Source organism: Actinacidiphila alni, from assembly GCF_900112845.1.
Classification (GTDB): domain Bacteria; phylum Actinomycetota; class Actinomycetes; order Streptomycetales; family Streptomycetaceae; genus Actinacidiphila; species Actinacidiphila alni.
In genome coordinates this window covers 112943-228285 of sequence record NZ_FONG01000013.1, presented here as the reverse complement: position 1 = coordinate 228285, position 115343 = coordinate 112943, and the positions used below count along the sequence as shown (strand labels likewise).

The following is a 115343-nucleotide window of genomic DNA, read 5'->3' as shown; positions in this document are numbered from 1 at the left end:
TGGTCGCCGGGGTGTCACCGCCCAACGCGTACGCCTCATCGGCCACACGCACATGCACCGCGTCCCGGTCCGGATCGGCGTAGACCGCCACACTCCCGATCCCCGCATCCCGGCAGGCACGGGCAACGCGGACAGCAATTTCACCGCGGTTCGCGATGAGCACCTTGCGCACGATGGCTCCCTTGGCTCGCTCGGCCGGTTCGGCTTCCCCGTCCCGGCCCCGGTCAGTGGTGGATTCCCGGCCGCCCGGGCGGCTCACGGCGTCCACCGCGCGGCACGGCCGCCTCGCCGCCACAGGCCGGGGCCGCGCTCCGTACGGAGGTCGGCGCCACGGGCCCAGGCCCGGCCGCGGCGGTACGACGCGCCCTGCGGCCCGGGTTCGGGCCCGGCCGCGGCGCCGGCCCCGGCCCACACCGCGAGCAGCGCGGCCAGTTCCTCGGCGGTCGGCTCGCCCCTGACCACCCGGATGTCGGGGTCTCCCGCGCCGGTCACAGCGGGATGTTCCCGTGCTTGCGGGGCAGCCGCGTCACCCGTTTGTCGGCGAGCGCGCGCAGGGCCTGGGCCACCTGGACCCGGGTCTCGTGCGGCATGATCACCGCGTCCACGTAGCCGCGTTCGGCGGCCACGTACGGGTTGCAGAGCGCCTGCTCGTACTCGGCGCGCAGCCGTTCGCGTTCGGCCGCCGGGTCCTCGGCCTGTTCGACGGCGCGGCGGTGCAGCACGGTGACGGCGCTCTCGCCGCCCATGACGGCGATCTCGGCGGTGGGCCAGGCGAGGTTGACGTCGGTGCCGAGGTGTTTGGAGCCCATCACGCCGTAGCCGCCGCCGTACGCCTTGCGGGTGACGACCGTGACCATCGGGACGGTGGCCTCGGCGTAGGCGTAGATGAGTTTGGCGCCGCGGCGGATGATGCCGCCGCGTTCCTGTTCCAGGCCGGGCAGGAAGCCGGGGACGTCCACGAAGGTGAGCACCGGGATGTGGAAGGCGTCGCAGGTGCGGATGAAGCGGGCGGCCTTCTCACTGGCGTCGATGTCGAGCGCGCCGGCCATGTGCGAGGGCTGGTTGGCGACCACACCGACGCTGCGGCCCTCGATCCGGCCGAAGCCGCAGATCACATTGCGGGCGAACAGCTCCTGGGTCTCCAGGAGTTCACCGTCGTCCAGCACGGTGTGGATCACCTGGCGCATGTCGTACGGCCGGTTGGCCTCGTCGGGGATCAGGGTGTCGAGCGCGCGGTCGGCGGCGGTGAACTCCTCGGCGAGGGGGACCTCGTACTCCGGCGCGTCGTCCATGTTGTTCGACGGCAGGTAGCCGAGCAGCAGGCGGACGTACTCGAACGCCTCCTTCTCGTCGCGCGCGAGGTGGTGGGCGTTGCCGGAGATCGTGTTGTGGCTGTGCCCGCCGCCCAGTTCCTCGCGGTCGATCTGATGGCCCGTCACCGTCCGCAGCACGTCCGGGCCGGTGACGAACATGTGCGAGATGCCCTCGACCATGACGATGAAGTCGGTGATGGCGGGCGCGTAGACGGCGCCGCCCGCGCACGGCCCGGTCATCAGGGAGATCTGCGGGATGACGCCGGACGCCTGCACATGGCGTTTGACCAGCTCGGCGTAGAAGGCGAGCGAGACCACGCCCTCCTGGATGCGGGCGCCGCCGGAGTCGTTGATCCCGATGATCGGGCAGCCGGTGCGCAGCGCCAGGTCCATCACTTTGACGATCTTCTCGCCGTAGACCTCGCCGAGGCTGCCGCCGAAGACGGTGAAGTCCTGCGCGAACAGGCAGACGCGGCGGCCGTCGATGGTGGCGTATCCGGTGATCACCCCGTCGCCGAGCGGGCGTTGGCGTTCCATGCCGAAGTCGTGGCTGCGGTGCCTGGCCATCGCGTCCAGTTCGACGAAGCTGCCGGGGTCGACCAGCGCCTCGATCCGTTCGCGGGCGGTGAGCTTGCCCTTGTCGTGCTGGCGGGCGACGGCCGGCGTCTCGGTCGCCATGCGCGCCGACTCGGCGCGCCTGCGGGCGAGTTCGGCCAGTCGGTCGGCGGTGGTGCCGGCGCCTCGGCTTGCGGGCACGGTGTCTCCTCGGTGTGTCATGACCGGCGTCAGCCGTCCCGGACGACGGAGTCGGCGAGTGAGCCATCGGTGTAGAGCTGCCGGCAGGCGCGGCGGCGCACCTTGCCGCTCGACGTCTTGGGCAGTGCGCCGCGCCGGACCAGCAGCACGTCGTCGGCCTCCAGCCGGTGGTGGTCCCAGACCGCGTCGCGGATCAGCCGGCGCAGCCGCTGCGTGCCGGTCTCGCGCAGCGTCCTGCCGTCCGCCTCGACGACGACCACCAGCTTCTCGGTGCTGCCGTCGTCCACGGAGAAGGCCGCGGCGCAGTTGGGCCGCAGGCCCGGGGCGGCGGTCTCGGCGGACAGCTCGATGTCCTGCGGGTAGTGGTTGCGGCCCGAGCGGATGACGAGGTCCTTCAGCCGTCCGTTGACGTAGAGGGTGCCCTCGTGCACGAAGCCCAGGTCGCCGGTGCGCAGATACTCCCTGCCGTCCTCGGCGCCGGGGGCGGTGCGGGCCCAGAAGGTCTCCTTGCTCGCCTCCGGCCGGCCCCAGTAACCGGCCGCCACACAGGGGCCGTTGATCCAGATCTCGCCGACCCGGTCGTCCGGCAGCGGGTCGAGCGTCGTCGGGTCGACGATCGCGATCCGGGTACCGCCCTCGGGCGCGCCGCAGCCGACGAGCGGGACGGCGCCGGGCGCGTCCGCGTCGACCCGCCGGACCACGCCGTCACGCAGCGCGTCGTCGGAGACCCACAGGGCGGCGGGTTCCCGGTCGGCGCGGTCGCCGGTGGCCTTGAGGGTGTTCTCGGCGAGGCCGTAGCCGGGGCACATCGCGCGCGGGTCGAAACCGGCGGGTGCGAAGGCCGCGGCGAAATTCCGGATGGTGTGCCAGCGCACCGGCTCGGCCCCGTTGCCCGCGACGCGCCAGCTCGACAGGTCGAGCCCGGGGCCCGTCCGGCCCTCTGCCGCGGCGGTGACGCACAGGTCGTACGCGAAGCCGGGCGCGGCGGCGTGCGTGCCACGGAAGCGCGAGATCGCTTCCAGCCAGCGGGCGGGGCGGCGGATGAAGGACTCGGGCGTCATCAGATACGACGTCGGGCCCGCCCACAGCGGCAGGATGATGCCGAAGAGCATGCCCATGTCGTGGAAGAGCGGCAGCCAGGACACCACGGTGGCGTCCGGGCCGCTGGGCCAGAGGCTGTCGGTCTCGCGGGCGTTGGCGATGAAATTGGCGTGGGTGACCATCACGCCCTTGGGGTCGCCGGTGGACCCCGAGGTGTACTGGAGCAGCGCCGTGTCGGCCGGCCCCGGCAGCGGGCCGCGCCAGGCGGCGGCGTCCGGCAGCGGCATCGCGTCGGTGGCGATGAGGGTGAGACCGGCCAGTTCGGGGCGGTCGGCGAAGCGTTCGCGCAGGTCGGCCGCGACCTCGGTGGTGGTGAGGACGGCGCGGGCGCCGGCGTCGTCGGCGATGCCGCGCAGCCGCTGAAGTCCCCCGATCCGGTGCGGTACTTGGACGGGAGCCGCGGCCACGCCCGCGTACATGCAGCCGAGCAGGGCGCGGACGAAGTCGGCGCCGGACGGATAGAGGAGCACCGCGTTGCGGCCCGCGAGCCCCGCGGCGGTGAACGCGGCGGCGTACTGCCGGGCCGCGGTGTCCAGGGCGCGGTAGGTGAGGGATTCGCCCGGTTCCTCGCCGTCGCGCAGGAAGACGAAGGCGGTGTCGTCGGGCGTGGCCGCGGCGCGCCGCCGGAGCGCCTCGACCAGGGTGGCCGCTTCGGAGCCCGTCGTCGGCCCGACCGCGAGCGCATGGCCCGCGGCAGGCGTGCGGTCGGCGGCAGGCGTCCGATCGGGGGCAGGTGTGCGGTCCGAGACAGGTGTGTGGTCGGGGGCAAGCGTGTCGTCGGGGGTCGTCGTCAGGTCGGCGCTCATCGGTCAGCCTCCTTGTCCAGCCGCGCGAGCCGCCCGCGGTAGAAGGTGAGCGGCCCGTCGTCCTCCGTGCCGTCCTCGAGCGTGCCGAGCGAGGTCACGGCGCCGATCACGATCCGGTGGTCGCCGCCGTGGTACTCGTCGGCGACCTTGCACTCCAGGAAGCCGATGGCGCCGCGCAGGATCGGCGCGCCGCAGCTTCCGCTCAGACAGTCGAAGCCGTCGAAGCCGGTGGGTCCCGGCGCTGCGAAGCCCATCGCGGCCGGTCCCTGGCCCGCGCCGAGGATGCTGACGGCGAAGGTGCCGCAGGCGCGTACGGCGGCCAGCAGCCGGGAGTCGTGCCGCAGGCAGAACAGCACGAGCGGCGGCTCCAGCGACACCGATGTGAAGGAGTTGACGGTGGCGCCGACCCACTGCCCGTCCAGCTGGCTGGTGACGACGGTGATGCCGGTGGCGAAGTGCCCGCACACCTGGCGCATGGCGGACGGCTCGGGCGGCAGGGCCTGTGCGGGGAACCGTTTGGTTCCGGTGTCCATGTCCATGTCCACGATCCCCAGGTGGGCGAGCCTGCGTCGGATGTCGCTGCGGCGGAAGTCCTGGTCCGGTCCCTCGTGCGGGGTCGCGTCCGCGACCGGGCCCCGGCCCCGCTCCTGGTCAGTCGTCATGGCCGAGGTCTCTTCCCCCGCCGCGCGCCCCGTACGGCTTCACCAGGCGCAGCACCGCGGGCGGTGCCTCCTTGCGCGCCCACAGCAGGGTGCGCAGCCGTTGCGGGGTGGTCAGCACGTACTCCTTGTCCCGGGGGTCGCCGAAGCCGTAGATCGGCGGCACCATCGGCTCGGTGCGCAGCCGTACGAAGATCCGGTCGGCGGCCTGCCGGGCCTGTGTGCGGCCCGCGGCGGTCTCCCGGCAGGTGGCGAGGGTGAAGTCGAGCAGGTCCCGGTACTCGGGCACCGTCTCGTGGCAGACCCCGGTGGCCGGGTCACCGCGCAACGAGGCGAGGGCGGCCTCCGCGGCGCCGGCCGCCATGGTCTTCGCGCTGCGCTTGAGGGACAGCGCGTCGAACATCGTGCCCAGCAGCCAGACCCGGGCCGTCGCACTCCACAGCAACGGGTCGCTGGACGCCGTCAACGCGGCCTCCACCAGCCGGTCCTGACGGTCCGCCATACCGTGCTGAAGCCGCTCCAGATAGCGGAAGCGGCCCGCCGACCAGTCGTCGTCCCTGGCCGCGGCGAGGATGTCGGAGGCCGCGGAGTAGACGAGTTGGGCGGAGGTGTAGAGGTCGCGGCCGAGGACCGGGTCGCCGCCGAGCGCGGCCTGGTCGAGCAGCAGCATCCGGTCGCCGACGGTGCGCGAGGCGTGCCACTGCCCGGCCTCCGACGCCCAGGTGAACGTGGGCCGGGCGGCGTCGAGTTGGGCGGCGACGGCCGGGTGACGGGCGGCGTGCGCGAGGATCTCCTGCCAGCCGCCGCCGTCCGGTCCCTCGGGGTCGGCGCCGCGCGGGAAGCGGGCCGCGTCCAGCGACAGCGTGACCGTCGCGAGGGCCGAACCGGCGGGCGTGCCTTCGTAGTTGCGGAAGTGCCCGATCTGGATCCAGCCGCCGTCGAAGACGTGGTGCAAGGTGCCCTGCGACCAGGGGTGCGAGCCCTTGAGGACCGGTGCCACCCGCTCGTACGGCCGGACGCCCAGGACGTGCGCGCCGATCACCCGGGTGCCGGCGCCGCCGGAGACCCGTTCGGCGCCGAGCGCGCGGGCCACCGCCGAGTCGGGTCCCGTGGTGTCGACGACGAAGCCGGTACGGATCTCCTCGCCGTCCGCGAGCGTCAGGCGCACGCTGCCGTCCTCCGCGACGGCCTTGTCGACCCGGACCCGGTGCCGTACGCGGGCGCCGCGGCCGACCGCCGCGGCGAGCATCCAGGCGTCCAGGTCGGGCCGGTAGAAGCGGCTCTCGCCGTGCTCGGAGGGGATGTTGAACTGCAGCGAGTCGGCCCGCCGGTGGCCGGCGCCCTCCTGGTGGTGCACGAAGCCGAGGGTGCGCTGCACACCGCAGTTGAACGACAGTTCCCGGCCGACCCGGCCGGCGTCGGCGAGCAGGCCGATCTCCGGGGCCCGGTAGCGCTCGGCGATCACCTCGTAGAGGAACGAGGTGCACGGCAGGGTCATCTCGCCGGGCTCGCTCGCCGACCGGTCGCGGTCGCCGAGCAGCAGCACCCGCAGGCCGTGCCGGGCCAGGATCACCGCCAGCGATGTGGCGGTGATCCCGGTGCCGAGCACCGTGACGTCCGGGTCGCGCTGGTCGTCGCCGATGTGGTCGGGGTCGGTTGTCATGGTGCCCATCACCTGTTCGGGTCGGGTTGGTCCTGCTCGTACGGGGCCGGCGGCCGGGTCAGCGGCTGTGCGCGATGCGCTCCCTGGCGAAGCCGCGCATGGCGTGGGTCACGGTGCCGGAGATGTCGGCGGGCGCCTTGGTCTGCGCCCAGGCGACGGTGCGGGCCATCCGGGGCGGCGTCGCGTGGAAGAAGTGGTTGCCCGGCTTGTCCAGGCCCAGCGGCGGCGGGATGAAGTCGGCGTCCGACAGTTGCGCGAACAGCCGCCGGGTGGCGTCCTGCGCGGTCATCGTGCCGCTCTCCACCTGTTCGCTGACGGCCGTGGTGGTGCGCAGCAGCTCGTTGCAGCCGTCGTGGACGGGGAAGGGCGAGCCGAGGTATTTGGCGTGTTCCATCTCGCGCAGCGGGCCGGTGTCGCCGTGCCGCAGCTTGTCGTAGATGCCCTGGAGGTGGAACGTGCCGAGCACCGTGGAGATCGCCCAGGTCCTGAAGACCGCGTTCCACAGGCCGTAGTCGCGGAAGGCGATGAAGGAGCTGTTGACCAGGTCGTCGTTGGCGCTGAGCAGGCCCTGCTCCAACTGCTCGACGAAGGCGAAGCGTTCGCGCGAGAAGTCGTCGTCGCGGATGGCGTCGAGCAGCCGGTGGCCGAGGACGTTGACGACTTCGAGGGTGTTGGTCAGGCCGCGTGAGTAGAGCGCGTCGATGAAGCCGGCGGCGTGCGCGGTGATGCAGAAGCGGTCGCCGACGGTGCTGGTGGTGGAGTACTGCAACCGCCCGGTGGAGACCCACTCGCGCACCGGCCGGGCGTTCTTGAACTGCGGGGCGATGTCGGGGAAGCGGCGCAGGAAGTCGTCGAACTCCTGCTGCGGCGGACCGTCGGGGCGCGGGTGGCGGCGCGGGTCGAGGGTGAGGCCGACGCTGCACAGCCGGTTGGTGCCGCCCTTGTTGTTGTCGAAGGGGATCACCCACAGCCAGCCGCCGTCGAAGACGTGGTGCAGGGTGCCCTGGTGCCAGGGGCTGGGGTTGCCGTACTGCGACGGGTTGCGCATCACGTCGTCGTACGGGGTGACGCCGACCATGTGCGTGAACATCGACCGCGAGTGGTGCTTGAACCGGGTGGGCTGCTCGCGCAGTCCGAAGTGCTCGGCGACCGGGGCCTTGTGGCCGCTGGCGTCGACCACGTAGCGGGCGAGGAAGGTCTCGCCGCGGTCGGTGGTCAGGGTGACGCCGGAGCCGTCGATGTCGACGTCCTGGATCCGGGTCTGCTGCCGCAGGTCCGCGCCGTAGGAGGCGGCGGTGTACGCCATGTAGGCGTCGATGTCCTGCCGGTAGAAGTGGTTCTCGGTGTGCAGCATCTTCGGGATGACGAACTGGTTGACCTCGTCGGGCTGCTGGGCCTGGCCCTCGCGCTGGTAGACGAAGCCGAAATTGCGCTTGATGCCGCAGGCCCCGGTGACGTGCTTGCGCACGCTCTGGAAGCTGGCCAGGTGGGCGATCTCGGGGACGTCGTAGCGGGCGGCGACCACCTTCAGCAGCACCGAGGTGTACGGGATGGTGGACTCGCCGATCGCGAACCTGGGGTGGGTGCCGGCGTCGAGCAGCAGCACCTTGGCGCCGTTGCGGGCAAGCACGGCCCCCAGGATGGAGCCGGCGATGCCGGCGCCGAGAATGGCGACGTCGTGGCGTGGGGGTGTCATCTGCGACCTCCTGGGAAACGGCTGGGTGTGCTGGGGTGTCGGCCGGTCCTGCCGGTCGGCGGGTCAGTGCTGACGGGCGACCTCGGCGGTGAGCAGCCGTGCCCAGTGGACGGCCGGTTCCTCGAAGAAGGGACGGGGTTCCAGGCGCAGGGCCAGATCGGCGCGGTAGCGGGCGATGACCTGCGTCACCCCCAGCGAGTCGAGTCCCAGGTCGAGCAGACTGATGTCGTCGGTGATCTCGGCGAGTGCCACGCCGAGGTGGTCGGCGAGGACGGTGCGCACGTACACGTCGAGCAGTGCCTCGCGCTCGTCGGCGGGTGCGGCGAGCACCGCCGTCAGGTGCTCCGACGGGCCCCGGTCGGCGTCCTGCCCGGCGTCGACGCGGACCTCGGTGAGCAGCGGGCGGGCGCGGCGCGATTCGAGCAGCGGGCCGAGGGTCGCCCAGTCGGCGCCGGAGACGACCGCGTGCGCGGTGTCGGAGGCGAGCAGTGGGCCGAGGTGCGCGAGCCCGGTCTCCGGGTCGATCGCCCGCAGCCCGAGCGCCTCCAGCCGGGCCATCAGGTCGTCGCCGCCGAGCCCGCTGGCCACGCGCCACGGTCCCCAGCTCACCGAGAGCGCGGTACGGCCGGTGCGGCGGCGGTAGGCGGCGAGCGCGTCGAGGAAGCGGTTGGCGGACGCGTACGCGCCCAGGTGCGCGGAGCCCCAGACGGAGGCGATGGACGACATCAGCAGGAGGAAGTCCAGCTCCGTGCCGTCCAGCAGCCGGTGCAGGGTCCAGGCGCCCTCGACCTTGGGCCGCAGCACCTCGTGCAGGGATTCGGCGTCGGCCTCGGCGATGTTCTGCGCGCCGGCCAGGCCCGCGGCGTGGATGACCCCGCGCAGCGGCTGCCCGGTGGCGGCGATTCCGGCCAGTACGGCGGACATGCCGGCCTCGTCGCACACATCGGCGGCGGCGACGGTGACCCGCGCCCCGCGTTCTTCCAGGGTGCGGACGGCGGCGACGCGCTCGGCGGCCGCGGCCGGGAGGTCGGGGTCGTCCCAGCTCTCGCGCGGCGGGAGTCCGGCGCGGCCGGTGAGCACGAGGTGACGGGCGCCGAGCCCGGCCAGCCACTCGGCCAGGGTCAGGCCGAGGCCGCCGAGACCGCCGGTGATCAGATAGGTGCCCTCGGTGTCGACCCGCAGTGTCGGCGCGTCGTCGGCGGGGGGCAGGGAGCGGGTCAGCCGGGGCACGAGCCGGGCGCCGCCGCGGTAGGCGACCTCGTCGTCCTCGTCGCCGAGCAGGAGTTCCTCGGCGAGTTCGGCGGCGCCGCCCTCCGGGTCGCCGGCCGGGTCGAGGTCGATCGCACCGCCCCACAGGTCGGCGTGTTCGAGGCCCGCGACCTTGGCGAGTCCGGTGAGCAGCGCGCCGCTCAGACCGTCGGGTGCCTCTTCCTCGCCGGTGGCCTGGGCGCCGCGGGTGACCAGCCACAGCCGGGTCGGCCCGGAGCCGGTGGAGGCTTCCGGGTCCCGCTCGGCCAGTGCTTGGAGCAGGTGCACCACCGTCTCGGGTCCCGTCACGCGGGCCCGCGCCAGGTCGTCGTCGCCGGTCTTGTCCCCGGCGGGCGCGTCGAGCGCCGCCAGGTGCACGATCCGGTCGACGGGCCCGACCTCGGCGAGCAGCCGCCGCAGCGCGGCCGGGTCACCGGCCGGTACGGTCCAGCCGCCGGCCTCTCCCCCGGGCTCGTCCACGATCCGGACGAGCACGCTCTCCCCGCCGAGCGCCGACAGTTCGCGCGCCAGCCGCTCGGCGACCCCCGTGGTGTCGGCGAACAGCAGGGTGCGGCCCGCCGGGTCGGCGGCGCGGCCCGCTCGGGGCGAGCGCCGCCATTCGACGGTGTACTGCGGGTGGTCGTCGGCCTGCCCGGCGGACGCGGCGCCGCCGGGGCCCGGCAGTACGGGCGAGGTGTCGTCGGCCAGCGGGAAGCGCAGCGGCAGCCGCTGGAAGGCGTAGGTGGGGAGCGGGACATGGCGGTCGGCGCCGGCCGGGTGCACCGCCGTCCAGTCGACGGGGGCGCCCCAGGCGTGCAGGGCGCCCAGGCTCTCCAGCGCCTGTTCGGCCTCGGGGACGCCGCGCCGCAGCGACGGCAGCCACAGCAGGTCGGGGTCCGGCAGCGTCCGTGCGGCCAGGCCCAGCAGGGTGCGTCCTGGGCCGATCTCGACGAAGGCGCCGACGCCGGTCTCGCGCAGCGCGAGCAGGCCGTCGTGGAAGCGGACCGGCTGCCGGGCGTGCCGGACCCAGTAGCCGGGGTCCGCGAGGGTCGCGCGGTCCAGCGGGCGCCCGGTGAGGTTGGAGATCAGGGGAATGCGCGGTTCGCGGACGGTGATCCGTGCCGCCGCTTCCTCCAGCGGGGCGAGCACCGGGTCCAGCAACGGCGAGTGGAAGGCGTGCGAGACGGTCAGCGGTTTGACGGTGACGCCGTCGCGGGCCAGTTCGTCGCGGATCGCGGCGATGGCGTCGGCGGCGCCCGAAAGGACGGTGTCCCGGGGGCCGTTGACGGCGGCGACCGCGACCCGGTCGGCGCGCGCCTGCCCGATGGCTTCCCGCGCCGCCGCCGCGTCCAGGGACACGGCGAGCATCGCGCCGGGCTCGGTCACGGACTCCATCAGCTTCGCGCGCAGCGCGATCAGGGTGAGCGCGTCCGCCACGTCCACCGCGCCCGCCACGACGGCCGCCGCGTATTCGCCGACGCTGTGGCCGATGACGGCGGCCGGCCGTACGCCCCAGGACGCCCACAGCTCGGCGAGCGCGTATTCGACGGCGAACAGCGCCGGTTGGGTGTGCACGGTGCGGTCGATCGACCCGCCGTCGTCGCCGTCCGGGTGGAGGATGTCCAGCAGGGGGCGCCCGAGCAGCGGGTCGGCGATCTCGGCGCAGCGCTCCAGCGCCTGCCGGAAGACGGGCTCGGCGGCGCTCAATTCGCTTCCCATACCGGCGAATTGGGCGCCCTGGCCGGTGAACATGAAGGCGGTCCTGGCGCGGTGCGCGGCCTGGGCACGGCGCGGGGCAGGGCCGCCGTCGCCGGTGCCGAAGGCGTGCAGCCGGTCGGCGAGCCCAGCGGTGTCGCGGGCGGTGAAGGGCGCCCGGATCTGCTGCGGCGAGCGGCCGGCGGCGATGGTGCGAGCGACTGCGTCCAGCGGTGTCGCGGGGTTGGCGCGCAGGAAGTCGGCCCAGCGCAGCGTCAGTTCGCGCAGGGCGGGTTCGCTGCGCGCCGACGCGACGAGCACTTCGGCCTGCCGGTGCGGCGTTTCCTGCGATGCGTCGGGCAGCGGCACGGCGGGGGCCTCCTCGATGACGAGGTGGGCGTTGGTGCCGCTGGCGCCGAAGGAGCTGAGCCCGGCGATCCGCGGCTGCCCGTCGGAGGGCCACGGGGTGTGCTCCGCGGCGACCCGCAGATGGAGCGCGGCCCAGTCGATGTTGGGGTTGGGGGTGCGGAAGTGCAGGCTGGCCGGGATCTCGCCGTGGCCGACGGCGAGGACGCACTTGATGAGGCCCGCGATGCCGGCGGCGGCTTCCAGATGGCCCACATTGGTCTTCACCGAGCCGACGTGGACGGGCTGCTGCGAGGTCCGTCCGGCGCCGAGCACGCCTTCGAGGCTGCGCAGTTCGATCGGGTCGCCGAGCGCGGTGCCGGTGCCGTGGGCCTCGATGTAGCCGACCCGTTCGGGGGCCACTCCCGCGTCGGCGAGCGCGGCCCGGATGACGTCCTGCTGCGCCTTGCCGCTGGGCACCGAGATGCCGGATGCGTGGCCGTCGTGGTTGATGGCGCTGCCGCGGATGACGGCGAGCACCCGGTCGCCGTCGGCCTGCGCGTCGCTGAGCCGCTTGAGGACGACCAGGCCGCAGCCCTCGCCGCGCGCGTAGCCGTCGGCGGAGGCGTCGAATGCCTTGCAGCGGGCGTCGGGCGACACCGCGCCCGCCTTGCTGACCAGCACGAAACCGTACGGGGACAGGATCACATTGACGCCGCCGGCCAGTGCGAGGTCGGTCTCGCCGAGCCGCAGCGACTGGCACGCCTGGTGGACGGCCACCAGCGAGGACGAGCAGGCGGTGTCGACCACCTGGGCGGGGCCGCGCAGGCCGAAGGTGTGCGCGACGCGTCCGGCGATGAAGCTGTTCTCGCCGAGCAGTTGGTAGCCGTCGATCGCGGCCGGATCGCCGTACTGCTGCCGCAGCCGTACGTAGTCGCTGGTGCTCGCGCCGATGTAGACGCCGGTGCGGGAGCCGTCGAGGGAGTCGTGCGGGATGCCCGCGCGCTCCAGGGCCTCCCACGCGACCTCCAGGGCGATCCGCTGCTGCGGGTCCATGCCGAGGGCCTCGCCGGGCGCGATGCCGAACAGCTGGGCGTCGAAGGTGTCCGCGCTGTCGAGGAAGCCGCCCTCGACGACGTACGCCTTCGCGGGCGCCTCGGGGTCGGGGTCGTAGTACGGGTCGGTGTCCCAGCGGTCGCGCGGGAAGGGGCCGATGGCGTCCACGCCGTCCCGCAGCAGGTCCCACATGCGCTCGGGCGAATCGGCACCGCCGGGGAAGCGGCAGCCGACGCCGATCACGGCGATCGGGGCGTGCAGCGCGGCCCGCTGGTCCTCGACCATCGTGCGCAGCCGCCCGATGGTCTCCAGGGCCTGGGCGAGCCGGGACCGCTGCTGGTCGGCGGCGCGGGACGCGGCGGCGTCGGTGGGCTGGTTCATCGCTTCTCCCCCTCGATGAGGGCGTTGACGGCGGCGACCTCGGCGTCCAGGCGGGCGAAGAGATCCGCGTCGTCGGGGTCGTCGGTGCCATCGGGATCGTCGGGGCCTGCGGAGTCGTCGGGGCGGTCGTGCCCGGCGGCGACGGGGTCATTGGCATCGCCCGCGCCCTCGGGCGCGCCCCGGTCCGGTACGGCGGCGTCCTGCCGTACGTCCGGTGCCGCCTGCTGATCCTCGGCGAGCGGCCCGAGCACCTCGACGGCGAGGAATCCGGCCACCGCGTCACCGGTCGGGTACTCGAAGGCGAGGGTGGCGGGCAGGGCGCTGCCGAAGCGGCGTTCGAGCCGTACTTTCATCTCCAGTGCGGTGATGGAGTTCAGGCCCAGCTCGAAGAAGCCCTGGCGGGGCTCCAGTTCACCGGGTCCGTCCAGGCCGAGCACGACCGCGACCTCTTCGAGGACGCATTCGAGCAGCAGATCGCCGCGGGCCGCGTCCGGCAGCGAGCGCAGCTTGTCCAGCAGTGCGCCGGAGTCGCCGGGCGCCGAGGCGGCCTCGTCGGCCAGCACGTCGAACAGCGGCCAGGGCGTGGCCTGCCGGTAGAGCGGCAGCAGCAGCCCCCAGTCGGCGTCGGCCGCGGCGACCGCGGGCAGTCCCGAGGCGGTGATCCGGTCGAGCAGTTCGATGGCGATGCCGGGCGGCAGCGGGCGCATGCCGCTGCGGGTCAGCCGGTTGGCGCTGTCGCGGTCCAGCAGTTCCACGTCCAGCCAGGGTGCCCAGGCGATCGCGCAGACCGGCAGGCCGAGCGCACCGCGGTGGCCGGCGAGCGCGGTGAGCAGCGCGTCCGCCGGGGCCTGCACGCCCGCGCCGATCGCCGCCCAGTTCGACGCCACGGTGCCCCAGAGCTGGAAGAGGTCCAGGTCGGTACGCGTGTCGAGCGCCGCCTGGTGCAGCAGCCAGGCGCCGCGTGCGCGGTCGTCGATCGCGGCGGCGACCGTGGCCGGGTCCGCCTCCTGGTCGGTCGGCAGATTCCAGTCGACACCGAGCCAGACGACGCCCGCGACGGGGTGTCCGGCTGCGGCCTCGTCCTCGAACAGCCGGGTCGCCTGCTTGGCGTCCTCGATCCGAGGCACGACCAGGACGCGGCCGGCGCCGCGCGCGGTCAGCCAGGAGGCGACCCGGTCGGCCAGCGCGCCGTCGGCGCCCGCGACGAGATAGCCGCGGTCGGCGGCCAGTTCCACCGGCTCGAACAGTGGCGGCGGGGCCGGGGCGCGCCGCAGCCGGGCGGCGAGCCTGCGGCCGGCGCGCAGCGCGAGCCGGTCCTCGGTGTCCTCCTCGCCGTCCGTGCCGTCCCCGCCGTCGTGGGCGAGGAGTTCGGCGGCGATGCCCGCCGCGTCCTGCGCCGAGCCGGACGAGAGCGGGTCGAGGTCGAGGACGCCGCCCCACGCCGTGGGGCGCTCCACCCCGGTCACGATCGCGGACTGCCGCAACGGCGCCTGCGCGGCGGCGGGCATTTCGAGATCGTCCACGGCTACGGCGCCCCGGGTCACGTACAGCACCCGGGCGCCGCTGCCGACCGCGGCCGTCACCGACGCGATCGCGGTGACCGCGGCGCAGGCGTCGGCGAGTACCGCGCTGTCCGGTTCGCCGTGTTCCGGCAGGTCGAGTCCGCCGAGGTGGACGACCTGGCGGCAGCCGGGTCCGCCGCGCAACTCCCGCAGCACGTCGGCGAGTCGCTGCCGTACGGCGTCGGCCCCGCCGTCGGCGGGCAGCACGGTCGTCGCGCGTCCGAGCCCGGCCAGGTCGCGCGCCAGCGCCTCGGCGACACCGCCGCGGTCGGCGAGTACGACGGTCACCGCGTCGGATCCCACGTCGGATTGACGGGCCGTCAGGGGCCGGTCCGCCCAGTCGAGTACGTACAGGCTGCCGCCGATCCGCGCGGTCTCGTCCTGGTTGAGGAGGCGCCCGCGCGGCGGGGCGAGGCGGATGCCCGTGATGTCGGCGAGGAGCCGGCCGTCCGGTGTCATGAGGCGGACGTCGGCGGTCGGGTCACCGGGGGTGTCCCGGTGGAGGGTGGCGGTGACCAGGACGCGGTCGTCGGGGGCCGCGTGGAGGGTGAGGCTGTCCAGGGCCGCCGGGAGGAGCGCGGGGTCGGCCGCATCCGCGGAGAGCAGGAACGCGGGCAGCCGCAGCGCGAGTTCGAGCAGGTCGGGGGCGATGTGCCAGCGCATCGTGGCGGGGCGCAACCGCAGTTCGACCTCGATCCGGTCGTCGCCGAGCCAGGCGGATTCCGGGGCGGGCGCGCTGTCTCCGGTCGCGTGCCGGGCCAGCCAGGCGCGCAGCGGTTCACCGACGGGGCCGCGCGGGTGCGGCGCGAAGGCCGCGTCGGCGTCGGCGGCACGGCCGGGCAGTACGCGCGCCGCCATGAGCTGCCGGGCCCGGGGCGCGGTGTCGGTCGCGGGCTCCGCGATGGTGAGGGCGAGGCCGGGCCGGGCGCCCGACGCGGCGCGCCCCAGCGTGAGTTGGGCGGTGGCGCTGCCGTCGGCGGGGAGCAGCAGCGGCCGGTCGAGGGTGACGTCGGTCAGCCGGACGGGCCTGCCGGCGCCGATGGCGCTGCTCGCCGCGGCGACGGCCAGCTCCAGCCAGGCCGCGCCCGGCACCCGCAGCGCGGCGCCGATGGGCTCTGCTCCGATCCGGGCGGCGGTCGCGGCGTCGAGTTCGCTGTCGACGACACGGCCGGCGGGGGTACGGACCTCCCGGGCGATCAGCGGATGCGTACCGGACCGCGCGGGGCCGCCGGCACGGCTGTCCACCCAGTAGCGCTTGTGCTCCCAGGGGTAGCGCGGCAGTTCGGCGAGCGGCGTACTTCCGGGGTGCAGGCGCGGCCAGTCCACCGCGAGGCCGCCTGCGTGCAGCGCGCCGAGGCCGGTGAGCAGTGATTCGGTGCCGTCCTGGTCGCGCAGCAGCGACGGCACGAACAGCCCGTCGGCGCCCTCCGCCCGCAACTCCTGCTCGATCGGCACGAGTTGGATGGGGTGCGGGGACAGCTCCAGATATGTGTCGTAGCCGTCGTCGGCCGCGGCGCGTACGGCGTCGGCGAAGCGTACGGTCTGCCGCAGATTGCGGCCCCAGTAGGCGGCGTCCAGCGGGGTGCCGGCGGCGAGCGGGGCGCCGTCCACCGAGGAGTACATCGGCAGCCGGGGCTCGGCGGGCGTCAGGCCGGTGAGGTCGCGGACGAGCTGTTCGCGCAGCGGCTCGGCCCAGGGGCTGTGGGCCGGGCCGCCGGCGTTGACCGCGCGGAAGAACACATTGCGGGCGCGCAACCGGGCACCCAGTTCCTCCAGCGCGGACGTCTCCCCCGACACCACCGTGGACTGGCGGCTGTTCACCACCGCGACGCACAGGCGGTCGCCGTAAGGGGCGAGTTCGTCCTGCGTCCGCTCGGTGTCGAGGCCCACCACGGCCATTCCGCCCTGGCCGACCAGGGCCCGCAGCAGGTGGGTGCGGCGCACCATGACCTCGGCGGCCTGCGCGAGGTCGAGCGCGCCCGCGCACAGGGCGGCGGACACCTCGCCCATGCTGTGGCCGATCACCGCCGCGGGTTCGACGCCGAGCGCGCGCCAGCTCGCCGTCAGTCCGTACTGCGTGGCGAACAGCATGATCTGCTGGTCGAGTTCGTTCTCCGGCGCGCGTGCCGCTTCCAGGGCCTCGCGCACCGACCAGTCCAGGTGCCGCGCGAGTGCCGCGTCCGCCGCACCGACCGCGTCCCGGAACACCGGGTCGGCGGCGAGCAGCGAGCGGCCCATCGCGGGCCAGTAGGAACCGTGTCCGGAGAACACGAAGACGGGTCCGCGGTCGCGCGCCGCGGCCTTGCCCGCCGCGATCCCCGGTCCGCCGCTCTCGCCCGCGGCGAAGGCGTCCAGCCGTTCGACGAGCGCGGCCCGGTCCCGGCCGACGAAGGCGAGCCGGTGGTCGAGGTGGGAGCGGCGCAGGGCGAGTGTCCCGGCGAGGGCGGCGATGTCGGCGTCATCGGTGGCGGCGTCCGGGCCGTCCTCCGCGATCAGGGCGCGCAGCTCGGCGGCCCGCTGCCGCAGCGCGGTCGGCGAGGCGGCCGACAGCGGGAGGACGTACGGGAGGGCGGACTGCGGCCGGTCGGCCGCCACAGGGGTGGCGTCCGGGGCTTCCGCCAGGACGATGTGCGCGTTGGTGCCGCTGAAGCCGAAGGCGCTGACGCCGGCGACGCGGCGGCGCTCGCCGCGCGGCCAGGGGCGGCCCTGGGCGGGGACGTCGAGCGGGAGGTCCGGCCAGGGGATGTCGGGGCTCGGCTGCGTGAAGTGCAGGTGCGGCGGGAGGGCTTCGTGGCGCAGGGCGAGGACGGTCTTGATGAGTCCGGCGATGCCGGAGGCCGCTTCGAGGTGGCCGATGTTGGTCTTCACCGAGCCGACCGAGACCGGCTGCGGGGCCGTGCGTCCGGTCAGGGCGGCGCCGAGGGCGCGCAGTTCGATGGGGTCGCCGAGCGGGGTGCCGGTGCCGTGCGCCTCGACGTAGTCCATGTCGTCGGCGCCGATCCGGGCGTCGGCGAAGGCGGCGCGCAGCAGCGTCTCCTGGGCGGGCCCGTTGGGGGCGGTGAAGCCGCTGCTGGCCCCGTCCTGGTTGACGGCCGAGCCGAGGATCAGCGCGAGGACCCGGTCGCCGTCGCGCCGGGCCGCCGACAGCGGCTTGAGGATGACGGCGCCGCAGCCCTCGCCGCGGGTGTAGCCGTCGGCCGAGGCGTCGAAGGTCTTGCAGCGGCCGTCGGCCGCCAGCGCGCCCGCGGCGTCGCTGGCCCGGTGGATGGTGGTGCCCAGGATCAGATTGACGCCGGCGGCGACCGCGAGGTCGCTCTCGCCGGAGCGCAGGCTCGCCACCGCGAGGTGCACGGCGACCAGCGAGGAGGAGCACGCGGTGTCCACGGCGAGGCTGGGGCCGCGCATGCCGAGCAGATACGACAGCCGGCCGGCGGCGGCACTGAAGGAGGTGCCGGTGCCGTAGAAGGCGTCGACGGTGTCGGTCCCGCCTCCGACGATCTGCGCGTAGTCGGTGGAATTCATGCCGAGGAAGACCCCGGTGCGGGTTCCGGCGAGCGACGTCGGCGGCACCCCCGCGTCCTCCATGGCCTCCCAGGCCACTTCGAGGAACATCCGCTGCTGCGGGTCCATCACCTTGGCCTCGCGCGGCGGGATCCGGAAGAAGCCCGCGTCGAAACCGGCCGGGTCCTCGTCGAGGAAGCCGCCCCACCACACGCGTGTGTCGTCGAACCGGCCCTCGGGGGCGCGGCGTACGGCGTCGGTGCCGGAGGTGAGCAGCCGCCAGTACGCGTCCGGTCCCGCGGCGCCGCCGGGGAAGCGGCAGCCGACGCCGATCACGGCGATCGGCTCGGGCGCGCCGGGCGTGCTCACCGGGGCTGTCGGCGCGGCGGGTGTGGCGATCGCCGGAGCGGCGGCGGCCTCCGGAAGCGGGGTCGGAGCCGGGGCTTCGCCCAGCAGACCGTGCAGATAGTCGGCGAAGCGCCGTACGGTCGGGTGGTCGAAGGCGGCGGTCTTCGGCAGCCGCAGCGGCACGGACCGCTCCAGCACCTTGCACAGTTCGACGGCGCCGAGGCTGTCCATGCCGAGGTCGGCGAAGCCCCGGCCGCGTGCCACGGCGGTGCCGGAGGCGAGGCCGAGCACTTCGGCGGCGGCATCGGCGACCAGGTCGGTGAGCCAGTCACGGGTGGGGCGGGGCACCGCCGGGGCGGGTGCCGCCTCGGAGACGGGCACAGGCCCAGGCGCGGGTGCAGGCGCGGGGAGAGCCGCGGGCTGCGGCGCGCCCGGGGCCCGAAGGCGCAGCCCCACCGTCTCGGCGACCAGTCGCCCCGCCTCGTCGTAGAGCTTCAACTCACCGCTGAGCGAGCCGAGTTCGGCGCCGCTCACGGTGCCGTCGTCGTCGCGCCCCTCCGGGATGTCGAACCACAGCGGCTCGCCCTGCCACGGGTAATTGGGCAGGTCGGTGACCTCGTCGGGCCCGGGGTTGGCGGCGGACCAGCGGATGTCGAGGCCGGCCGCGTACAGCCGGGCCAGCGAGGTCCGTACGGTGGCGACGTCGTCGGTGTCGCGCCGCAGTGTGGGGACGACCAGTCCGTCGAAGCCGCGCTCCTCCATGCTCTGCACGACGGGCTGCGCGAGCACCGGGTGCGGGCCCAGCTCCACGAAGAGCCGGTGACCTGCGTCGAGTGCGCGGGTGAGGGCGGCGTGGAAGCGGACCGGCTCGCGGAGGTTGCGGCCCCAGTAGGCGGCGTCGAAGGGCTCGTCGCCGGGGTCGCAGGTGGTGTGCACCGGTACGCGTGCCGCCTGCGGACGCAGCTCGCCGAGCAGCGTGACGAGTTCGTCCTGATAGGGCGTCATCTGCGGGCTGTGGAAGGCGTAGCCGCCGGGCATCAGGCGGAAACCGTGGCCGAGTCCGGCCAGTTGAGCGCCGAGCGCCTCGACGGCGTCGGTGCGCCCGGACACGACGGTGCTCGCGGGCGCGTTGACGGCGGCCACGGTCACGTCGTCGCCGTACGGTGCGAGCAGCGGCAGCAGGTCGGCCTCGGGCAGTGCGACGGACGCCATCCGGCCGCCGCCCTCGGAGGGTTGCAGCAGCCGCCCCCGGTGCACGATGACGCGTACCGCGTCGGCGAGCGTCAGGGCGCCCGCGACATGGGCGGCGGCGACCTCGCCCATGCTGTGGCCGACGATCGCGGCGGGCTCGACGCCCCAGGACCGCCACAGCGCGGCGGCGGCGACCTGGACGGCGAAGACGACGGGCTGGGCGATCTCGGTCTCGGTCAGCCGGGACCGCTCGGCTTCGGCGGACAGTTCGGCGATCACCGACCAGCCGGCCTCGGCGGCGATCAGCGCGTCGACGCGGGCCAGTTCTTCACCGAAGGCCGGTTCGTGGGCGAGCAGTTCGCGGCCCATGCCCGCCCACTGGCCGCCCTGTCCGGAGAAGACGAAGCAGACACCCGACAGGTCGTCGTCGGTGTCCGTGCCGTCCCAGCCGTCGGTGGGGGTGTCGGGCAGCGCGGTGTCCAGCGGTGTGCTCAGCAGCCGGGCCAGTTCCCCGGCCAGTTCCGCGCCCGTGGTGCCGGTGACGGCGATCCGGTGCTCGCGGTGCTGGGTGCGGCGCACACCCGCGGCGCGCACGTACGAGGCCAGGTCGGCGTCGGGCCGCTCGGCCAGGCGGTCGCGGTGGGCCTCGGCCAGGGCGCGCAGGGCGGCGCCGGAGCGGGCCGAGACCGGCAGCAGCAGGCGGGACGGCGGCTGCTCGATGGCGGTTCCCGCAGGTTCGGTCGCGGTCACGGGCGGGGCTTCGACGATGACATGGGCATTGGTGCCGCTGAGCCCGAAGGCGCTGGCTCCGGCGAGCCGCCGTTCGCCGCCCTCCGGCCACGGGGTGATTCCGGTCGGCACCCGTACCGGCCAGCGGTCCCAGCGGATGCCGGGGTTGGGCGTGTCGAGGTGCAGGTGCGGCGGGACTTCGCCGTGTCTTACGGCGAGAGCCGCCTTCAGGAGTCCCGCCGCACCCGCGGCACCATCGGTGTGGCCGAAGTTGGTCTTCAACGAGCCCACGAGCAGCGGGTGTTCGGCGTCGCGGCCGACACCGAGGGTGCGGGCGAGCGCACTCATCTCGATGGGGTCGCCGAGCGGGGTGCCGGTGCCGTGCGCCTCGACGTAGCCGATCTCGTCGGGCCGTACGCCTGCCGACGCGATCGCGTCCCGCAGCAGGGACGCCTGCGCGGCGGCGCTGGGCACGGTGAGTCCCGCGCTGTGCCCGTCGTGGTTGACGGCGGAGCCGCGGATCACGGCCAGCACCCGGTCGCCGTCGGCGAGCGCGTCGGACAGCCGCTTGAGGACCAGCACCACACAGCCGTCGCCGCGCACGATCCCGTCGGCCGCGGCGTCGAAGACCTTGCAGCGGCCGTCCTTGGCCATGGCGCCGACCTTGGACATGAACACGGTCAGCTCGGCGGCGAGCAGCAGATTGACGCCGCCGACCAGCGCGGTGTCGGACTCCCCCGTCAGCAGGCTCTGCCGTGCGAGGTGGGTGGCGACCAGCGAGGAGGAGCAGGCGGTGCTCAGCGCGACGCTGGGTCCGTTGAGGCCGAGCAGGTACGACAGCCGGCCGGGGCCGAAGCTGGCCTCCTTGCCGGAGGCGTACCAGGGGTCGATGCCGCGCGCGCCCGCCTCGCGGGAGTGGCGCAGGAAGTAGTCGACGCCCAGGCCGCCGGAGAAGACCGAGGTGCGGGTGCCGGCCAGGCTGCCGGGCACGATGCCGGAGTTCTCCAGCGCCTCCCAGGCGACCTCGATCAGCATCCGCTGCTGCGGGTCGATCTGCCGGGCCTCGCGCGGGGCGATCCCGAAGAAGTCCGCGTCGAAGCGCGTCTCGTCCTCCAGGAAGCCGCCCCAGCGCGTGTACGTGCGGCCGGGCGCATCCGGGTCCGGGTCGTAGTGCCGGGCGAGGTCGGAACGGGACGGCGGGATCTCGGTGATCACATCGGTGCCGTCCCGCAGCACCCGCCAGAATCCGTCCAGGTCGGCCACGCCGCCCGGGAAGCGGCAGCCGGCACCGATGATCGCCACCGCCTCCGGGGCCTGGTCGGTCATCAGAACAGCGCCGCCGCGGAGGGCGCGGACATGCTGCCCAGGTGCTTGTGCCACAGGTGGTCGGGGTCGTTCTCGACCGTGGCGACGATCTTGCGCATGGCTTCGAGCGCCCGCGGTTCGTCGTCGTCGTAGACGTCGCCCTGGAGCATCTTCAGCACGTCGAGCCGGTACCTGGGGTCCTGCACGAAGGCGGTGAACAGGATGTTCAGCCGGTAGTAGATCGAGATGAACTCGTACCAGTTGCTGACACCGCGGCGCAGGGTCCGCTCGTACTCGTTGAAGCGCGCCTTGCGGAAGTCGCCGGCCTCGGCCGCCGCGATGATGTCCTTGGTCGCGATGCGGGCGCTGTTGAGGGCCACGCTGACGCCGCTGGAGAAGATCGGGTCGACGAAGCGGGCGGCGTCACCGATGAGCACCCAGTTGTCGCCGGTGATCTCCTTCATGCCGTAGCTGTAGTCGCCCTCGGCCTTGAAGGGGCGGACCCGCTCGGAGCTCTCCAGGGCGCTGCGCAGCTCGGGGCGGCTGCCGACGCACTCCCAGAAGAAGCCCTCCAGGTCGTCCTTGGAGGCGGTGAAGTGCTTCTTCTGCGTGACGACACCGACGCTGGTGATGGTGTCGGTGATGGGGATCTGCCACACCCAGGTGTCGGTCAGCGGCAGGAAGTGGATGAAGATGTAGTCGGCCTTCTTCTTGTCGTGCGAGAGGGCCGTACGGTCCAGTCCGTCGAACCAGGTGTGCACCGCGTACTGGTTGAAGACCGGGTCGGGGACCTTCAGCTTGAGCTGGCGGCCGAGCATCGTGCCGCGTCCGCTGGCGTCCACGACCATCCGCACCGTGGTGCCGTTGTCCTTGTCGCGGACCGGGCGGATCACCGGGTGCTCGCCGTCGAAGTCCACGCCGGCGATACGGGTGTTCTCGAAGATCTTCGCGCCGTTGGACGCCGCGTGCTGGAGCAGCAACTGGTCGAACTTGCCGCGGTCCACGTGGTACGTGTGCGCCTGGTGGACACCGGGCTGGTCGCGCTCGTCGAACTCGATCTCGGCGGCGCCGAGGCCGTGCGAGAGGCCGCTGAATCCCATGGTGGGGACGCCGGGCGGAGTGGCGGCGGTCCAGGCGGCACCGAACTTCCGCGGGAAGCCGGCCTGCTCGACGAGGTCGAGCGCGCCGATCTCGCGCAGCACGGGCGTGGTGGCGGGCACCAGCGACTCGCCGACGTGCTCGCGGGGGAAGGTCTCGCCCTCGAAGAGCGCGACGCTGAGCCCGGCCCTGGTGAGATAGGAGGCCGCGGTGGAACCCGCCGGCCCCCCGCCGATGATGCCGATGTCATAGTCGACTGCGGACAAGACTGCTCCTCGTTGAGTCGGATCGGACGTGCCGCCGCAGCGGGCGTGCCGTCGTAGCGGTGTCAGGCCATCGCGGCGGGGTCGGTCTGCAGCCGGACCACGAGCTTGCTGATCGTGTCCAGGCTCTTGAAGTTCTTTCCGACGATGTACTCCGGCGGCATGAACAGCCCGTACCTGTCGTGGATATGGGCGATCAGCTCGGTGGTGTTCAGCGAGGTGAGGATTCCGAGCTGGAGCAGCGGGGAATCGGCTTCGATCCCCTCGTTCTCCTCGGGCAGGAATCGCGTTTCCACGAACACCTTCAGCTCCGCGAGGACTTCGTCGTAGCCGTGCTGCGGATCAGAACTGTCGGACATGCGAGGCGACCTCCGAAGTACGGGTGTGACCCGGCGGAACCCCCGACTCCGTGAAGTCGCGGTCGGCTCGGCCAGGCCCCAAAAGTAGCCACGGGCGCCCCGGCCGGGCCTCACCAGAGCTGATGAATTACGCCGCCGGACACCTGCCCCGAAGTGCGTACTTACGGGGGACGCGCGGCTTCCGCTTGGTGTCACGCTCCTCATTAAGGATGAGTACTCACGGGCGTCGCCGCGTGCGGCCGGAGCGGCGAGGATCGAGGGACCATCAGGCGCGCCCGATCACAGGAGGTTCGCGGCCGTGCTGTCTCCCGCCCGACGGATCCAGTTGCTGTGCCTGCCGCACGCCGGCGGCAGCGCCGTGATGTACCACGCGTGGCGGTCCCGGCTCGCCGACGTCGCCGAGGTGCGGCCGGTGGACCTGCCGGGACACGGCAGCCGCAGACGCGAGCCGCCTGCCCAGGACATCGGCGCGCTGGCCCGTGCCCTCGCCGCCGAACTGGCGCCCGGGATCGAGGGACCGTACGCGCTGTACGGCCACAGCTTCGGCGCGGTCGTCGCCTTCGAGCTGGCGCACCGGTTGTCCGAACTGACCGGGCCGCCGGTCGCGTTGATCGTGTCGGGCCGCAATTCGCCCAGGACCCCGCACACCCTGCCGCCGCTGTACGACGCGCCGGCCGCCGAACTGCTGCGGGGCCTGCGGACGTTGGACGGCAGCCTGCCCGCGATCGAGGACAGCCCGGAACTGCTCGACCTGTTCCTGCCGCCGCTCCGTGCCGATCTGCGGATGACGGAGACCTATCGCCGTCCCGCCCGGCTGCCGCTGCTGTCCTGCCCGGTGCATGTCTTCGCCGGCGATCTGGACCCGATCGTGGACGAGGCGGGCCTGGCGGCCTGGGCGGCGGAGACCACCGGGCCGTGCCGGGTCGGCACCCTCCGCGGCGGCCACATGGTGACGGGCAGCACCGAACTCAGTGCCGCGATCGCCGATGTGCTCACCGCCAAGGTGTGAGCGCGGGAACACCGCCTTTGCCCAACCTTCCGCACCACATTCCCTTTCCGCCCCGACGCAGGAGCCAGCGTGGACTTCAGTTGGAGTACCGAGCAGACCGCGCGGTACGAGGAGACCGTGCGCCGGACCGCCGACGCCTTCCCCGCGGACCGCCCCCGAAGGGCCGCGGGCCGCGACGACTGGCTGGCGCTCGGCCGGATCGGCGCCCTGGGCGCCTGTCTGCCCGCCGAGCACGGCGGTGGCGGCCTCGGCGCGCTGGACACCGCACGTGTCATCGAGGCCGTCGGCCGTACGTGCCACGACACCGGCCTGGTCTTCGCCGCCAGTGCCCATCTGTTCGCCTGCGCCGTGCCGATCGCCGAATTCGGCAGCGCGGAACTGAAGAAGCGCTTCCTGCCGGAGCTGGCGTCGGGCCGGATGATCGCGGGCAACGCGATGACCGAGCCCGAGTCGGGTTCCGACGTCTCGCGGCTGCGGGTGACCGCCACCGAGGCGCCGGGCGGCTTCGTGCTCAACGGCGAGAAGAGCTTCGTCAGCAATGGCCCGGCCGCCGACGTCCTGGTCACCTATGCCACCAGCGACCCGGACTCCGGGCACCTCGGGCAGACCGCGTTCGTGGTGCCGGCCGACGCCCGCGGGGTGCTGCGCAGTGAGCCGTTCGAGAAGATGGGCCTGTCCTCGTGCCTGGCCGGCACGGTGACCTTCCGGGACTGCTTCGTCCCCGCGGACCAGGTGCTGGGCGCGGAGGGCATGGGCGCGACGATCTTCCAGACGTCGATGGGCTGGGAGCGGGCCTGCCTGTTCGCGGGCTATCTCGGTCTGATGGACCGGCTGGTCGAGGAATGCGTCGGATTCGCCCGGGAGCGGCGGCAGTTCGGCCGCCGCCTCGCCGAATTCCAGGCCGTCTCGCACCGCGTGGTGGACATGAAGCTGCGGCTGGAGAGCGCCCGGCTGCTGCTGTACCGGGCCTGTTGGGAGATGGACCGGGGCGGGCGGGCGACGCTGCCGGTCGCACTGTCCAAACTCGCGGTGTCCGAGGGCGCGGTGGAGAGCGCGCTGGACGCCGTACGGATTCTCGGCGGCCGCGGCTACCGGTCGGAGTCCGGAATCGAGGCGGCGCTGCGCGACGCGGTGCCGAGTGTGCTGTTCTCCGGCACGTCGGAGATCCAGAAGGAACTCGCCGCAAAGGAGTTGGGGCTGTGAGGCTGCACGAATTCGTCACCGCCGCCGCGGACCGCGCACCGGCCTCACTCGCGGTCGACGCCCCCGACGGGCGGCTGACCTACGGTGAGCTGGACGCCCTCGCCGGGCGCTACGCCGCCGCGCTGGACGCGCGCGGGGTGGGGCCGGGTGACCGGGTGGTGCTGTGGAGTGCCAAGAGCCTCCATGTGGTCGCGTTGATGCAGGCGTGCCTGCGCGCGGGCGCGGTCTATGTGCCGGTGGCGTCGTCCAATCCGCCGTCCCGGCTGGCCCGGATCGTCGCGGCCTGCACCCCCGCGATGGTGGTGACGGACGAGGACGGCGCCGAGGCGGCGGCCGACGCGGGCTGGGACGCGGCGCCCTGCGTGACGTTCGACGGTCTGCTCGCGGCCGGTGACGGGCGGCCGGTGCCCGCGCCCGTGGAAGGCTCCGAGCACGACCCGGCGTACATCCTGTTCACCTCGGGTTCGACCGGTGAGCCCAAGGGGGTGTGCCTGAGCCATCTCAACGCGCTGGCATTCGTCCGCTGGGCCGCGGCGGAACTGCGACTGGTGCCGTCGGACCGCCTTTCGAATCACGCGCCGTTCAATTTCGACCTCTCGGTCTTCGATCTCCACGCGGCATTCCTGGCCGGCGCGAGTGTCCATCTGGTGCCGGAGGCGCTGGCCTACGCGCCGGCCCAGCTCGTCCGTTTCATGGACGAGCACGCGATCACCGTCTGGTACTCGGTGCCGTCCGCACTCACCTTGATGATCACCAGGGGCGGGCTGCTCGACGGGGCGCCGCCGCGCGCGCTGCGGGCCTGCGTCTTCGCGGGCGAGGCTTTCCCCATCGCCCATGTGCACCGGCTGCGCGCCTCCTGGCCGGACGTCCGGCTGCTCAACTGGTACGGCCCCACCGAGACCAATGTCTGCACGTCGTACGAGGTCGGGGCCGCGGACCTGGAGCGGGAGGGCGCGCTGCCGATCGGCGCGGTGTGCTCGGGCGACACCCTGGAGCTGGGCCCGCAGGTCGCCGGTCAGGCGGGACGCGAGCTGCTGGTCGCCGGGCCCACGGTGATGCTCGGCTACTGGGGACAGCCGCCGCAGAGCGGCCCGTACGCGACCGGTGACCTGGTGCGCTACGACGACGCGGGCATGCTGGAGTATCTGGGCCGCCGCGACCACATGGTGAAGATCCGCGGCAATCGGGTGGAGCTGGGCGAGATCGAGAGCGTCCTGAGCCTGCATCCGCAGGTCAGGGATGTGGCCGTGGTCGTGCTCGGGACCGGTCTCACGGCGCGGCTGCACGCAGCGGTGGTCCCGGCCGCGGGCAGCACTCCCGGCCTGCTCGCGCTGAAGCGGTGGAGCGCCGAGCGGCTCCCCACCTACATGCTCGTCGACAGCGTCAGTCTCTTCGACGAGATCCCGCGCACCGGGAACGGCAAGAAGGACCGCCCCCAGGTGCTGAAAATGGTGTCAGGCAGTGGTTCCGGCGAATGACTCCGTGTTTCCTCCGGCGCGGACTATTCCCTTTTCGTAAGCATATATAACGGCATGCACGCGATTACGAAGCGCTAATTTGTCCAGCATGCGCTGGACATGTGATTTGACGGTGCTCTCGCTCAGAAAAAGCGCTTCCGATATTTCCGCGTTCGAGTAACCGCGGATGATGAGCTGGAGCACGTCGCGCTCGCGGCGTGTTATCCCGCTGGCCACCAGATCAACGTCCGGTATTTCCGGCCGCGGCGCTTGCGCCGGGACAGCCGGGGTCGTGGCGGCGGGTGCGGCGGCACCGGCGGTGGGAATCACCAATCGGTATCCGGCGGCGATCATCCGGACGGCGGCGATGATCCGCTCCGGGCTGGCCTGACTGTCGAGAACTCCTTTTGCGCCGGCCGCCTGCCACAGCGGCGCACACCGCTCCAGGCTCTGGACCAGCGCTAATACCCTGGGACGCCCGTCGGGTCCGCCCGTGATGAGCTGTTCGACGGAGCATTGAAAACTCGGCGTTTCGTCCTGTGCGTCAATGATCACCACATGAGGAGACAACCTTGTCACGCACGGGAGAGCCTGCCGGACATCGGCGACCTCGCCCACCACTTGAATGTCGGTTTCCCGGCCCAGTAGAACACTGAGCCCTACACGGGAAACCGCTCTTGAGTCGACGAGAAGAACTCTCGTGATCCCATCCTGAAGCATCGAGCCCCCGACCTTCAGCAAACAGCACGTTATTTCGACTGTAGCACGCAGAAGTGATCAACATCAAGCTGCAACGTTTGGAATCGCAATGATTGAGAGTTAAATCTATGACCCTATTGGGCAATGCCCAGCCCGCCGTCACAGGTCAACGGCGTCACGATAAACCCGGCCGCACCCACAGGTAACCTTTATGCCCCCCAAAGGGGTTTCAACCGACACTCCCGGGTAATTCTCCCGCGCCGCAGGCCGCCGGGAGACCCCCAGGGCCGTCCGGAGCCGTCCGACGACCCCGGCCCGCCCGGTGGTTGGCGTTTGCCCCGGCCGGGGTTACGCTCGAAAATCATCGTCCGATGAATTAAGCCGACGGGGCAGGGGCCATGGCAGACGCGGGGGTCAGACGGTCCGGGCGCAGACCGGGCCGCAGCGGCAGCAGGGACGCGATCCTGCGGGCCGCCCGGCTGAAGTTCGCCGAGCTGGGCTACGAGCGGACGACGGTGCGCGGCATCGCCCGCGAGGCGCAGGTCGACGCCGCCCTCGTCCACCACTTCTTCCGCTCCAAGGAGGGCGTGTTCGCCGCCGCCGTGCACGAGGCGATCCGGCCGATGGAACTGATGCCGGTGGTGCTCGCCGGCGACCCGGCCACCCTGGGCGAGCGGCTGCTGACCGCGGTCCTCGGCCTGTGGGAGTCCGCCGAACGGCACGACGCGCTGCTGGCGGTGCTGCGCTCCGCCGTCTCGCACGAGACCGCGGCCAAGATCCTGCGCGAATTCCTCGGCCGGGAGATCCTCGGCCCCCTCGCCCAGGCCCTGGCCGAGCCCCAACGCGCCCTGCGCGCGGCCCTGTTGGGATCGCAGCTGATCGGTCTGGTGATGGCCAGGTACATCATCAGGATCGAGCCGCTGGCGTCGGCGAGCACCCGCGCGCTGGTCGCCGCGTACGCCCCGGTGATCCAGAAGGCGCTCACCGGCGACGGCCCGATCCGCGGTTCGTTCCCCGGGCCGCTCCCCGATTCGTTCCCCGGCCGAATCACCCCGCAGCCCGGCGGAGCGACGGGGTAGGCGAGGCCCAGGCCGTGTCGGCAGGACACGCGCGAGGTCCCACGGAGGAACGATGGAAGCGAACACCACGGACGACGCCGCGAGTTGCGAGGTGCTGGTGGTCGGCGCCGGGCCCACCGGGCTGCTGGCGGCCGAGGAGCTGGTCAGGCGCGGTGTGACGGTTCGGTTGATCGAGCGGTCCACCGAACGCAGCACACAGAGCCGGGCGTTGGTGGTGGGCGCACGGACCCTGGAAGTGCTGGACGACCTCGGCCTCGCCGAGGAGGCGGTGCGCCGCGGCCGGATCCTGCACCGCATCGACGTGCACCCCGGGCGCGACGACGTCGTCCCGCTCGAACTGGACGGCATCGACTCGCCGTTCCCCTTCGCGCTGTCCCTCCCGCAGCCGGAAGTAGTGGACTTACTGGAATCCGCCGCCGTGAAGCGGGGCGCGGTCGTCGAGCGCGGCACAGAACTGGTGGCCTGCCGTCAGGACGCGAACGGTGTCACGGCGGAGCTGCGAATGCCGGACGGCTCCGGGCAACAGGTGCGCGCCGACTGGCTGATCGCCTGCGACGGGGCGCACAGCGACGTGCGGAGGGCGGCCGGTGTGACCGCCGACCACCGTGACCTGCACCGTGCCTTCCTGCTCGCCGACGTCGCGGCGGACTGGGATCTCCCCCAGGACCGGCTGCACCCCTGGCTGAGCGGCCACGGCATCCTCGTCCTGCTTCCGCTCCCGGAGACCGGATGCTGGCGCGTCATCGCCGACATCCCCGCCGGCGGCGACGCGCCCGAGCCCGACGAGGACATGCTGGCCCGGCTGCTCGCCGAGCGGACCCCGCTCCCCCACCCGGAGCACGCGGTGTCCCGGGTGGACTGGCTGAGCCGTTTCGAGGTCCGCGAGTCACTGGCCGGTCACTACCGGCAGGGACGGATCCTGCTGGCGGGCGACGCCGCGCACACCCACAGCCCGGTGGGCGGCCAGGGCATGAACGTCGGCCTCCAGGACGCGCACAATCTGGCCTGGAAGCTGGCGCTGGTCACCCATGGGCAGGCCGGCGCGCGGCTGCTGGACTCCTACGAGCAGGAGCGCCGTCCGGTGGCGGACCGGGTGCTGCACGCCACCGCCCGGGCCACGAAGGTGGCGACGCTGCACGCCCCGGCCGCCCGTACGCTGCGGCACCAGGCGCTGCGCCTGATCAGCCGGGCCGACCCCGTACGGCACCGGCTGGCCCTCGGCGTCACCGAACTCTTCGTCGACTACGAGCACAGCCCGCAGGTGGACCACGACGATCACGATCACGGGTCCGGAGCGGGCCGGCCGGGAGCCGGCGATCTCTCCCCCGACGCCTTTGTGCACGACGGCACGGGTTTCACCACCTTGCGGCACTGCCTGCGCGGCAGCGACCACGCGCTGCTGGTCCTGCTCGGCTACGAGGACGACCAGGAGACGATCACCGACGTGACGCACGCCGCCCAGGAGGCCGTCGGGGACTTCGGCGTCGTCCTGGCGGTGAGCCGAACGCGCGACCGGGGCGACCTGAGCCGCTCGCTGCTCGGTGACCGGCACGGTGCCTGCCACCGGGCCTTCGGCGCCTCGGGGCCCGGCCTGTGCCTGATCAGGCCGGACCGTTTCATCGCCCATCGCTCGCGGGGCTGGGACATGGCCGGGGTACGGGAGCGGCTGGCGGCTCTCTCTCGCTGATCAAGACGATGGTCAGGACGGCGGGGGCCGGCGCAGCAGGCCGCCGAGCGCGGCGGCCGCGATCCGGTCGGCCTCCTGCCGGGTCAGCGGCAGGTGACCGGCCATCAGACGGAACACCAGCGGGCCGAAGAGCAGGTCGATGGCCGTCTCCCCGTCGATGTCCGGGTCCGCCTCGCCGCGTTCCAGGGCGCGCCGCCACAGTTCGGCGACGGCGTCCCTGCGGCCCTGGAGGAAGAACTCCCGGAAGTAGCTGCCGGCGCCGGGGTCGATGACGCACGCCGCGAGCAGCTGGGAGAAGACCAGGCCGTGATCGCCGGCGTACAGGGCGCTGACCTGCCGCAGGTGCTCGGTCAGGTCGCCGCGCGCGCTGCCGGTGTCCGGCGGCGCGGCGGCGTCGGCCATCCGCAGGCCGAACGCCTCGGCCGCCAGGGCGGTCCTGGACGGCCAGTGCTTGTAGAGCGTCGCCTTGCTGACGCCGGACCGCGCGACGACGGCGTCCATGGTGGTCGCGGGCAAACCGCCCTCGGCCAGGAGTTCGGCCGCCGCACGCAGCGCCGCGTCGTGGACCCGCAGGCTGCGCGGGGTGGTGGGGTGGGCCAGCAGCCCGGGGCGCGCGGGCGCTCCCCCGGGCGGCCGGGTCCCGGTCACTGGAAGCCGACCACGCCGTGCGGGACGTACGGCTCCTCCAGATAGGCGACCTCGTCGTCGTCCAGCGTGAGGTCGAGGGCCGCGATCGCGTCGGTGAGGTGCCCGGGCTTGGTGACGCCGACGATCGGCGCGGTCACCGCCGGGTGCCGCTCCACCCAGGCTAGTGCGACCCGCGCGGCCGGGACGCCGCGCTTGGCGGCCAGTTCCGCGACGCGCTCGACGATGATCCGGTCGTCGTCGTGGTAGAGCGTCTTGCCGAATTCGTCGGTCTCGGTACGCGCGGTGACCGCGTCCCAGGCGCGGGTCAGCCGGCCGCGGGCCAGCGGGCTCCACGGGATGACGCCGATGCCCTGGTCCGCGCAGAGCGGGAGCATCTCGCGCTCCTCCTCGCGGTAGATCAGGTTGTAGTGGTTCTGCATCGACACGAAGCGGGTCCAGCCGTGCAGGTCCGCGGTGTACAGCGCCTTGGCGAACTGCCAGGCGTGCATCGAGGACGCGCCGATGTAGCGGGCCTTGCCCGCCTTCACCACGTCGTGCAGTGCCTCAAGGGTCTCCTCCAGCGGGGTCTCCGGGTCCCACCGGTGGATCTGGTACAGATCGACGTGGTCGACCTGGAGCCGCTTGAGGCTGTTGTCGATCTCGCTGAGGATCGCCTTGCGGGACAGTCCGCCGCCGTTCGGCCCCGGCCGCATCCGGCCGTGCACCTTGGTGGCGATGACCACGTCGTCGCGTGCGGCGAAGTCGCGCACCGCCCGGCCGACGATCTCCTCGCTGCTGCCGTCGCTGTAGACGTTGGCGGTGTCTAGGAAGTTGACCCCGGCGTCGAGCGCCTGCCGGATGATGGCGCGGCTGGCGTCCTCGTCGAGGGTCCACTGATGATTGCCCCGGTCCGCCGCGCCGAAGCTCATGCAGCCGAGGCTGACGGCCGACACCTCAAGACCCGTCGCTCCCAGTCGCGTGTACCGCATACGGATGCCGCCTCCTCGAAGGTCGCACGGGTCTGTCGGCCGTACGGCGCGCCTCGGCGACGCGGGCCCGGGCCGCCCGTGAAATGAACCGGACGTTCAGTTTATTTGGCGCTCCCGCACGGCACAACGGCCGTCCGGGAAGAAACCGGGCGGTCGGTGGCTTCACCACAGGGTGCGGTCGTCGGACCGCCACCTTGCCCCCGTCCCCGCGAAGCCCGTCCCCGTAAAGCCCCCCACGCACCACCAAGGAGCACCTCGTATGACCGTCACCTCCCCCTCCGCCGCCCCGTCCGGCACCTTCCTGCTCGGCGGCAACCGCCCCGTCGTCCGGCTCGGCTTCGGCACCATGCAGCTCACCGGTCCCGGCGTCTGGGGCGACCCGCGCGACCCGGACGAGGCCGTACGCGTCCTGCGCCGCGCGGTCGAGCTGGGCGTCACCTTCCTGGACACCGCCGACTCCTACGGCCCGGTCGTCGCCGAGCCGCTGATCAAGAAGGCGCTGCACCCCTACGCCGACGATCTGGTGATCGCGACGAAGGCGGGCCTGTCCCGGTCCGGTCCCGGCGACTGGCGGCCGCTCGGCCGACCCGAGTATCTGCGGCAGCAGGCCGAGATGAGCCTGCGGCACCTGGGCCTCGACCACATCGATCTGTTCCAGTTGCACCGCATCGACCCCAAGGTGCCGCTCGCGGACCAGGTCGGCGAGCTGAAGCTGCTCCAGGAGGAGGGCAAGATCGTGCACATCGGGCTGTCCGAGGTGAGCGTGGACCAACTCGAACAGGCCAGGGCGGTCGCGGAAATCGCGTCCGTGCAGAATCTGTACAACCTCGCCAACCGTTCGTCCGAGGCGCTGCTGGACCACGCCGAGGCCGCGGGCATCGCCTTCATCCCGTGGTTCCCGCTGGCCACCGGGGAGCTGGCCAAGCCCGGCGGCGCCCTGGCCGACCTGGCCCGGGAGACCGGCGCCACCCCGTCCCAGCTCGCACTCGCGTGGCTGCTGCGCCGCTCGCCGGTGATGCTGCCGATCCCGGGCACGTCGAGCGTCGCGCATCTCGAGGACAACGTCGCGGCGGCCTCCGTGACGCTGTCGGACGCGGAATTCGACGCGCTGACCCGGGCCGTCCAGGCATAAGTCCGGGCGCAGGACAAGACGTAGGCCAAGGCATAGGCCCAGGTATAGGTCCCGGCATAGTTCCGGGCATAGGACGACGGTCGGCCCCGAATACCGGATTCGGGGCCCTCAAAGGTGATTTAGCGTCATATCAAGGCCCACTCGGCCGTGTTGGCCATGCATCGACCCGGCGCGGAACTTGGTGTAGCGTCTGCCGCCGAAGCAGCGTGTCCTTCCGGGGAAAGGACCCGAAGGAAGCCTGCCCCGAACGCCTTTGCCGCATTCATCTGCGAAATGCACGAAAAGGTAACGGGCCGGTGCGACTCCGGGTTTCTTCCCCATGTCTTCGCCCTATCTGTTCCACAGGCGCGTCGATGCGAGGAGTCATGCCATGGTCACGATCACGGCGTTCCACAGCTGTAGGCGAGCCCTCTCGCCCACGATCACATTCCGTCTTCTGCTGGTGCTTTTCTCGGTGGGAGCGCTTTTCGCGGCGGGGCTGTTACTGGCCCGGAACGCGTCCGCCGCCGCTCCGATCCCCGGTTCGCCGCTCGACGCGTACGACAAGCATGTGGCGTACGACGCGGGTGTGCACAAAATCGCCCGGGTGGCCGCTCTCATCGCCTATGTGCTGATGGTCGCCACCGTTGTGCTCGGCGTTCTGCTGCGGTTGAGATTCCTGCAACAGGCCGTCAACCGGGCGACGTTCTACGGCGCCCACATGACGCTGGCACTGTCCGCGATGATCTTCGGCGTGGTGCACGGCGCGACCTTCCTCTACCAGCCGATCTGGCGGATCGGCGCCCGCGAGCTGACCGTGCCGTTCACCGGCGGGGTGCAGCGCCTCCCGGTGGGCTTCGGCATCCTCGGGACCGAACTGGCCATCGCGGTGGGCTGTTCGGTGTGGCTGCAACGCCGGCTCGGCTACCACCGCTGGCTGAGGACCCATCAGTTCGCCTATCTGTCGTTCGCGTTGATCTGGCTGCACGTCTTCCTCGTGCACCCCGAGCCGCGGCACCTCAATCTGGTCTCGGTGGGCGTCGCCGCCGGCGCGGGCACGGTGCTGCTGGCCTTCCTGATCCGCGCCTTCCCGTCCCGCTCCCGGCTGAGACAGCGCGCCTTCATCGGCAAGCCGGGGGCCGCCGGATGACCCAACCGCCCTTCCCCGGCCGGATCCCCGCGGCGCCCCGGCCGCCCGGGCCCTCCCCTGCCACCGCCGCCGCCCGGCCCGTACCCGTGGCCGTTCCCCCGCGGCCCGCCCGGCCGCCGGCGCCCCGCCCGCCGCGCCCGGGTCCGGCACCGGCCGTCCCGGCCCGTCCCGCCGAACGGCCTCTGCACACCGACGCGTTCGCGCCCGCGCGGCCCGTGCTGGTACCCGAGGCGGAGCCGGTACGGATCAGCGTCGACAACAACCGCTGCCACATCTACGGCATCTGCCAGCAGGAGGCACCCGAGGTCTTCCGGATCGCCGAGAGCGGCTCCCTGCACTACACCCGCAGCGTGCCCGCCGCCTACGCGGCCAAGGCCCGCCAGGCCGTGCGGTGCTGTCCGATGCAGGCCATCGCCGTGCACGGCGGCCAGAGCCCGTCGGGCGGTCCCGCCGCCATCGGCCGGCCGCCGGCCCGCCCGCTGCGCAGCGGTTCGGCGGCGCGGTCGAGTCTGCGGCGGATCGTCGTCGCGGGCGCGGGCCTCGCGGGGCTGAGCGCCGCGACCCGGCTCAGGGAACGCGGCTTCGACGGCGAGTTGGTACTCGTCGGCGAGGAGCCGCACCGGCCGTACAGCCGTCCGCCGCTGTCCAAGCAGTATCTGTCGGGGCGGCTCTCGCAAGCGCAGTTGCTCTTCCGCGCCGACGAGGCGCTGGACGCGCACTGGCTGCTGGACACCCAGCTGACCGGACTCGACGCGGTGGCGTCCGCCCTCGAGCTGCGTGGCGGTGAATTCCTGCCGTACGACGGGCTGGTGCTGGCGACCGGTGTGGACGCCAAGCGGCTGCCGGAGGCACCGGTCTTCAGCGACCGGGTGCGTACCGTGCGCACCATCGAGGACGCCGCGGCCGTGCGGCGGGCAATGCACAGCGCGCGGGCCCGCCATGTGGTGATCGTCGGCGGCGGCTTCGTCGGCTGCGAACTGGCCTGCACCGCGCGGGAGAACGGCATGGACGTCACGCTCGTGGTGCACAGCGCGCCGCTGCTGCGCCGGGTGCTGGGGGCCAGGGTCGGCGCGGTGGTCGGCGCGCTCCAGCGCCGCGCGGGCGTCGACGTACGGCTGAGCACCGAGATCACCGAATGGCAGGACCACGGCGACGCGCTGCGGCTGCGGCTCGACGACGGGACCGTGCTGGACTGCGACTTCGTCGTCCTGGGGCTGGGCAGCAGCCCGCGTACGGAGTGGCTGCGCGGCAGCGGTCTGGAGATCTCCGACGGTGTGCTGTGCGGCCCCACCTGTCACGTCGTGGACCAGTGGGGCCGCACCGTCCCGCAGATCGTGGCGGCCGGGGACGTCGCCCGGTGGCCCAATCCGCGGTTCGACGCCGAGCCGCGCCGGGTCGAACACCTCATCCACGCCGTGGAGATGGGGCAGCACGCCGCCGATTCGCTGTTGCGCGGACCGGCCAGAGCCGCCCGCTTCACCCCGGTGCCGCGCTTCTGGTCCGAGCAGCACGGCACCCGTATCCAGGCGGTCGGCATCCCGGCGCTCGGTACGGACACCGAGATCGTGGAGGGTTCGCTGCGCTCCGAGCGCTTCGTGGTGCGGTATTCGCGGCAGACGGCGTACGGCGCGCAGATCGTGGCCGCCGTCGCCTTCGACATGCCGCTCGAACTCCTGGACTACCGCGACCAGATCGGCCGTACGCTGCCGCATGCCCGGCCGGCCGGACGCAGGGGGCACCGATGAGCCGCCGGGCCACCGGCCGCAGGCGGCACTCGGGGCTGCTGCTGTCCGGCGGGGTCCTGTCGTGGCTGCTGAGCGTGCCCGCGCGGCTGCACCTGCGCTGGCTGGTGATCCTTGTCGTCATGGCGGCGGCGATGGCCGCGTACGGCAGGGTGCTGCTCACGGCGGCCCCGATGCCGCCGAGCAGACCGCCGACGGTCCGTTCCGGGCCGTCGCCGTCCCCGTCGTACTGGATGCCGCCCGCGACCTCCCGCCCGCCGCTGGCCCACTGAGCCCGCAAGCGGCGGCGGGGTCAGGAGGCCGGATTGCCCGTCGTGCCCTTGGTGAAGGGGGTCACCACGAATTCGTTGTCGCAGTTGGTGACCTTGCCGGGGAAGACCAGCGACTGCCTGCTGCCCGGCGGGTAGATCCGCAGGCTGGTGGAGGTGGGCAGACAGGTGCCCTGCTGGTTGACGGTCCGGATGGTGTCGCTCGCGGACTCGCCGGGCCGCAGCACCACCGGCTGGTGATCGAGTTGCTGGTACGTGGCGGGGGCGCCGATCTGCTTGCCGTCGGCGTCGAGCAGCGACAGACCGGGGAAGCCGGTCACATGGCACACCGTGCCGCTGTGGTTGGTGAGCACCAGGTAACGGAAGACACTGCCGGCGCCCGCGTCGCCGCCGCCGAGGGACGGGGTGAGCTGCGCGGCGGTGCACAGCGGTGTCGAACCGCCGGTGCCGTCCGTGCCGGTGGTCGGGGTGGTCGGCGGCGTACGGGTCGGCTCGGTGGTGACGGTGGACGGGCCGCCGCCCGGTGTGGGTGTGGTGCGGGACGGGGTGGGTCCCGGCGGCGGGACGACCGGCGGCTTCGTCGGACCGGGCGAGGTGGTCGTGTGCTCGGTGGAATTCGCCGGGGTCGGGACCACTTCCTGCGAGTCGTCCCTGGTGAGCGCGGCGGCGGCGAGGACGGCTCCGCTGATCACGGCCACCGCGAGGGTGCCGCCGGCCAGCGCGCGACCGCGGCGGCGCCGGGCGGCGCGGCGGCGGATGGTCTCGAACGACCCGGCGGGCGGCGCCAGGTACACCGCGGGCGGCCGCAGCAGCGGCTCCAGCGGGTCGAACGGCTCCTCGCCCGGCGCGTCGCCGGGCAGGCCGTCAGGCAGTCCGGTCATGGTGCTCCCCCAGCCGGGCGCGCAGCAGTTCGCGGGCCGCGTGCAGGTCGGCCTTGACCGTACCTTCGTTCCGTCCGAGCAGCGCCGCCACCTGCTGGACGGGCAGATCCGCGTAGTAGTAGAGCAGCGCCGGGTCGCGCAGCCGCTCGGGGAGCGACTGGACGAGCATCCGCACGGACGGGTCGGCGCCCTCCTGCCGCTGCTCCTTCACGACTTCCTCCGTGGTGAACCGGCGCATGGCCCGCCGTTCGCGCTCCAGTTTGCGCCAGTGGTCCCGCACCAGGTTGGCCGCGGTCACATAGAGGTATCCGGTGGGTTCCTCGACCTTGGTCCAGCGTGCCCACAGCCGGGTGAAGGATTCCGAGGCGATCTCGTGCGCGGTCCCGTCGTCGTCCACCAGACGGCGGCACCAGCCCGCCAGGCGCGGGTAGACCGCCTCGAACAGCTCCGAGGCCGCGCGCTCCTGGGACCGGATGTCCGCTCTCCTCACTCGTCGTGCTGGTGCTGATCGTCGTCTGCCCCGGTGGCACCGGGGCAGACGTCCGGTGCCACCGCGGGTTGCCGGTGCGGTTCAGGGCCCGGCTCCCGACGACAGGGACGCGTAGACGATCACGTTGTCCGCGTAGCCGCTTCCGGTGATCCGGGTGCCGCCACAGGTGATGAGACGCAGCGCGGGGTGGTCGACGTTCCCGTAGACCTTGTCGGTGGGGAAACGGGATTTGGCGACGGTCTGGACGGAGTCGACGGTGAAGGTGCCCTGGGCGCCGTCCTTGAGGCCGATCTCGATCCGGTCGCCCGGCACCAGCTTGGCCAGGTGCAGGAAGACGCCGTCGCCGTACTGCCCGACCGTGACATGCCCGAGGATCACCGAGGGGCCGGTCACGCCGGGGGTCGGCGAGCCCTTGTACCAGCCGGCGGGCGAGTGGGCCTGGATCGGCGGGACGGCCACGGTGCCGTCGGAGTTGAGCCCCAGCGACATCACCGGGGTGTCGACGCCGATGGCCGGGATCCGCAGCCGCTGCGGGACCGAGCGGGCCAGCGGGCGGGCGGCGCCGGTCGCCGGCGTCGTACCGCGGACCGGGGAGGTGGTCCGCGGGGACGCAGGCGCCGAGGTCGCCACCGCCGACGAGGCGCTGCCCGGAGTCGGCCGGGCCGCCGGGCCCGTCGAGCAGCCGCAGAGCAGCGTCAGGGCCGCGACGGCGAGCACGCACCCGCCGCGTACCGCAGCTGCGGTACGCGCGGCGCGGGTGCGCGCTGCTTCGGTGGTGGGCGCCAACGGTCAGTCCTGCGCCCGGGTGCGGGACCGGCGGCGCAGCCCCGCGGCCAGGCCGATCGCACCGACGGCCAGCACGCCGGCGCCGGCCATGGCGAGCGTGTCGTGGTCGCTGCCGCCGCCCGCCGACGCGGCGACGCCGGTGTCGGGCGCGCCGCTGGGCACCGTGGTGACCTGCGAGCCGGAGCCCGAGGTCGAACCGGAGGTGCCGGAGCCCGAGCCGGACGAGCGGGTCGGGGTCGCCGTCGGACCGGAGTTCGGCGGGTTGCCGGTGGTCCCGGCGGTGAACGGGGTGACCGCGAACTGGTCGTTGCAGATGGTGACCTTGCCCGCGACGACCAGCGACGCGGTGTTCCCCGGCGGGTAGATCCGCAGCTTGGCCGAGGTCGGCCAGCACGAGCCCATGTGGTTGGCGGTGTGGATGGTGTCGCTCACCGTCCCGCCCGGCCGCAGCACCACGGGCGCGTAGCTGTTGTGCTCGCGCGTGGCGGGCGTGCCGATCTGCTTGCCGCCGGCGTCCAGCAGCGACAGGCCGGGGAATCCGGTGAGGTGACAGGTCGTGCCGCTGTGATTGGTCAGCACGAGGTACTGGTAGAGGTTGCCCGCGCCCGCGTCCTGGCCGCCGAGCGCGGCCGACAGCTGCGAGGTGGCGCACATCGGGGTGCTGGACGTGATGCTCGCGGGCGCGTCCGCGGACGCCGGGGCCGCTCCGAATACGGCGACGGTGGCGGCCGTCGAGAACGCGGCGGCACCGACGGCGAGTGAACTCATACGCATGTCCGGTCTTCCCTTCTCCCCCGCACCCCCGCGCCCGGGACCGGGCGCGGGAAGGCCGTACGGGAAATCAGGGGGAGAGACGACGCAGCCGGGGGCCGGGTTGTAAAGAAATGACCAAGTCCGCCGGACGGTCCGGCTGCCGGGTGGAAAGCCGTCCGGTCACCGGGGGGACGCCGTCCGGCCGCCAGGTGGACATGGCTACCAGGTGGGGATGAGCCCGCCGTCCACGGTGAAGTCGCTGCCGAGGATGTTGGCGGCACGGTCGCCCGCGAGGAAGACGGCGAGGTCCGCCACCTCGTCGGGCCGGGAGAAGCGTCCCGAGACGATCGTCGCCTTCGCCTCGGCCACGACGTCCTGCGGGGTGAGCCCGGCGTTCGCGGACACCGTGTCGGCGACACCGCCGCCGCCCAGCCACAGATCGGTCTCGACCGGCCCGGGGCTGATGGTGTTGATCCGCACCCCGCGGCCCCCGACCTCTTTGGACAGGGCCTTGCAGAAGTTCACCAGCGCCGCCTTGGCGGCGCTGTAGTCGATGACGAGCGGGTCGGGAAGCAGGGCGTTGACGGAGGCGACGGTGACGATGCTGCCGCCGCCGGCCGCGAGCATGCCGGGCAGCACGGCCCGGGTGACGGCGACCGGGACCAGCAGATTCAGCTCGATCGTGCGCCGCCAGTCCTCGTCGGTGACGCTGGCGAAGCCGCCCGGGCGCGCGGGCGCCGAGCCGACGTTGTTGACGAGGATGTCGATGCGCTCCCCTGCCGCCGCGACCAGCCGTTCCGGGCCGCCGGCCGCCGCGAGGTCCACCTCGACCCAGCGCACCCGGCCGCTCCCGCCCGCGCCGCCGCCTTTGACGAGCGCGTCGAGTTCGGGCGTCGTGGTCCGCGACCCGGCCACGACGTCCGCGCCGGCCGCGGCCAGCGCCCGTGCCACGGCCAGGCCGATGCCCTTGCTGGCGCCCGTGACCAGGGCCGTACGCCCGCCGAGTTCCCCTGCCGTGCCCGTCATGGCCATCACCTCGCGGTCATCCTCCCCCGCCCGGCCCCGGTCCGCCCCCGGACTTCCCGGATTCGCGCGGGCGACGGTAAGTGGGTGCCCGGCCGTCGTCCGCGCGCCGGTCAGCCGCCGGGGAGGATGACCGCGCGGCCGGTGATCCGGCCCGCGCGGAGGCGTTCGTAGGCGAGCGGGGCGTCGTCCAGGGAGTAGGTCTCGACATGGACGTCGACGGCGCCGGCCCGGGCGAGGTCGAGGACCTCGATGAGTTCGGCGCGCGTACCCCAGTACGGGGCGCGGACCGCCGCGTCGAAGGCGATGGTGCCGAAGCCCACGGCGGCGCTGCCGCCGCCGATGCCGACGATGGTCACGTCCCCCTCGACGGCGGCGCAGGCGGTCGCGGTGGCGACGGTCGGCGGGGCGCCGACGAAGTCGAGGACGACCTGGGCGCCGACGCCGTCGGTCAGGGCCCGGACCCGGTCGGCGGCGTCCGCGTCGGACAGCACGGTCTCGTGCGCGCCGACCCGGCGCGCCAGCTCCAGCTTCTCGTCGCTGACGTCGAGGGCGATGACCCGGGCGGGGCTCAGCGCCCGCAGCAGCTGCACCGCGACATGGCCGAGGCCGCCGGTGCCGATGACGACAGCACTGCTGCCGGGCACCAGCTTCGGCAGGGACATCTTGATCGCGTGGTACGGGGTCAGGCCCGCGTCCGTCAGCGGCACCGCGGCGACCGGGTCCAGATCGCCGAGCGGCACCAGATGCCGCGCGTCGTCCACCAGCAGGTATTCGGCGATGGCGCCGGGGGCGCCGAGACCGGGCGGCCGGATGCCCAGCTCCTGGGCGCGCAGGCAGTAGTTCTCCTTGCCCTGCGCGCACATCAGGCACTGTCCGCAGCCCCAGGGTCCGTAGACGGCGACCGGATCGCCGATGTCCAGTCCGGTGACGCCGTCGCCGAGCGCGGCGACGGTGCCGGCGCCCTCGTGGCCGAGGGTGAGGGGCAACGGGTAGGGGAAGGCGTCCGCGGGCCGGCTCATCACGGCGATGTCGGAGTGGCACACCCCGGCGGCGGTCACCTTCAGCAGCACCTGACCCGGACCCGGCTCGGGCCGTGGCACGGTCACCACTTCGGGCGCGGCGCCCACCCTGCGGTACTGGACAGCCCTCATCTCGGCGGAACCCGTTGATGTCGACATTCCCCGACCTCTCTGCGGCGACCGTTGACCGGGCCCTTCGATTTTCCCCCGGCCGGGCGCGCACCGCTCAGTGAGCGCGGGCCTGCCGCCGTACCGTACGGCCGCGCGTACGCCGAAGGCCCCCGGCACGGTCGCCGGGGGCCTTCGGTCCTGCGGGGTCGCGGTGCCCGACGCTCAGGCGACGGTGCCGGACGCGGAGATGACGACCTTGGCGGACGGCGCGCCGCTGCGCGAGCCCTTGCCCTCGATCTGCTTGACCAGCTCCTCGCCCTCGACGACCTCGCCGAAGACGACGTGCTTGCCGTCGAGCCAGTCCGTCACCACGGTGGTGACGAAGAACTGCGAGCCGTTGGTGTTCGGCCCCGCGTTGGCCATCGAGAGCAGGAACGGACGGTCGTGCTTGAGCTGGAAGTTCTCGTCCTTGAACTTCGTGCCGTAGATGCTCTTGCCGCCGCGGCCGTCACCGCTGGTGAAGTCGCCGCCCTGGAGCATGAAGGACGGGATGATCCGGTGGAAGGCCGAGCCCGCGTAGCCGAAACCGTGCTCGCCGGTGGCGAGCTCACGGAAGTTCCGCGCCGTCTCGGGCACGACGTCGTCGAAGAGCCGGAAGACGATCCGGCCGGCCGGAGCGCCGTCGATGGAGATGTCGAAGTACACGTTGTCCATGGGGACCATCCTTGCATCCTCCGGCACCCGCCCCGCGACCAGAGCGGAACATTCCGCGACAATCGCAGGTCGGGCGCGTGTCATCGGCCGTTCCGCGGCCCGGGGGCCCGCGGGACCCGCGGTGGGTGTTTCGGAGCCGGAGGCCGGGCAAGACGGCCGGTGACACCTACGACTCCACGGGGGCGTGATGACGGTCGACCGGCCACCACCACCAGCGCGTACGCGGCATCTGACAGCCGATTCCGCCGCCGCGGCCCGCGGCTCGCCGCAGCCGTTCTCGGCGGCCGCCGTACGCCGTCTGGTCCGGGAGACGGTCGCGGCCGATCCCACGCCGTGCGACCCCAGGGCCGTCGGGGACGCGGTGCTCGCGGCCTCGGAACTGGCCACCAACGCCGCCGTGCACGGCGGCGGCATCACGCAGTGCACGGTTCGGCTGGTCCCGCTCGGCATCGAGGTCAGCGTCTGCGACAACAGCCCGGCGCTCCCCCGCCTCACCGAGCGCCCGCCACTCGCGCAGGCCCCGTACTCCCCCGGCGGCTTCGGCTGGCGGCTGGTCCAGCAGCTCGCGCTGCGCGTGACGGTCGTCCCGTACGACCCCGGCCCCGACGGAGCGCCGCGCGGCAAGCGGATCACTCTCGTCCTCCCGCTGTACTGACCGGCCGGCCGCGGTCGTGGCCGCCGACGCGGGCCCCGGTCGCGGGGCGCGCGAACACGACCGCGGCTGCCTCGATCCGCTCTTTTCTCCCCGCCCTCACCTGGACATACTTGTCATATGTCGACCCAACACGACGCGCCCGGGGACCCGCTCGCCGGTGAACTGCCGCGCATTGTCGCACCGCACGGCGATCTGGACGCCGACACCCTGGGGCCGTTGCGGCACGCGTTGACGGAGGCGGCCGACGCAGGCCAGGTGGTGGTGCTCGACGCGCGCGGGATCACCTTCGCCGATTCCAGCTTCCTCAATCTGCTGCTGAGCACCCATCAGCGCACCGATCTGCGGGTGGCGGCCGTGCCGCCGCAGTTGGCGCGGCTGCTGCGGATCGTGGGTGTCGATCAGGTGCTGAAGGTGTACACCACGGCCGAGGAAGCCCTCACCGCGTGACGGTCAGGTCGGCGCACTCCCAGTGCAGCAGATCGGTCCGCGGGCCGGGCGGCCGATGTCCGTACGCGCCCGCCGCGACGCTGATGTTCACCACCGGCCAGGCCCGCCAGCGCGGGCCGACACCGCGGCCGTCCCGGAACACCACGTCGTCGTCCACGGACCAGGACACGTCGTCGGTCCCGAACCGGACCCGGAGCCGGAACGGCCGGCCGGGGGCGATCACGTCCGCGGCCTCGTGGCCGGCGGGGCGTACGTGATTGGAGAGTTCGAGCAGCCGCGGGTTGGTCGAGTGGTATTCGAACAGGTCGATCTCGCCGTGCCCGGGCTGCGGGCTCCCGGTGGCGGTGTCACGGCCCCAGGTCCACAGGGCGGGCCAGGCCCCGAGCGTGGCGTGCACGACGCAGGTGGCCGTCAGTTCGTCGTCCGGCAGCAGTTCGAAGCCGCCCGGGGCGTATTCGGTGGACACCAGATCGGTGTGCCACAGGCCGCCGGGAGCGCGCCGCGCCCGGAAGACGCCCGCGTCGGTGGGGCCGTAGGCGGGGCCGATCTGATCGAGCTTGTTGTCGCCGGGATTGCGCCCGCCGTCGGGATACGCCGAGGTACGGCCGACCGCCCAGGCGGAGCGGTCGGTGAACGGCGCGTCGAAGACGACCCGGCGCTGGTGGTGCTGCCGGGGCAGCGCGTCGTGTGCGGCGTGTGATGCGTTCTGTGGCGTGTCCGGCTGGGTGGTCACGGTGCTCCCGGTGGTCTCGGCCGGCCGGACCGCCGTCGTGCGGCGGACGGGCCGCTCGGTACCAGTGAAGATCATCGGGCCGCGCGGGACCAGGGCGTGCGGAAGCGCGGACGGCGCCTGCCGCCCGCGCTTGCGCTCCGGCTCACTCGCCGAGGGCGATCCGCACCTTGATCCGCTTGCCGACGGCCTCGCGCCGCACATCGAAGCCCTCGCACAGGGCGAGGACGATCTCCAGGCCGTGCTTGCCGATCCGGCCGGGCTCGGTGGCCCGCGCGAACGGCAGCGTCGCGTCGGAGTCCCAGAGGGTGATCTCCAGGACCGATTCCAGGAGCTCCAGATTGAGCGCGCAGGGGCCGGGCGCGAATTTGCAGGCGTTGGTCACCAGTTCGCTCACCACGAGCTGGGCGTCGGCGACGACCGTCGGGCCCAGGGGTGCGGCGCCCGGCATGGCTGTCCGTGCCGTCAGGAAGTCCGCGGTGAAGGCGCGTGCGGCCGCGATCGAGCCGCTCTCCCCGTCGTACGCGGCGCCGGCCCAGTCGTCCGGGGTGGCCTGCCGCGGCAGGCCGTCGGCGGTTGTCGCGCTGCGGTGCATCGGGGAACTCCTGTCCGGTCGTCCGGCACAACCATCTGCCCTTCTGCCCCGGCCGAACAGCCTCACACCCACCTTTTCCGCGGCCGTTTCCCCGGCCCCCGTCCCCGGCACTTCCCCCGGCCCCTCTTCCCCGGCGGCCCGGTCACACCTCCAGGTCGTTCTCGATCCGCTTGAGCTGGTGCCGGGCCATCGCCAGGTTGGCCCGCGACTTGTCCAGCGCCAGGTAGAGGAAGAGGCCGCTCTTGCCGCGGCCCTTGAGCAGCCGGATCAGGTGGTACTGCCCGCCCAGGGTGATCAGGATGTCCTCGATCTCGTCCTTGAGGCCGAGCAGTTCCATGGTGCGGGCCTTGGCGCGGACCACGTCGGTGTTGCCCGCCGCGGCGACATTGAGGTCGAATTCCTTCCCGCCGCCGAGGGTGCCGAGCGCCATTCCGCTGGTGTAGTCGACGAGGGCGACGCCGATGACGCCGTCGATCGAGGTCATCGCGTCCTTGAGGACGGTTTCGGTGTTGGCCATGGTGGTGCGGTTTCCTTCCGGTCGGTCGGCCGGACCCGTCGTGGGCCCGTCCTGCGTGGGTGGTTCGGTGGGTGCGCGGTGCCGGGCGGTACGTGCCCGGGTCGGTCGGGTGGTCATGGCGTCGGGGCGTCCTCCCGTACGTCGGTGGCGCCGTCGACCAGGTGCGCGATGTGCGCTCCCGAACGGCGGGCCTCCATGTGCAGCCGGCCCACATTGACCTCGGGGCCGGCCAGGACGGTGAGCACACAGGCGGTGCCCGCCGCGTAGATGGCGACATAGCCGTGCTCGCCGCGGACCAGCAGTTCGCGGAAGGTGCCGTGGCCGGCCGCGTCGGTCAGTCGCAGGCCGACGCCGAGGGCGGCGGCGGTCAGTGCCGCGGCGGCCTCGGCCTCCACGGTGTCCGCGTCCTGGGCGAGCACCAGGCCGTCCACGACGGCCACCAGGGCGCCGGTCGCGTGCGGCAGCCGGGTCCTCAGCCGGCGCAGTTCCTCGCGCACCTCGGCTTCCTGCGCCATCAGTTGTCTCCTCTCCTGGCTCCGCACGTTCCGTCGATCGGCGCGCCGGCCCACGGCGCGCCTCATGGCTGTGCGGTCCCGGTCCGGTGGCGGTGGGCGGGAGTGCGGTTCACAGTCGTGCCTCCAAGCCGTCGAGAACCCTGCGGAGCGTGCCGACGTCCGGGGGTCCCGGCGGGATCCCGGCCTCGTAGGGCAGCCGCAAGCCGGGGCCGGGGCCGACGCCCCTGCCGGCCGGCGGCGCCGGGGTCTCGCAGTGCCCGGCGGCGGCCAGCCGGCGGATGCCGACCAGCGCGTGGAAGGCGGGTCTGCCGAGCGTGGCGGCGATGGCGGGCGGGGTGCGTACGCCGTCGGCCAGTTCGAGCAGGGCCCGCTGCCGCCGGGGCACGGGCGGCAGCCGCGCGGCACGGCGGCGGACCACCGGGGCGGTGTCGAGCTGCGGATACGGCCACAGCGCGTCGAGCAGTCCGCGGCGGCGGTGTGTCTCGCGTTCCACCTCGCCCACCTGGACCGGGCGCAGGGCGCCGAACCAGTGGACGGCGCCGTGCCGGAAGCGGCTCGGGCCGCCGCCGGGGCCGAGCACGAAGTAGGCCGCGTCGTACAGCGCCTCCAGATGGCTGATCTCCAGTTCCGCGGCGGAGATCCGGCGGTGGTCCAGCAGGTGGCGGGCGATCCGGCAGCGGGCGCCCGCGGCGTCCACCGCTTCCTGCCAGACCTCGGGCCGCAGCCGCCCGCCGGCCGTCAGCAGGATGTCGATGCCCGGCGCCGCGGGGCTCTCGGCGTGCACCACCGCGCCGTCCGACAGATAGAGCGCTCCGGTGTCCCTGAGCAGGGCGCCGGTCGCGCCCGCCTCGGCGAGACGGAGCAGCATCGGGGACAGTGCGCCGCCCGCGGGCGCGCCGCCGCTGTTCGCGCCGCCGGTCACACCAGCACCAGCCGCTCGGCGAGGTCGCGTACGTGCCGCATGGCGAGGGCGAGATTGGCCTGGTCCCGGTCGAGCCACAGGTGCAGGAACACCCCGCCGTCGAAGGGTGCCTCGACGTAGCGCAGCAGGTGGTAGCCGGTGCGGGTGACGAGGATGACGTCCTCGACCGGCAGGCCCTTCCCGGTGTCCTGCGCACCGGGTCCTGATGGTCCGTCGAGAGTTTCCGCGGGCTCGAACACCCCGTGCTCCACGGCCATGCGGGCAAGTTCCGCGGCTTCGGCGGCGGCCGCCTCCGGGTCGCCGCCGGGTGTTTCGCCGACCCGGCCGAGCGAGAGCCCGCTGATCCATTCGACCAGGGCCGCGCCGCGTGCTCCCGGCAGCGTCATGGCCTCGCGCAGGCACTCGTCGATCCCGGACACCCGGCTCCCCTCCGTGCGTACCCTGATGGCCCGCCGACGCTCGGCGGTGACCGACAGGTTACGGACGGTGGCACCCGTCCCGGGGGTTTCTGGCATTTTCCAGCGGTACATGACCGTGCAGGGCCTAAGATGCTCCCCCGCTGTCCGGCCGCCGCGCCGGGCCGGTGTCCCGGGAACGCCACCGGCCCCTCACGCACCAGGCGTGAGGGGCCGGTCGGGCACAGGTCCCGGTCAGATCCCGGTCAGGTCCCGGTCAGCTGTTCCAGACCTGGAATTCGGAGATCTGGCCGGCGGGCCAGCCGGTGTTGGCCGTGACGGTCACCCGGAAGTACCGCTGGGTGGACGCGGGGAAGGTGATCGTGACGGTGTTGTCGGCGGCCGGGGTGAAGGAGTAGGTGGCGGAGGATTTCAGTGTGCTGAAGCTGCTGCCGTCGGTGCTGCCCGACAGCGACAGCGTCTGGTTGCGGGCGCCCCAGCCCGACGGCAGTTGGAGGACGACGCGGGAGGCGCTCTGCGCGGCGCCGAGGTCGACCTGCACCCACTGCGGGAAGGCGTTGTTGGCGCTCTCCCAGTAGCTGTTGCGGTCGCCGTCGGTGACGTGCGAGGACGGGTAGACGTCGGCGTGGCTGGACTCGGCGGTGGCCTTGCCCGCCGCCAGGTTGGTGCTCACGGTGCCGCTGCCGGTGCCGGTCAGCGCGACCGTGGTGGGGCTGTTGGAGGCGTTGCCGCTGATGGTGAGGGTGCCGGTGCGGGTGCCTGCCGCGGTCGGGGTGAACTTCACGCCGACGGTGCAGGTGGCACCCGCCGCGAGCGAGGTGCCGCAGGTGTTGGTCTGCGAGAAGTCGCCGGAGGCGGTGACCGAGGAGATCGACGCGGCGGCGGTCCCGGTGTTGCTGACCGTCACATTCTGCGCGGCGCTGGTGGTGCCGGGTGCCTGCGAGGCGAAGCTGAGTGAGGTCGGGGCGACCGCGAGAGTCGCCGTCGACGGGTTGCTCCCGCCGCTCGGGAAGACCTGGAGGGCGGACAACTGGGCCGCGTTCCAGCCGGTGTTGGCGGTGACGTTGATCCGGACGTAGCGGGCGGTGGCCGCGGGGAAGGTGATGGTCACCGTGTTGTTGTTGGCGTTCGGGTCGAAGGTGCGGGCGGCGGAGGCCGACAGGGTGCTGAAGGAGGTGCCGTCGGTGGAGCCCTGCACGGACAGCGTCTCGCTGCGGGTCGCCCAGGCGGTCGACGGCGGCAGCTTCAGTACGGTCTTGCCGATGCTGGTGTTCTGGCCGAGGTCGACCTGGACCCACTGCGGGAAGGCGCCGTTGGCGCTCTCCCAGTAGGTGGAGGCGTCGGCGTCGGTGACATTGCCCGGCGCGAAGGTGCCGTTGGTGGAACTCGCGGTGGCCGGGCGGCCGGCCGCGACGTCGGTGCTGCTGTCGATGCCGCTGCCGGACAGCGCGACGGTGGTCGGGCTGTTGTTGGCGTTGCTGGTCAGGGTCAGGGTGCCGCCGCGCGTACCGCCGGTCGTCGGCTTGAAGGTGACGGTGACGGCGCAGGACGAACCGACCGCGACCGAGCCGCAGTTGTTGGTCTGAGTGAAGTCGCCGGTCGCGGCGACCGCCGAGATCGTGGCCGTGGTGGTGCCGGAGTTGGTGACGGTCACGGTCTGCGGCGCGGCCGTGGCGCCGACGACGGTGGCGCCGAAGGCCAGGCTCGCCGGGTTGGTGCCGAGGATCGGCCCGGGCGCGGTGCCGGTGCCGGACAGCGCGACGGTGTCGGTGGTGCCGCCTGCGTTGACGGTGAGGGTGCCGCTGCGCGCGCCGGCCGCGGTCGGCGCGAATTTCACGCCGACGGTGCAGGAGCCGTTCGCCGGGATCGAGTTGCCGCAGGTGTTGGTCTGCGAGAAGTCGCCGGAGGCGGTGACCGAGGAGACGGCGGCCGCGGCATTGGTCGGGTTGCTGACGGTGACGGTCTGCGCCGCGCTGGTCGAACCGGTGGCGACCGAGCCGAAGTTGAGGGCGCTGGGGCTGGCGGTCACGCCCTCGGCCGGGTAGGGCGGGAAGACGGGGGCGGGGAAGCCGCCGCACAGGGGCGTGCCGCTGATGCCCGAGTTGCCGCCGCCGTCGGTGACGGCGAAATTGCCGCCCTCACAGCTGTAGACGGGGGAACCGGCGCCGATTCCGGTCGCGGTGACATTGGTGAACTTCGCGGCGCCGCCGGTCTGTTCCTGGAGTGCGAAGGTGCCGGCGCCGGCGATCGTCACATTGTTGAGGTCGACCCCGCTGACGGTGCCCTCGACCCATTGCACGGCCTCGTAGGGGCTCTGCTGGATGAGTGCGTTGGAGACGTTGATCGGGCCGGTGATGGCGCCCTGGCTGCCGTCGAACCACAGCGCGCCGACACCGAACTGCCAGTTCGGGTCGAGGCTGCCGGCGCGGACGATGGTGTTGTCGGAGATGGTGGTGGTGCCGACCGGGGTGGAGGTGAAGCGCTGGCCGACATGGATGCCGCCGCCCTGCGCGAGTCCGGTGTCGCGGACCAGATTGCCGGTGACGGTGTTGTCGTGGCCGCCGTAGATCGCGATGCCGTTGGCGAGGATCTGCGTCTCGACGGTGTTGTGGGAGATGGTGTCGTTGGCGTCGGCGCCGAGCGCGGAGTCCGCCCAGGTGGCGATGCCGTCGTCACCGGTGTTGCGGATCCCGCTGTTGGTCACCGTCGAATTGGTGACGCCGCCGTGGAAGTTGATGCCGTCGGCGGTGGTGTCGCGGATGCGCAGGCCGCTGAGCGTCAGCTTGTCCATCGGCCCGTCCATCCAGGCGCCGACCTTCATGTGGTCGATCCACAGGCTCGACACGCTGGAGTTGCTCATCGCGCCGCCGATGCCGTTGACCTGGTCGCAGTCGTTGCGCTCGCCGACCTGCCCGAAGATCGCGAAGTTGGCGAGGTGGACATTGCTGCTGACGCCGCGGTTGCCGCCGACGCCGCAGCTGTCCGGTTCGCCGAGGCCGTAGAAGCCGGGCGCCGCACCGGTCACCGTCGAGTACCACATGCCCGCGCCGGTGACGGTGACGTTGTTGACCGTGATGTGGCGGGGGATCTTGTACGTGCCCGGCGGTATCCACACGGTGCCGCCGGGTCCGGCCGCGCTGATCGCCGCGTTGAAGGCGCTGGTGGAGTCGGCCGCCCCCGTGGCGTCCGCGCCCTGGCTGGTCACCGACACCGAGCCGGCCGGCTGCGGGAGCGCCGCCCCGACCTGTTCGAAGTCGGCGAAGTCGATGGTGGTGGCGGCGCTGCCGCCGCTGGTCTGGAGGGTGAAGGTGGTGCCGGCCGGATACGTCTGCGGCAGCAGGCGGTGGGCCTCGTCGTAGAAGTGGTGCGGGTTGCTGCCCGGGGTGTTGGTGAACGGGTAGCTGCCGTAGTACCAGCTGTAGGCGTTGGTCAGGGTGAAGTCGGGCTGCGCGGTGCCGTTGATGGCGAACGACAGGGGCGCGGTGTAGACCGAGCCGCCGGAGCCGTCCGGGATGCTGTAGCGGAAGTCGATCGAGTTGGTCGCCACCGGGGTGGTGAAGGTGACGTACTTTCCGCTGCCCGACAGGGTCACGGCCTTGCGGTAGGACGCCTCGTCGGCGAGCTGCCCGGCCGCGAAACTCGGGCCGATGGCCGTGCCGTTGGTGGCGGAGTTCTCCGCCTGCACCTCGACGTAGGGCAGGCTCGCGCCGCTGCCGCCGGTCGCTGTGGCGGCGGCGGCCGGTGGCGCCGCGAGGGCGATGACGCCCGCGGCGCCGATCAGCGCGCCGGCGCCGGCGACGGCGACGGTGCGCCGCAGGGATCTCATGGGCTGGAACAACGTCTGTTCCTTTCGACAACACGACACGGAGGGCCGGAGTGCGCCGTGGGCGGCCGTACGACGGCGGGGCGAAGCCTCGAGGAGGAGCGGCGGGGAAGCGGGGGGGGGGGAGCGGCGGAACACGGGGCTGGGCCGGGCGGCGCAGTGGAACCGTAATGTCGTGGACACTCCAGCGCAATATCCGAACTTATCTTTGCTGAATCTGTACTTACTCACGGAAGATCCCAAGTAAGCCCCGGAAGCATCGGACTGCCCGGTACGGCGACCGCCGGGCGGCACAAAGAACGCCCCGCCTCGGCTCGGGTGAGCCGGCGGGGCGTTCGCGGGAGGAACAGCGTCAGCGCAGGGTCGCCAGCAGGCTGCGGCCGTAGGTGTGCCGAGTCGTCACCTCGACGCGGGTGCCGCCGGGGATCCGGGCCACCCGCACACCGCCGTCCGCCGTGACCGTGCGCAGCGGGCGGCCGTGCAGGGTGAGGGTCACGGTGTCGCGCGCGGTGGTCGGGTCGGCGACCGCGATCGCGACCGTCCCGTCCCGGTCCTCGCGCAGGACGACGGAGCCGGGGCCTTCGAGGGTGAGCCGGTCGGCGTGGTGGCTGCCCGGCGCGAAGGCGTTGACGGCGAGCAGACCGAGGCCGCGGTGCCGGATCGCCTGTGTCCGGGTGGAGTTGGCGAGCACCGTCAGCCGGCCGTGCGCGTACGAGGCGAGCGCCGCCTCGGTGGCGTTCGGCACGAGGGCGTACGCCATCGCCGACAGCGGTGCGCCCGCGGCCTGTTCGACGCGGACCCCGAAGACCTGCTTGGTCACGGCGGTGTCGGGGTTGGCGGTGCGCACCGTCCGGCGGCTGCGGGTCACCGTGTCCAGGGCGACGGTCGGCCGTACGCCGCCGTGGCCGCGCGCGAATCCGTCGAGGAAGGCGTAGCCGACCGCGGTGCCCTGACCGGTGTCGGCGAAGCGCAGCCAGGACAGCGGCGCCGTGCCCGTACCCGACCACGGCGCGCCGTCGTGCAGCCGCCCGGTCAGTGTCACGGTGTCGGCCTGATCGGCGATCCGGGTGTCGATCGTCGTCGTCACGGCGCGTCCGGCCCGGTCGCCGACGCCCGCGGCGAGGACCACGATCTCGTCGTCGAGCATGAACCACGACTTGGTCGCCTCGGCGTTGCGGTAGACCACGAAGTCGTCGGGTAGCAGCCCCGCCCGCTTGGCGACGTAGGCGGCGTCGTCGGACTGGACGAAGGCGGCCGTGCCGTACGCGCCGAGGGTGGCGCCGCCGGAGAAGGCGTTGGTGGCGAGCGGGAAGTAGACGTAGGTGTTCTGCGACTCCGACGACGAGGTGAAGCCCAGCGCCGGATTGTCGTACCAGGCGGTGCCGTACAGCTCGGGCACCGACTTCCGGGTTTCCACCGGCGCGGTGACACCGGCCAGTTGGTAGGGCGAGACGGCGGTGAGGTAGTCGATGCCGAAGGCCCGGGTCTGGTCCTGGCCCGCCAGGTACAGGTAATGGGCGCCCTCGCCCTGGAACCAGGGCAGCAAGTTCTCGCCGCTCATGTACTCGTACTTGCTGATCCGGCCGGAGCTGCGGGACAGCGCGAAGGCGTGGCCTGGGCGGCGGTGGACGGTCCTGTCCATGGCGTTGAAGGCCGCGTGGTGGGCGGCCGGGACCAGGTCACGGGCCGGGGCCGAGGTGTCGGCGAGGATGTCGGCGTAGCGGGCGACGGTGGTCGGCGAGACGAAGCTCCGCGGGTCGAGCGCGGCGCGCGAGGTCTGCCGCAGGAAGCGGACATAGCCGCCGAGGGCCGCCGCGTCGTCGGCCGAGGTGTACGCGGAGATCCCGGTGACGGCCTCGACCACGACGGCGACGTCGGCGTATCCGGTGGTGGTCCTGGACACCGCGCGGCCCTTGGCGATCTCCGACATCCAGCCCTCGAAGATCAGCGGCGCGAAGCCCTCGGCGATCCAGCCCTGCACGACCCCGATCAGGTCGTCGCCCTGTACGTGGCCGGTGCCGTCGAGCATCCGCACGGTCTGCACGACGCGGGTCAGCAGCCCGGTGCCGTACGAGCCGGTGTAGGCGACGGACGCGTGCTGGATGAAGGAACCGTCCGCGTAGAAGCCGTCGGTGACGCCGTGCCGCACGTCGTACGGGTCGATGGTCGCGAATACGGTCAGCTGGTCGGCGATCGCCTTGGAGGTCCTGGCGTCGTCGCCGAGCAGGGCGCCCTGCAGGATGCGGTTGGTGGTGATGTCGGCGAGGTTGGCGCCGGTGTGGAAGCGCGAGTCGAGGTCGACGTCGCCGTTCTTGCCGTTGCGCAGATAGCCGTCCATCGCGGCGACGAAGGCCGCGGTCAGATCGGGCCGGTAGCCGGCCAGGGTGTCCCGCAGGAGCAGCAGCGTCTTGGTGACGTGCGTGGAGATGCCGATCTCCCAGTTGAACCAGTTGCCGTAGTAACCCGCCGACTGGTCGCCGTAGTAGCCGTCGTAGAGGAGGGCCAGGCCGTCGACGACGCGGCGCGCCACGCTCTCGTCGCCGCTGAGGGTGCCTGCGGGGGCGCCCGGTATCCGGGTGGCGAGCGCCGTCTCGTAGAGGTACTGGAAGGAGGTCGTCAGATTGGTGTCGCTGGTGCCGAGGTCCAGGCCCTTGAAGAGTTGGCCGGGCTCCGCGGTGTCCATCGCGGCGAGCCGGGCGCGGGCGGTCGACTCGATGGCGGCGAGCTTGCCGGCCACGTCGGCGCGGGAGTTGGAGTCGGCGGTGCCGGCGAAGATCGCGAGGGTGTTGCCGAGCAGCGTGGCCGCGTCGTCGCCGGCGTCGCGGGGTTCGCCCGCGGTACGGGCCGCGGGTGCGCTCGCGGCCCGTGCGCGCAGGGGGGCGACCAGCGCGGTGAGGCTCGCCGCCGGGACCGAGGACAGCAGGACACGACGTGACATCGACACGACGGCGGCTCCAATGGTGCGGCACGGTAAGCGCTTTCGGGCGCGCGGGCACCACGCATTGAAGCAACACCGGCCACGTGTGTCACTACTCCGGCCCCGGCCGCTCCCGACGCCGACCGCCTTCCGGGCCGCCGCGCCCGGGCGGCGGGAGCCGGGGCCGCGGCCGCCCAGCGCGGCCCGAAATCAGCTTGCGGGGGCTTGATCGGGTGTTCCTACACTGGCCGCATGCCCGCCGTCGAGGTCTCCGCCGTGGATCTGCTCCGCATCGCGTCCTTCCGTGCGGCCTTCGCCAGGCGCCAGGCCGAGCGGGTGATCGAGATCCCCGGTGGCGCCGCGGTCCTCAACTCCGCCTACGCCGCCTCGCACGAGCACAATCAGCTCGTCGTGGACGGGTCGGTCGCCCCCGACGCGCTGCCGGGCCTCGCCGACCGCACGCTCGGGCATCTGCCGCACCGCCGGATCTCGGTGCTCGACGACGAATTCGGCGTGCTGTGCGCTCCGGCGCTGCGCGCCGCGGGCTACGAGCACGAGACGGAGCTGGTGATGCGGCACTCGGGCCCCGCGCCGGCTCCCGACCCGGCGGCCGAGACCGTTGCCGCCGAGGAACTGCGGTCCGCCGTGCTGCGGCAGACCCGGCGCTGGATGCCGAAGGCCGAGGAAGGCGTCGTGCACCAGCTCACCGACCGCCGCGCCGCCCGGCTGCGCGGCGCGGACCAGGTGCGCTTCCTCGCGGTCAGGGACGGCCAGGGCACGGTCGGCGCCTGGGCCGACCTCTATCTCGACCCGGTCGAGGGCATCGCGCAGATCGAGGAGGTGGTGACGGCGACGACCCATGTGCGGCGCGGTTACGCCGACATCAATCTGGCCACCGCGGCGCATCTGGCGGCCGGCTGCCCGCTGCTGTTCCTGATCGCCGATCCGGACGACTGGCCCCGTACCTGGTACGCGCGCCGCGGCTTCACCCCGATCGGCCGGTCACATGTCTTCACCCGGTCCGCCACCGGCGCCTGAGCCCGCGCCGCCGTCCGGTACCTCCGGCGGGCGCAGGACCTGACCGCCGGGCCGGCAGCGGATCAGCATGGCGGCGATGTCGTCGTCGAGCCGGCCCTCGCTGTAGCGCAGCAGTTCGGCGCGGAGCCGGCCGAGGAATTCGGCGGGTTCGGCAGGCGGCCTGCGGCTCGCCCACCGGTGCAGCGGGAAGAAGGCGCCGGCGCGATCGCGGGTCTCGGTGACGCCGTCGGTGTAGAGCAGCAACTGGTCGCCGGCGGCAAGCGGCACGCTCTCGACGTGATAGCCGGAGCCGATCAGGGCGGCCATGTTCAGCGGCGGCGAGGGGACCGCCGGGTCCAGTGTGGTGACCCGGCCGGCGTGCAGCAGCAACGGTGGCGGGTGCCCGCAGTTGAGGAGTGCAGCCGGGCCGCCGCCCGCCGGGATCTCGGCGAGCAGCGCGGTGGCGAAGCGCTCGGAGGCGTCCTGCGCGGGCAGCGAGGCGCTGTACCGGCCGAGGCTGGTGTCCAGCCGGCGGGCGAGCGCCGCGAGGTCCGGTTCGTCGTGCGCGGCCTCGCGGAAGCAGTTGGCGACGGCTCCGGCCACGCCCGCCGCCGCGAGGCCCTTGCCGCGGACGTCGCCGATGAGCAGCCGTACGCCGTACGGCGTCTCGACCGCGGCGTAGAAGTCGCCGCCGATCCTGGCCTGCGCGGCGGCGGCCACGTACAGCGTCGCGATGTCGGTCCGGCCGATGCGCGGCGGCACGGGGCGCAGTACGACGGCCTGCGCGGCGTCGGCCACCGATCTGACCTCGGTGAGGGTGCGTTCGCGCTGCAGCCTGATGTACGCCGCGTAGCCGGCCGCGGCGGTGACCGCGCCGATGGCCACCGCGGTGAACAGCATCCCGGGCGTGCCGAGGACGAGGGCGACGGCGATCACCACGCATATGGCGAACGCGCCGAGCGTCACGGTCGCCGCCACCGACCACATCGAGGCGGCGAGCGCCGGCGCGGCGGGCAGCAGCCGGCTGACGGCGACATTGTCCGGTGTGACGAACGCCAGCACCCCGATCACCACGGTCAGCAGCAGCGGCGACATCAGCACCGGATCCCGCCGGGCGGTCTGCCACCAGGAGCGCCGCCGTGCGGGGATCGTCGTCACACCGACGAGCATAACGGGGCATTTCCGGCACAGCGCCGTCCGGGCCTGGCGGGTCGCGCCTGCGTACGGCCGGTACGGCGACCGCCCCGGACGGCGGGCCGCGGCGCGTACGGTGAGTCCGCCGTGCCGGACGGCCCGCGCGGCGCGCCGCGTCCAGGAAACGGCGCACTTCGTGCAGGAAGGGGCCCCGCCCGTGAAGGAAGAACACGAATTCCGGTCCGCCGCCGATGTCCCGTGGCGCCCCGCGGAAGGCTCGCCCGGCGTCAGTGAGCGGCTGCTGTCGCAGGACCCGGCGGCGGGCGGCGCGGAGCTGACCCGGCTGGCCCGGTGGGAGCCGGGGCTCGACACCTCGGCCGCCGGGGTGATCAGGCACGACTACTACGAGGAGGTCTATCTGCTGGAGGGCGAGCTGGAGGATCTCACCCTCGACCTGACCTTTACAGCGGGCCATTTCGCGTCCCGGCCGCCGGGCATGCCGCACGGCCCGTACCGCACCCGGACCGGCGCCCTGATGCTGGAGATCCGCTACCGGCCGAGCTGAGCGGCACCCGCCGCCGGCGGGGCCGCGCGCCGGTGCGATGCTGGTCGGCATGTCCAGCACCCCGGCCGAGGCCGAGCCGATAGCGGTCGACGCGCCGCCCGGCAGCGCGGCCGAGCCGTTGATGACGCAGTGGTGGCTGGATCTGACCTTTGTGCACTGGCCGGTGCCGCCGGAGGCCGTGGCGCCGCTGCTGCCCCCGGGCGTCCGCCCGGACACCCTGGACGGCGTCACCTATGTGGGGCTCGTCGCCTTCCGGATGCACCGGGTCGGCTGGTTCCGGCTGCCGGGCGTGCCGTATCTCGGCACCTTCCCCGAGACCAATGTGCGGCTGTACTCGGTGGACGAGCGGGGCAGGCGCGGTGTGGTGTTCCGGTCGCTGGACGCGTCCCGGCTGATCCCCGTCGTGGTCGGCCGCAGTGTCTTCCGGCTGCCGTATCTGTGGTCACGGATGTCGGTGCGCCGGGACGCGGACACCCTCACCTACACCAGTTCGCGCCGCTGGCCGGGGCCGCGCGGCGCGCACACCTCGCTGACCGTGCGGGTCGGCGAGCCGGTGGCGGAGCCCACCGCGCTGGAGCACTTCCTGACCGCGCGCTGGGGCATGCACAACGCCTTCTTCGGGCGGCCGGTGTATCTGCCGAACGCCCATCCGCGCTGGCCGCTGCACCGTGCTGAGGTGCTGTCGCTGGACGAGGACGTGGTGACCGCCGCCGGTCTCGCCCGCCCGCTGGGCGAGCCGGTCAGCGTGCTGTACTCCCCCGGCGTCCCGGTGCGTTTCGGCCTGCCGCACAAGCCGGCGGGCATCCCGACGCCGTAGCGTCCCGGGTCGGCGGGGCCCACGGAGCCGCCGCGGGCTACTTCCGGCCACGCCCCGGGGCGTGCGACTCGCCCGCCAACTCCCCCTGCACGAAGGGGTCGATGTCGATGTCGTACCGCCCGGCGTGATCGACCATCAGGTCGGCGATCCGCTCCCACTCCTCGGCCGCCGCCGCGGCGGACTCGTCGGTGCCGTCCGCCGCCAGCTCGCGGGCGCGGGTCAGCGCGGCCTTCACCTCGTGGTGCGACATGCCCTGGGCGCGGTGCCGCACCGACCAGCAGGCGGCCTTCTCCTCGCCGGTCGGCGCGGGCTGGTCGAACGGGTCACCGCCCGGGTCGCGTCCGCCCGCCGCCGGGGCGTCCCGCTCCCGCTCGGCGCTGTCGGCCCGCTCGGCCCTGTCGTTCATCGTGCCGCCTCCGCCGCTGTGATCATGCCTGGCTCCTTCCCCGTCAGGCGGCGTTCCAGACGGCCTCGCGCACCTCGATCAGCAGCGCGTGCTCCGGTTCGAGGGTGGGCATCGGCAGCCCTGCCCTGGTGAGGACCGCGCCGGGCAGCGGCAGCCAGTCCTCCAGCGCCCGGGCCAGCCACGGCGGCGCGGTGGTCTGGTGGAAGGCGGGCAGGCCGAGCTCGGTGCGGATCCGCACCTCGTAGCCGGTGTCGGGGTCCAGGCCCGGCAGCCTGACCCGGCCCGACTGGCCCTCGGGGGAGGTGGCCAGCCGCGCCCAGGTGTAGAGCGCGGCGGAGGCGTCGGCGGCGACGACGCCGTGCAGCAGCACCGCGTCCCCCGCGAGGTCGGCGCGGACCACCCGCCCGGTGTGCAGCAGCCCGCGCTGCTCGCGGTAGAGCGCGGTCCAGGCGGTCAGCCGCGCCAGCTCCTGCGGGGTGCAGGCACTGAGATCCTGCTCGATGCCCGCGTGCCCGAACAGCGCGGTGACCATACGGAAGGTGTCGGTGCCCGGCCGCGCCGTGGTGTGGCTGGGTGTGGGGCCGACGTGGGAGCCGACCAGTTCCGGCGGCAGCAACTGGCCGGTCCAGCGCTGGATGGTCTGCCGTTCCAGCGGGTCGTTGCAGTCCGACGCCCACACCCGGTCCGTACGGGCCAGGATGCCGAGGTCGATCCGGCCGCCGCCGCTGGCGCAGCTCTCGATCTCCAGACCGGGGTGGCGGGCCTTGAGCGCGTCCATCAGCCGGTAGACGGCGAGCACCTGGGCCCGGCCGCCGGGCCGGTCGGCGCCGCCGGGGCCGCGCTCGACCGCCTCGTGCAGCTCGCGGTTGTGGTCCCACTTCAGATAGCCGATGCCGTACTCCGCCACGAGGGCGTCCAGGCAGTCCAGCAGATACTGCCAGGCGCCCTCGTGGGCAACGTCGAGCGTGTACTGGTGGCGGGAGCTGGGGCCGAGCCCGGCCGAGGGGCCGAGGATCCATTCGGGGTGCTCGCGGGCCAGCCCGGAGTCGAGGTTGACCATCTCCGGTTCGACCCACAGGCCGAATTCCATGCCGAGCGCGCGCACATGGTCGGCCAGCGGGCCGAGTCCCTCGGGCCAGACGGTCTTGTCCACCGTCCAGTCGCCGAGGCCCGCGGTGTCGTCGCGGCGGCCGGTGAACCAGCCGTCGTCCAGCACGAAGCGCTCGACGCCGACCTCGGCGGCCTTGTCCGCCAGCCGCAGCAGCCGGTCCAGGTCGTGGTCGAAGTAGACCGCCTCCCAGCTGTTGAGGTGCAGCGGGCGCGGGCTGCTCGGGTGCGTCGGGCGGGCCCGCAGCAGGTCGTGGAAGCGGCCGGCGAGGCCGTCGAGGCCGGCGTCGGACCAGGCGAAATGGCAGACCGGGGAGGTGTAGGTCTCCCCCGGCGCGAGCCGTACCTCGCCCGCGCGCAGCAGTTCACCGCCGCCGAGCACCACCGCGTGGTCGCTGCCCGCGCCCTCGGGCAGCCGCTCGGCGAGATACCGCTGGTCGCCGCTCCATCCGATGTGCAGGCCCCACACCTCGCCGTCGCGGAAGCCGAAGCCGGGCACGCCGACGGTGAGCAGATACGGCGAATCCACGCCGGGCTTGCCGCGCCGCATCTCGCGGACATGGGAGCCGTAGTGCAGCGGGCGGCGCTGCGGGGAGCGTTCACGGCTCCACTTGCCGGTGAAGTCCAGGACTTCACCGGCCCGTTCCGGCAGCGGCAGCAGCAGGCCCAGCGCGGCCAGGTCGTACGGCGCCGCGCCGTCCGCCGCCTCCGTCGCCTGCCCCGCCTGACCCGCCGTCAGGTCCGCGTGGACGCCGAGCACCCCGGAGGGTTCGAGCCGGTAGGTGAGGGTGACGGCGAGGTCGCTGACGGCGTCGTGCAGCTCGATCACCAACTCGCCGCCCCCGCCGGGCAGTACGGAGTGCGAGGCGCCGGTGAGGACGGGGCGCGGTGTGGTGGCGGTGCCCGCCCGGTGGCCCTGCTGGGCGGGGCTGCCGGACCAGCCGTCGGCCTCGGTCGGCCAGACGGTGAACCGGCGCGGTACGTCGAGGGAGTTGTTGAGCACCGCGCCTTCCGCGGTCAGGCTCAGCGCGGCGAGGCCGTCGTCCGACAGCTCGCCGAGATCGGCTCCCCAGTGCAGGACTCTTGGCAGCGGCTCGCCGAGTTCCACGACGAGGGCGGTGCCTGCCGCGCGCAGGGTCACGATCCGCGCGGAGTTGCTGGTCATGGGTGAGTCCTTTCCACGGGTGCGGTGACCATCATCGTCACCGGACGTGCGGGCGCCGCGGGTGGGGTCGGGAGTCGGCCGTCCGCGGGGCGCGGGCCGGACCGGACGCGGTGGTCCGGCCCGGCCCGTAACGGTGTGCCGGGCCCGGCGCGGGTGGGCGCCGGGCCCGGCCGGGTCAGACGGTGATCCGGTCGATGTCGGACGCGTAGTCGGCGGGGTTGCCGAAGGAGACGGTGTTGGCACCCGCGGCCAGGTGCACCGGCACGGTCACCGAGTGCGGCAGGCCCCAGTTGTTGTCGTTGCTGCCGGGCAGCGGGAGCTTGAAGGAGGTACGGCCGGAGGTGACCACGATGGTGCGGCCCGAGGAGCCGTCCAGGTAGTCGAGGGTCAGCAGATAGGTGCCGTCCTTCGGCGCGTTCACCTGCGTGAAGGCCACCGAGCCGCCGCTGCCGAGGTTGCCGACCTTCTTGCCGCCCGAGCAGGCGGAGCAGTCGCCGACGCTCGCGTTGCCGCCGAGCGTGTTGCCCGGCGCCTCCGCCTCGTACGGGACGCGTCCGCCCGCGGCCGGTGTGGTGACCGGAACGGCCTTGCTCGGCGCGGAACGGCGGCCCTTGGCGTCGTGGGCGACGACGGTGAAGGTGTAGCCGGTGCCGGCGGACAGGCCGGTGACGGTGGCGGTGGTGCCGCTGGTCGTGGTGGCCTTGTGGCCGCCCGCGTAGACGTCGTAGCCGGTGACGGGCGCCTTGCCCGTCGTCACCGCGTCCCAGGCGAGCGAGACGCTGCCCGCGGTGGAGGCGGTGCCGTGCACGGCGAGCGGCACACCGGGGGCGCCGCCCGTGGCACGCGGGGTGAGGTGCAGCAGCCGTGAGCCGTGCGGCGGCAGATTGTCGGTGAAGGAGCCCTTCGACGTACCGAGGTTCTTGTGGCTCCACAGGTCGCGGACGGCGGCCTTGCCGCTGATGCCGAGGTCGCCGAAGTCCGCGGTGACGTCGGCGTACCCGCCGCCGAGGTTGAACAGGGCGACGGTGTAGCCGCCGTCGGCGTCCCGCGCGTACCAGACCTGCTGGTCGGTGGCCTGGCTGACCGGCCTGGCCGGGTTGCCCGCCTGGTCGACGGCGATGACCTCGTCATTGGTGAGCAGTTTCAGGCCGTACGCGTCGAGCTTGGTGAGGTCGTCGCCGGTGTACAGCGGCGCGGCCTCGATCGCCCACAAGGTGGCGTAGCTCTGCCGCTCGACGTCGTTGACGCCGTCCATGACGCCGACGCCGACATCGAGCGAGTCGAGGTTGTTCCAGTGGCCGGGGCCCGCGTCGTCGATCCACGGCACGACGTCGTTCCAGCGTTGCTTGACGGAGTTGTTCCAGGTCACGAGCGTGTCGCAGTAGCACTCGACGTCGGTGTCGACGCGCCAGCCGTTGGCGTTCTGCTTCCACACGTCGGCCTTGTCGTGGCTGAGCGACCAGGACAGGGTGAGCTGGATCGGTCGACCGGCGCGCTGCAAAGCGCTGTGCCACGCCTGGACGTCCGGGATGTTGTCGTGCGCCGCGTCGCCCTGTCCTGAACCGGGGCCGACGCCGTCCACCTTGAGGAAGTCCACGCCCCAGGAGGCGAGTTCGTCGGCGACGGAGTCGATGTACTTGGCGGCGCAGGGGCTGGAGAAGTCCATCTGGTAGGAGACGTTGTCCCAGCCGCTGGTCTTGCGCAGGTCCGGGTAGACGATGTCCTTGGTGGTGCAGCCGGGCGCGCCGTGGATCGGCGACTTGCCGTCGTTGTACGCGTCGAAGTAGAGGCCGACGGCCAGATAGGCGCCGAATTTCAGGCCCTTGGCGTGGACGTAGTCGGCCAGGCCCTTCATCCCGTCGGGGAAGGCGGTGGTGTTGGGCAGCGGGCGGCCGTAGCTGTCGAAGCCGCCGATCCAGCCGGCGTCGACATTGATGTACTCGTATCCGTGGGATTTGAGCTTCTTCGCCACGACGTCGGCCTGCTGCTTGACGTGGGCCTCGGTGAGCCAGCTCTCGGAGCCGCTGGGGTTGACGCCGGGGAAGTTCGTGGACTCCAGGCTCCAACTGCTCCAGCCCATGTACGGCTTGTCGGCCAGGACGGGCGCGGGGTGCCCGGCGGGGTGTCCTGCGGGCGTGTGCGCCGCCGGGGCGGACCGCGGCGCGGCGGCCGGTGCGTGCTCGGCCGTGGCCGCGGCGGCCGGTACGGCGAAGGCCGCGACGAGCGCGCCGGCTGCCAGCAGGGCGGGCAGGAGGGTGCCGCGGCGGGTGCGGCCGGTACGGGTTCCGCGGCGGGCTGTTCCGTCGGGAGGTGCCATGACTGCTCCATCTCGGCGCCGTGCGCGGGCACGGCGGAGCCGGTGACGAGGAGGGTGGGATCGGCATGGGCGCCCGCGGCGTCGGGGCGGCCGAAGGGGACGCCGCCCGGTGCGCGGGCCGCGGCCGGTGGGAGGGAGAAGGGGGGAACCGGCCGTCGTTCCTGCCGTGCGCGGCCGTCCCGGGCCACGCTCGGCGGTGGAACGCGGCGACTGTAGCCAGAGTTTCCTTCCATCGTCAACATACTCGGCGCCTTACGTACGGCCCGATCCTGTGAAAACTGTGGACTCGTGTCCCGACGAAACGGCTTCTCTTCCCTTCCATGGGAAAGGTAAGGTCGCCGGTGTGACCCTCGCCGATCAGCCGCCCGCCGCTGCCCTGGTGTTCCAGACCCTGCTCGCCCAGGGGCCGCTCACCCGGGCCGAGGCGGGCCGCCGTACGGGCCTGTCCGCGGGCGCCGTCACCAAGGCGACGGCGCCGCTGCTCAGCGACGGGTGGATCACCGAACTGAGCACGCCCGCCCCGAAGCGGCCGACCGGCCGGCCCGCCACCTTGATCGCGGTACGCCCCGAGCGGGCCCGTTTCATCGGGGTCAAGGTCACCGCGGACGAGTTGATCGGGGTGCTCGCCGATCTGACCGCGAAGCCGCTGGTGGCCCGCCGGGCCGCGCTGGACTCGCGGGACGTCGACAGCGTGGTGCTGGCGATCGCCCGGCTGGTGGAGCGGCTGCGCGCGGCGGCCGACGCCGGCCACAGCGGTGGCACGCGCGGCGAGGACGTGCACAGCATCGGTGTGACGATCTCGGGGGATGTCGACGGGCAGACCGGTGTCGTGCAGTATTCGCCGTTCCTCGACTGGCGCCGGGTCTCCCTGGCCCGGCTGGTCGAGGCGGCGACCGGCACACCGACGGTGATCGAGAACGACGTACGCGCCCTGACCGTCACCGAGCAGTGGTTCGGCGCGGGCGCGGGCCTCGACTCCTTCGCGCTGATCACGGTCGGCGCCGGGATCGGCTGCGGGCTGTCCATCGGCGGCCGGGTGGTGTCCGGCGCGCACGGCGTGTCCGGCGAGGTCGGCCATCTGCCGGTCGGCGGCGGGGAGCGCACCTGCACCTGTGGCAACACCGGCTGCGTGGAGGCCGTCGCGTCCACCCACGCGATCACCGACCAGGCCCGGCAGGCCACCGGGAATCCGGAGCTGACGATGGCCGACGCCGTACGGCTGGCGCACTCCGGGGACGAGACGGTGCGGGCGGTGTTCTCCCGGGCCGGGCACGCGCTGGGCCTGGCGATCGCGTCGGTCGCCAATCTGATCGGTCCCGAGCGGATCATCATCTCCGGCGAGGGGGTGGCGACCTACGACCTGTTCGCCGAGCAGATCCGCGAGACCTTCGCCGCCCGGGCGTTCGGCGCGGCGGCCGAGTGCGATCTGCTGCTGCGCCCGCTGCCCTTCGAGGAGTGGGCGCGCGGCGGCGCGGCGGTCGCGGCGCAGCGGCTGTTCGCGCCCGTCAGATGAGGTACGGGCGGCCCCCGGAGGGCGGCCACGTGGGTGATCGCCTCACGGGCCTTCCGGACGAAGGGCCTTCCGGGCCGGGCCCATGGCTGTCACACTCGCATGTGTGCCCGACTTCGACGTATTGGTGATCGGTTCCGGTCCAGGTGGACAGAAGGCCGCCATCGCGGCGGCCAAGCTCGGACGGCGGGCGGCGGTGGTCGACCGCACGGATTCCGTGGGCGGGGTGTCGATCCACACCGGCACGATCCCGTCGAAGACGCTCCGGGAGGCGGTGCTCTATCTCACCGGCCTCAATCAGCGTGATCTGTACGGCCAGAGCTACCGGCTCAAGGAGGACATCACCGTCGCGGACCTGACCGCCAGGACGCAGCACGTGGTCAGCCGCGAGGTGGACGTCGTCCGCAGTCAGCTCTCCAGGAACCAGGTGACGCTGCTGCCCGGCACCGGCCGCTTCGTGGACCAGCACACGGTCGCGGTGCGCGACGCGGTGGGCCAGGACCGCCTGGTGACGGCCGAGCACATCGTGATCGCCACCGGCACCCGGCCGGCCCGCCCGGCGAGCGTGGAGTTCGACGACCGTACGGTGATGGACTCCGACAGCATCCTCAGCATGGAGCGGGTGCCGCGCTCGATGGTGATCGTCGGCGCCGGGGTCATCGGCATGGAGTACGCGTCGATGTTCGCCGCGCTCGGCAGCAAGATCACGGTGGTCGAACAGCGCGAGGGCATGCTGGACTTCTGCGACGGCGAGATCGTCGAGGCGCTCAAGTACCACCTGCGCGACCTGGCCGTCACCTTCCGCTTCGGCGAGACCGTCGCGGCCGTCGAACGGCACGCGCGGGGCACCCTGACCGTGCTGGAGAGCGGCAAGAAGATCGCCGCCGACGCAGTGATGTACTCCGCGGGCAGGCAGGGCCTGACCGACGAACTCGACCTGGACAAGGCCGGGTTGCGGGCCGACAAGCGCGGCAGGATCTCCGTGGACGAGCACTACCGCACCGCGGTGCCGCACATCTACGCGGTCGGCGACGTCATCGGTTTCCCCGCGCTCGCGGCGACATCGATGGAGCAGGGGCGGACGGCGGCGTACCACGCGTGCGGCGAACCGGTGCACGCCATCCAGGACGTGCAGCCGATCGGCATCTACACCATTCCCGAGGTCAGCTTCATCGGCCGCACCGAGGACCAGCTCACCGACGACCTGGTGCCGTTCGAGGTCGGGGTGTCCCGCTACCGCGAACTGGCCCGCGGCCAGATCATCGGTGACGCGCACGGCATGCTGAAGCTGCTGGTCTCGCCGTCCGACCGCACACTGCTGGGCGTGCACTGCTTCGGCACCGGCGCCACGGAGCTGATCCACATCGGGCAGGCGCTGATGGGCTGCGGCGGCACCGTCGACTATCTGGTGGACGCCGTCTTCAACTACCCGACGCTCGCCGAGTCGTACAAGGTCGCGGCGCTGGACGTCACCAACAAGATCCGGCAGATCGACCGGATGGCGGACTGAGCCCGCCGTCCGGCACGTCGTCCGTCCCGCGTCGCCGTCCGTTCTGACGCGGCGGCCTACTCCCCGGTCCCGTCGGCCGCGGCGAGCAGCGCCGCCAGGTCGATCTTCTTCATGCCGAACATCGCCTTCATGGCCCGCTGGCCGCGCGCGGTGTCCGGGTCGTTGAGCAGTTCGGCCATCCCGGCCGGCGCGACCTGCCAGGACAGGCCGTACTTGTCCTTCAGCCAGCCGCACGGTCCCTCGGAACCGCCCTCGGACAGCCTGGTCCAGTAGTAGTCGATCTCATCCTGGTCGGCGCACTCCACCTCGAAGGAGACGGCCTCGGTGAAGGTGAACTCCGGCCCGCCGTCGATCGCGAGGAACGGCTGTCCGTCCAGCTCGAAGGACACGGTCAGTACGGTGCCCGCCTCGCGCGGACCCGCCTCGCCGTAGTACGTGACAGCGGTGATCCGGGAGTTCGGGAACACCGAGATGTAGAACTCGGCGGCTTCCCTGCTCTGGGTGTCGAACCAGAGGTTGGGGGTGATCCTGGGCATCGCGGTCTCCTCGCGTCGGGCGCCGGCGCCCTCGCGCCGTCGCTTCACCTACTTCGACCGTGCCCGCACCGGAAACTCATCGCCGCCGCGGGCACTCCTTCCGGTGACCGTTGCGGAACTTAATAAAGCGCATTATCGTCGCGGGTGGCCGCCGCGTACAAGCGGTCGTCCACCGCGTTCTGGGGGCCCACCGCATGCAGCACGACCGCACGTCCGAGGGCAGGATCGACGCCCTGCTGGCGCGGATGACCGTCGAGGAGAAGCTCGGCCAGCTCCAGCAGCTCGCCTGGAACGGCGACACCGGACCGGGTGGCGGGCAGAATCACCTCGCCGAGGCCGCCGCCCGCAAGGGCGTCCTCGGCTCGGTGCTCAATCTGCACGGCGCCGCGCACACCAACGCGCTCCAGCGGATCGCGGTCGAGGAGTCCCGGCTCGGCGTCCCGCTGCTGTTCGGCTTCGACGTGGTGCACGGTTTCTGGACCACCTTCCCGATCCCGCTGGCGCAGGCCGCCGCCTTCGATCCGTCGGTCGCCGTACGGGACGCCGAGGTCTCCGCGGCCGAGGCCCGCTCCAACGGGGTGCACTGGACGTTCTCCCCGATGATGGACGTCACCCACGAGCCGCGCTGGGGGCGGATCGCCGAGAGCGGCGGCGAGGACCCGTATCTGACCGCGGTCCTCGCGGCGGCGAAGGTCCGCGGCTACCAGGGCGAGGACCTGGCGGACCCGCGCCGCGTCGCGGCCTGCGCCAAGCACTTCGCCGGTTACGGCGCCGTCGAGGGCGGCCGGGACTACAACACGGTCGACCTCTCCGAGCAGCGGCTGCGCAATCTCCACCTGCCGCCCTTCCGCGCCGCGGTGGACGCGGGTGCGGCCTCGGTGATGGCGGCGTTCACCACGGTCGGCGGCGTCCCGGCGCACGCCCACCCGCACCTGCTCACGGACGTCCTCAAGGGCGAGTGGGGTTTCGACGGCGTCGTGGTCAGCGACTGGGGCGGTGTGCGCGAACTGACGGTGCACGGCCTGGCCGAGGACGCGGCGGACGCGGCCAGGATCGCCTTCGGCGCCGGGCTCGACATGGAGATGGCCAGTACGCATCTGGCCGATCACGGCCGGGAGTTGCTGGACCGGGGCGACCTCGGCGCGGCACGTCTGGACGACGCCGTGCGCCGCGTCCTGCGGCTGAAATTCCGGCTCGGCCTGTTCGAGCGGCCGTACGCGGACGAGGCCGCCGCACTCGGCGGGCCGACACCCGAGTCCCGCGCGGCGGCCCGGTGGGCGGCGGCCCGCTGCACGGTGCTGCTGAAGAACGACGGGCCGGTGCTGCCGCTGGCCGCGACCGTACGGTCGCTGGCCGTCCTCGGGCCGTTCGCCGACTCGGCCGATCTGCACGGCACTTGGTCGGGTCCCGGCGAGGCCCGCTTCCCGGCGGTCACCGTGCTGGACGCCGTACGGGCGGCGGCGCCGGACGCCGAGGTGCGGCATGCGGCGGGCGGCGCCGAGGCGGTCGCGGCGGCCCGCGCCGCCGACGCGGTGGTACTGGTCGTGGGCGAACCGACCGCGGTCAGCGGCGAGGCGTCCTCCCGCGCCGACATCGGACTGCCCCCGGGTCAAGAGGAGTTGATCCACGCGGTCGCGGCGACCGGTACGCCCTTCGCCGTGGTGCTGGTCACCGGCCGGCCGCTGACCGTCGAGGGCTGGATCGACGCGGCGCCCGCCGTGCTCGCCGCCTGGCACCCGGGCATCGAGGCCGGGCACGCGATCGCCGACGTGCTGTTCGGCTCCGTCAACCCCGGCGGCAAGCTGCCCGTGACGCTCCCCCGCTCGGTCGGACAGCTCCCGCTCTACTACAACCACGAGAACACCGGCCGCCCCGCCGACCCGGACCGCCCGGACGCGCCCTTCGTCTCGTCCTACCTCGACACCGCGCACGGCCCGCGCTTCCCCTTCGGACACGGCCTGAGCTACACCGAGTTCGAGATCGGCGAACCCCGGCTCGCCGCCGGTACCGCCTCCGTGGCCGAACTGCGCGCGGGCGCGCACGTCGAGGTCACCGTCGCCGTACGCAACACCGGCCCGCGCACCGGCGACGAGGTCGTCCAGCTCTATGTGCACGACCGGGCCGCGTCGATCGTGCAGCCGGTACGGCGGCTGCGGGGCTTTCGACGCGTCACCCTCGCGCCCGGCGAGAGCGCCGAGGTGCGCTTCCGGCTCGGCGCCGACGACCTCGGCTTCTGGACCCACGACCCGGCGGGCCGGCACACCGTCGAGCCGGGCGCGATCGACGTGTACGCGGGCGGCAGTTCGGCGGCCCGCGCGCACCGCACGCTGATGCTCACCCGCTGACGCCGCCCTACCCGTCTCCGTACACCTGCTCCGTCCTCCCGCACGCACTCCGTGAAAGGGCTCCACCGCCATGCTTGTCGACTCCCCGCTGTCCGAACTGCGCGGCTACCGGCCGGAGCGCTCCGAGCCCGCCGACTTCGACGCCTTCTGGCAGCGCACCCTCGGCGCGGCCCGCGCCGCCGCCACGGCGCCCCGATTCGTGCCGTACGACTCGGGATTGCGGACCGTCGAGGTGTACGACGTCACCTTCTCCGGCTTCGACGGGCACCCGATCCGCGCCTGGCTGATGCTGCCGCGCGGCGCCCGGGGGCCGCTGCCCTGCGTCGTGGAGTACATCGGCTACAACGGCGGGCGCGGACTGCCGCACGAGTATCTGACCTGGTCGGCCGCGGGCTACGCGAATCTGGTGATGGACAGCCGGGGGCAGGGCAGCGGCGGTTACACGCACGCGGTGACCCCCGACCCCGCTCCGGCGGGCGACCCGGGCACGCCCGGCTATCTCACCCGCGGCATCGGCTCGCCCGAGACGTACTACTACCGGCGGCTGTTCACCGACGCGGCCCGCGCGGTCGACACCGCGCGGCAGCACCCGGCGGTCGACCCGGACCGGATCGCGGTGTACGGCGGCAGCCAGGGCGGCGGCATCGCCATCGCGTCGGCCGCCCTGTCCGAGGGCCTGGCGGGGGCGATCGTCGACGTGCCCTTCCTGTGCCACTTCCGGCGCGCGGTGGAGATCACCGACAACAGCCCGTATCTGGAGCTGGTCACCTATCTGCGCACCCAACGGCACCGCGCGGAGACCGCGTTGGGCGTGCTCGACTACTTCGACGGCGTCAATCTGGCCGCCCGCGCCACCGCGCCCGCGCTGTTCTCGGCGGCCCTGATGGACGCCACGTGCCCGCCGTCGACGGTCTTCGCCGCATACAACCACTGGGCGGGCGCGGACAAGGACATCCGGGTCTGGAAGTACAACGGCCACGAGGGCGGTGCCGCCTTCCAGACCGCCGAGCAGATCCGGTACCTCGCGAAGGTGCTGGCCTGACGCGCGGCGCTACGGGGTCCCGCCGCCGGCCGCCGACGCGGGCGGGTGCGGCGGGCGGCGCAGGAAGTCGTCGACCAGGCGGTCGGTGAAGGCCCGGTCGACGGGGTCGCCGGTGACCAGGACGCGGTGGTAGAGCGGCCCCACGAGCCGGTCGACCTCGAAGGCCAGGTCGAGCCCCGCGGACAGCTCGCCGCGGGCGATCGCGTTCTCCAGCGGGAGCCGGTCGCGGCGGCGCTGCTCGTCCAGGTAGCGGGCGCGCAGTACGGCGGCGAAAGCGGGGTCGTGCTGGGCGTGGCCGAGCAGGGCGCGGAAGACGGCGCCCGCGTCGGAGCCGGCCAGGAAGTCGGCCAGCCGTCCCAGGTGGTCGCGCAGGTCCGCGGCCAGGTCGCCGTGGTCGGCCGGGGTGAACGCCTCGGCCGCGTCCTGGAGGAAGGCGTCGAGCAGGATGTCGGTCTTGGTGTTCCACCAGCGGTAGATGGTCTGCTTGGCGACCCCGGCGCCGGCCGCGATGCCCTCGATGGTGACGCCCGCGAAGCCCTTCTCGACCAGCAGGTCGTCGGCCGCCTCCAGCACCGCCATCCGCGCGGCCTCGCTGCGGCCGTGCCGATTGCCGTGGTGCCGGACCGCCGTACCGCTCCCGGTCGCGGTCTCAGCCCCGGTCGCGGGCCCGGCGCTCGCGCTTCCTCGCTCCATGTCTGCCTCCACGGTGCCCAAGCGTAGGGCAGAATCTTCTAGACGCAACGCGACGGTCCGTCTAGCCTGGATCGTATGACACGGACCAGCACACCGCACGCCCCCCGGGCCATATCCGCCCGGGCCACGATCTCCGACCGCGCGGCCGAGGGCGGCATGGAAACCAGCCGCCGCCCGTGAGCGGCGCGCGCGGACCCGGGCCAGGGCGGGCGCCTCGCGGGATACGGCGGCTGGTGGCCGACCACGCCATCGACACCCGCCCGCTGGCGCAGCCCGTCTTCCGACGGCTCTTCATCGGCCAGGGCACGTCCTTCGTCGGATCGATGCTCACCCAGGTCGCGGTGCCGGTGCAGGTCTACCGCATCTCGCACTCCTCCTTCTACGTCGGCATGGTCGGCTTCGCCGGGCTGCTGCCGCTGATCGTCTTCGGCCTCTACGGGGGCGCGATCGCCGACGCCGTCGACCGCAGGAAGCTGTATCTGTGGTCCTCGCTCGGCACCTGGGCGGTGACGCTCGCACTGCTCGCGCAGACGGTGCTCGGCGTCCGCAGTGTCGGGCTCATCCTCGCGCTGGTCGCGGTGCAGTCCGCGGGCTTCGCCATGGCCAGTTCCGCGCGCGGCGCGATCGTGCCGCGGATCGTCGAGCCCGAGCTGATCCCGGCCGCCAACACCCTCAATTACGTGGTCGGCACCGTCGGCGAGGTGATCGCGCCGCTGATCGCCGGTGTCCTCGTCACCTTCCCGCACGGCTTCGCCTACGCCTACGGTGCGGACGCCGCCCTGTTCACCGCCGCCCTCTACTCCACCCTGCGGCTGCCCAAACTCCCGCCGGACCGTGCCGCCGCCCGGCTCGGCCTGCGATCCGTGCGCGAAGGGCTCTCCTTCATCGGCGGACGGCCCGTCCTCGTCATGAGCTTCTTCGTCGACATCTGCGCGATGATGCTCGCGATGCCGCGCTCCCTCTTCCCGGCCGTCGCCGACGCCCGGTTCGACGGCTCGGTCGGACTGCTCTACGCCGCCATCCCGATCGGTTCCGTCCTCGCCGGATTCGCCAGCGGCTGGATCGGCCGGATCCGCCGGCAGGGCGTGGTCCTCACCGGCGCGGTGCTCGTCTGGGGCGGCGCCATCGGGGTCTCCGGGCTCGCCCGGCAGCTCTGGCTCGTCGTCCTCCTGCTCGCCGTCGCCGGCGCCGCGGATCTCGTCAGCGCCGTGCTGCGGCAGACCCTGCTCCAGACGTACGCGCCCGACGAGATGCGCGGGCGCATGCAGGGCGTTCACACCGTCGTCGTCGCCGGCGGTCCCCGCCTCGGCGACCTTCGTGCGGGCACGATGTCCGCGGCTCTCGGTCCCGCGACCGCCTGGGCCTTCGGCGGCTTCGCCTGCCTCGCCATCGTCGCCCTCGCCGCTCCCCTCGTCCGCCCCTTCTGGACCTACGAAGCTCCGGCTCCGCCTAGGAAAACCCCCGCCCCCGCGGAAGTCGGCGCCTGATTCCCCTCCCCGGAAATGGGCCACCTTCCAGGGGCACGCCCCCTGTCCCCGCCCGTGCGGAAGACGTCCACCCTCGGGGTGGCGGCCCCTGTACCCGCACCATGCGGAGGACGTTCACCCTCAGAGGCGCGGCCCCTGTACCCGCCTCTCCGCGGAGAAGGGTGCCCCTTTAAGGGCGCGGGCACGCGGCGCTGCGCTGGCGGGAGCGGGTGCCCGATGGGGGCGCGGGGCGCGCCCTGCACTGTGCGGGGGACGTTCACCCTCAGGGGCGCGGCCCCTGTACCCGCCTCCCTGCCGAGAAGGGTGCCCCTCTTTAGGGGCGCGGGGGCTCGACGCGACGCTTACGGAAGTGGGTGCCCGATAGGGGCGCGGGGAACTGCGCGCCCAGCCGCAGCGGGCCTTCGGACAAAAAACCGCCCCCAGCGGGGCAGACGCTGTTTGTTGTGCCCCCACCGGCCGGTGGGGGCGGGCCGCGCAGTTCCCCGCGCCCCTAAAAGACCTGACTCACCGCACTCCGCAGGAGACCTCAGCCACCTGCCCCCGGAGGGGAAACCGCACTCCGCAGGAGACATCAGCCACCCCCGGCCAGGGGATCGCGCACCGCACTCCGCAGGAGATCGCGCACCCCCCGACAGGGGATCACGCACCGCGCTCCGCAGGAGGGGACCGTCCTCCGTGCGCGCGGGTATGGGCGGGGCCGGGGGTTGACCTTGACAGGGTGGCAAGGTTTTGGGTGGCGGCCGAGGAGGTGGTCCCGATGACCACGACGAAAGCCGACACGGCCAAGGCACTCCGAGCCTTGGAGGACACCCGCCCACAAGCCCGGCTGCAAGCCGCCCTCGCGATCGGCACGGCGCCCGAGCCGCCCTTCATCGACAAGCTGGTCGAACGCTGCGCGACAGAAACCGACTTCTTCGTGCGCGACATGCTGACCTGGGCCCTCACCCGCCACCCGGCGTCCCTGACGGTCCCGCGGCTGATCCGCGAACTCCGCTCGGACCGGGCGCAGGCGCGCAGCCAGGCGCTGCACACGCTCTCCAAGATCGGCGACCGCCAGGCATGGCCGGCGATCACCCGGGCCCTGCTGTCGGACCCCGACGACGAGGTGGCGCGCAGCGCCTGGCGGACCGCGGTCGTGCTCGTCCCGGAGGGCGAGGAGCGAGCCCTGGCCGGGCTCCTGGCGACGCAACTCGGGCGCGGCGAGCACGAGACGCGGCTGAGCCTCGGCCAGGCCCTGGCCGCGCTCGGCGACGCGGCGGTCCCGGCCCTGCGTGCCGCCGCGTCAGCCGCGCGTCCTGACGTACGCGTGCACGCTCTCGCCGTACAGCGGCTGCTGCGGGACCCCGACGCCGGATTCGCGTCGGCGATCGAGGAGGCCAAGCGCGTCGTCGCACTCGCCGGAGCCCCCACGGCGGACGATTGAGCCTGTGTTGATCGGTGAGGTGGCCGCACGGTCCGGGGTCAGTGCCCGCATGCTCCGGCACTACGAATCGCTGGGCCTCGTACGGCCGTCCGGCCGTACGGGCTCCGGCTACCGGGAGTATTCCGCGCAGGACATCCGGCGGATCTTCCACATCGAGAGCCTGCGGTCGCTGGGCCTGTCGCTGCGTGCGATCGGGCGCGCGCTCGACGATCCCGCGTTCGCGCCCTCGGCGCTCGTCGCCGACCTCGTCCGTGAGACACGCGACCGTATCGCGGCCGAGACCGAACTGCTCACCAAGCTCCGGCGGATCGAGGCCGCCGACCCCGCCGACTGGGAGGACGTGCTCCAGGTCGTCGCCCTGCTGCGGGCGCTGGGGTCGAAGAGCGCAGGGACGCGCCAGCGCGCGGTCCTCTCCGCGGGCGGCGGCGTTCCGGTGCCGGTGGACGCCCTGGTCGAGGCGGTACTGAGTGAGTCGGATCCCCATGTCGCGGGCGCCCTGCGGTGGGCGTTGGCGCGATCCGACGACGATCCCCTGGCACTGCTGGCCGAGGGCCTCGGCTCACCCGAGGCGGCGGTGCGGGAGCGTGCCGTCCGGGCCCTGGCCGAACTGCCCGGCGAGGGGGGAACCGCACTGCTGCGGGACGCCCTCGCGAGCCCCGACCCCGTGGTCCGTGGCCAAGCGGCCCTGGCACTCGGCACGCGGGGTGCGGCCGATGCGCTCCCCGCGCTCATCGACATGATCGTGGTGGGCAGGAACGACACCGACGCGGCCGACGCCCTGAGCGTACTGGCGGGCGACACCGCGGCGGCGGACCGGATCGCGACGGTGCTCGTCGACCGCCTCGCGGACGACACGACCGGGGCACCCGCACGCGGGCGGCTGACCCAGGCGCTGGCCGACATTCCGGGGCCGACGGCGGCACACGCCCTCGTGGAGCTGTCGCACGACGAGGACCGTGCGGTCGCGCTGACCGCCACGTATCTTCGCCGGCTCCGCGACGCGGACCGACCAGACGGCCCGCGCGGCGCCGTCAGAGAGTGACCCCCGGACGGAGTCCGCAGTCCAGCGTGGAACGCAGCGGCGCCGACTCCGGTTCCGCGAGCAGCCGGAGCAGCAGGCGCACCGCCTCCTGTCCCATCTCGCGCCGCGGGATGTGGATCTCCGCCAGGTCGGAGACCTGCGGCTGCTCGGGCGTCCCGCTGAGCCCGACGAGCGCCAGGTCCCCGGGCACATCGAGTCCCGAGGCGACGGCGGCCTGCCGGATCTCGGCGGCGTCGGTGCTGACCTCGACGATCAGAGCGGTGATCCCCTGGCGCGCGATCCGCGCGAGGAGCGCCGGCACATCAGCGGCCACCTCGTCGGTCTCGATGTCCCCCGCGGGCGCGCCGAGCGTGATGACGGGCGCTTCCTCGGAGCTGAGCCCGAGCGCGGTGCGGGCGGCGCGGAATCCGGCGCGGCGCCCGGGGATGCCCTCGAACCCCTGGGCGCTCTGGACCAGGGCGATCCGCCGGTGCCCGCGCCCGGCGAGCCCGGTGACGATCGCCGAGGTGCCGCCGAAGTAGTCGGCGGCGACGTACGAGAGGTCGATGCCGGGAATCTCGCGGTGGCCGACGAAGACGAAGGGGTACGCCTCGTCGGTGAGCCTGGCCAGTTCGCCCGCCGACTCGTTGACCCCGATGAGGACCGAACCGTCGGCGAGCTGGAGGCTGTTGAGGCCGCCGGCGAAGATCGACCGTTCCTGGTGCTCGTCCTTGGAGCCGGTGACCAGCAGCAGGTTGTAGCCCGCCCGCTCGGCCTCCTCCTCGATGCCGATGAGGAATTCGTAGTAGAAGTCGCGGCTCTCCAGCGGGAAGATCGGCTGGTAGGTGAAGACCCCGACCAGCCGGTTGCTGCCGCGGGCCAGATTGCGGGCCGCGATGTTGGGCACGTAGCCCAGCTCCCGTACGGACTGCCGCACCCGGTCGCGGGTGGCGTCGCTGACCCGGATCGAGCCGTAGTCCCTGCCGTTGATGACGGAGGAGACGATGCCCGTCGACACTCCGGCGTGCCGGGCCACGTCGGCCTGGGTGATCTTGCGACGCCCGGTGGAGCCGCCCGTGCGCTTGGCCTTGGTCATGCCCGCCCCCGATCTGTGTCCGTGAGCGTCGTCCGAGAGCCGGAATCTCCGCGGTCCACTCCGTTGACACCTTAGCGTAACCGCCCTAAGTTAACCGCATTGGTTGATGCGCTTTATCACTGCGAAACACACGCCGCCCACAGGCGTCCCCGCAGGCGCGTCACCCCCACACGTTGTGTTCTGCGGACGGGCCGGCGCATGCCTGCGGGAGCGGGCGGCGGCGGCCGGAGTCCCCCGGCGGAAAGGTTCCCCATGACGGTGCAGGAGACGGATGTCCTGGTGGTCGGCGGCGGTCTCGGCGGCGCTGCCGCCGCCCTCGCCGCCGCCCAGCTGGGACGTCGCGTCGTACTGACCGAGGAGTCCGCGTGGCTCGGTGGCCAGATGACCTCGCAGGCCGTACCACCGGACGAGCACCCGTGGATCGAGACGCAGGGCGCCACCCGCAACTACCGGCGGCTGCGCAACAACATCCGTGACTACTACCGGCGCACCTACGACCTCAACGCGGACGCCAGGGCCGCCCCGCTGCTCAATCCGGGCGGCGGCGGGGTCAGTCCGATCTGCCACGAGCCCCGGGTCGGCGTCATCGCGATCGGGGAGCTGCTGGCTCCGTACCAGGCCGACACGCAGCTGACCGTGCTGCTGGAGCACGAGCCGGTCGCGGCCGAGACCGAGGGCGACCAGATCACCGCGGTCACGCTGCGTTCCCGGCTCAGCGGTGAGGAGGTCACCGTCACCGCGCCGTACGTCCTGGACGCGACCGAACTGGGCGATCTGCTGGAACTCGCCGGTGTCGAGCACGTCATCGGCGCCGAGAGCCGGGACGACACCGGTGAGCCGCACGCGGTGGACGGCCCGGCAAGACCGCTGGACCAGCAGGCGTTCACCTGGTGCTTCGCCGTCGACTACCACCCCGACGGCGACTTCACCGTGGACCGCCCGGCCGACTACGCCTTCTGGCGCGACTACCGGCCGGACTTCTGGCCCGCCAAGCTGCTGTCCTGGCAGGACGTGATTCCGCAGACCCTCGCCCCGCGCCGCGAGGCGATCTTCGAGCACCCCGACTCGCCGCGCGGCCATGTCACCGCCGACCGGTGGAACTTCCGCCGGATCTTCTCCGCGGCGCACTACGCGCCGGGCCGCTACGCCAGCGACATCACGATGGTCAACTGGCCGCAGATCGACTACATGGCGGGCCCGCTGCTCGGCGTGGACGAGCCGACCAGGGCGCGTCATCTGGCGGCGGCCCGGCAGCAGAGCCTGTCGTTCCTGTACTGGATGCAGACCGAGGCGCCGCGGCTGGACGGCGGCACCGGTTATCCGGGGCTGCGGCTGCGCGGCGACGTGCTCGGCACCGACGACGGCCTCGCGATGCGGCCGTACATCCGCGAGTCGCGCCGCGTCCTGGCCGAGCTGACCGTGCTCGAACAGCACGTCGGCGTGGAGGCCAGGGCGCTGGCGGGGCTGCCCGCGGGTTCCGAGGTCTACCCGGACTCCGTCGGGGTCGGCTCGTACCGGATCGATCTGCACCCCAGCACCGGTGACGAGGACGGCCCGCGCACCTACATCGACATCGCCGACCACCCGTTCCAGATCCCGCTCGGCGCGCTGATACCGCGGCGCGTGGAGAATCTGCTGCCCGCCAACAAGAACATCGGCACCACCCACATCACCAACGGCTGCTACCGGCTGCACCCGGTGGAGTGGAACGTCGGCGAGGCGGCCGGAGCGCTCGCCGCGCACTGCCTGAACACCGGCGCCACGCCGCGCAAGGTCCGCAACGACCCCGCGCTGCTCGCCGACTTCCAGCAGCTGCTCACCGGGACGCTGGGCTTCCAGCTCGGCTGGCCCGAACACATCCGTACGGCGCACAGATGACGCGCCCGTCCCACCACCCGCACGGAAGGCCCGCCGCCATGGCATCCCAGACTGGTCCCTCCCGCCGCACGTTCCTGGCCGCCGGTTCCGCGGTGGCCGCGGGCGCGGCCGTACCGCTGCTCTCGTCGTGCTCCACCAGCAGCGCGACGAAGGACACCTCGGCGAGCGACGCCAAGGCCGAACTGCCCACGTACGCGCCGGTCACCGCGGTGCGCCCGGACCTGCCGGCCAGTCCGCAGGGCTCCATGCCCGGCTATTTCAGCTACCCGCGCAACCCCAAGCCCGCCTTCCCGACGCCGCCGCTCGAAGGTCTGGACGAGGTCAGCATCATTTATCCGACCTACAGCGCGGTCCCGCCCAAGCCCGGGAACAACGCCTTCTGGCAGCGGCTCAACAAGGGCGCGGGCGCGGATCTGAAGATCACCCTGGCGACCGGCGGCGACTACCCGACCAAATTCCAGACGCTGATCGCCGGCGGCGACCTGCCCGACATCGCGGGCTTCCCCGTGCCCACCCCGGACCAGCCGCAGGTGATGTCGCGGCTCTTCGCGGACCTCGGACCGTATCTGTCGGGGGACGCGGCCAAGGAGTTCCCGTATCTGGCGAACATCCCTACCGCATCGTGGAAGACGGCGGTCGCCAACGGGACGATCTACGCGGTGCCGCAGCCGCGCGCGCTGCCCTCCAACCCGCTGTTCGCCCGCGTCGACCTCATCCAGCAACTGGGCGCGAATCCGGAGCCGAAGAGCTACCAGGAATTCCTCCAGCTGATGAAGGACGTCACCGATCCCAAGAAGAGCCGCTGGGCGTTCGCGGACGTGTGGGGCATGGTCACGCACCTGCAGATGATGCTCGGCGCGCCCAACGTCTGGGACAACAGCACCGGCACCTTCACCAGCACCTGGGCCGACGAGCGGACCAAGCAGGCGCTCGGCATGGTGCGGGACATGGTCAAGCAGGGCCTGTTCCACCCGGACGCGGCGTCCGCGACGGCCCAGTTCACGCCGCTGCGCGAATACTTCACCAGCGGCAGGACGGTGATGACCAGCGACGGCTACGCGGCCTGGGACATCTTCGGCCAGCAGATCGGCTACGACAAGGTGACCGCGATGGTCGAGCCCAAGCACGACGGCGGCGGTGACGCCCGGCACTTCGGCGGCACCGGCAGCCAGGGCCTGACCGTGATCCGCAAGGGCCTGGGCGAGAAGAAGACCCGGGCGCTGGTGAATCTGCTCAACTGGCTGTGCGCGCCGATCGGCACCCAGGAGCACCTCTACCGCAAGTTCGGCGTCGAGGGCACCGACTTCACCTGGAAGGACGGCATGCCGACGCTCACCGCGAAGGGTTCGCGGGAGCTGGTGGACGTGCAGTACATCACCGACGCGCCGACCATCCTCGGCCCCGGTCAGAAGGCGACGGTCACCACCCAGCACGCCTGGCACACCCGGGTGACCGCCGGTCTGCTCCCCAACCCGGCGGTGGGCCGCTACTCGGACACCAACAGCCGCAAGGGCTCGCAGCTCAAGAAGATCACCGACGACGCGCAGCTCGACATCGCCTTCGGCCGGCAGCCGCTGTCCCACTGGGACGACGTGGTCAAGCAGTGGCGGTCGACGGGCGGGGACAAGATGGCCGCCGAATACTCGCGGTCCACGGCCTGACCCGCCCGCGTCCGGTCCCGCACGGCCGCGTGCGGTGCGGGACCGTACGGCACGACCCACGCACATACCCGTACACCCTGGAGGAGAGATGGCTGTCGAGGCGACGCGGCGGACCCGGTGGCGCCGGGCCGGCCGGCCGCGCGGTGACGGCACCGGCTGGGCCGAGCGCATGCGCCGGGACCGCTTCCTGCTGCTGCTCGCGGCGCCCGGTGTCGCGGTGGTCCTGCTGTTCTACTATCTGCCGCTGCTCGGCAATGTCATCGCGTTCAAGGACTACCAGCCGTATCTGGGCATCTCGGGGTCGCCATGGGTGGGCTGGTCCAACTTCGACGTCATCTTCAACGGTGACCCGGAGTTCATGACGGCGCTGAAGAACACCCTGATCGTCTCGCTCGCCCAGGTGGTCTTCGTCTTCCCGGTGCCGATCGCCGTCGCGCTGCTGCTCAATTCGCTGCTGTCGGAGCGGATCAAGCGGGTGGTGCAGTCGATCCTGTACCTGCCGCACTTCATGTCGTGGGTGATCGTGGTCGCGCTGTTCCAGTCGATGCTGGGCAACGCGGGGATGCTCAACACCTGGCTCGTGCAGCACGGCTCCGGCGGCATCCACATCATCGGCGATCCGGGCCTGTTCAAGGTGCTGATCACCTCGCAGGTGATCTGGAAGGACGCCGGCTGGGGCACGATCCTCTTCCTCGCCGCGCTGTCCCGGATCGACCTGAGCCTGTACGAGGCCGCCGCCGTCGACGGCGCGAGCCGACTGCGGCAGCTGTGGCACGTGACACTGCCCGGCATCAAGAGCGTCATCGTGCTGCTGTTCATCCTCAAGCTCGGCGACTCGCTGAACATCGGCTTCGAGCAGATCCTGCTCCAGCAGGCGCCGGTGGGCACCAACGCCTCCGAGGTGCTGGACACCTACGTCTACAACCACGGTGTCATCAACGGCGAATGGGGCGTGTCGGCCGCGGTCGGACTGGTCAAGGGCCTGGTCAGCGTCGGACTGGTCCTGGGCGCCAACAAGGTCGCCCATATCTTCGGAGAGCGCGGGGTGTACGAGTCGTGAGCACCGCTGTCACCGGGCGCCGGACGCCCCAACGCCGCAGCCCGATCACCCGGGCTGCGGGCCGCAGATCGCCCGCGGGGCCGCCGCCGGGCAGGCGCGGCAAGGCCACCGCGGGCCCCGGGGCCGGCAGCGCGTCACTTCCGGTACGGGCGCTCAAGGGCCTGGTGCTGCTGCTGTGCTGCGCGGTCGTCCTGGTGCCGTTCATCGCGGTGGTCGCCACCTCGCTGGCCGACAAGGACCAGGTCAGCAATGCCGGCGGCTTCGTACTGTGGCCGAGCCATCCGACCGTCGGCGCCTACCGGGCCGTGCTGTCGGGCGGCGTGGTGACCCGGGCGCTGTTCGTCTCGCTCGGCATCACCCTCGTCGGCACCTTCCTGGCGCTCGCCTGTACGACGCTGCTGGCGTACGCGCTGTCGCGTCCCGGCTCCTTCGCGTCCAAACCGCTGCTGCTGATGGTGCTGTTCACCCTGATGTTCAGCCCCGGGATCATCCCCAACTATCTGGTGGTCAAGGAGCTGGGGCTGCTCAACAGCTACTGGTCGCTGATCGTGCCGGTCATGATCAACGGCTTCAACGTCATCGTCGTGCGGTCGTTCTTCATGGACCTGCCGCAGGACGTCCTGGACTCGGCGCGGATCGACGGAGCGGGCGAATTCCGGGTGCTGACCCGGATCGTGCTGCCGCTGTCCAAGCCGGTGCTCGCGGTCGTCGGGCTCTTCTACGCCGTCGGCTTCTGGAACAGCTTCTTCACCGCGATGCTCTACATCAACGACACCGCCAAGTGGCCGCTCCAACTGGTGCTGCGCACCTACGTGGTGAACAACGCGCCGCTGGGCGCCGACAACATCAGCTCGCTCGGCACGACGCCTCCGCCGCAGCAGTCGCTGCAGATGGCGATCCTCGTGATCAGCCTGGTGCCGATCCTCCTGGTCTACCCCTTCCTGCAGCGGCACTTCTCGAAGGGGGTCATGGTCGGCGCGGTCAAGGGCTGAGCCGTCCCCCGGGCGCCGACCGGCAGTACGCACATCCCGCACGCAATCTCCTTGTGGACGAAGGGAATTGATCCGTCATGCCCGAAAACACCCGCAGCCCGCGGGCCGGCCTGCGGCGCACCGTCGCCGCGGCCGGAGCGGTCGCGCTGGCCGGCGCGCTCGGCCTCGCCGTGGCGCCGGCCGCGTCGGCCGACGCGGCCACCTACTACGTGGACTGTTCGGCGGCCTCGAGCACCCAGACCGGCAGCCAGGCGCAGCCGTTCACCAGCCTCGCCAAGGCGTCGAGCCATCATTTCCTGGCCGGTGAGTCGCTGCTGCTCAAGCGCGGCACGGTCTGCGAGGGCGCGCTGACCGTCCAGGGCTCCGGCAGCTCCACCGCCTGGAACACCCTCGGTGCCTACGGCGACGCGGCGCAGCCGCTGCCGTCGATCGACGGCGGCACCGGCACCACCAACGCCAGCGCGGTGGCGCTCAAGAACGTGTCGTACTGGAAGGTCCAGGACCTCAACATCGCGGGCGGCTACTGGCGCGGCCTGTGGATCGAGGCCGACCAGCCGGGCGTCACCCAGCACGGTTTCCGGCTGACCGGCCTCAAGGTGCACGACCAGGGCAACCGGCCGCGCATCATCACCAAGAGCGACGGCAGCAAACAGAGCGACTGGATCTCCGGGACCGGCTCGGTGATCGTCGAGCCGTGCACGCCGACCGCGAAGCTCGAAGGCGTCACGATCGACGACGTCGACGCGTACAACGGCCACGAGGTCGGCTTCCAGATCGGCCACGCGGAGAAGGCCGTCTACGATCCGAGCACGCCCGGCGGCTACAACACGCCGGACTGCCACATGGGTCTGGCCGACGGGGTGCTGCCCGCCAGGGACGGGGTCAGCAACACCGTCATCAAGAATTCCGGGTCCGCCTACAACGACGCCTCGGGCATCTGGGGCTCGGGCGTGACCAACCTGACGATGACCGACAACACCCTGCACGACAACGGCAACGGCACGTCGTCGACCGGCGAGCCGTCGCTGCTCAACGGCGAGGGCGCCTGGTGGTCCAACTCGTACAACGTCAGCGCCACATACAACACCTCGTACGCCAACAAGCGCGGCGGCGGTGACGGCGGCGGCTTCGACGCCGACACGTACACCACCAAGAGCCTCATCGACCACAACACCGCCTACGGCAACGACTCGTACTGCGTCGCCGTCTTCGGCGGCCGCGACCTGGTCACCTCCGACGTCACGGTCACCCACAACACCTGCACCGACAACGGGAAGAACCCCAGCTCGCAGTCGCAGGGCGACATCTTCACCTGGACCGCGGGCCGCACCACCACCGATCCGTCGAGCATCCAGGACATCACCGTCAACAACAACACGATCAACCGCACCCAGCCGGGGCCGTGGCTGATGTCGCAGTCCAACTACCTGCCCGGCGAGGTCTCCTTCTGGGGCAACGACGTCACGCACGCGGTGCCCGCCAAGCTCGTCTACATCGAGCAGTGCGGCACCGACACCGCCACAGTGAAGTGGCACTGCGACCCGACGCAGCCCGAGCTCAATCTCAACACCTACAAGGTGACGGGCACGGGCCCGGTGACGTTCGTGGTCGCCAAGAACGGCTCCACCGGCACCGGCAGCGCGACCGACCCGTACACCCCCTTCTCCGCCTACCAGGCGGCCACCGGTCAGGACCCGCAGTCCACCTGCGCCTCGGCGGGCGGCGGCACGTGCTGACCCGCCGGACCTGACTCCCCGCGGACCGAGCGGGGCCGGGAGGTGCCTCCCCCGGCCCCGCTCACCTCTGTCCGCCCGCTCTCCTGCTCCCGCCCTTCTCCGTCCCGTACTCCCGCTCTTCGAGGAAGCCCGATGTCGCAACCGGTCCATCCCGACTCCCCCTGGGGGCGCGTCCCCCGGCTCGCCTACGGCGCCGACCACAACCCGGAACAGTGGGACCCGCAGGTGTGGCGCGACGACGTCCGGCTGATGCGGGCGGCCGGGGTCACCCTGGTCTCGCTCGGCATCTTCGCCTGGTCCTGGCTCGAACCCGAGCAGGACCGCTTCGACTTCGACGGCCTGGACGAGGTGATCGGGCTGCTGCACGCGGGCGGCGTCGCCGTCGACCTCGCCACCCCGACGGCCGCGCCACCGCTGTGGTTCGCGCGGGCCCACCCCGAATCGCTGCCGGTCACCGCGGACGGGCTGCGGCTCGCACCCGGATCACGGCAGAGCTTCTGCGCCTCCTCCCCCGCCTACCGCGAGCGCGCCGCGCTGATCACCTCACGGCTCGCCGAACGCTACGGGGGCCACCCCGCGGTGGTGATGTGGCACATCGGCAACGAGTACGGCAACACCAACGCGCACTGCTGGTGCGAGACTTCGGCCGCCGCCTTCCGGCACTGGCTGCACGCCAAGTACGGTGACCTGGACACCCTCAACTCCCGCTGGGGCACGGCCTTCTGGGGGCAGCGCTACAGCGACTGGGCGCAGGTCGCGCCGCCGCGCACCAGCGCCGGCAGCCTCAATCCCGCGCTCCGGCTCGACTTCCTCCGCTTCTGCGACGCCGAGCAGCTCGCCTGTTACCGCGCGGAGCGCGACATCGTCAGGGCCCACTCCCCCGGCCGGCCGGTCACCACCAACTTCATGACCGGCAACTTCGCCTGGGCGGACTACTGGACGTGGGCCGCCGAGGTCGACGTCGTCGCCAACGACCACTACCTCACCGCGGCCGACCCGCACCGCACCGCCGAGCTGGCGTTCGCCGCGGACCTGACGCGGGGTCTGGCGGCGGGCCGGCCCTGGCTGTTGATGGAGCACTCCACCTCGGCGGTGCAGTGGCAGCCGCGCAACACCGCCAAGGCGCCGGGCGAGCTGCGCCGCAACAGCCTCACCCATGTGGCGCGCGGCGCCGACGGGGCGCTGTTCTTCCAGTGGCGGCAGTCCGCGTCCGGCGCCGAGATGTGGCACTCGGCGATGGTGCCGCACGGCGGCGAGGACACCCGCGTCCACCGCGAGGTGAAGCGGCTCGGCGCGGAGATCGGGGCGCTCGCCGAGGTCGCGGGCAGTGTCTGCGAGCCCGCCGAGGTGGCCGTCGTCTGGGACTACGACGCCTGGTGGGCGCTGGAGCTGCCCGACCGGCCCAGCATCGACATGACCTACCGCGACGAGATCCGTGCCTGGCACCGCGCCCTGTGGTCGGCGGGCGCCGCCTGCGACGTCGTGCCCGCGACCGCCACCGCCGACGAACTCGCCCGTTACAAGCTGCTGTTGGCACCCTCGCACTACGCCGCGACCCGGGAGACGGCCGCCGCGTGGGAGGCGTACGCGGCGGCGGGCGGCCATCTGGTCGTCGGTCCGTTCAGCGGCGTGGTGGACCACGACGACCGGGTGCACCCGGGACCGTATCCGGGGGTGCTGCGCGGGCTGCTCGGCCTGCGCGTCGACGAATTCCTGCCGCTGGCCGCCGGGGAAAAGGTCGCGCTCGGCGACGGGTCCACCGGCCGGGTCTGGGCCGAGCGGGTGCTGCCCGACTCCGGCACCCGTGTCGAGGCCCGCTTCGCCACCGGGCCCGCCTCCGGCGGACCCGCGGTGCTCCGCGCCGACCGCGGCGCGGGCGCCGTCCGCTATTGCGCCACCCGTTTCACCGACGACTCCCTGCGCCGCCTGCTCACCGACTGGCGCGCGGCGGCCGGCTGCGCCCCGCCGCCGCCCGGCGCGGGCGACGGCGTCGAGACCGTCCGCCGCCGCTCACCCGGCGGCGCCTCCTGGCTCTTCGTCGTCAACCACACCTCCGCCCCGGTCGCCGTCCCCTGCACGGGCCGCGACCTGCTCACGGGCGTCCGGGCGGACGGCGTGGTCACCGTCGCGGCCGGGGATGTCGCGGTGGTCCGGGAGTCCTGACGGGGCCCGCCCGCGAGCGGCGCGGCTCACGTCCGGGCCGCCAACGCTTCGTACGATGGCCGCCGCGGCGACGGCCATTGGTCACCCTTGCCCCAGTCGATCCGCCTAACCTGCGGACGGGCAGGCTCGCCCCGCCGGGCCCAGTTCTTCGCAACCACCACATTCGCACCAACAGCATGCTCCCCCCACGGCCGCCGATCTGCCATTGTCGACTTGTCAACGCACCGTCAGACCAGCGCGCCGTCAGGCCCGGACACCGCCGGGCCCGGACGGCGTCACAGCACACACGGCCGCCACAACCGGACCGCCGCCGCAAGCACGCACCAGCAGACCCGTACACGGACATGACCCGACGTCGAACCGACTTGGAGTCGCACATGGCCCGCCGCACACGATCACGCCTGGGCAGAGCCGCAGCCGTCACCACCGCCACGGTGAGCGCGTTCGCCACGATGCTGGTGGGCTGCTCGGGGGCGTCCGCCGTCCCTCCCGTGTCGAGCGTCGCGACCGTCGCGGCGGCGCGGCCGGCCCCGGTCGTCGTCTCCGGCGACGCGCGCTTCGAGGTGCTCTCACCGACGCTGATCCGCACGGAGTACGCGGGCGACGCGGCCTTCCTGGACGCGGCGACCTTCAACGCCGTCGGACGTGACGGCTTCACGAGGGCGTCGTTCAAGCAGCGGACCAGCGGCGGCTGGCTGACGCTGACCACCTCGGCCCTCACACTGAGGTACAAGGTCGGCTCCGGCCCCTTCACCGACCGTAATCTGACCGTGCGGGTCGGAAGCGGCGCGCGGCAGGTGACCGGCGCTCCCTGGAAGGCCGGCTCCATCTGCACGGTCGACACGCTGTGCGAGGCCGAGACCGTCAAATTGACGGGCGTGTCGGCGGCGACCGATCACGCCGGCTACACCGGCGGCGGATTCGCCGCGGGCTTCGAGAAGACCGGCAACGCGCTGACCTTCTCCGTCACCGTGCCCCGCACCGGCACCTACCGCTTCGCCACCCGCTACGCCAACGGCGTCGGCGGTGACGGCCTGAGCGTCGCCCGTACGCTGACACTCGCCGCCGACGGCGGGACCGCCGGACAGGTCACCCTCCCGCCGACCGCCGACTGGAACACCTGGGCACAGGCCGGTACGGCCCTCGACCTGACCGCGGGCACCCACACCCTCACCCTGACCCGCACCGCCGCGGACTCCGGCGAGGTGAACATCGACAGCCTGGCCGTGCTCTCCTCCGGCGCGCCCTTCCCGTCAGCCGCGCCGGCCTCGGCCTGCGCCTACGGCGCGCCCTGCGAGGCCGAGGCCGGACGGCTCGCCGGCGGCGCGGTGCTCCAGGAGGACCACAACGACTTCGCAGGCAAGGGTTTCGTCGCCGGGCTCCAGCAGGGCGCGAGTGACACCGTGCACCTCACGCACATCCCGGCCGCGGGCAGTTACGCGCTCCAACTGCGCTACGCCAACGCCCAGTCGGCGCCCGCCACCGTCGCGGTGACCGTGGGCTCCGGCACCGCCGCCACCAGGACACTGCCGGTGACCAGCAGTTGGGACTCCTGGCGTACGGTCGCGGTGCCCGTGGCACTGGCTGCCGGCAGCAATGACGTGACCATCGGCTGCCCCGGCGCGGACAGTTGCAAGCTGAATCTCGACACGGTCGCCGTCACCAGGGCCGGCGCGCCGCTGCTGACTCCGCACGCGCCGCTCGGCGGCTACCGGCGCGCCCTCGACCGGATCAACGGCAGCCCGCGCAGCACCCCGGGGCTGCTCTACCAGGACGGCTGGTCGCTGCTCGACGACACCGCCTCCGCGGTCTTCGACGACACGGCCGAGAAGGTCACCCCGCGCCCCGGCCACGGCGGCGCCCCGTACCAGGACGGCTATGTCTTCGGCTACGGCCACGACTACGAGCGGGCGCTGTCCGATCTGGCGACACTGACCGGCCCGTCGAAGCTGCTGCCGCGCTGGGCGTACGGCGTCTGGTACTCGGAGTACTACGACCGTTCCGCGGCCGACTACGAGAACACCATCCTGCCGAAGTTCCGCGCCGACGGCGTCCCGCTCGACGTCCTGGTCACCGACACCGACTTCAAGTCGCCCGACCGGTGGGACGGTTGGGAGATCGACCCGACACGCTTCCCCGACCCGAAGGGCTTCTTCGACTGGTCCGCGTCCCAGGGGCTGCACAACACCCTGAACATCCACCCCAGCGTCCTGTCCTCCGACCCGCAGTTCGCGCGGGCGCAGGCCACCGCGGACAACAAGCTGACCAAGAACAACGACGGCTGCCACAGCGACCTCGGTCACGGCGCCGACTGCTACACCTTCGACTGGGGCGACCCCGACCAACTGAAGGCGTACCTCGACCTGCACCAGACGATGGAGCAGCAGGGCGCGGACTTCTGGTGGCTCGACTGGTGCTGCGACCAGTCGGTGTCGACACAGGCCGGGGTCACCCCCGACTCCTGGATCAATGAGCAGTACGCGGCCGACACCGACAAGACCGTGGGCCGCGGCTTCGCCTTCTCCCGGACGTACGGTTCGCTCCAGAGCACCGGTTACAGCGGCAGGTCGGGGCTGCCGACCGGGCCGTGGGCCGACAAGCGCACCAGCGTGCACTTCACCGGTGACACCATCTCGACCTGGCAGATGCTCCAGGCCGAAGTCGGCTACACCCCGGGCGAGTCGGTGGCCACCGGCCTCTCGGCCGTCAGCCACGACATCGGCGGCTTCAACAACGACGGCACGCAGGCGGCGGGCGCCGAGCCCGGCAGTACGAAGCTGCCCGACGACCTGTACGCGCGCTGGGTGCAGCTCGGCACCTTCCAGCCGATCGACCGGCTGCACTCCAACCACAGCGACCGGCTGCCGTGGCAGTACGGCGAGGCGGCGAAATCGTCGGCGGAGAAATTCCTCGACCTCCGCGAGGCGCTGCTGCCGTACACGTACACGCTCGCGGAGCAGGCCGAGCGGACCGGGGTGCCGGTCACCCACCCGGCGTATCTGGACTACCCGGAGGAGCAGGACGCCTACGCCACGGCCGGCGGGGAGTATCTGTACGGGTCCGACGTCCTGGTCGCGCCGGTGACCACGCCCGGGGCGACGGCGACCACCTCGGTGTGGTTCCCGCCCGGCCGGTGGACGGACTGGTTCACCGGTGCGACGTACGCGGGCGGCACCACGCAGAAGGTGACGACGGGCCTCGACCGGATGCCGGTGTTCGTCAAGGCGGGCGGCATCGTGCCGACCAGGACCGGGCACGTCGCCAACGACGTGCAGAATCCGCTCACGAAGGCGACGCTCGACGTCGCCACCGGCGCCTCCGGTTCCTTCAGCCTCTACGAGGACGACGGGACGACGGCGGACAGCGCCAGGAGCGCGACCACGGCGATCCGTTACCGGCAGCAGGACCGCACCCTGACCGTCGCACCGGTCTCCGGCTCCTTCGCCGGACAGGTGGAGCGGCGGCAGTGGACGGTGGTCTTCTCCGACACGGCCGCGCCGAAGTCCGTGACGGTGAACGGCGCTCCGGCCGCGGCGGGCAGTTGGTCGTACGACGCGGGCGGCCGGCGGCTGACGGTGACCGTCCCGCCGACGTCAGTGCACCGGCAGGTCACCGTCGGCTTCCGCTGAGGCCCAGACCGCGTCGTCGGCGGCGAGCAGCCGCTCGATCAGGGCGGGGTCCGGCAGCGGGCCGTGGTCGCCGGTGACGCGCAGGGCCGCGCCGGCGGTGAGGTGGCCGAGGCGCAGGGCCCGTACGGGTGACTCGCCACGGAGCAGGCCGGCGAGGAAGCCGGCGGCGAAGGCGTCGCCCGCGCCGACGGGCTCCACGACGTCCACGGCGCGGGCGGGCACGGTGTGGACGTCCGTGCCGTCGAAGACGGTGGCGGCGCGGGCGCCGTCCTTGACGACCAGGACGCGCGGCCGGGGCAGCAGGGCGCGGACGGCCGCCGCGTCGGCGAGGGCGTCGTCCCACAGCGCCTGGGCCTCGTCCAGGCCGACGAGGACGAGGTCGGCGCGGTCGGCGAAGTCGTACAGCACGGCGGCGGCCGACTCCTCCGCCCGCTGCGAGGGGTGCGGGCGGATGCCCTCGGCGGGCGGCAGCACCGGGCCGTCCGACCACAGCGCGGGCCGGTGGTTGACGTCGAAGCTGACCGGGACCGGGCCTCGCAGCGCCGCGTCCACCAGCGCGCGGCAGGAGTGCGACAGCGCGGCGGTGATCCCGGTCAGGTGCAGCAGCCCGGCCGTCCGCACGGCCGAGTCGTCCAGCACGGCGGGCCCGAGCGTGGACGCGGCGGACCCGCGCCGGTAGTAGTGCACGCGGGTGCCGTGCTCCCCCGGGCTCTTGACCATCAGCCCGGTCGGCCGCGCCGGGTCGGTGCGCACGCCCGAGACGTCCACGCCGCGGGCCGCGACCTCGGCGACGACGCGCCGCCCGAACGGGTCGTCGCCGACGGCCGACACCCAGCGCACCGGCACGCCGTGATCGGCCAGGTACATCGCCACATTGGACTCCGCCCCGGCGACCGCGAGCCGCAGCGAATCGGCTGCCGCCAGCTCGACGCCACTGTGCTCGGGCACGAGCGCGACCATCGTCTCGCCGACGCAGACGACGGGGCCGTCGCCGACGGGGATCACGACGGGTCCAGAGCTGCGGCGCGGAAAGGCGTCGCGGGGGCGGAAGCGACGGGCCGGGCAGTCTTCTGACCCGCCGTCACGGACCCGGACACCGCAAGGCCAGTCGCCACTTGTCCAGTCCCCGCGCCGACCGCGACGGGGCCGGCCGCCGTCCGACAGACCGTCATGGGCTCCGACACCGCAGGTCCCGCCGCCACCGGACCGGTGGCCGCGCCGGCTGCGGGCGGCACGCGGCGCGTCATCGCGGCGCCCCCGCGGCGACCGTGGTCAGGAAGTCCCGGGCCCTGGCGCGGAGCGCGGCGGTGCTGCCGCCGTCCGCCGCGTCGCCGACCAAGGGGGAGCCGACGCCGACCGCGAGCGCGCCGGCCGCGAGGTAGGCGCGGGCGGCGGGGGCGTCCACGCCGCCGACCGGGACGAAGGGCAGGTCGGGGAAGGGGCTGCGCAGGGCGCGCAGGTAGTCCGGGCCGCCGGCCTGGGCGGCGGGGAAGATCTTCAGCGCGGTGGCGCCGAGCCGTACGGCGGCGACGACGTCGGTGGGCGTCATCACCCCGGCGAGTACGGGCAGGCCCAACTCCCGCGCCGCGGTGACGCCTTCGCCGAGGGCGGGCGTCACGACGAAGTCGGCGCCCGCGCGGTGCGCGTCCCGGGCGTCGCGCGCGGTGAGGACGGTGCCGGCGCCGAGCGGCGCGCCGGGGCCGAGGGCGGCGCGGGCCCGGGCGATGACGTCGAGCGCGTCCCGGCCGCTGAGCGAGACCTCGACGAGCGTGACGCCCTCCTCGACGAGGGTCAGTACGGCGGCGAGCGCGGCGTCCGGGTCGGCGCCGCGCACGATGGCGACGAGGCGGCGGGCGCGCAGCTCGGTGAGCAGGTCCACGGGGGCTGTTCCTTCCGGTCGTTCGAGTCGGTCAGACGGCGCGGGAGTGCGTGACGGTGAGCCGCCAGCGGACCTCGCCGCCCGCCGGGACGCACGCGGCGTCCCGCTCCCCCGCCGCCGCCAGGTCGAAAACCCGGCCGAGCATCGGCTCCACGCCGATCGAGCGGTACGGCGCGCCCTCGGGGAAGCCGCGCAGATTGCGCCAGAGCGCGACGGCGGCGGGCTGCCCGGCCACGTCGAGGGCGAAGCGCAGCCGGTCGGGCCCGTCGGCCACGGTCACGGCTCCGGCCTCGACGATCGCGCCCACCGCGGTGCCGTCGTCGGACCCGAGCACGTCCCACGCCTGTTCCGGCGCGGGGTCGGCGTGCGGCCAGTCGAAGGGTGACCAGTTCGCGCCGCCGTCCGGGTAGAGCCGGCCGCGGGCGCCGTCCGGCAGCACGATCCGCGCGCCCTCGGCGAGGTCGAGCAGCGCGTGCGCGGCCCACAGGAAGCGGAAGCCGGGGGCCGCATTCAGCCGGTAGTCGACCACCGCGGCGCCGCCGGGCCCCGTACCGATCCGGCGGGCGAGCCGGAAGTCGGGGTGGTCGACGCATTCGGTGCCGCCCTCCCGCCGCCAGGGCCTGGACCACACGTCGCCGTGGTCGGGGACCCCGCGCACCGTCGGCAGGCACTCCTCGATGCCGCCCGCGTCGGCGAAGGCGTCGCCGGGACGGACGTCCGCGCGGCGCGGCTCGTCCCGGCACCAGAGCCACTCCCGGTCCCCGGCCCGCAGTGAGGTCCAACGCCCGCCGTGGGCAAGGTCGGTGACGATCCGTACGGACGAGGGCGGCATCGCGCTCACCATTCGGCGAAGGACCCGTCCGCGTGCCGCCACACCGGATTGCGCCAGGCATGCCCGGTGCGGTCGGCGGCGCGCACCGCGTCCTCGTCCACGGTGATGCCGAGCCCCGGCAGGCCGGTGCGCGGCGCCTGTCCGTCCACAAAGCGGAAGGGTTCGGTGTCGACCAGGTACGACAGCAGGTCGGCGTCCTTGTTGTAGTGGATGCCGCGGCTCTGCTCCTGGATGAGGAAATTCGGTGTGCAGAAGGCCACTTGGAGGCTGGCGGCGAGCGAGATCGGCCCGAGCGGGCAGTGCGGGGCGAGCTGCGCCCCGTAGGTCTCGGCGAGTGCGGCGATCCGGGTCACTTCGGTGATGCCGCCGGCGTGCGAGAGGTCGGGCTGCGCGACGGCGACGCCCGCGGTGAGCGCGGGCAGGAACTCGGCCCGCCCGTACAGCCGTTCACCGGTCGCGATCGGCACCCGGCTCGCATCGACCAGCCCACCGAGCAGATGGCCCTGCTCGGGCAGCAGGGGTTCCTCGACGAACAGCGGGTGCAGCGGCGCGAGTTCGTGCAGCACCCGGCGGGCGCCGGCGGCGGTGAAGCGGCCGTGGAAGTCGACGGCGACATCGCGTTCCGGGCCGAGCGCCTCGCGCGCGGCGGCCACCCGCGCCACGACGGCGGCGGTCTCCGCCGGGGTGGGTATCGCGGAGGTGCGGCCCGCCCCGTTCATCTTCACGGCGGTGAAGCCCGCCTCGACCTGGGCGGTGACGTCCTCCGCGAGCCGGGCCGGTTCGTCGCCGCCGACCCAGGCGTAGACCCGGACCGATTCCCTGACCGGCCCGCCGAGCAGGGCGTGCACGGGCGCGCCGTACGCCTTGCCCGCGATGTCCCACAGGGCGTGGTCGAGTCCGGCGACGGCGCTGGAGAGCACCGGGCCGCCCCGGTAGAAGCCGCCCTTGGTGAGCACCTGCCAGTGGTCCTGGATGCGCAGCGGGTCCTGGCCGATGAGGTATTCGGCGAGCACGTCGACCGCGGCGCGCACCACTTCGGCCCGGCCCTCGACCACCGGCTCGCCCCAGCCGACGATCCCCTCGTCCGTCTCTATTCGGCAGAACAGCCACCGGGGCGGGACGAGGAATGTCTCGACACGCACGATCTTCACTTCGCCGCCTCGGATGCGTCGTCGGGAGTCCCGGAAGGACCGGAAGGGCCGGAAGGACCGGAAGAGCCGGAAGGACCGGCCGGTGGGGCCGGATCGCCCGGTGCGGCCGCGTCGGCCGCGCCGTGCACCAGGTCCAGGTCGCGGACGGCCTGGTCGAGCAGGGCCCGCATGGCGTGCTCGGCCGCCTCGGGGTCCTGGGCGCGGACCGCGTCGAGCACCGCCCGGTGGCTGGGCACCGGGTCCTGGCCGTGCGGTGAGCTGTGCACGATCTCGTCGCGGTGCGCCAGACCGGACTCGATCACCATCTCCATACGTTCCAGCAGCTCGTTGTGGGTGGCGGCGAGCAGCGCGCGGTGGAAGGCGAGGTCGGCCTCGACGGCGTGCGCCGCGCCGCCCTCGTCCTCACCCATCGCGGCGAGCGCGGCGTCCAGCGCGGCCAGGTCCGCGTCGGTACGGCGCCGCGCGGCCAGCCGTACGGCGGCGGGCTCGACGATGCCGCGGACCTCGCCGAGATTGCGCAGCAGTCCCAGGTCGGCGCCGCTGCTGCCAGCGGCGAACTGCCAGCGCAGCACGTCGGCGTCCAGCAGATTCCAGTCGGCGCGGGCTCTGACGAAGGTGCCGCGTTTCTGCCGCGCGTCGACCATCCCCTTGGCGGCCAGCACCTTCAGCGACTCGCGCAGCGCGGTCAGACTGACGTCCAGCTCGCTCTGCAGTGCCACGAGATCGAGCGTCGCCCCTTCGGGGATCTCGCCGCTGAGCACCCGGCGCGCGAGAGTCTCCACGGTCTGCCCGTGCACTCCGCGGCGCGCGTATGGCGTCATGTCGTTCTGCCTTTCTCCAGGTCGGGTGGTGTACGGCGACGGCGCTGCGGGTCCGTCACGCCGAGGCTTTGGTGACGCTCCAGCCGCCGTCCACGAGCAGGCTCGAACCGGTGATGTACGACGCCTCGTCCGAGGCGAGGAAGGCGATCGCCGCGGCGACCTCCTCGGGGCGGCCGAAGCGGCGGGCGGCGGTCTCGGCGACGCTGCGGGCCCGGTCCTCCTCGGCGACCCGGTCCCAGGCGGCGGTGAGGATGGGTCCCGGCAGCACCGCGTTGACCCGGACGTCGGGCCCGTACTCGACGGCGAGCTGGCCGCTCAGCGAGAGCAGCGCGCCCTTGGCCGCGGCGTAGGCGGGGTGGCCGGGGATGCCCTTGTGGGCGTGCACGGAGGAGGTGAGGACGGCGGTGCCGCGGGCGGTGCGCAGGTCGGGCAGCAGTGTGCGGAAGCCCAGGAAGCCGCCGGTGAGGTTGACCGCGAGCTGCCGTTCCCAGGAGTCGAGGGACATCTCGTGGGCGGGGGCGACCTCGACGGTGTAGGCGTTGGAGACCAGGACGCCGACCGGGCCGTAGGCGTGCGCCACCGCGACGATCCGTTCCCAGTCCGCCGGGTCGGCGACGTCCGCCCGGACGGACACCGCCCGGCCGCCCTGCTCGCGGATGCCCGCGGCGACGCCCTCGGCGCGGTCGGCGGCGATGTCGGCGAGGACGACGGCGGCGCCCTCGGCCGCCAGCCGCTCGGCGGTGGACGCGCCGATGCCGGAGCCTGCTCCGGTGACCACGGCCACCTTCTCGGCGAAGCGGAGTGCGCTCGGTTTCATGTGCTGGTCCTGCTCCTCGGTGCGGTGGGTCGGGCGGTCCCGGTGATCTCGGCCTCCCGGCGACTTTAGTGAGGCCCGGGGCCCGGGGCGGTGTGCTGCCGCGCCAGGACGACGAGATCGGCGTCGTATCGACCGGTCCAGCCGAACGGCAGGCCGGAGTGCAGCAGATGGGCGCCGCTGTAGACGGTGCCGTCGGCGGTGTCGGTGTAGCGGGCCGCGGGGTCGAGGCCGCGCAGCCGCAGCCGGGCGGGGCGTCCTGGCACCAGTGGCGCGCCGTCGAGACGCCCGGTGCTCCATGCGGTGACGACGACGCGGCCGCCGCCCTGTTCCTCGTACTGGACGCCGCAGGCCGGGTCGCCGGGTCCGTTCAGCAGCCGGGCCGTGCCGTGGTGGATGACGTCGCGGACGTCCTTGTAGCGGGCGATCCAGTCGGCCGCCTCGGCGCGCTGCCCCGGTGTCCAGGCGCGGATGTCGGCGCCGACGCCGAGGACGCCGGCCGCGGCGAGGACGAAGCGGAAGGCCAGTGAGCGGGGCCGGGGGTCGAAGACGCCGGGCGCGTCGGTGACCCAGGAGCTCATGGTGTGCGGGGCGTGCGCGTGCAGATAGCCGTACTGGACGGCGAGCCGGTCGAGCGGGGCGGTGTTGTCGCTGGGCCAGACGACGTCGGTGCGGGCCAGGGTGGCGTGTTCGATCCGGCCGCCGCCGCCCGCGCAGCCCTCGACGGTGACGTGCGGGTGCCTGGCCCGCAGATGGTCGAGGACCCGGAGGTATCCGGCGACGTGGTCGGCGTCCAGGTCCTGGCTGCCGACGGGTCCGCCGTCCGGCCTGCCGCGTTCGGTGGGCGGCCGGTTCATGTCCCACTTGAGGTAGTCGACGGCGTGTTCGTCGAGCAGCCGGTCCAGGGTGGCCAGGACGAATTCCTGGACGTCGGTGCGGCCGAGGTCGAGCAGCAGTTGTTCGCGGACCAGCGTCGCCGGGCGGCCGTCGATCCGGTAGACCCAGTCGGGGTGTTCGGCGTGGAGCGCGGAGGTGGGGCTGACGGCTTCGGGTTCGACCCACAGCCCGAAGTCCATGCCGGTGGCGCGGACCTTTTCGACGAAGGTGTCGAAGCCTTCCGGGAAACCGGCCGGATCCGGCTGCCAGTCGCCGAGGCCGCCGGTCTCGTCCTGCCGGCCGCGGAACCAGCCGTCGTCCACGACGAAGAGTTCGGCACCCATGTCGGCGGCGAGGGCGGCCAGTTCGAGCTGTGCGTCGGCCGACACGTCGAAGCCGGTGGCCTCCCAGGAGTTGTAGAGCACCTTGCGGGTGCGGTGCAGCCGCTCCCCGGCGAGCCGCCGTTCGTAGGTGTGCCAGACGCGGGTCAGGCCGTCGAGTCCTTCGGGGCTGAAGGCGCACGCCAGTCGGGGGGTGCTGATCGTGGCACCGGGTGCGAGCGCGATCGACTCCTCGTGCGGGAGGCGGCCGGCGCGGACCCGGACGAAGCCGCCGGGTTCCGCGTCCGCGGTGATGTGCCAGTTGCCCGGCCACTCCAGGGCGATGCCGTAGGTGGGTGTGGCGCCTTCGTCGGGCTCCGCGGCGTCCTGCACCGCCAGCCAGGGCGCGTACGCGTGGCCCGGCACTCCTTGGGTGGCGCCGATCTCGAACCGGCCTCTGGTCAGGTCGAGTTGGGCGCGCTGGAATTCCTGCGACCACTGGCCGGTCAGGTGGGTGAGGCGGGCGCCGGTGGTGACGGGGACGCCGATAGCGGCCGAGTCGAGCCGTTCCAGGCGCAGTTCTTCGGAGCCGGTGCAGGTCAGTTCGGCCCAGCGGAGCAGGACGTCGGTGCCGGGCACGGTCTCGTAGCGCAGCGCGACCCGTAGCCCGAGGTGGTCGTCGGTGAACTCCAGGCGCAGCGCCCGGTCGCCGTCGGCGGTCGCCCGCTCGAAGGTCCACCACACGCCGCGTTCGCCGCCGGGGCGGCGGACGACGAGGTCGGCGCCGCCGAACGGCCGCATGCCGTACGGCAGATACTCCGCCGGTGCGGCGTCGGCGGGCGTGATGAAGTGGGTGCGGCGCGGCCGGCCGAGCGGCGGCGGCCCGTCCTCGGCGCCGCGCGGGCCCCAGGTGTCGAGTTCCGCCCAGCGGCGGTCCGCGGACAGCCGTACGGCGTAGACGGCCGTGGCGGTCCGCAGCACCCAGCGCTCCTCTGCCGACGGTCCGTCAGGTGCCGTGCCGTGGGCGGGAGTCGGCGTGTCGCCGGTCGGGGTCACTTGACTGCTCCCAGGTTGAGTCCGGCCACGAAGTGCCGCTGGAACCGGAGGAAGACGATGACGGTGGGCGCCGCGGCGATCACCGAGCCGGCCGCGATGACGTTCCACATGGACACGTACTGGCCCTGGAGGCCGATGAGCGAGGCGGTGATCGGCATCTTGCTGTCGGTGCGCAGCACCGTGATCGCCCACAGCAGGTCGTTGAAGATCCAGGTGAACGACAGGGCGGTGAGCGCGGCGAGCGCGGGCCTGGCCAGCGGCAGGATGATCCGGTGGTAGATCTGCCACGGGCTCGCGCCGTCGATGACGGCGGCCTGCTGGATCTCCGGCGGGATGGCCCGCATGAAGCCGTGCAGCACGAAGACGTAGAAGCCGACGCCGAAGCCGACCTGTACGCCGATCAGCGCGTACAGCGAGTCGTAGAAGCCGAGTTGCTCGCTGAGCTTGGAGACCGGGATGAGCAGGATCTGCGGGGGCAGCAGATTGCCGCTGAGCATCACCAGCAGCAGCACCCGGCGCAGCGGCACGTCGTAGCGGCTGAGCGCGAAGGCGGCCATCGAGGCGAGCAGCAGCGAGAGCAGCACGGTGGGAATGGACACCAGCATGCTGTTGATCAGCGCGCGCTGCTGTCCGCCGTCGACCCATGCCTGCCGGAAGCCGTCGAGGGTGAAGGAGTGCGGCAGTCCGCCGAGGCCGTGCGCGGCGATGTCGTCGAAGGAGCGGGTACTGGTGACCAGGACGACGGCGATGGGGATCAGCCAGATCAGCGACAGCAGTCCTGCCCCTGTGTGGAAGGCCGCGGTGCCGAGCGCGCGCCGCCGGCCGGGTCGGTGCCGGGGGCGGTCGGCCGGTTCCGCCGCCGGGGTGCGGTCGGTGGCGGGCACGGCGGCGTGCGTGACGGTCATCAGTCGGCCTCCTTGAAGGCGCGCACCAGGTACGAGGCGATGACGCCGAACGCCAGCACGAAGATGACGACGGCGAGCGCGGAGCCGTAGCCGAGCCGCAGGGACTGGAAGGCGGTGGAGTACATGTACGTGCTGAGCAGTTCCGAGGAGTGGTACGGGCCGCCGCGGGTGAGCGCCCAGACCACGTCGAAGGAGCGCAGCGAGTCGATGATGATGACCGACAGCACGACCGCGTTGACGCTGCTGAGCTGCGGCAGGGTGATGTGCCGGAACTGCTGCCAGCGGCTCGCGCCGTCGACCTTGGCCGCCTCGTAGAGCATCGGGTCGATGCCCTTGAGCCCGGCGAGGTAGAGCACCATCACATAGCCGATCTGCCGCCACAGGGCGGGCACGATCACCGCGTAGAGCGCGGTGTCCTGGTCGGCGAGCCAGGGGTGGGTGAGGCTGCCGAGCCCGATGCCGGACAGGGTGTGGTTGATCAGCCCGTCGGGCTGGTACATCGCCTGCCACACCAGGGCGGTCGCGGTCAGCGAGAACACCACGGGCAGGAAGAGCGCGGCCCGGTAGAAGCCGACCCCGCGCCGTTCCTGCTGGAGCAGCAGCGCGGCGCCGAGGCCGAGGACCGCGGACAGGCCGCCGAACAGGGCCAGCCACAGCACGGTGTCCAGGGCCGCGGTACGGAAGACGCTGTCGTGCAGCATTTCGCGGTAGTTGCCCAGGCCCACGAATTGCGGTGTCGAGACGCCGTCCCACTTGGTCAGTGAGAGGTAGAAGCCCTGGAGCGCGGGCCAGAACACCCAGAAGCCCTCGGCGAGCAGCGGGACAAGGACGAAGGCGAGGACCACGGGCGGCACCCGGGTCGCCTTGCGCCGCTTGGTCCCGCGCGCGCCGCCGCCGGTGGTGCGGGTCGCGGTGAGTACCGCCATGTCACTGGCTCCAGATCTTCTGCGCGTCCCGCTGCCAGGTGGTGAGGATCGAGCCGATCTCCTTGGGCTTGGCCAGGAATTTGGTGAGCGCGGTGTCGGCGCTGGGCTGGAGCGCGTCGCTGGAGTCGCGGTTGAAGAACTGCGTGACGTCGGCGGCGCCCTCGATCAGCGCCCGGCCCTTCTTCACCAGCGGGGTGCCGGTGTCCTTGGCCTTGGGGTTGGTCGGAAGCGCGGTGCCGGACGAGCCCTTGAGGTAGATCTCCTGCGCCTCGGCGGTGGCCAGATAGCGCATCAGTTCCTTGACCTCGTCCGTGTGCCCGGTGCGCGCGCTGGCGAAGTAGCCGTCGGTGGGGCCTTCCTCGGCCATCGGGACCTTGGGGTCGATCACCGGGAAGCGGAAGAAGTCGATGTCGTCGAGCTGGTCCTTGGGGGTGGAGTCGGCGAAGAAGGTGCCGATCAGCATCATCCCCGTGCGGCCCTGGAGCAGCGCGGTGGTGGCGTCCTGGAAGGCGAGCGCCGTGCCGTTGGGGTCGAAGTACGGCAGTGCCTCGGCCCACTTGTCGAAGACCTTGTGGACCTCGGGGTCGTCGAAGCGGTGCTTCCCGGCGAGCAGGTCGCGGTGGTACTGGGCGCCGTTGATCCGGATGTCGAGGTAGTCGAACCAGGACGAGGCGACCCAGGCGGTGCCGCTGCCGGCGCCGAGGCCGATCGGCGCGACGCCCTTGGACTTCAGCGTCTCGCACAGCGCCATGAACTCGTCCCAGGTGGTGGGTTCCTTGACGCCCCATTTGGCGAAGTTCGACTTGCGGTAGAAGACGCCCCACCAGTAGTAGCTGGCGGGCACGAAGACCTTCTTGCCCGCCGAGGAGGTGCACAGGGTCTGCAACGCCTTGGAGTAGCCGGACAGTTCGGGCCCGGTCCAGATGTCGCTGACGTCCAGCAGCAGGTTCTTCTTGGCGTAGGAGTCCGCGACCGAGCCGGGGTACCAGGTCAGCAGGTCCGGCGGGTTGCCGGAGGTGAGGTACGTGGGCAGCTGGGTGCGGAAGGTCTCGGCCGCCACGGTGTTCAGCTTGGCCTTGGCGCCACCCTTGCCGTTGAAGGCGTCGACGAGGTCCTGCATGGCCGACTTGGCCTGCGGGGCGGACAGGTTGGACTGAAGGGTGACCGCGCCCTTGCCGGACTGGCTCTTGGGGCCGGAGGAGGAGCTGGAGGTGACGCAGCTGCTCATCAGCGCCGCGGCGCCGACGGCGCCCGTACCGGCGAGGAACCGGCGGCGGCTGGGTTGCGAGATGTTCATGGGACTCCCTTGTGCCCACGCAACGGGGTCCGGCCCCCTGACGACCGGGCCCTCGTTCGGCGGGATCAGACTCTCGTGACGGCACGACGCCGTCAAGAATAATTCGTAATTTATTTGATAACGGCTGTGCGGGAGCCGTGCGGACGCGAGCCGGAGCGCCTCAGAGCGCGCTCTGGTGGACGAGCCCGTCCACCCCGCGGAAGACCAGCAGCACGCTGCCGTCGGCCGCCGTCGTGGCACCGGCGGAGCCGTCGAGCGCCGCGCTCACGAAGTCCGGCTGCGGATACCAGCCGGACCAGCTGCCACCGGCCGCGTCGTAGTCGCGCCGCCAGAGGGTGTAGTCCGAGGCCCGCGCGAGGAGTCGGACGGTGCCGCCCGCCGCGACCAGGGTCGGGGCGCCGCTGACGGTGCCGCCGAGCGAGGACCAGTCCGACCACGTTCCGTCGGCGCCGCGCACCCGGGTCCAGACCGCGTCGTCGGCGGTGCGGACCGCGACATGGGTCCGGCCGGCGGCGTCGGTGACGGCCGACGGGCGGCCGTACAGGGCGAGTCCGTCCGGTGCGCCGATCGAGGTCCAGCCGCCGCGCGGACCGCGGCTGCGGACCGTACCGTCGGCGCCGGTGGCGAACAGCGTCCACCGGCCGGGACCTTCGTAGGCGGCCGTCGGCGCGTCGGCGAGGTCGCCGCCGAGATTCTGCCAGCGGCCCCACCGGCCGTGGTCGTAGCTGCGCAGGTAGGCGGCGCCGTCGGTGCCGCGCACGAAGACGTCGATCCGGCCGCCCGGGCCGGCGTACGCGGCGGGGTCGCCGAGGAAGCGGCCGTGCGTCGGGCCCCCGAGGTCGGTGGTACGGGCCGACCAGTGGCCGTCGCGTCCGGTCTGCGCCCTCAGTTCGCCGTGGGCGCCGCGGGTGAAGGCGGTCAGCGCCGCGCCGTCACGGACCAGCGCGGGGCTCGCCGTGGAGTGCGTGCCGAGCGGGACGCCGGGCGCGTCGTCGGTGCCGGTGAGCTTCAGGAAGGCGGTGCCGTGCGCCGGGACGGTGACGGTGTACGAGCCGGTGTGCGTGCCCCGGTCGGCCCGTGCCCGCAGGTCGCGGACGGCGACCTTGCCGGTCAGCCCGGCGGCGGCGAAGTCGATTGTACGCTCGGCCGGTTGGCCGGAGCGGTTGAGCAGGACCACCGCGCGGCGGCCCGCACCCTGGAGCACCTTGCTGTACGTGTCGCCGGTGGCGTCGGTGGCCACCCGGACGCCCTGGATGCCGAGCGGGTCCTGGTCGACGCCGACGATCTCCGGATTGCGCAGCGTGTCCAGCATGGCCGTGGTCAGCGTCCGCGGGTCGGAGCCGATGACCAGCGGCGAGGCCATCTCCGCCCACATCACCAGCTGCGTGGTGGACTCCTCCTGCGTCAGCTCGTACGAGCCGTCGGGCATCGTCCGCATCGGGATCAGATAGTCGGGGTCGTTGTAGTGGCCCGGGCCCTGCGCCTCCGGGTGCCAGGCGTTGGCGTCCATGTTGCGCAGCACATTGGGCCATTCGCCCGCGGTCGGCGTGCCGTACGCGATGTCGGTGCCGCTGCGCCAGGAGTCGGCGGTGGTCGGACCGTAGACGTACGCGTTGTGCGCGTCCTGCGCCGGGGTGTGCGGCAGGCCCCAGTCGTCGGTGAGCGGATTGCACAGGTTGAGGATCATCGGGCGCCCGGACCTGGCGACGGCGTCGCTGAACTCCTTGAAGGCCGGGCCGGGATCGAGCTTCTCGGCGATGCCGCACAGGAAGTCGACCTTGACCGCGTCGATCCGCCAGGCCGCGAACCGGTCGGCGTCCTGCTGGTAGTGACCGCGGCTGCCGAGCCCGCAGCTGGCCGGGTCGTAGTCACCGGCGTCGGTGTAGATACCGGCCTTGAGTCCGCGCTGGTGCAGATAGCTCACCAGCGCCGGGATGCCGGAGGGGAAGCGCTGCGGATCGGCGGTCAGCCGTCCGGCGCTGTCGCGCGGCGTGTCGGCCTGCCAGCCGCCGTCGAGCCAGACGATGTCGTAGCCGCTGTCGCGCAGCCCGCTGCTGACGAGATGGTCCGCGACGCTCCTGACCTGGACCTCGGTCGGGGCGCCGAGGCCGTAGTAGGTGTTCCAGCCCATGTACGGCGTCGGCGCGGGGCCGCTGTCGTCGTACGCGGGCGCGCCGCCGTCCCGGGCGGGGGCGCCCGCGCTCCGGGGGGACGGGCCGCGGTCGTACGCGGCCGGGCCGCCGTCGGCCCGCGCCGTTCCCGGCACGGCGAGCGCGAGCAGCGCCGCCGCGCCCGCCGTCGCCGCGGCGCGCCGGGCACGCGCCGTCCCTGAAGGATGCGAAGTCATGAAGGGTCTCCCGAGAGTTGGGGGATGCACCGGCGGCCGTCTCCCGGGAAAGGCCGGGGACCGCCGTCACGACGAAGACTGTGACGGCGGCCCCGAACCCTGTCAACGATAATTCCTAATTAACTTAAATTCGCAGCTCCGGGTCGCCCGTCCGCGGCGCGGTCCAGTCGCCGAGCAGCCGCAGCGCCTGCTCGCTCGGCGAGCCCGGCTCGACGGTGTAGACGCACAGCGTCTGGTCCGGATCGCCCGGCGGTTGCAGCGACTCGTAGCCGAAGACCAGGTCACCGGCGACCGGGTGGCGGTAGCGCTTGGTGCCGTGGGTGCGGCGCAGCACCCGGTGGTCGTTCCACCAGGTGGTGAACTCCGGGCAGCGCAGAGTGAGTTCGCCGACCAGATCGGCGAGCTGGCGGTCGCCCGGATAACGTCCCGCCTCCAGCCGCAGCATCGCGACGGTCTCGGCGGCGAGCTGTTCCCAGTCCACGACGCGCTCGCGGGCCTCGGGGTCCAGCAGGTAGTAGCGCGCCAGATTGCGGCGGGTGGCAGGCAGCGCGTCGAAGTCGGTGAGCAGCGCGCGGGCCATCCGATTCGCCGCGAGGACATCGGTGCGCCGGCCGAGCACGAAGGCGGGCACATGGTCCAGCGTCCGGAGCAGCAGGTGGAGCCCCGGCCTGACCCGCTGCGGTCCGCTCGGGGCGCGCCGCGCGGCGGCGGGCCTGCGGCCGAGCAGGTCACCGAGGTGCTCGCTCTCGGCGTTGTCGAGCCGCAGTGCGGCGGCCAGCGCGGTGAGCACCTCGGGCGAGGGATTGCCGCCGCGGCCCTGTTCGAGCCGGGTGTAGTACTCGGTGCTCACGCCCGCCAGCCGCGCCACTTCGTCCCGGCGCAGCCCCGGCACCCGCCGGGTCCGCCCGTCCGCGGGCAGTCCGGCCTCGTCGGGGGTGATACGGGCCCGGCGCGAGCGGAGGAAGTCGGCGATGTCGCTGCTGCGGTCCATGCTCCCAGTGTGCCGGGCCGCGGCCCGCACCGGCCGTCCATAACTGGCCCCGGCAGTACCAGTCTCGCCGGTACCTGCCTGTTCAGGGCCTTTTCCGGCGCCCTGCGGCAGGTCCCGCGGTGGTGTGCTTGATGGCGAAAGGACCGCACGGTCCGCCGCATCACCGGCGCGGCTCCCCCGCCGTCGCCGTATGTCACGGAAGGCAGGACTCCCATGTCCGCACACGACGTCAGCAAGCCCCTCACCGGCCGGGTGGCCGTCGTCACCGGCGCCTCCAGCGGTCTCGGCGAGGCCACCGCCGGGCATCTGGCGGACCTCGGCGCGAAGGTCGCGGTACTGGCCCGCCGCGCCGACCGGCTGGACGATCTGGTCGCCAGGATCGCCAAGAACGGCGGGACCGCGCTCGCCCTGCCGGCCGACGTCACCGACGCCGCGGCGGTACAGGCCGCGGCCGACCGGGTGGCGGCCGAATTCGGCGGCGCTGACCTGCTGTTCAACAACGCGGGCGTGATGCTGCCCTCGCCCGTCGAGGAGCGCAGGACCGACCAGTGGGACCGGCAGATCGACCTCAACATCAAGGGTCTGATGAACGCGATCGCCGCCTTCACCCCGCAGTTGGTGGCCTCCGCCGCCGAGCGCGGTGTGGCCGATCTGATCAACACCTCGTCGATCGGCGCGCGGAACATCTTCCCGACCTTCGCCGTCTACGCCGGCACCAAGGCGTACGTCACCCACCTGTCCACGCATCTGCGGGTCGAACTGGGCCCGAAGAACGTCCGGGTGTCGGCCCTGGAGCCGGGCATCGTCGGCACCGAACTCCAGGACCACGTCACCGACGAGGGCGCGCTGGCCTGGCTGGACGGCGCGCGCCAGTCGATGGAATTCCTCACCCCGCAGGACATCGCCCGCAGCGTCGGCTTCATCGCGACGCTGCCGCCGCGGGTCAATGTCCAGCTGCTCACCGTCATGCCGACGCTCCAGGCGAGCTGACGCCCACGAGGGCCGGCGTCCGTCAGTGACCCGAGGTCGCCTTCAGGCCGACCACGGACACCAGGAGCAGCGAGACGAAGAAGATCCGGGCGGCGGTCGCGGGCTCGCCGAGCGCGACCATGCCGACGACGGCGGCACCGGCCGCGCCGATGCCGACCCACACGCCGTAGGCCGTACCGATCGGCAGCGTCTTGGCCGCCTGGGACAGCAGCAGCATGCTCGCCACGATGCCCGCGCCGGTCAGCAGACTCGGGACGGGGCGGGTGAAGCCCGCGGTGTACTTCATCCCGACGGACCAGACGACTTCCAGCAGACCTGCGACAACAACAAGGACCCATGCCATGACGGGCACCTCCGTGGGTTCGTGCTTACGGGGGTGCGTCGTCTTTGCAGGGTCCCGGTACGACGCGCTCGTCGGGTGGTGCTTCCACCGTAGCAAACTCCGGCAATACGCTCATGTGACCAACGGGCCGGTCCGGGTCCGCCGCGCGACGAACGGCGGACCCGGATCGCCGGGGTTCCGGTGCCGTACCCGGTCCCCGGGCTACCACCTGTCGGTGTCGGCCGCACCGTAGGAAACCGCCTGCGCGCGTATCTGAGAGATGGCGGGCGGAGGGTCCGATACCGCGGGCCGGGAATGGCCGATACCCGGTGAGCCGCCGTACCGCGCAGACCGGTCCGGTACGCGGCCGGCGGGCGCGGCGTCCCGTGACAGTCCCGGAACCGGTCACCGATAGAGTACGGCATATACCTTGGCTTCCGGCGGCACCGTCGGCGGGGTCCTACGCAGTACCCTGCGTATATGCAGCGGCATGGACCGTGGTGCCGGTCATGCTGTCGACCAGGAGGTGGCGGGATCCAATGGCGGCTCAAAGGCGCTTGAACCGGGATGAACTGATCTCCACCGCGTTGGCCGTGGCGGACAGCGAGGGCCTGGACGCCGTGACGATCCGGCGGGTCGCCCAGCAGCACGACGTCACGCCGATGGCGCTCTACCGCCACTTCCCCGACAAGGACGGTCTGTTCGACGCCGTCACCGACCGGCTGCTGACCGACGTCCGGGTGCCGGAGGCCGACCAGCGGCCGTGGCACGAGCAGATGAACGATCTGCTCAGCATCTTCCTCGCGGCGCTGCGCCCGCACCCGAACGCCGCCCCGCTGGTGATCACCCGGCTGTTCACCTCCGAGCCCGGCCTCGCCATCACCGAGCGCACCCTCGCGCTGCTGAGCGAGGCGGGCATGCCGGTCGAGGAGGCCGCCCAGACCGCGGGTCAGGCACTGTGCTCCCTGGTCACCCTGGTGATCACCGAGCCGGGCCGGAGCAATCCCGCGCTCTCCCCGGAGGACCGCGCCGCCGAGGTGAGCGCCAAGGAGGCCACCCTCTCGGCCCTCTCCCCCACCCTTTACCCGCACGTCGTGGAAGCCGCCGCCGCCCTCTCCTCCTGCGCGAGCGACGACCGCTACTACCGCCGGGGCATCGACATGATCGTCGCCGGCATGCGCGGCACGGCCCAGGACGCCTTCGCCCACTAACCCCACTGGACGGAACCCTTCCGCCCGCCGCGCGGTGTTACCAGGTGTGAGCATCCCGCCGCCGCTGCCGCCGTTGCCCCGCAAGGCGTCGTCCCGCCTCGCGCTGCCGTCCTGGAAACCCGTGGCGCGCGCCGCGCTGCTCGGGGCGGTCGGCTCGTACACCGGGACGGTCCTCACCGCGCGGGCCTGGTCCGACTGCCCCCTGGGCAATGACTCGGGGGAGAATTTCGCGCTCACCGGCCTGATGGTCGAGATGTGCTTCCTCATGACGGCCTGTCTGCTGGTGGTGGAGTTGTCCTGGTGGGCGCTCTCGCTGCCGCTTCCGGTGCTGCGCTGGGGCCAGTGGCTGGTACCGGTGGCCGTGGCGGTGGGTCTCACCGCGCTCTACCGCATCGGCATGCAGTCGCCGGTCGTCCACCCGGACGGGAGTTGCTGGGAGGGCTATCCGGCCTTCCCGTTCGAGCCGAAGCCCGGGCCGCATTGAGCGGGGGCGTGTCACAGGGCGCGGGGCTGTGTCGTCCTGTGGATGTACGCAGATGGCGACGGCACAGGAGGACACCATGAGCGCGCGTTTGGACATGTTCGGCAGCCCGGCGGCGACGCGGTTCTGGAAGCACATCATCGCGGCGAACAAGGCGCTGGCGGATTCGGCGGTGCCCGTGGGGACACGGGAGTTGATGAACATCCGGGCGAGCCAGATCAATGGGTGCGGGGCCTGCCTCGACATGCACACCAAGGAGGCCGCGGCGGCCGGGGAGACGGCGCTGCGTCTGCACCTGGTGGCCGCCTGGCGCGAGGCCACCGTCTACACCGACGCGGAGCGGGCCGCGCTGGAGCTGACGGAGTACGGCACCCGGCTGGCCGACGCGGGGCAGGGCGTCCCGGACGAGGTGTGGGCGAACGCGGCCAAGCACTACGACGACGAGCAGCTGGCCGATCTGGTCGCGCAGATCGCCCTCATCAACGCCTTCAACCGCGGCAACGTCATCATCCGCCAGCCCTCGGGCGGCTACCAGGTGGGCCAGGCACACTGACCCCTTCATGCCGGGCCTCCGGCCCGGCTCCCCCTCCGAACGGTGATCCGGTCTCCGGTGCGAGCGGCGCCGCGGCCGGCGCCGGCTCCTACGGCCTTCCCGACACGCCCGTGACCCGGCGGCGCGTCCACCTCTCCGTGGACGTCGGCGCCCATCTGCTGAATCTCGCCTTCCGCGAACTCCCCGACGGCGACCCGGAGATCCTGGCGGACGCGGTGGTGATGATGGAGCGCTTCCTGTTCGCCGACGTGCCGGTGGGCCCCGGCAGCTCTCCGGGCGACGGCGGCCGGCCGTAGCCGCGTACGGGGCCGGGGCAGCGCCGCCCCCGGCCCCGTACGCGCAGGTCCGTACCGCTACAGCTCGCCCTGGCCGGCCGCGTCCGCCGCCGTGGTCGCCGCGAGCACCGTCGCCCCGGCGGTCCGTTCGTCGGCGGTCCCCTCCGGCGTTTCGGTGATGGCGATCGCCGTCTCCTGCTCCGGGACCACGAACACCGGGTCGCCGTGGGCGAGGCCGATCTTCTCCCGGTACATCCGCGAGCGCAGCAGGGTGTCGCCGACGCGGACGTGGTAGTCCCAGCAGTCGCCGTGGTAGATGCTGAACTCGACCGTGCCCTTCCAGCCGCGCCCCGAGGGGTCCTTGCGGGAGAGCACCAGGCTCTCGGGCCGGATGAAGACATTGACCCGGCTGCCGACCGCGGGTGTGCCCGACGCCAGGCAGCGCAGCCGCCCGTGCGCGAGGTCGATCTCGGCCATGTCCCGGTCCGCCGAGGTCACCGTGCCCGGCAGGCTGTTGGAGATGCCCATGAAGCGCGCGGTGAACTCCTCACGCGGCCAGGCGTAGATGTCCTGGGCCAGCCCGCGTTCCACGATCCTGCCGTGGTCCATGACGATCACCTCGTCGGAAACCGCGAGCGCCTCGTCCTGGTCGTGGGTGACGAAGACCGTGGTGATGCCGAGCCGCTGCTGCACCGCGCGGATCTCGTCGCGCACCCGGTCGCGCAGCCCGGCGTCGAGATTGCTCAACGGCTCGTCGAGCAGCAGCACTTCGGGCTCCCGGGTGAGGGCGCGGGCCAGCGAGATGCGCTGCTGCTGGCCGCCGGAGAGCGCGGGCGCGGGGCGGTCGGCGTATTCGGCCAGGCCCACCATCTCCAGCGCTTCCATGGCGCGGCGCCGCGCCTCCGGCTTGGGCAGCTTCTTCTGGCCGGAACGCAGCGGGAACATGACGTTCTGCACCGCGGTCATGTGCGGCCAGACCGCGTAGGACTGGAAGACCACACCGATCGGGCGGTGGTGCACACCGACGTAGACGCCTTCGGAGGGCGCGCACATCAGTGTGCCGCCGATGCTGATCCGGCCGTCGTCGGGCTTCTCGAGGCCGGCGATCAGCCGCAGCGTGGTGGTCTTGCCGCAGCCGCTGGGGCCGAGCAGCGTCACCAGCTTTCCCTCGGGCACGTCCAGGTCGATGCCGTCGACGGCGTTGCGCAGCACGGTGCGGCCCGGATAGCGCTTGGTCAGTCCGCGTACCTCGATCACGAGACTCTCCTTCGAGTGCTCACTGGCGGTTCAGGCCGGTCTTCCTGGTGAGAAGGCTGACAACGGCGACGATCAGGGCGAGGAAGGCGACGATGAGCACTCCGAGGGCGGCCACGATCGGGTAGCTGCCGTTCGACCACTGCTGGTAGATCGTCACCGACACCACTTGGGTGCCCTGGGTGTAGAGGAAGATGGCGGCGGAGATCTCGCGGAAGGCGACGATGACCGTGTAGAGGAAGGCGGCGGTCAGCGACGGCGCGAGCAGCGGGACGTAGATCGTGCGGAAGGTCCGCAGCCAGGACGCGCCGCTGGTGGCCGCCGCCTCTTCCAGTTCGTCCTTGATCTGGGCCATGCCCGGCACGATGTAGCGCAGGCCGTACGGCAGGCCGATGGTCACGAAGGCGATGACGAGGATGGTCAGCGTGCCGTACAGGTGCAGCGGGATCGGCGCGGTCAGGTACCAGTAGAGGATGCCGACGCCCATCACGACGCTGGGCACGGCCAGCGGTACGGTCGCCAGGCCGTCGAGCAGGCCGCGCCCCGGGACCTTGGTCTTGACGGTGATGTAGGCGACGATCGCGCTGATCACGGTGACGACGGCGCCGGCGATGACAGCGGTGATCAGGCTGTTGCGGACCGAGTCGATCAGGCCGGGGGTGTGCCAGATCTCCCGGTAGTTGGCGAGCGTCAGACGGTGCAGCGCGGAGATCGACGGCGGCTCGTAGCCGGGCAGCAGCGAGGACCAGACCAGCATCAGCAGCGGCAGCGCCACGGCCACCAGGAAGAAGACGACGAAGGCGGCGAGGCCCAGCCAGCGCCAGCGGCCGAGGTCGGTGGAGGTGGGCCGGAAGCCCTTGCCGGTGATGGTCTGCGCGGCGGCGCCGGAGCCGCTCAGGCGCCGGGACAGCCACAGGCCGCCGCTGGCGACGGCCAGGATGAAGACGCCGATCACGCCGACCGTGCCGTAGTCGGTGGGGAACGCCTGGAGCGCGTTGTAGATCTTGCTGACGAACACGAAGGTCCGGCCGGGCACACCGATGAGCTGCGGCACCTCGAAGGTGGAGATGGTCTGCACGAACATCAGCAGCACCGCCGACATGATCGCGGGCCGGATCAGCCGCGCGGTGATGGTGCGGAACACCCGCCACGGCGGCGCGCCGCTGGCCAGCGCCGCCTCCTCCAGCGAGGAGTCCATGGAGGTGAAGGCCGCCGTGCCCATCAGGAAGGCCACCGGGGTGACGTGCATCGACTGCACCAGCACCATGCCGGCCAGCGAGTAGATGTTGAACGCGGGCAGGTGCATGTCGCGCAGCAGCACATTGAGCGCGCCGGTGTGCGGCGCGAACAGCAGCGCCCAGGCGACGGTGTTGAGGATGCCCGGGATGATCAGCGGGATCAGCGCGGCGACGCGTGCGAAGAACTTGGCCGGGGTGTTGGTGCGGGTCACCAGATACGCCAGGCCGAAGCCGATGACGGTGCTGATCACGGCGGTGGCGGCGGCGTATCCGAAGGAGTTGCCGACCAGCGTCCAGAAGTCCGCCTCGCCCAGGGTCTCGGTGTAGTGGTGCAGCGTCCAGCCGGTCGGCGCGGTGCTGAGGAAGGAGGTCTGCAGGCTGGCCACCGCCATGGTGCCGGCCGGTACGAGCGCCAGGTAGGCGACCACCACGGCGACGACGGCCAGCAGCAGATTCCGCGGGTCGCGGAACCAGCCGACCAGCCTGCCGATCCGGGCGGGGCGGTGGACGGGGAGCAGGGTCGGGGGCGGTGGCGCCGGGCGGGACCGGCTGAGCAGGCTCATGGGCGAGGCCGTCCTGGGGTCGGGGTGGGTGCGCCGGATGGCGGGCGGTGCGTGTCCCCCGGCGCCGGGTCTGCCGTGTGGCGCCGCAGGGACCGGCCCTGTCAGACGGCGTGCAGGGCCTTCTGGTACTCCGTCAGATAGCGGTCGTAGGTGTCGGCGCTGATCACCGGCAGCGACCAGGCGGGCTTCCACCGGGTCGGGTCGTACACGCTCGCGTCGTTCTTGGCGGTGGGGTCGAGCGAGGTGTGGTTGGTGATGCCGACGACGTTGGCCTGGCCCTCGTTGGACATCAGCCAGTCCATGAAGAGCTTGGCGGCGGCCGGGTGTGGCGCCTTGCGGGCGATCTCGGCGAGGGCGGCCGCGGCGGGCTGCGGGTCGGTGTTGCTGAAGGCCATCCGGGTGGGCGTCTTCTTGGCGAGCGAGGCGGCCTTGTAGGCGTAGGCGTTCACCGAGGCCAGCGGTTCGCCGGCCTGCACCTCGGTCAGCGACTGGGTGTGGCTCTCCACCAGCCGGGGCGAGTTGTCGCCGAGTTTCCTGACCAGTTCCAGTGCCTTGTCGTGGCCGAGTCCGGTGATCAGGCTCTCGTACCAGTTGATGGCCGACGGGTCGATCGAGAACCGGCCCTTCCACTCCGGCTCGGTCAGGTCCTCGATGCTGGTGGGCGGCTGGAGGTGCTGGGCCTTGACGCCTGCCGGGTTGTACGCGATCGCGCTGGTGAGGATGTAGACGGCGTTGCCGTAGCCCCTGGGGAGATTGCGCAGCTGCTCCGGGAGCGGCGGGACCTGCGGGGGTTCGTACGGGGTGAGGGTGCCGACCTGGATGAGCTGGTAGACCGGCTCGCAGTCGGCCGAGATGACGTCCGCGTTGTACTTACGGCCGCGCTGCTCGGTGACCAGCCGGGAGGGAAGTTTGTCCGCGCTGAGCCGCAGTGCCTCGACCTTCACTCCGGGGTACGCCTTCTGGAAGGCGGAGATCATGTCGTTCACGTCGGAGTCGGCGAAGGTGGTGTACCACACGACCTTGCCCTCCTGGCGGGCCTGCGGCAGCAGCTCCTGCGGCTGCTGGGCCGGTTCCACCTTCGTGGTGACACCCGCGGCTGCGCCCGCGCAGGAGGTCAGGGTGCCGGCCAGCAGCAGAGCGGCCGCTATGCCGACGGGGGCGCGCATGGCTCTGCCCGCTCTTTGTCGTCCGTGCACATATTGCATGCGGTCATCCTCCAATTGAGGTCCGCGGAAAGAGCCGGCCTGTGGCCGAATTTCATCGGAGGTCTCCCTCGAAACCAGTGACAGTCTGGACTGTCGGTATGACCATTGCAATAGTTCACACGGATTTTCTCCCGTCATGCGCCGCCCGTCACCCATCCGGGCCAGGAGATCGCCGCAGCTCAGGGCAGGTGCCGATGACACCGGGCGGACACCCGAAGATCGCGGACCGGGCGGCGGCGTCGGATGCCGACACGGACGAGGATGACGTGACCGATGTCGTCGCGAGAGTCCGTGACAGCGGCGCACGGCGCACGGCACGGAATGCCGGCGCCGGGCGCGGGCAGCGGTTGGGTGAGGCGGCGCCGGGCGGTGCGTGCTGCGCCGGTGACAACGGCCCCGGCACGCACGGGAAATGGCCGATCCGCGGTCGCACCGTCCACGCCGCGCACCTCGGGGGCATCGGTGTCGATAGGGTCCGGAGGTCGACCCCTGGAGGGCAGCGCGGAGACCGGGTCCACGACCAGGGCCTATTGGTCATACCCTAATCAGCTACTATGGGGGCGTCAACGTCTACGGAAGGAATCCCTATGGCCGCTCGCCGTCCGACCGCGAGGACCGAGGACGGTCAGTCCGGCGGTCTGCTCAGCCCTGTGAACGACCGGCGGATCTCCGCCCTGATCGTCGACCAGGTGCGCTCGCTCATCCACGAGGGCAAGCTGACGCCGGGCGACCGCCTTCCGCCGGAGCGCGAGATGTGCGAGCGGTTCGGCGTCAGCCGGGTGACCGTCCGCGAGGCGCTGCGGGTGCTGGAGGCCGGCGGCCTGGTGGAGATCCGGGTGGGCGCGCACGGCGGCGCCTTCGTGACCACCCCGACCAGTGACCGGGTGGGCGCGAGCATCACCGATCTGCTCACCCTGTCGTCGGTGTCGGCCGCCGATGTCACCCAGGTCCGGCTGGTCCTGGAGGTCGGCATCATCCCGCTGCTGTGCGCGCACGCCGACGAGGAGGACTTCGCCGCCCTCCAGGCGATCTGCGACCGGCAGGAGGAGGCGGTGGCGGCCGGCAGCTACGACGTGGCCCTGTCGGCCGAATTCCACACGCGGCTGGCGGCGAGCACCCACAACACCGCGTTCGAGATGCTGATCCACTCCTTCCACGGGCCGCTGCTGATGTCGCTGACCACCGCGCAGCAGACCGCGCCGGAGATGGGCAAGCGGGGTCTGGAGGAGCACCGGGCGATCGTGGCCGCCATCCAGGCGGGCGACGCGGCCACCGGTGAGCGGATCATGCGCGAGCACCTGAGCAGGACCGCCGACCGGCTCTGCATGGACGAGCCGAAGACGGCGGCGCGGCGCGCGAAGAAGTAGGCGGGTACGGGAGCGGGCGGCACCGAGCCCCCTGCGGCGCGGGGATCCGCGCGCCGCAGGGGGCTCGGCCGTACTGGGGGCGGTCCTGCCGCGGGTGCTCAGCCCTGCGGCAGTCGGCCCATGAACAGGCAGGTGTAGAACGCCTTCCAGGCGATGTCCAGCTCGTCGGCCCCGGCAGCCCGGAGTCCGTCGAGGTGATCGTCCACGCTGGGCAGCGGGTAGTTGTGGTGATGGCTGGGCGCGGACGGCCGGTACGCCCCGAATTGCTTGCGCACCGAGCGGTAGCGTGTGTCCCAGACCTCGGCGGGACCGATGTGGTCGAGGTTGACCAGCCAGCCGCCGGGGGCGGTCAGTCCGGCCGCCTCCCGGTAGAAGCCGTGCAGCTCCGTACGGTCGAGGTGGTGGCTGGCCCGGGAGGTGACGATCACGTCCGCTCCCCCGGGCACCCCGGCGGCGCGCAGTTCGGTCATGTCGCCCACGGTGAAGGAGACCCGGGGGCCGAAGCGGGCCAGGTCGATCCTGGCCCGGTCCAGCATGGTCGGCGAGGCGTCCAGCCACACCCCGCGCGCGGCGGGGAAGGCGTCGAGCATGACGCCGAGGAATTTGCCCGCGCCGCCCGCCACATCGACGATCAGCTGCGGCCGCGGTGTGGTCTCGGCGACGATCCGGGCCGCCATCAGCCGCGGCAGCGCCAGCAGGTCGCGCTCTCCTTGCGGGTCCGCGTCCAGCCACGCCGTCACGAAGTCGGCGTCGGACCATACGGCTGCCGCGGCGCGGCTCATTTCCGGCATGTCGGCTCCACTTCCTGGACGTCGGGTCAGGACCGGTCGGCGGCCGGGGCGCCGTGCGCCTCGTCGTACTCGGGCGCGTTCTCCAGGTAGGCCACGTTGTCGTAGCCGAGCTGCTTGAACAGCCGGTTCTGGCCGGAGATCAGCACCAGCGGCTCGCCGTCGGCGGAGAAATGCTGGGCGATGGTGTTGTGCGGCACGTACAGGGTGTCGCCGGGCTTGATCTCGTGCCGGGTGGGTTCCTTGGCGATCCGCGCGTAGTACTTCTCCGCGATCTCGGCCTCGACCTCCCAGTGCAGGCTGTAGCCGTGCCCCGAGCGGACGTAGAGGATCTCGTCGGCCATGTGCCAGCGCTTGCCGGAGCGGCTGCCGGCCGGGATGTCCAGTACGAAGGCGTCGACGCTGAAGGTGCGCACGTCGTCGCCGGGCGCGGACAGCGTACGGACCCGGCCGAGCGGGGTCAGCTCCCAGGTGGTGTCCGCGGACCTGACGACCTTGCGGAGCTTCTCCACATCCGGGGTCCACACCCGCGACCAGTCCTCGCGCGGTCCGAAACGGTCCTCGTCCTCCACGGGTCCGCTGCGACCCTGCTGGATCAGGCCGAGGTACATCCACTCGGACTTGGCCTTGAAGATCAGGCAGCGGGCGGTCTCGTCGTAGGGGTTGAAGTGCCGGTGCACCGAGTCGGTGTGGACCAGGACGAGGTCGTCGGTGGCCCAGTCGTACCGCTGGTCGTCGTGGATCTCGTAGCCCGCGCCGTCGAGGATGTAGAAGGCCGCCTCGTTCTGGTGCCCGTGGCCGTGGTTGGACGAGTGCGGGGGAAGCTCGACGAAGTGCACCTGAAGGCTCTGGGTCAGGAACGGCTCGTCACCGGGGCCGACCCGCCACCAGGTGCGGGATTCGGCCGAGTCGCCGGAGTGGCCGACCTTCGCGTCGTCCACCACGACCGAGTCGTCCCTGACCCGGGGGGCGTCGAGCTGCTGGCGCCGGAACTCCTTGAGCCCGTACGTCTCCGACGTGATCCCCCGGAGAAAGACCCGGCCCTTCTTGTCACTCATACGGCTCTCCTCTAGACCTCGGGTCATTGGCCTAACCTTTATATCAACGTACCTCTAGAGCGTCAACGACTCGAACGGACGATGGTTTAATGGTATGACATTAACCGTCGACACATGGAGAGGGGTTCCGATGCCGGGCACGGACCAGCGACACTGCGGGACACTGATCGTCGGAGCCAGCCAGGCCGGTCTCCAACTGGCCGCCTCGCTCCGGCAGTCGGGCGCCACCGGACCGATCACGCTGGTCGGCGAGGAGGTCCACCCGCCCTACCAGCGCCCGCCGCTGTCCAAGGAATTCCTCGCGGGCCGGGCCGACTTCGGCGCCCTGGCGCTGCGGGCGCCCGCCTTCTACGCCGAGAACGCGATCGATCTGGTCAGCGGTGAGCGGGTCGCCGATGTGGCCCTGTCCCCCGCCGGCCCGCCCGGCTCCGGGCGGGCCGTCACCGCGAGCGGACGCGAGCTGGTCTTCGACCGGCTGGCGCTGACCGTCGGCGCGGCCCCGCGCCGGCTCCCGCTGCCCGGCGCGGAGCTGGACGGCGTCTGCTATCTGCGCGACCACGACGACGCCGCGGACCTGCGGGTCCGGCTGACGACCGCGGGCCGGGTCGTGGTGGTGGGCGGCGGCTTCATCGGGCTCGAGGCCGCCGCCGCGGCGCGGGCGCTCGGCCGGTCGGTGACGGTCGTCGAGGCCGCGGACCGGCTGATGGCCCGCGCGGTGGCGCCGCTGGTCTCGGAGTTCTACCGGCGGGCGCATCTGCGCCGGGGCACCGACATCCTGCTCGGCGCCACGGTCGCGGCCGTCGAGGGCGACGGCCGCCGGGTCATCGGAGTCCGCCTCGCGGACGGTACGCGGCTGCCCGCCGATCTGGTGCTGATCGGCGCCGGGGTGGTGCCGCGCACCGAACTGGCCGAGCGGCTCGGGCTCGACTGCGACGGCGGCATCGTCGTGGACGCCCGGTGCAGGACCAGCGATCCGGCGGTGGTCGCCGCCGGGGACTGCACGGTGCGCCCGCACCCGATGACCGGCGAGGGCAGGGTGCGCCTGGAGTCGGTGCAGAACGCGGTCGCGCAGGCGCAGGTGGCCGCCGCCACGCTGCTGGGCAGGACTGCGGACGTCCCGTCCGTGCCGTGGTTCTGGTCCTTCCAGGGCGACCTCAAGCTCCAGATGGCGGGGCTCTCGGCCGGCTACGACGGCCAGGTGGTGCGCGGGGAGCCGGACGGCGAGCAGTTCTCCGTCCTGTACTACCGGTACGGGCGGCTGCTGGCGGTGGACGCGGTGAACCGGCCCGCCGACTACATGGCCGTCCGCAAGGCGCTGGGTCGGGGCGCGACCATCGACCCGGACCGCGCGGCCGATCCCGGTGTCCCGCTCAAGACCCTCATCGCCGCCGAGCCGGACACGGCGCCCGCGCTCTGAGGGGGCCGGGCGGCCCCGGGCACGACAGGAGGCCGCCCCCGCACCGCTGTCAGGCGGGGTGCGGGGACGGCCTCGTCGGGTGCCCGGGTGCGGGCCTTCAAGAGTGCGAGCCGCGGGGCCCGCGGTTCAAGAGCGCAGACGTCAAAGGTTCGCCGGCGACTGCCGCGGGTCCTGGCCGAAGACCAGCGACTTGATGGTGACCGGCACCGTCCGTGACGGGTGTCTGATCCGGCCGATGTCGATGTAGTCGAAGTCCTGGAGCGCGATCCCGTCGATGACCAACAGGTCGCCGCCGACGTCGAGTTCGTCGCGCAGCAGACGGCCGAGCGTCATCGCCACGTCCCCGTCGAGGACGAGGTAGACGGGCAGTCCGGCCGCGATCCGGTCGGCCAGGCCGTCCCTCACGCCGCGCGCGAAGGCGATCAGCCGCTCGTGGCTCGGCGGCCCGGCCCACGTCAGGGCGAGCGCCACATCGGCCCCGGTCTGCGGGAGGTCCAGCGTGACGAGGCGGTGCCGTACGGCGTTTGCGACCGCCTCGGCGTCGATCCGCTCGCCCAGCGGGTAGACCGGCCGCGCCACCTGGAGATTGCGGCGCGGCAGCAGCGCGTCCGGGTCGGTGACGCAGCCGGTGTTGCCGCTGAGCTGCACGCTGTACTCGGAGGCGCCGAGCGCGGTGGCCCGG

The 115343-nt window shown here is 72.6% G+C and carries 90 protein-coding genes and 1 riboswitch (2 of these 91 running past the window's edge); of the genes, 35 read left to right on the top strand and 55 right to left on the bottom strand.

Going from position 1 to position 115343, the window contains the following annotated elements; translation table 11 throughout:
* The 11 genes from BM076_RS22350 to BM076_RS36740 all read right to left on the bottom strand — a co-directional run.
* On the bottom strand, nt 1-172 hold part of the coding region annotated (locus BM076_RS22350; RefSeq protein WP_322936118.1) for a biotin carboxylase N-terminal domain-containing protein (this coding region is incomplete at its 3' end). 199 nt of the annotated region lie to the left of the window's left edge; 172 of 371 annotated nt are visible.
* 83 nt (nt 173-255) lie between these two features.
* Nucleotides 256-492 (bottom strand): acyl-CoA carboxylase epsilon subunit, encoded by a 237-nt coding sequence (locus tag BM076_RS22345; protein ID WP_093715435.1) that lies wholly within the window; start codon nt 490-492, stop codon nt 256-258.
* Nucleotides 489-2090 carry an acyl-CoA carboxylase subunit beta gene (locus tag BM076_RS22340; protein WP_093715434.1) on the bottom strand — a complete coding sequence of 534 codons (1602 nt, stop codon included), beginning with the start codon at nt 2088-2090 and terminating at the stop codon, nt 489-491. Before BM076_RS22340 ends, BM076_RS22345 begins: the two co-directional genes overlap by 4 nt.
* An 8-nt stretch (nt 2091-2098) precedes the next feature.
* Nucleotides 2099-3976 carry a fatty acyl-AMP ligase gene (locus BM076_RS22335; protein WP_093715433.1) on the bottom strand — a complete coding sequence of 626 codons (1878 nt, stop codon included), beginning with the start codon at nt 3974-3976 and terminating at the stop codon, nt 2099-2101.
* Complete coding sequence (locus tag BM076_RS22330; RefSeq protein WP_093715432.1) at nt 3973-4638, bottom strand: flavin reductase family protein; 666 nt, start codon at nt 4636-4638, stop codon at nt 3973-3975. Before BM076_RS22330 ends, BM076_RS22335 begins: the two co-directional genes overlap by 4 nt.
* Nucleotides 4628-6298: an NAD(P)/FAD-dependent oxidoreductase gene (locus BM076_RS22325; RefSeq protein WP_177246556.1), complete on the bottom strand. Its 1671-nt coding sequence runs from the start codon at nt 6296-6298 to the stop codon at nt 4628-4630. Before BM076_RS22325 ends, BM076_RS22330 begins: the two co-directional genes overlap by 11 nt.
* Before the next feature lie 58 nt (nt 6299-6356).
* Nucleotides 6357-7994 (bottom strand): NAD(P)/FAD-dependent oxidoreductase, encoded by a 1638-nt coding sequence (locus tag BM076_RS22320; protein ID WP_093715430.1) that lies wholly within the window; start codon nt 7992-7994, stop codon nt 6357-6359.
* A gap of 63 nt (nt 7995-8057) precedes the next feature.
* Nucleotides 8058-12719, bottom strand: coding sequence for a type I polyketide synthase (locus BM076_RS22315; protein ID WP_093715429.1), 4662 nt, complete (start codon nt 12717-12719; stop codon nt 8058-8060).
* Nucleotides 12716-21376: a type I polyketide synthase gene (locus tag BM076_RS22310; protein ID WP_093715428.1), complete on the bottom strand. Its 8661-nt coding sequence runs from the start codon at nt 21374-21376 to the stop codon at nt 12716-12718. The genes BM076_RS22315 and BM076_RS22310 overlap by 4 nt, the downstream gene beginning before the upstream one ends.
* The gene (locus BM076_RS22305; protein WP_093715427.1) at nt 21376-22719 is read right to left on the bottom strand and encodes an NAD(P)/FAD-dependent oxidoreductase; all 1344 of its coding nucleotides are present in this window, start codon (nt 22717-22719) and stop codon (nt 21376-21378) included. The genes BM076_RS22310 and BM076_RS22305 overlap by 1 nt, the downstream gene beginning before the upstream one ends.
* Before the next feature lie 62 nt (nt 22720-22781).
* Entirely contained in the window at nt 22782-23075 is a 294-nt protein-coding gene (locus tag BM076_RS36740) for a phosphopantetheine-binding protein (RefSeq protein WP_093715426.1), read from the bottom strand.
* Between the two features lie 298 nt (nt 23076-23373).
* Between BM076_RS36740 and BM076_RS22295 the strand changes: the two genes are divergently transcribed.
* The 3 genes from BM076_RS22295 to BM076_RS22285 all read left to right on the top strand — a co-directional run bounded on the left by BM076_RS22295 (nt 23374) and on the right by BM076_RS22285 (nt 26765).
* The gene (locus BM076_RS22295; protein ID WP_093715425.1) at nt 23374-24084 is read left to right on the top strand and encodes a thioesterase II family protein; all 711 of its coding nucleotides are present in this window, start codon (nt 23374-23376) and stop codon (nt 24082-24084) included.
* A gap of 69 nt (nt 24085-24153) precedes the next feature.
* Nucleotides 24154-25287, top strand: coding sequence for an acyl-CoA dehydrogenase family protein (locus tag BM076_RS22290; RefSeq protein WP_093715424.1), 1134 nt, complete (start codon nt 24154-24156; stop codon nt 25285-25287).
* Nucleotides 25284-26765 (top strand): amino acid adenylation domain-containing protein, encoded by a 1482-nt coding sequence (locus tag BM076_RS22285; RefSeq protein ID WP_093715423.1) that lies wholly within the window; start codon nt 25284-25286, stop codon nt 26763-26765. The genes BM076_RS22290 and BM076_RS22285 overlap by 4 nt, the downstream gene beginning before the upstream one ends.
* Here BM076_RS22285 and BM076_RS22280 read toward each other — a convergent pair.
* Nucleotides 26742-27362, bottom strand: a complete 621-nt coding sequence (locus BM076_RS22280) for a response regulator transcription factor (RefSeq protein ID WP_143120610.1) — start codon at nt 27360-27362, stop codon at nt 26742-26744. The genes BM076_RS22285 and BM076_RS22280 overlap by 24 nt on opposite strands.
* 479 nt (nt 27363-27841) lie before the next feature.
* Between BM076_RS22280 and BM076_RS22275 the strand changes: the two genes are divergently transcribed.
* Together BM076_RS22275 and BM076_RS22270 are read left to right on the top strand one after the other, a co-directional pair.
* Nucleotides 27842-28522 carry a TetR/AcrR family transcriptional regulator gene (locus BM076_RS22275; protein WP_093715421.1) on the top strand — a complete coding sequence of 227 codons (681 nt, stop codon included), beginning with the start codon at nt 27842-27844 and terminating at the stop codon, nt 28520-28522.
* Nucleotides 28523-28574: 52 nt separating this feature from the next.
* The gene (locus BM076_RS22270; RefSeq protein ID WP_093715420.1) at nt 28575-30209 is read left to right on the top strand and encodes an FAD-dependent monooxygenase; all 1635 of its coding nucleotides are present in this window, start codon (nt 28575-28577) and stop codon (nt 30207-30209) included.
* A gap of 12 nt (nt 30210-30221) precedes the next feature.
* On the opposite strand, the gene BM076_RS22265 is transcribed toward BM076_RS22270, so the two are convergent.
* Nucleotides 30222-30857 (bottom strand): TetR/AcrR family transcriptional regulator, encoded by a 636-nt coding sequence (locus BM076_RS22265; RefSeq protein ID WP_218160107.1) that lies wholly within the window; start codon nt 30855-30857, stop codon nt 30222-30224.
* Nucleotides 30854-31825 carry an aldo/keto reductase gene (locus tag BM076_RS22260; protein WP_093715419.1) on the bottom strand — a complete coding sequence of 324 codons (972 nt, stop codon included), beginning with the start codon at nt 31823-31825 and terminating at the stop codon, nt 30854-30856. Before BM076_RS22260 ends, BM076_RS22265 begins: the two co-directional genes overlap by 4 nt.
* Before the next feature lie 259 nt (nt 31826-32084).
* Between BM076_RS22260 and BM076_RS22255 the strand changes: the two genes are divergently transcribed.
* From BM076_RS22255 to BM076_RS22240, 4 genes are all read left to right on the top strand, one after another.
* Nucleotides 32085-32957 (top strand): aldo/keto reductase, encoded by an 873-nt coding sequence (locus BM076_RS22255; protein ID WP_093715418.1) that lies wholly within the window; start codon nt 32085-32087, stop codon nt 32955-32957.
* Between the two features lie 454 nt (nt 32958-33411).
* Nucleotides 33412-34086, top strand: coding sequence for a ferric reductase-like transmembrane domain-containing protein (locus tag BM076_RS22250; RefSeq protein ID WP_177246555.1), 675 nt, complete (start codon nt 33412-33414; stop codon nt 34084-34086).
* Nucleotides 34087-34301: 215 nt separating this feature from the next.
* Nucleotides 34302-35831: an FAD-dependent oxidoreductase gene (locus BM076_RS22245; protein WP_177246554.1), complete on the top strand. Its 1530-nt coding sequence runs from the start codon at nt 34302-34304 to the stop codon at nt 35829-35831.
* Nucleotides 35828-36100, top strand: coding sequence for a hypothetical protein (locus tag BM076_RS22240; RefSeq protein ID WP_093715415.1), 273 nt, complete (start codon nt 35828-35830; stop codon nt 36098-36100). Before BM076_RS22245 ends, BM076_RS22240 begins: the two co-directional genes overlap by 4 nt.
* 20 nt (nt 36101-36120) lie before the next feature.
* Here the strand turns inward: BM076_RS22240 and BM076_RS22235 are convergent, their stop codons facing one another.
* The 7 genes from BM076_RS22235 to BM076_RS22205 form a co-directional block, all read right to left on the bottom strand.
* The gene (locus tag BM076_RS22235; RefSeq protein ID WP_093715414.1) at nt 36121-36978 is read right to left on the bottom strand and encodes a DUF4232 domain-containing protein; all 858 of its coding nucleotides are present in this window, start codon (nt 36976-36978) and stop codon (nt 36121-36123) included.
* Nucleotides 36962-37468, bottom strand: coding sequence for an RNA polymerase sigma factor (locus BM076_RS22230; protein ID WP_093715413.1), 507 nt, complete (start codon nt 37466-37468; stop codon nt 36962-36964). The genes BM076_RS22235 and BM076_RS22230 overlap by 17 nt, the downstream gene beginning before the upstream one ends.
* Nucleotides 37469-37549: 81 nt before the next feature.
* Nucleotides 37550-38254 carry a class F sortase gene (locus BM076_RS22225; RefSeq protein WP_245796216.1) on the bottom strand — a complete coding sequence of 235 codons (705 nt, stop codon included), beginning with the start codon at nt 38252-38254 and terminating at the stop codon, nt 37550-37552.
* 3 nt (nt 38255-38257) lie between these two features.
* Nucleotides 38258-39028, bottom strand: a complete 771-nt coding sequence (locus BM076_RS22220) for a DUF4232 domain-containing protein (protein WP_093715411.1) — start codon at nt 39026-39028, stop codon at nt 38258-38260.
* A 198-nt stretch (nt 39029-39226) separates the two neighbouring features.
* Nucleotides 39227-40033 (bottom strand): SDR family oxidoreductase, encoded by an 807-nt coding sequence (locus tag BM076_RS22215; RefSeq protein ID WP_093715456.1) that lies wholly within the window; start codon nt 40031-40033, stop codon nt 39227-39229.
* A 110-nt stretch (nt 40034-40143) separates the two neighbouring features.
* Nucleotides 40144-41184, bottom strand: coding sequence for an NAD(P)-dependent alcohol dehydrogenase (locus tag BM076_RS22210; RefSeq protein ID WP_093715410.1), 1041 nt, complete (start codon nt 41182-41184; stop codon nt 40144-40146).
* A 201-nt stretch (nt 41185-41385) separates the two neighbouring features.
* Complete coding sequence (locus tag BM076_RS22205) at nt 41386-41877, bottom strand: peptidylprolyl isomerase (RefSeq protein ID WP_093715409.1); 492 nt, start codon at nt 41875-41877, stop codon at nt 41386-41388.
* Nucleotides 41878-42064: 187 nt separating this feature from the next.
* Here BM076_RS22205 and BM076_RS22200 point away from each other — a divergent pair, with 187 nt between their 5' ends.
* Together BM076_RS22200 and BM076_RS22195 are read left to right on the top strand one after the other, a co-directional pair.
* Nucleotides 42065-42532: an ATP-binding protein gene (locus BM076_RS22200; protein WP_093715408.1), complete on the top strand. Its 468-nt coding sequence runs from the start codon at nt 42065-42067 to the stop codon at nt 42530-42532.
* Nucleotides 42533-42649: 117 nt separating this feature from the next.
* Nucleotides 42650-42979, top strand: coding sequence for an STAS domain-containing protein (locus BM076_RS22195; RefSeq protein WP_093715407.1), 330 nt, complete (start codon nt 42650-42652; stop codon nt 42977-42979).
* Here the strand turns inward: BM076_RS22195 and BM076_RS22190 are convergent.
* The 8 genes from BM076_RS22190 to BM076_RS22155 all read right to left on the bottom strand — a co-directional run bounded on the left by BM076_RS22190 (nt 42969) and on the right by BM076_RS22155 (nt 53441).
* Nucleotides 42969-43712: a beta-glucanase gene (locus tag BM076_RS22190; protein ID WP_245796215.1), complete on the bottom strand. Its 744-nt coding sequence runs from the start codon at nt 43710-43712 to the stop codon at nt 42969-42971. The genes BM076_RS22195 and BM076_RS22190 overlap by 11 nt on opposite strands.
* 142 nt (nt 43713-43854) lie before the next feature.
* Nucleotides 43855-44304, bottom strand: a complete 450-nt coding sequence (locus BM076_RS22185) for an ATP-binding protein (RefSeq protein WP_093715406.1) — start codon at nt 44302-44304, stop codon at nt 43855-43857.
* A 142-nt stretch (nt 44305-44446) separates the two neighbouring features.
* A complete protein-coding gene (locus tag BM076_RS22180) occupies nt 44447-44821 on the bottom strand; it encodes a roadblock/LC7 domain-containing protein (RefSeq protein WP_093715405.1) in 375 nt (124 codons plus the stop codon).
* A gap of 113 nt (nt 44822-44934) precedes the next feature.
* Complete coding sequence (locus BM076_RS22175; protein ID WP_245796214.1) at nt 44935-45336, bottom strand: roadblock/LC7 domain-containing protein; 402 nt, start codon at nt 45334-45336, stop codon at nt 44935-44937.
* 109 nt (nt 45337-45445) lie between these two features.
* A complete protein-coding gene (locus tag BM076_RS22170; protein WP_093715454.1) occupies nt 45446-46204 on the bottom strand; it encodes a hypothetical protein in 759 nt (252 codons plus the stop codon).
* A 50-nt stretch (nt 46205-46254) separates the two neighbouring features.
* Nucleotides 46255-46677 carry a hypothetical protein gene (locus BM076_RS22165; RefSeq protein ID WP_093715403.1) on the bottom strand — a complete coding sequence of 141 codons (423 nt, stop codon included), beginning with the start codon at nt 46675-46677 and terminating at the stop codon, nt 46255-46257.
* A gap of 253 nt (nt 46678-46930) precedes the next feature.
* Nucleotides 46931-50512, bottom strand: a complete 3582-nt coding sequence (locus BM076_RS22160) for a choice-of-anchor D domain-containing protein (protein ID WP_093715402.1) — start codon at nt 50510-50512, stop codon at nt 46931-46933.
* 337 nt (nt 50513-50849) lie between these two features.
* Nucleotides 50850-53441, bottom strand: coding sequence for a polysaccharide lyase family 8 super-sandwich domain-containing protein (locus BM076_RS22155; protein WP_093715401.1), 2592 nt, complete (start codon nt 53439-53441; stop codon nt 50850-50852).
* Between the two features lie 225 nt (nt 53442-53666).
* Here BM076_RS22155 and BM076_RS22150 point away from each other — a divergent pair, with 225 nt between their 5' ends.
* Nucleotides 53667-54452: a GNAT family N-acetyltransferase gene (locus BM076_RS22150; protein WP_093715400.1), complete on the top strand. Its 786-nt coding sequence runs from the start codon at nt 53667-53669 to the stop codon at nt 54450-54452.
* Here the strand turns inward: BM076_RS22150 and BM076_RS22145 are convergent.
* Entirely contained in the window at nt 54417-55589 is a 1173-nt protein-coding gene (locus BM076_RS22145; protein WP_245796213.1) for a PP2C family protein-serine/threonine phosphatase, read from the bottom strand. The genes BM076_RS22150 and BM076_RS22145 overlap by 36 nt on opposite strands.
* 193 nt (nt 55590-55782) lie before the next feature.
* Between BM076_RS22145 and BM076_RS22140 the strand changes: the two genes are divergently transcribed.
* Nucleotides 55783-56130: a cupin domain-containing protein gene (locus tag BM076_RS22140; protein ID WP_093715398.1), complete on the top strand. Its 348-nt coding sequence runs from the start codon at nt 55783-55785 to the stop codon at nt 56128-56130.
* Between the two features lie 49 nt (nt 56131-56179).
* Nucleotides 56180-56947 carry a YqjF family protein gene (locus BM076_RS22135; RefSeq protein ID WP_093715453.1) on the top strand — a complete coding sequence of 256 codons (768 nt, stop codon included), beginning with the start codon at nt 56180-56182 and terminating at the stop codon, nt 56945-56947.
* A 37-nt stretch (nt 56948-56984) separates the two neighbouring features.
* Here the strand turns inward: BM076_RS22135 and BM076_RS22130 are convergent, their stop codons facing one another.
* From BM076_RS22130 to BM076_RS22120, 3 genes are all read right to left on the bottom strand, one after another.
* Entirely contained in the window at nt 56985-57353 is a 369-nt protein-coding gene (locus BM076_RS22130; protein ID WP_093715397.1) for a hypothetical protein, read from the bottom strand.
* Nucleotides 57354-57396: 43 nt separating this feature from the next.
* Nucleotides 57397-59625, bottom strand: a complete 2229-nt coding sequence (locus BM076_RS22125) for an alpha-galactosidase (RefSeq protein WP_093715396.1) — start codon at nt 59623-59625, stop codon at nt 57397-57399.
* A 175-nt stretch (nt 59626-59800) separates the two neighbouring features.
* On the bottom strand, nt 59801-61942 hold the full coding sequence (locus BM076_RS22120) for a fibronectin type III domain-containing protein (RefSeq protein ID WP_093715395.1): 2142 nt from the start codon (nt 61940-61942) through the stop codon (nt 59801-59803).
* 343 nt (nt 61943-62285) lie between these two features.
* Between BM076_RS22120 and BM076_RS22115 the strand changes: the two genes are divergently transcribed.
* Together BM076_RS22115 and sthA are read left to right on the top strand one after the other, a co-directional pair.
* Nucleotides 62286-63455 carry an ROK family transcriptional regulator gene (locus BM076_RS22115; RefSeq protein ID WP_093715394.1) on the top strand — a complete coding sequence of 390 codons (1170 nt, stop codon included), beginning with the start codon at nt 62286-62288 and terminating at the stop codon, nt 63453-63455.
* 103 nt (nt 63456-63558) lie between these two features.
* Nucleotides 63559-64962: a Si-specific NAD(P)(+) transhydrogenase gene (sthA, locus tag BM076_RS22110; protein ID WP_093715452.1), complete on the top strand. Its 1404-nt coding sequence runs from the start codon at nt 63559-63561 to the stop codon at nt 64960-64962.
* Nucleotides 64963-65018: 56 nt separating this feature from the next.
* On the opposite strand, the gene BM076_RS22105 is transcribed toward sthA, so the two are convergent.
* Nucleotides 65019-65498, bottom strand: coding sequence for a VOC family protein (locus BM076_RS22105; RefSeq protein ID WP_093715393.1), 480 nt, complete (start codon nt 65496-65498; stop codon nt 65019-65021).
* Between the two features lie 194 nt (nt 65499-65692).
* Here BM076_RS22105 and BM076_RS22100 point away from each other — a divergent pair, with 194 nt between their 5' ends.
* Entirely contained in the window at nt 65693-67843 is a 2151-nt protein-coding gene (locus BM076_RS22100) for a glycoside hydrolase family 3 N-terminal domain-containing protein (RefSeq protein ID WP_093715392.1), read from the top strand.
* A 70-nt stretch (nt 67844-67913) separates the two neighbouring features.
* Nucleotides 67914-68885, top strand: coding sequence for an acetylxylan esterase (locus BM076_RS22095; RefSeq protein WP_093715391.1), 972 nt, complete (start codon nt 67914-67916; stop codon nt 68883-68885).
* A 9-nt stretch (nt 68886-68894) separates the two neighbouring features.
* Here the strand turns inward: BM076_RS22095 and BM076_RS22090 are convergent, their stop codons facing one another.
* The gene (locus BM076_RS22090; protein ID WP_093715390.1) at nt 68895-69578 is read right to left on the bottom strand and encodes a TetR/AcrR family transcriptional regulator; all 684 of its coding nucleotides are present in this window, start codon (nt 69576-69578) and stop codon (nt 68895-68897) included.
* A 233-nt stretch (nt 69579-69811) separates the two neighbouring features.
* Between BM076_RS22090 and BM076_RS22085 the strand changes: the two genes are divergently transcribed.
* The 3 genes from BM076_RS22085 (at nt 69812) to BM076_RS22075 (ending at nt 73530) form a co-directional block, all read left to right on the top strand.
* Nucleotides 69812-71065 carry an MFS transporter gene (locus tag BM076_RS22085; protein WP_245796212.1) on the top strand — a complete coding sequence of 418 codons (1254 nt, stop codon included), beginning with the start codon at nt 69812-69814 and terminating at the stop codon, nt 71063-71065.
* A gap of 757 nt (nt 71066-71822) precedes the next feature.
* Nucleotides 71823-72488 carry a HEAT repeat domain-containing protein gene (locus BM076_RS22080; protein ID WP_093715451.1) on the top strand — a complete coding sequence of 222 codons (666 nt, stop codon included), beginning with the start codon at nt 71823-71825 and terminating at the stop codon, nt 72486-72488.
* Nucleotides 72489-72492: 4 nt separating this feature from the next.
* Nucleotides 72493-73530, top strand: coding sequence for a HEAT repeat domain-containing protein (locus tag BM076_RS22075; protein ID WP_093715388.1), 1038 nt, complete (start codon nt 72493-72495; stop codon nt 73528-73530).
* Here the strand turns inward: BM076_RS22075 and BM076_RS22070 are convergent.
* Complete coding sequence (locus BM076_RS22070; protein WP_093715387.1) at nt 73520-74605, bottom strand: LacI family DNA-binding transcriptional regulator; 1086 nt, start codon at nt 74603-74605, stop codon at nt 73520-73522. The two genes, BM076_RS22075 and BM076_RS22070, sit on opposite strands and share 11 nt — an antisense overlap.
* 252 nt (nt 74606-74857) lie before the next feature.
* On the opposite strand from BM076_RS22070, the gene BM076_RS22065 reads away from it, so the two are divergent.
* The 7 genes from BM076_RS22065 (at nt 74858) to BM076_RS22035 (ending at nt 87724) form a co-directional block, all read left to right on the top strand.
* Entirely contained in the window at nt 74858-76483 is a 1626-nt protein-coding gene (locus tag BM076_RS22065; RefSeq protein WP_093715386.1) for an FAD-dependent oxidoreductase, read from the top strand.
* A gap of 38 nt (nt 76484-76521) precedes the next feature.
* The gene (locus tag BM076_RS22060) at nt 76522-78144 is read left to right on the top strand and encodes a type 2 periplasmic-binding domain-containing protein (protein ID WP_143120608.1); all 1623 of its coding nucleotides are present in this window, start codon (nt 76522-76524) and stop codon (nt 78142-78144) included.
* Between the two features lie 88 nt (nt 78145-78232).
* Nucleotides 78233-79204, top strand: coding sequence for an ABC transporter permease (locus tag BM076_RS22055; protein WP_177246553.1), 972 nt, complete (start codon nt 78233-78235; stop codon nt 79202-79204).
* Between the two features lie 44 nt (nt 79205-79248).
* Nucleotides 79249-80196, top strand: coding sequence for a carbohydrate ABC transporter permease (locus BM076_RS22050; protein WP_407640690.1), 948 nt, complete (start codon nt 79249-79251; stop codon nt 80194-80196).
* A 77-nt stretch (nt 80197-80273) separates the two neighbouring features.
* Nucleotides 80274-81932 (top strand): right-handed parallel beta-helix repeat-containing protein, encoded by a 1659-nt coding sequence (locus BM076_RS22045; RefSeq protein ID WP_093715383.1) that lies wholly within the window; start codon nt 80274-80276, stop codon nt 81930-81932.
* A gap of 132 nt (nt 81933-82064) precedes the next feature.
* Nucleotides 82065-84095, top strand: a complete 2031-nt coding sequence (locus BM076_RS22040) for a beta-galactosidase (protein ID WP_093715382.1) — start codon at nt 82065-82067, stop codon at nt 84093-84095.
* 344 nt (nt 84096-84439) lie between these two features.
* Complete coding sequence (locus BM076_RS22035) at nt 84440-87724, top strand: TIM-barrel domain-containing protein (protein WP_245796210.1); 3285 nt, start codon at nt 84440-84442, stop codon at nt 87722-87724.
* Here BM076_RS22035 and BM076_RS22030 read toward each other — a convergent pair.
* The 12 genes from BM076_RS22030 to BM076_RS21975 all read right to left on the bottom strand — a co-directional run bounded on the left by BM076_RS22030 (nt 87689) and on the right by BM076_RS21975 (nt 101939).
* Complete coding sequence (locus tag BM076_RS22030) at nt 87689-88729, bottom strand: sugar kinase (protein WP_265737107.1); 1041 nt, start codon at nt 88727-88729, stop codon at nt 87689-87691. The genes BM076_RS22035 and BM076_RS22030 overlap by 36 nt on opposite strands.
* A 238-nt stretch (nt 88730-88967) precedes the next feature.
* Nucleotides 88968-89603, bottom strand: a complete 636-nt coding sequence (locus BM076_RS22025; protein ID WP_093715381.1) for a bifunctional 4-hydroxy-2-oxoglutarate aldolase/2-dehydro-3-deoxy-phosphogluconate aldolase — start codon at nt 89601-89603, stop codon at nt 88968-88970.
* A gap of 31 nt (nt 89604-89634) precedes the next feature.
* Nucleotides 89635-90435, bottom strand: coding sequence for a hypothetical protein (locus BM076_RS22020; protein WP_245796209.1), 801 nt, complete (start codon nt 90433-90435; stop codon nt 89635-89637).
* Between the two features lie 5 nt (nt 90436-90440).
* On the bottom strand, nt 90441-91586 hold the full coding sequence (gene dgoD / locus BM076_RS22015; RefSeq protein WP_093715379.1) for a galactonate dehydratase: 1146 nt from the start codon (nt 91584-91586) through the stop codon (nt 90441-90443).
* Nucleotides 91583-92407, bottom strand: a complete 825-nt coding sequence (locus BM076_RS22010; protein WP_093715378.1) for a FadR/GntR family transcriptional regulator — start codon at nt 92405-92407, stop codon at nt 91583-91585. Before BM076_RS22010 ends, dgoD begins: the two co-directional genes overlap by 4 nt.
* Before the next feature lie 55 nt (nt 92408-92462).
* Nucleotides 92463-93224 (bottom strand): SDR family NAD(P)-dependent oxidoreductase, encoded by a 762-nt coding sequence (locus BM076_RS22005; RefSeq protein WP_093715377.1) that lies wholly within the window; start codon nt 93222-93224, stop codon nt 92463-92465.
* Between the two features lie 65 nt (nt 93225-93289).
* Nucleotides 93290-95395: an alpha-galactosidase gene (locus tag BM076_RS22000; RefSeq protein ID WP_245796225.1), complete on the bottom strand. Its 2106-nt coding sequence runs from the start codon at nt 95393-95395 to the stop codon at nt 93290-93292.
* A gap of 74 nt (nt 95396-95469) precedes the next feature.
* Nucleotides 95470-96378, bottom strand: a complete 909-nt coding sequence (locus BM076_RS21995; RefSeq protein ID WP_093715375.1) for a carbohydrate ABC transporter permease — start codon at nt 96376-96378, stop codon at nt 95470-95472.
* Nucleotides 96378-97304, bottom strand: coding sequence for a carbohydrate ABC transporter permease (locus tag BM076_RS21990; RefSeq protein WP_093715374.1), 927 nt, complete (start codon nt 97302-97304; stop codon nt 96378-96380). The genes BM076_RS21995 and BM076_RS21990 overlap by 1 nt, the downstream gene beginning before the upstream one ends.
* Nucleotide 97305: 1 nt before the next feature.
* Entirely contained in the window at nt 97306-98601 is a 1296-nt protein-coding gene (locus BM076_RS21985) for an ABC transporter substrate-binding protein (protein ID WP_093715373.1), read from the bottom strand.
* Between the two features lie 160 nt (nt 98602-98761).
* On the bottom strand, nt 98762-100948 hold the full coding sequence (locus tag BM076_RS21980; RefSeq protein WP_093715372.1) for a glycoside hydrolase family 27 protein: 2187 nt from the start codon (nt 100946-100948) through the stop codon (nt 98762-98764).
* A 124-nt stretch (nt 100949-101072) separates the two neighbouring features.
* On the bottom strand, nt 101073-101939 hold the full coding sequence (locus BM076_RS21975; RefSeq protein WP_093715371.1) for a helix-turn-helix domain-containing protein: 867 nt from the start codon (nt 101937-101939) through the stop codon (nt 101073-101075).
* A gap of 213 nt (nt 101940-102152) precedes the next feature.
* Here BM076_RS21975 and BM076_RS21970 point away from each other — a divergent pair, with 213 nt between their 5' ends.
* Complete coding sequence (locus tag BM076_RS21970; RefSeq protein ID WP_093715370.1) at nt 102153-102929, top strand: SDR family oxidoreductase; 777 nt, start codon at nt 102153-102155, stop codon at nt 102927-102929.
* A 22-nt stretch (nt 102930-102951) separates the two neighbouring features.
* Here BM076_RS21970 and BM076_RS21965 read toward each other — a convergent pair whose 3' ends face one another.
* Complete coding sequence (locus BM076_RS21965; protein WP_093715369.1) at nt 102952-103272, bottom strand: DMT family transporter; 321 nt, start codon at nt 103270-103272, stop codon at nt 102952-102954.
* Between the two features lie 32 nt (nt 103273-103304).
* Nucleotides 103305-103371, bottom strand: a riboswitch (guanidine-III (ykkC-III) riboswitch).
* Between the two features lie 437 nt (nt 103372-103808).
* Between BM076_RS21965 and BM076_RS21960 the strand changes: the two genes are divergently transcribed.
* From BM076_RS21960 to BM076_RS21945, 4 genes are all read left to right on the top strand, one after another.
* Nucleotides 103809-104462 carry a TetR/AcrR family transcriptional regulator gene (locus tag BM076_RS21960; protein ID WP_177246552.1) on the top strand — a complete coding sequence of 218 codons (654 nt, stop codon included), beginning with the start codon at nt 103809-103811 and terminating at the stop codon, nt 104460-104462.
* A gap of 46 nt (nt 104463-104508) precedes the next feature.
* Nucleotides 104509-104946 (top strand): hypothetical protein, encoded by a 438-nt coding sequence (locus BM076_RS21955; protein ID WP_093715367.1) that lies wholly within the window; start codon nt 104509-104511, stop codon nt 104944-104946.
* 76 nt (nt 104947-105022) lie between these two features.
* Nucleotides 105023-105496 (top strand): carboxymuconolactone decarboxylase family protein, encoded by a 474-nt coding sequence (locus BM076_RS21950; protein WP_093715447.1) that lies wholly within the window; start codon nt 105023-105025, stop codon nt 105494-105496.
* 110 nt (nt 105497-105606) lie between these two features.
* The gene (locus BM076_RS21945) at nt 105607-105792 is read left to right on the top strand and encodes a hypothetical protein (protein ID WP_093715366.1); all 186 of its coding nucleotides are present in this window, start codon (nt 105607-105609) and stop codon (nt 105790-105792) included.
* 57 nt (nt 105793-105849) lie between these two features.
* On the opposite strand, the gene BM076_RS21940 is transcribed toward BM076_RS21945, so the two are convergent.
* The 3 genes from BM076_RS21940 to BM076_RS21930 all read right to left on the bottom strand — a co-directional run bounded on the left by BM076_RS21940 (nt 105850) and on the right by BM076_RS21930 (nt 109992).
* A complete protein-coding gene (locus tag BM076_RS21940) occupies nt 105850-107028 on the bottom strand; it encodes an ABC transporter ATP-binding protein (protein ID WP_093715365.1) in 1179 nt (392 codons plus the stop codon).
* Between the two features lie 19 nt (nt 107029-107047).
* A complete protein-coding gene (locus BM076_RS21935) occupies nt 107048-108826 on the bottom strand; it encodes an ABC transporter permease (RefSeq protein ID WP_093715364.1) in 1779 nt (592 codons plus the stop codon).
* A 101-nt stretch (nt 108827-108927) separates the two neighbouring features.
* The gene (locus BM076_RS21930; protein WP_177246551.1) at nt 108928-109992 is read right to left on the bottom strand and encodes an ABC transporter substrate-binding protein; all 1065 of its coding nucleotides are present in this window, start codon (nt 109990-109992) and stop codon (nt 108928-108930) included.
* A 626-nt stretch (nt 109993-110618) separates the two neighbouring features.
* Here BM076_RS21930 and BM076_RS21925 point away from each other — a divergent pair.
* Complete coding sequence (locus tag BM076_RS21925) at nt 110619-111398, top strand: FadR/GntR family transcriptional regulator (protein ID WP_093715362.1); 780 nt, start codon at nt 110619-110621, stop codon at nt 111396-111398.
* Nucleotides 111399-111496: 98 nt separating this feature from the next.
* Here the strand turns inward: BM076_RS21925 and BM076_RS21920 are convergent, their stop codons facing one another.
* Nucleotides 111497-112189: a class I SAM-dependent methyltransferase gene (locus tag BM076_RS21920; protein WP_093715361.1), complete on the bottom strand. Its 693-nt coding sequence runs from the start codon at nt 112187-112189 to the stop codon at nt 111497-111499.
* 26 nt (nt 112190-112215) lie between these two features.
* Entirely contained in the window at nt 112216-113244 is a 1029-nt protein-coding gene (locus BM076_RS21915) for a cupin domain-containing protein (protein WP_093715360.1), read from the bottom strand.
* 130 nt (nt 113245-113374) lie between these two features.
* On the opposite strand from BM076_RS21915, the gene BM076_RS21910 reads away from it, so the two are divergent.
* Nucleotides 113375-114661, top strand: a complete 1287-nt coding sequence (locus tag BM076_RS21910) for an NAD(P)/FAD-dependent oxidoreductase (protein WP_245796208.1) — start codon at nt 113375-113377, stop codon at nt 114659-114661.
* A gap of 141 nt (nt 114662-114802) precedes the next feature.
* Here the strand turns inward: BM076_RS21910 and BM076_RS21905 are convergent, their stop codons facing one another.
* Nucleotides 114803-115343, bottom strand: partial view of an ethanolamine ammonia-lyase reactivating factor EutA gene (locus BM076_RS21905; protein WP_093715358.1) — the 3' portion only. The gene runs 1076 nt beyond the window's last position; the window shows 541 of its 1617 coding nt (coding positions 1077-1617); its start codon lies off the right edge, out of view; it ends in the stop codon at nt 114803-114805.

Excerpts from the sequence above, each read along its gene's own strand:
- BM076_RS22340 (WP_093715434.1), bottom strand. The coding sequence starts at position 2,090 with ATGACACACCGAGGAGACACCGTGCCCGCAAGCCGAGGCGCCGGCACC.
- BM076_RS22335 (WP_093715433.1), bottom strand. The coding sequence starts at position 3,976 with ATGAGCGCCGACCTGACGACGACCCCCGACGACACGCTTGCCCCCGAC.
- BM076_RS22330 (WP_093715432.1), bottom strand. The coding sequence starts at position 4,638 with ATGACGACTGACCAGGAGCGGGGCCGGGGCCCGGTCGCGGACGCGACC.
- BM076_RS22325 (WP_177246556.1), bottom strand. The coding sequence starts at position 6,298 with ATGACAACCGACCCCGACCACATCGGCGACGACCAGCGCGACCCGGAC.
- BM076_RS22320 (WP_093715430.1), bottom strand. The coding sequence starts at position 7,994 with ATGACACCCCCACGCCACGACGTCGCCATTCTCGGCGCCGGCATCGCC.
- BM076_RS22315 (WP_093715429.1), bottom strand. The coding sequence starts at position 12,719 with ATGAACCAGCCCACCGACGCCGCCGCGTCCCGCGCCGCCGACCAGCAG.
- BM076_RS22310 (WP_093715428.1), bottom strand. The coding sequence starts at position 21,376 with ATGACCGACCAGGCCCCGGAGGCGGTGGCGATCATCGGTGCCGGCTGC.
- BM076_RS36740 (WP_093715426.1), bottom strand. The coding sequence starts at position 23,075 with ATGTCCGACAGTTCTGATCCGCAGCACGGCTACGACGAAGTCCTCGCG.
- BM076_RS22275 (WP_093715421.1), top strand. The coding sequence starts at position 27,842 with ATGGCAGACGCGGGGGTCAGACGGTCCGGGCGCAGACCGGGCCGCAGC.
- BM076_RS22270 (WP_093715420.1), top strand. The coding sequence starts at position 28,575 with ATGGAAGCGAACACCACGGACGACGCCGCGAGTTGCGAGGTGCTGGTG.
- BM076_RS22260 (WP_093715419.1), bottom strand. The coding sequence starts at position 31,825 with ATGCGGTACACGCGACTGGGAGCGACGGGTCTTGAGGTGTCGGCCGTC.
- BM076_RS22255 (WP_093715418.1), top strand. The coding sequence starts at position 32,085 with ATGACCGTCACCTCCCCCTCCGCCGCCCCGTCCGGCACCTTCCTGCTC.
- BM076_RS22240 (WP_093715415.1), top strand. The coding sequence starts at position 35,828 with ATGAGCCGCCGGGCCACCGGCCGCAGGCGGCACTCGGGGCTGCTGCTG.
- BM076_RS22235 (WP_093715414.1), bottom strand. The coding sequence starts at position 36,978 with ATGACCGGACTGCCTGACGGCCTGCCCGGCGACGCGCCGGGCGAGGAG.
- BM076_RS22220 (WP_093715411.1), bottom strand. The coding sequence starts at position 39,028 with ATGCGTATGAGTTCACTCGCCGTCGGTGCCGCCGCGTTCTCGACGGCC.
- BM076_RS22215 (WP_093715456.1), bottom strand. The coding sequence starts at position 40,033 with ATGACGGGCACGGCAGGGGAACTCGGCGGGCGTACGGCCCTGGTCACG.
- BM076_RS22210 (WP_093715410.1), bottom strand. The coding sequence starts at position 41,184 with ATGAGGGCTGTCCAGTACCGCAGGGTGGGCGCCGCGCCCGAAGTGGTG.
- BM076_RS22205 (WP_093715409.1), bottom strand. The coding sequence starts at position 41,877 with ATGGACAACGTGTACTTCGACATCTCCATCGACGGCGCTCCGGCCGGC.
- BM076_RS22200 (WP_093715408.1), top strand. The coding sequence starts at position 42,065 with ATGACGGTCGACCGGCCACCACCACCAGCGCGTACGCGGCATCTGACA.
- BM076_RS22195 (WP_093715407.1), top strand. The coding sequence starts at position 42,650 with ATGTCGACCCAACACGACGCGCCCGGGGACCCGCTCGCCGGTGAACTG.
- BM076_RS22185 (WP_093715406.1), bottom strand. The coding sequence starts at position 44,304 with ATGCACCGCAGCGCGACAACCGCCGACGGCCTGCCGCGGCAGGCCACC.
- BM076_RS22180 (WP_093715405.1), bottom strand. The coding sequence starts at position 44,821 with ATGGCCAACACCGAAACCGTCCTCAAGGACGCGATGACCTCGATCGAC.
- BM076_RS22175 (WP_245796214.1), bottom strand. The coding sequence starts at position 45,336 with ATGGCGCAGGAAGCCGAGGTGCGCGAGGAACTGCGCCGGCTGAGGACC.
- BM076_RS22170 (WP_093715454.1), bottom strand. The coding sequence starts at position 46,204 with ATGCTGCTCCGTCTCGCCGAGGCGGGCGCGACCGGCGCCCTGCTCAGG.
- BM076_RS22150 (WP_093715400.1), top strand. The coding sequence starts at position 53,667 with ATGCCCGCCGTCGAGGTCTCCGCCGTGGATCTGCTCCGCATCGCGTCC.
- BM076_RS22135 (WP_093715453.1), top strand. The coding sequence starts at position 56,180 with ATGTCCAGCACCCCGGCCGAGGCCGAGCCGATAGCGGTCGACGCGCCG.
- BM076_RS22130 (WP_093715397.1), bottom strand. The coding sequence starts at position 57,353 with ATGAACGACAGGGCCGAGCGGGCCGACAGCGCCGAGCGGGAGCGGGAC.
- BM076_RS22125 (WP_093715396.1), bottom strand. The coding sequence starts at position 59,625 with ATGACCAGCAACTCCGCGCGGATCGTGACCCTGCGCGCGGCAGGCACC.
- BM076_RS22120 (WP_093715395.1), bottom strand. The coding sequence starts at position 61,942 with ATGGCACCTCCCGACGGAACAGCCCGCCGCGGAACCCGTACCGGCCGC.
- BM076_RS22105 (WP_093715393.1), bottom strand. The coding sequence starts at position 65,498 with ATGCCCAGGATCACCCCCAACCTCTGGTTCGACACCCAGAGCAGGGAA.
- BM076_RS22100 (WP_093715392.1), top strand. The coding sequence starts at position 65,693 with ATGCAGCACGACCGCACGTCCGAGGGCAGGATCGACGCCCTGCTGGCG.
- BM076_RS22095 (WP_093715391.1), top strand. The coding sequence starts at position 67,914 with ATGCTTGTCGACTCCCCGCTGTCCGAACTGCGCGGCTACCGGCCGGAG.
- BM076_RS22090 (WP_093715390.1), bottom strand. The coding sequence starts at position 69,578 with ATGGAGCGAGGAAGCGCGAGCGCCGGGCCCGCGACCGGGGCTGAGACC.
- BM076_RS22080 (WP_093715451.1), top strand. The coding sequence starts at position 71,823 with ATGACCACGACGAAAGCCGACACGGCCAAGGCACTCCGAGCCTTGGAG.
- BM076_RS22070 (WP_093715387.1), bottom strand. The coding sequence starts at position 74,605 with ATGACCAAGGCCAAGCGCACGGGCGGCTCCACCGGGCGTCGCAAGATC.
- BM076_RS22065 (WP_093715386.1), top strand. The coding sequence starts at position 74,858 with ATGACGGTGCAGGAGACGGATGTCCTGGTGGTCGGCGGCGGTCTCGGC.
- BM076_RS22060 (WP_143120608.1), top strand. The coding sequence starts at position 76,522 with ATGGCATCCCAGACTGGTCCCTCCCGCCGCACGTTCCTGGCCGCCGGT.
- BM076_RS22055 (WP_177246553.1), top strand. The coding sequence starts at position 78,233 with ATGGCTGTCGAGGCGACGCGGCGGACCCGGTGGCGCCGGGCCGGCCGG.
- BM076_RS22045 (WP_093715383.1), top strand. The coding sequence starts at position 80,274 with ATGCCCGAAAACACCCGCAGCCCGCGGGCCGGCCTGCGGCGCACCGTC.
- BM076_RS22040 (WP_093715382.1), top strand. The coding sequence starts at position 82,065 with ATGTCGCAACCGGTCCATCCCGACTCCCCCTGGGGGCGCGTCCCCCGG.
- BM076_RS22035 (WP_245796210.1), top strand. The coding sequence starts at position 84,440 with ATGACCCGACGTCGAACCGACTTGGAGTCGCACATGGCCCGCCGCACA.
- BM076_RS22020 (WP_245796209.1), bottom strand. The coding sequence starts at position 90,435 with ATGCCGCCCTCGTCCGTACGGATCGTCACCGACCTTGCCCACGGCGGG.
- BM076_RS22010 (WP_093715378.1), bottom strand. The coding sequence starts at position 92,407 with ATGACGCCATACGCGCGCCGCGGAGTGCACGGGCAGACCGTGGAGACT.
- BM076_RS22005 (WP_093715377.1), bottom strand. The coding sequence starts at position 93,224 with ATGAAACCGAGCGCACTCCGCTTCGCCGAGAAGGTGGCCGTGGTCACC.
- BM076_RS21995 (WP_093715375.1), bottom strand. The coding sequence starts at position 96,378 with ATGACCGTCACGCACGCCGCCGTGCCCGCCACCGACCGCACCCCGGCG.
- BM076_RS21990 (WP_093715374.1), bottom strand. The coding sequence starts at position 97,304 with ATGGCGGTACTCACCGCGACCCGCACCACCGGCGGCGGCGCGCGCGGG.
- BM076_RS21985 (WP_093715373.1), bottom strand. The coding sequence starts at position 98,601 with ATGAACATCTCGCAACCCAGCCGCCGCCGGTTCCTCGCCGGTACGGGC.
- BM076_RS21980 (WP_093715372.1), bottom strand. The coding sequence starts at position 100,948 with ATGACTTCGCATCCTTCAGGGACGGCGCGTGCCCGGCGCGCCGCGGCG.
- BM076_RS21975 (WP_093715371.1), bottom strand. The coding sequence starts at position 101,939 with ATGGACCGCAGCAGCGACATCGCCGACTTCCTCCGCTCGCGCCGGGCC.
- BM076_RS21970 (WP_093715370.1), top strand. The coding sequence starts at position 102,153 with ATGTCCGCACACGACGTCAGCAAGCCCCTCACCGGCCGGGTGGCCGTC.
- BM076_RS21965 (WP_093715369.1), bottom strand. The coding sequence starts at position 103,272 with ATGGCATGGGTCCTTGTTGTTGTCGCAGGTCTGCTGGAAGTCGTCTGG.
- BM076_RS21950 (WP_093715447.1), top strand. The coding sequence starts at position 105,023 with ATGAGCGCGCGTTTGGACATGTTCGGCAGCCCGGCGGCGACGCGGTTC.
- BM076_RS21935 (WP_093715364.1), bottom strand. The coding sequence starts at position 108,826 with ATGAGCCTGCTCAGCCGGTCCCGCCCGGCGCCACCGCCCCCGACCCTG.
- BM076_RS21930 (WP_177246551.1), bottom strand. The coding sequence starts at position 109,992 with ATGCGCGCCCCCGTCGGCATAGCGGCCGCTCTGCTGCTGGCCGGCACC.
- BM076_RS21925 (WP_093715362.1), top strand. The coding sequence starts at position 110,619 with ATGGCCGCTCGCCGTCCGACCGCGAGGACCGAGGACGGTCAGTCCGGC.
- BM076_RS21920 (WP_093715361.1), bottom strand. The coding sequence starts at position 112,189 with ATGCCGGAAATGAGCCGCGCCGCGGCAGCCGTATGGTCCGACGCCGAC.
- BM076_RS21915 (WP_093715360.1), bottom strand. The coding sequence starts at position 113,244 with ATGAGTGACAAGAAGGGCCGGGTCTTTCTCCGGGGGATCACGTCGGAG.
- BM076_RS21910 (WP_245796208.1), top strand. The coding sequence starts at position 113,375 with ATGCCGGGCACGGACCAGCGACACTGCGGGACACTGATCGTCGGAGCC.